Here is a 114718-nt window from a genome sequence, read left to right as displayed (position 1 = left end):
CCGGTCAGGGGTTCGGCCCGCAGGCGCCGGGGCCGGGGCCGGGGCCGGGGCAGGTGCCCGGACCGTACGCCGCGCCCGGGCCGTACACCTCGCCGCCCGCCGGACCGTACGGCCCCTACGGGTCCGCCATGCCCGGCGTGCCCGGCATACCCGGCCCGTACGGGATGCCGCAGCAGTCCACCAGCGGCCTGGCGGTCGCCTCCCTGGTCTCCGGCCTCGTGTGCTGCCTCCCGCCGCTCGGTCTCGTCCTCGGCCTGACGGCTCTGCCGCGGATCAAGAAGAAGGAGCAGAAGGGCAAGGGCATGGCCATCGCCGGCATCGTGCTCTCCTCCCTCGCCACCCTGCTCGTGATCATCGGCCTGGTGACCGGCGGCATCGGCGACGCCTGGAGCGGCTTCAAGAAGGGCATGGACAAGGCCGCGGCGGCCCAGTCGCCGTTCTCGCTGAAGAAGGGCGACTGCTTCCGTATCAAGGGCAAGCTGGAGACGTACACGACGGACGTCGACACCGTGCCCTGCACCAAGCCCCACGAGGGCGAGGTCACCGGCAACTTCGAGGTCTCCGGCTTCGAGACATGGCCCGGCGAGGACGCGCTCGACAAGATCGCCGAGAACCGCTGCGACCGCATGAGCAGCGGCTACGCGCTCGACACCTGGGCGGTGCCGGAAGACGCGCTGGTCTACTACTACATCCCGACCCGGCAGAGCTGGCGGGCCGGCGACCGTTCGGTGACCTGCGCCTTCGCGACCGAGGACGCGCCCTTCACCGCCTCCCTGCGCAGCGACGAGAGCACCCTCGACGCGCACCAGCTGCACTTCCTGCGGACCATCAACCCCATCGACGACGTCATCGCCGAGGAGCCCGAGGGCGACCCGGACTCCGACCTCGCGGCCAACAAGGCCTGGGCGAAGAAGATGCACACCGCGGTCGTGACGGCGAGTACCGGTCTGCGCGGACACACCTGGTCCGGCGCCTCCGCCAAGCCGGTCGAGAAGCTGGCCGGCCAGCTCGACGCGGCCGCGTCGAAGTGGCAGAAGCTGGCCACGGCCAAGGACTCGGACGCCTACTGGGAGGTCTACGAGGACGCGTACGACGCCCTGTCCACCGACAACGAGTCGGCGTCGCGCGGCGCGCTCGGCCTGACCGACACCCTTGAGGACAGCAGCGGCGAGGACGTCTGACGGGACGTCTGACGGGACGTGGACGTACGGGGCGTCAAGCCGACGCGCTTGTCCGCGGGTTTGGGCAACGTCAAGGATTCCGACGGGAGTTCGGTGGCTATACCTGCGAGTAGCGATCGCGTAAAGGTCTGTCATCACATCGGGTGAAACTCTGGCCCATACTTGCGGCTGTGCACCCTCGGTCGTCAGTCTGTAGCTGACAGTCAAGCTGAGGGGAGTGTCCAGTGACGTTCGGTGAGCAGCCCGCCTATCTGCGGGTGGCGAGCGATCTCCGCGAGAAGATCGCCAACGGCTCGCTTCCCCCGCACACCCGGCTCCCTTCGCAGGCGCGGATCCGTGAGGAGTACGGGGTCTCGGACACCGTCGCACTGGAGGCGCGCAAGGTCCTCATGGCCGAGGGTCTGGTCGAGGGCCGCTCGGGCTCGGGGACCTATGTGCGCGAGCGCCCCGTGCCGCGCCGGATCGCCCGCTCCGGCTACCGGCCGGTCTCCGGCGCCAGCCCCTTCCGCCAGGAGCAGGCGTCCGAAGGGGCGCGCGGCACCTGGGAGTCCGCGAGCGAGCAGGAGCCGGCGAGCGCCGAGGTCGCGGCCAGGCTCGGCATCGAGCCGGGGGAGCGGGTGATGCGCACGCGGTACGTGTTCCGGGACGGCGGCGAGCCGATGATGCTCTCCACCTCCTGGGAGCCGCTCGGTGTCACCGGCCGGACTCCGGTGATGCTGCCCGAGGAGGGGCCGCTGGGCGGCTGCGGAGTCGTCGAGCGGATGGCCGCGATCGACGTGGTCGTGGACAACGTGGTGGAGGAGGTCGCCGCCCGGCCCGGACTCGCGGAGGAGCTGCTGACCCTGGGGGGTGTGCCCGGCCATGTGGTGATGGTGATCGAGCGCACCTACTACGCGTCGGGACGGGCCGTCGAGACGGCCGACGTGGTCGTCCCGGCCGACCGTTACAAGGTGGCGTACCACCTGCCGGTGCGGTAGCACTCCCGGGGCCCCGGGGGCGGTAGCTCGCCTTCCGCCGGTTGTTACTGGCCAGATACGTATCTCTTTGTGAAAACCCGTATCCGCTGTGTAAATGTCAGGCGTAAGCTCAGGCATATGCGCAGTGCGGTTTCCAGGAGATCGTCAGAATCGGCCGGACCGGCGGAGGGAGAAGCCCGATGAGCGACAGCGGTCCCGTCCTTCCCTGGCTGGTCATCCGGCAGGACGACAACGGCAACCGCTACCGCGTCGGCCGTTACGCGACCGAGGACGAAGCGCAGAAGATCGCCGACAGCCTCGACGACCGCGGACACAAGCAGATCTACTGGGTGGAGCGGATCGGCCAGCCCGCGCTCTGAGTCCTCGACGGCGGTCCTCGACGGCGGTCCGGGCCGTCCGGGCCCCACGCCGTCCGGGCCCCACGCCGCCCGGGTTACGCTCCGGCCCATGACCGATCACCGCACCGACCCCGTCGTGGTCGTCGCCGGCGCCCTCTGCGAAGGCGGCCGGCTGCTCGCCGCGCGCCGCAGCGCCCCCGTCGAGCTCGCCGGGCGCTGGGAACTGCCCGGCGGCAAGCTGGAGCCGGGGGAGAGCCCCGAGGAGGCCCTGGTCAGGGAGTTGCGCGAGGAACTCGGCGTGGAGACCGAGACCGTCGAGCGGATCCCCGGCGAATGGCCGCTCAAGCCCGGATACGTGCTGCGGGTGTGGACCGTCCGGCTGCTCTCCGGCACACCGGAACCGCTGGAGGACCACGACGAGCTGCGCTGGCTCGCCCGCGGTGAACTCGACTCCGTCGACTGGCTCGACCAGGACCGGCCGGCCGTCGCCGAGGCGGCCCTGCGGCTCCCGGACGACCCCGGAGCCGTGTCCGAGGGGGCGCAGGGGTCTTCTTCCGGCGTGCGGGGCTGACTTCTACGCCGTTCGTACCACCGTGCGCCGACGCGTCCGCCGGGCGCGCTATCACACTCCAAATTTCGGGTATGTCGTGATTAACCCCCCGAAATAGGACGTGGGCTTCGTGATCGACACCGAAGGCGACTGCGCCGAGTGGCACTTTCCCGCGGAGGCCAACGCCGTACGCACGGCTCGTCACGCGGTACGCGACACCCTCCGGGCCTGGCAGCTCGACCACGTGATCGGGGACGTCACCGTACTCCTCGTCAGCGAGCTGGTCACCAACTCGCTGCGCTACGCCTCCGGCCCCATCGGCGTCCGCCTCGTCCGTACGCGCCCCGACGGCACCCTCCCCGGCGCCCCCGCCGGCGCCGGCGTCGGGGTCGACAGCCCCGCCCGTGGCCCCGGACTCCTCGTGGAAGTGTCCGATCCGCTTCCGGACAAGCCCACCGAACGCCCCGCCGGACCCGACGACGAAGGCGGCCGCGGACTCCAGCTCGTGGCCTGCTCCGCCCGCCGCTGGGGCACCCGCGCGGGGCACGACGGGAAAACCGTGTGGTTCGAGCTGGCCCTCCCTGGTGAGTAAACAGGGTGGGACGACGATCAGCGGGACTCGGCCGGAAACGAACGAGATCACCCTGTGATCGTGAACGTCGTGCCGACGGGGGCCGTGGTGCTGAATACTTCGGTCATGGCCGGTCCGGTGCGGTGAGCTGGAGGGGACGGTCGCGTGAGCGAGATACCTGAGACGCCGAGTGCTGTCGTGTGGCAGAGCAGCCCACCCGGGTCGATCTATGACTACATCCGGGTCGCGTCCTTCTCGATCGGCCCCGACGGGCTGGTCGACCAGTGGAGCAGGCGTGCCGTCGAGCTGTTCGGCGTGACCGCCGAGGAGGCCAGGGGCAAGGATCCGGTCGACGCGTTCCTGCCCGCCGAGCTGCGCGAGCGCGGGCACCACCGGGTGCACGAGATCCTCGACGGCAAGGAGTGGACGGGCCTCGTCCCGTTCCGCATCCCGGGCGAGGACCGCCCGCACGGTCTCGCCGAGATGTACGTGATGCCGAGCGAGACCGAGCACGGCGAGCGGGCCGCGCTGTGCATCGTGGTCGACGTCCGGGCACTGCGCCGGATCGAGACCGACCTCGCCGCCTCGCAGGCCATTTTCGGCCAATCCCCGTTCGGTTTCCTGCTCTTCGGCACCGACCTCACCGTGAAGCGCGCCAACCGCCGCTTCGCCACCGTCTTCGGCGGCCAGGCCGACGACCACCGGGGCCGTACCGTCCACGACTACCTCCCGCGCCACGAGGCCGACCGGATGACCGCCGCGCTCCGCAGGGTCCTGGAGACCGGCGAGTCCGTCACCGACCTGGAGATCGTCGGCGCCACGCCCGGCTCCAAGGACCGCCGCCACTGGTCCATCAACCTCTACCGCGTGCACAGCGGCTCCGGCCGCCCGATCGGCGTCGCCGGCCTCGGCATCGACGTCACCCGCCGGCACAGCGCCGCCCGCGAGGCCGCCAGCGCCCGCCGCAACCTCGCGCTCCTCAACGAGGCCGGGGCCCGTATCGGCAACTCCCTCGACCTGGAGGCCACCGCCCGGGAACTCCTGGACGTCAGCGTCCCCGGCTTCTGCGACCTCGCCGCCGTCGACCTCTACCAGGGGCTCCTCACCGGCGACGAGGCCCCGCCCGGCCGATGGGGCAGCTCCCACGACATCGGTTACGGAGCGGGCAGCGCCGAACTGCGCCGGGTCGCCGTCGCCAGCGCCGTACCCGACAACCCCGTACGCGTCGGCAAGCCCCGCCCCAGCGCCGACGACGCACCGGCACCGGCACCGGCACCGGGCACCACCGCCGAGCAGGGCGACCAAGCCACCGGCACCGGGTCCGGGTCCGGGTCCGGGTCCGAGTCCGGGTCCGGGGCTGCGAGCGGTTCCGGCACCGGGTCCAGGCCCGGCAGCGCCCCAGGCACCGCACCCGGAAGCGCTCCCGGTACCGCCCCCGCCACCAGCCCCCTCGTCGTCGGCGACGTCTGCTCCGACGAGCGCCCCATCCAGGTCGGCGCCGTCCACCGCTTCCCCTTCAACTCGGCCTGCGCGGGCGCCCTGCGCACCGGCCGGGTGCGCACCGTCCCCGGCGCCGAGGGCAGCCTCGTCCAGTCCACCCTGGTCGTCCCGATGGTCGCCCACGACACCGTCGTCGGCCTCGTGCAGTTCTCCCGGGTCAAGGGCAGCGAACCCTTCGGCGAGCGCGACCGCGCCCTCGCCGTCGAACTCGCCGCCCGCGCCGCCGTCTGCATCGACAACGCCCGCCTCTACCGGCGCGAACACGAACGCGCCCTGATCCTCCAGCGCAGCCTGCTGCCCCCCGGCGACCCCGAGGCCGCCGGCCTCGACATCGCCTGCCGCTACCTCCCCGGCACCGTCGGCTCCGAGGTCGGCGGCGACTGGTTCGACGTCATCGAACTCCCCGGCCACCGCACCGCCCTGGTCATCGGCGACGTCATGGGCCGCGGCCTGCGCGCCGCCGTCGCCATGGGCGAACTCCGCACCGCCGTACGCACCCTCGCCCAGCTCGACCTCGAACCCGCCGAGGTCCTCTCCCACCTCGACGAGATCGCCCGCGGCCTCGGCGCCCCCGCCGGAGCCCAGCAGTCCGCCCGCGCCCACAAGGCCCGCGGCCCCGAACTCTCCGAGGTCTACCTCGCCACCTGCGTCTACGCGGTGTACGACCCGGTCACCCGGCGCTGCACCTTCGCCAACGCCGGCCACCTCCCGCCGGTGCTCGTCGAACCCGACGGCGAGGCCCTGCTGCTCGACGTACCGCCGGGGATGCCGCTCGGCGTCGGCGGCGAACCGTTCGAGGAGGTGCAGGTCGAGCTGCCCGAGGGTGCGCTGCTCGCGCTCTACACCGACGGGCTCGTCGAGTCCCGCGACCATCCGCTCGACGAGGGCCTGAGCGCCTTCCGCACGGCGCTCACCAACCGCGGCCGGCCGCTCGAGGACGTCTGCGACCACGTCCTGAACACCCTCGACACCCGGCACGGCGAGGACGACATCGCCCTGCTCATGGCCCGTATCCAGGGACTGCCCAGCGAGGCCGTCGGCGACTGGCGGCTGCCCAGGGAACCCCGCTCGGTCGGCCGCGCCCGCGAACTGGCCCGCGCCCAGCTCACCGCCTGGGAGCTCGAACCCCTCGTCGACACCGTCGAACTGCTCGTCAGCGAGCTCGTCACCAACGCCCTGCGCTACGGCGAGGGCGAGATCCGGCTGCGGCTGCTCCGCGACCGCACCCTGGTCTGCGAGGTGTGGGACGCGGGCCTGGTCCAGCCGCGGCGCCGCCGGGCCAAGGACACCGACGAGGGCGGCCGCGGCCTGCAGCTGGTCGGCCTGCTCAGCGCGGCGTGGGGCTCGCGCCGCACTCCGCACGGCAAGACGGTGTGGTTCGAACTGCCGCTGCCGGACGGCGACGGCACCGCAGAGCCGACCGTTGAGCAGCTGCTGAGCATGTTCTGAGGGACTAGGGACTGACGGGTAGGGACTGACGGGTAGGGACTGACGGGTAGGGACTGACAGATACGGGTTCCGGTTCAGCCCTTGAGGGGCCTCAGCCCTTGAGGGCGGCGAGCCGGGCCTCGATCTCCGCCTGGTCGCCGAGCGCGTCGAGCTGCTCGAACTGGGCGTCCAGGGAGGAGGCGGCGAGCTCCTGCTTGCCCAGCGCCTTCGCCTCCTCCCGGCGCACCTTGTCCTCGAAGCGGCTCAGCTCGCTCGTCGGGTCGAGGACGTCGATGTTCTTCACCGCGTCCAGCATCGTGTTCTGCGCCTGCGCGGACTTCGCCCGCGCGACCAGCTCGTCCCGCTTGGCCTGGAGCTCGCCCAGCTTGGCCTTCATCTGGTCGAGGCCGGTCCTGAGCTTCTGCACGACCTCGGTCTGGGCGGCGATCGTCGGCTCGGCGGTCTTCGCCTCCTTCTCCGACTGGAGCTGCCGGCCGAGCGCGATCTTGGCGAGGTTGTCGAAACGGTCGGCCTCGGCGGTCTGCCCGCCGGCCCGCAGCTCGTCCGCCTTGCGGCTGGCGGCCAGCGCCTTCCCGCCCCACTCCTGCGCCGCGTCCACGTCCTCCTGGTGGTCCTGCTCCATCAGGCGCAGATTGCCGATGGTCGCCGCGACCGCCTCCTCGGCCTCCGTGATGTTGTTCGCGTAGTCGCGGATCAGCTGGTCCAGCATCTTCTGCGGATCCTCCGCCTGGTCGAGCAGCGCGTTGATGTTGGCCTTGGCGAGCTGGGTGACGCGGCCGAGGATGGTCTGCTTGCTCATGTCGTTCTCCTTGCGGGGGTACGAGGAGAGGTACGAGAAGGGGTGCGCGTACGGGGACGCGCGCCCCGGTTCAGAAGCGGCCGCCACCACCGAGCCGGCCGCGCGTGCCCCCGCCGCCGAAACTGCCGGGTCCGCCGCCGAAGCCGCCCCCGGAGGAACCGCCCCGGGAGTGGCCGCCGCCCCCGCCGCCCCCGCCGAACAGGCCGCCCAGGATGATCCCGCCGAGCACCGCGCCGCCCAGGCCGCCGCCCCCGGAGCCCGCGACGCCACCGGTCGCGCCGCCGAGGCCGTTGGGGTTCCCGTACTGTCGGACGTCCTGTTCCGCGAGGTCCTGGGCCCGGCGGGCGAGGGCATCCGCTTGCTGGGCCTCGGCGAGGGCCGCCGCCGGGTCCTCCTCGGCCAGCCGCCCGGCCCGGTCGAGGAGCCGCTGGGCCTCGGCGAGCCGGGTGCGGGCCTCCGCGCCGACCGCTCCGCGGTGCGTCGTCACGTAGTCGGCGGCCGCGCCGATCTCCGAACGGGCCGTCAGCATCGCCTGGTCGAGCAGGGCCCGGGCCCGCCGCCCGCCGGACTCACGCTCCCGCGCGCCCGCGAGGGCCTCGTCGAGGGCGGTGTCGGCCTCCTCGACCCGGCGCAGCGCGTCGATCGGGTCGTAACGGCCCGACTCGACCGCCGTGCGCACCGAGGCGAGCACCGACTCCGCCCGCCCGATCCGGCCCCGCAGGTCCGCCGTCGGCTCCTCCGCTCCGGTTCCCTGGAGCAGCCCGTGGGCGTCGGCGAGGTCGGCCTCGGTCTCGGACAGCGCGCCGGACAGTTTGCCCACCGCCTCCGCGAGTTCCTGGGCGCGCCGGTCCACGGCCTCGATCAGCCGGGCCGCCTGGTCGACGGCGCCCTCGGCGGCCCGGATCTGCACGGCGGCGCCGCCCCTGTCGCCACCGCCACCGCCACCGCCACCGCTACCGTCACCGTCGCCGCCGCCGTCGAGCGACCGGCGGGCCCGGTCGACGGCGGCGGTGGCGAACAGCAGGCGGTCCTTGGCCTGTTCGACGTCGGCGGAGACCGGGGCGGCGGCGGACTCGGTGTAGCGCTCGCGCATCGCGGTCAGTGCCGCCTCCGCGCTGCCGACCCGGCCGGACTGCTCGTGGAGAGCGGCCTCGACCGCGGCGAGCGCTTCGGGGGCGGTGCGCTCCAGATCCCGCAGCCGGTCGAAGCCGTCCGACTCGGCGTCGAGGCGCGCGTTGGCGTCGGCGCAGCGGCGCAGGATCTCCTCCAGCATGCCGCGGCGGGTGGCGTCGTCCTCGGGGAAGGCGTCGTCGAGCTGCTGCCGCAGCCGGAACGCGGCGGTCAGCTCGCCCCGCGCGTACGCCATGGCCTCCGTGAACGGCTTGACGGCCTCGTCCCCGAACTGGGCGGTCGCGAAGCCCAGTTCCTCCTGGCTGGTGCGGACGGCGTCGTCGGTGGCGACGAGCGCCTGCCGGGCCTTGCCATCCACGTCGTCGAGCGGGGGCAGCGGGGGCAGCCCTTTCGGCGCGCCCCAGCCGGAGCCGCCGGCGGCGGAGCCCCAGCCCCCGCCGCCGGGTGTGGTGCGGGTGGCGGTCCCGCGGCGGCGCCGGGTGTACGCGTAGACGGCGACGGCGCCCGCGCCGGCGACCAGGACCACGGGCAGGACCAGGTAGGAGGCGGAGGTCGAGTCGTCGTCGGACGATGTGCCGCCGGGGTCGGCCGGACCGGGGGTGACGGCGGGGGCGGGCACGGGCTGTCCAGCGAGCACGGCGCGGTAGCCGTCGGCGGCGCCGACGGCCGCACCGGCCCAGTCGTTCTGCCGCAGGGCGGGTTCGATCGCGGTACGGGCGACGTCGTCGAGCTGGGCCTGGGTGAGGCGGGCGTCGGGGTCGGCGGAGTAGCCGTACTGCCGGTCGTGGGTGGCGACGGCGAGCAGGACGTCGTCGCGGCCGAGTCCGTTGCGCTCGGCGGTGGCGTCGGCCCAGTTCTGGGCGGCGCGGCCGGAGAAGTCCCGTACGTAGATGACGAAGAGCTGGATCCGGCGGGCGTCGTAGAGCCCGTCGAGGGCCCGGACCACCTCGGGCCGCCGGTCGCCGAGCGCGTCGACCCGGTCGGTGATCTGTCCCTCGCGGGACAGGACGACGGGGTCGTCGGCGTGGGCGCCGTGAACGGCGGGCACGACGAGCCACCACGTCGCCACCAGGACCGAGAGCAGGGCTCGGACGGCTAGTCGCGTCACGAGAAGGAGGCTATGTCCGGGTTTGGGTGTGCGCGACCGGGCCGGAACCTTTCTCCACAGGCCCGCGTCACTGTCGGTAATCATCGCTACGGTGGTCGCGGTGAAAGATCGAAAGGCCGAACGGCGAGACGAGTCGCAGAAGGCGGGGGACCGGGTGAACGGCGGACGGTGGAGGCGTGTGTGGCGGCGGGGGCGCTGGTGGGTCCTCGGACTCGTCCTGGTGCTCGTCGTGCCGGTGCTTGTCGCGGGTACGGCGCTGCGCCTGAACTACACGGGGGAGGTGCGCGAGGACGCGAAGACCCGCGGCAAGGACGCGATATGGCTCGGGCACGCCTGGGTGGACGGCCGGAAGAAGGACGCCGACGTCACCGCCTTCGCCGCCCGGATCAAGGGCACGGGCATCCGTGACCTGTACGTCCACGCCGGACCGCTGGAACACGACGGCACTCTGCCGGCCGCCCGCCACCCCCGGGCCCGCTGGCTCGTCGACGCCGTCCACCGCACGATGCCCGGCATACGGGTGCACGCCTGGCTGGGCGACATCCTGGCCACCGAGGGCCCCGACGGGCTGCGTCTGGAGGACGCCGGGACGCGGGCCGCCGTGGTGGCCTCGGCCCGGCAGGTCCTCGACGCCGGCTTCGAGGGCGTCCACTTCGACCTGGAGCCGCTGCACTCCGACGACCCCGACTACCTCTCCCTCCTCGACGACCTCGGCGCCCTCACCCGCCCCCGCAAGGCCCCGCTGTCCGTCGCCGCCCACCAGATAGACCCGCTCCCGGCCGCGCACACGGTCCTCGGCGCGGTCTCGTCCAACGGCAGCGAGAAGTGGTGGTCCCAGGAGTTCTTCGGCCAGGTCGCCCGCCGGGTCGACCAGATAGCCGTCATGTCCTACGACACCTGGATGCCCCTGGAGGGCCTCTACGGCGGTTACGTCGCCCAGCAGACCGCCCTCGCCCTGGAGGTCACCCCCGAGGACACCGACCTGCTCATGGGGCTCCCCTTCTTCCACGAGGACGACCTGGGCCACCACGAGTCGGCGGAGACGGTCGCGGCCGCCACCCGCGGAGTCCGCCTGGGCCTGGGCCGCACGGACGCGGGACGGGAGCGGTTCGGCGTCGCCCTGTACGTCGACTTCGCGGCGGAGGACCGCGACTGGCAGTCCTACCGCGAGGGCTGGGGCGAGACGCGGTAGCGGGGCGCGGGGCCTTCTCGGCCTTGCGGTGCTGGGCCCTGCGGCGCTCGGGCCCCTACGGGGCGTGGCGGTCGCGGGCTCCCAGGCCCTCGTCGTCGCTGTCGGTCCACTTCTGGGAGTCGTACGGGGTGTCGGGGATCGTCACCATGTTCTCGGTGCGGCCCCCGGACCGCGCGGTGGGCGTGCCCCGCTCCTTGTCGACGCGGTGCTCCAGCTCCTCGACCGTGCGTTCCAGGTCCTGCAGGCGGCGCCTGACGGCCGCCAGGTCGTCCTGAACGGACATGGTTGCCCTCACTTCCGCGAGCGACTTCCGCCGGTTTCCGGAGCGCCCCGGCGGCCGGGCGGTTGGGCCGCACGAGTGGGCTTTGCCCGCGGTGCCGCCGTGTCGCCGTCACCGGATCCACTCCGTCCTTTTCAGTGTATGAGCAATAGGTGTGATCATCTCCAAATGGCATAAAACTGGACGAAGGGGTACAAGTCATGTCCCAAGTCGGCGCCCCTCGCGGAAGGACATGCTCCAGGAGCCCCCGCTCCCGCACGCTCCGCTCCGTCGCCTCCCTCGGCAGTGCGGTCCTCGCCCTCGCCGTGCTCGCCGGATGCAGCTCCGGTGACAGCGGTGACGAGCCGCCCGCCGCCGCCCAGGACAACGCGCCGGCCGCGCGTGACAGGGTCGCCGACGGCGGGACCGTGCGCTGGGCGGTCGACGCACTGCCCACCACGCTCAACGCCTTCCAGGCCGACGCCGACGCCGCCACCGCCCGCATCGCCGGGGCCGTGCTGCCCGCGCTGCACACCCTCGACGAGCGCGGCCGGCCGCAGCTGAACCCCGACTTCCTGGAGTCCGCGCAGGTCGTCGAGACCGAGCCCAAGCAGGTCGTCCTCTACAAACTCAACCAGCAGGCGGTGTGGAGCAACGGCCGCGAGATCGGCGCCCCCGACTTCGTCGCCCAGTGGCGCGCGCTCAGCGGCCGCGACACCGCCTACTGGACCGCCCGCAACGCCGGGTACGAGCGGATCGAGAAGATCGAGCGCGGCAAGAACGACCTGGAGGTGCGGGTCACCTTCGCCAAGCCGTACGCCGACTGGCGGGCGCTCTTCACCCCGCTCTACCCCAAGGAGGTGATGGGCACCCCGAACACCTTCAACGACGGCGCCCGCACCGCCCTCACGGCCACGGCGGGGCCGTTCGTCCTCAAGACGGTCGACCGGAAGACCGGCAGCGTCACCCTCGCCCGCAACCCGCGCTGGTGGGGCCAGGCCGCCAAGCTGGACAGCCTCGTCCTCACCGCGGTGCCCCGCGCCGACCGGGCCGCCGCGCTCGCCGCCGGCAAGCTGGACCTCGCCGAGATCGACCGGTCCGCCGCCGAGCGGATCGCGCTCGCGGTACGGGACGCCCGGGCCGGCCGCAACGGCGCCGAGGCCGCGGTCGCCCACGGCCCCGGCGCCGGGATCACCCCGGCCGCCGCCCTCAGGTCCTGGGCCCTCGCGAACGGCTCCGACGAGGAGAAGGCCGAGGAGGTGCGGGCCGCCCGCGAGAAGAACCAGCAGGCCGTCGCCGCGTACGCCACCCAGCAGGACGGCCTGGCGAAGTTCGTCGTCCGCAAGTCCCTGGAGCCCGCCTACACCCAGCTCTCCCTGAACGGGGAGTCCGGGCCGCTCGCCGACGAGCGGGTACGCCGAGCGGTGGCCCGCGCGATCAACCGGCAGGAGCTCGCCGAAACGGTCCTCAAGCCGCTCGGCCTCCCGGCCCGCCCGCCGGGCAGCCACCTGGCGCTCGCCGGGCAGGCCGCCTACGCCGACAGCAGCGACGCGCTCGGCGACCAGGACACCAAGGAGGCGCGGGCGCTGCTCGCCGACGCCGGCTGGGTGCCGGGCGGGGCCCTGAAGAAGCCCGCGGACACGGCGGGCACGAAGGCGGGCAGCGAGGCGGCGAAGAAGGAAGCCGCGGAGAAGGCCGCCGGTGAGAAGGCGACGGACGCCGAGAAGAAGACGGCCGAGGAGAAGAAGGCCGCGGAAGCGAAGAAGGCGGCCGACGAGAAGGCGCGCGCCAAGAACCCGGACGCCGTCTCCGACGAGGGCCTCTACATCGTCGGCGACGACAAGCCGGGCGAGAGCCGGACCAGCCCGCTGATCGGGGCGGGCGGGCCGGAGAACGGCACCAACATCCTCGCGCCCGCCCCCGTCGCCGCCTTCCAGGGCGCCGCCCTGCTCCGCCAGGCCGAGTCCCTCGACACCGGCACCGGCGCCACCGGGGCCCAGGCGCAGGGCCGGCTCAAGGCCCGGCCGGCCAAGCCGGTGGCCGGTGCCTACGCGCCCAAGGGCTCCGCCGCCCCGGCGGCCCCGGCCGCGGCCGACTCCGCCGCCGCGCGGGCGCTCGGCAAGGACGGCAAGCCGCTCAGCCTGCGCTTCGTCCTGCCGTCCGGGCCGGGCTCGGATTCGCTGCGGGCGGTGGGCGACCGGATCGTCCGGATGCTCGACGCGGTGGGGATCCGTACCGAGGTGACGAAGGTCTCGGACGAGAGTTTCTTCAAGGACCACATCGCCTCGGGCGACTACGACCTCGCCCTCTACTCCTGGCCCGCCACCGCCTTCCCGGCGACCGACGCCCGGCCGATCTACGCCAAGCCGGAGCCCGCCTCCGACGGCTCGCTCCTGGTCGAGCAGAACTACGCCCGGGTCGGCACCGACCGTATCGACCAGCTCTTCGACCAGGCGGCGGCCACCCTCGACGAGGAGGAGGCCCGTGACCTGGTCCGCCAGGCCGACGCCCGGATCTGGGCCGCGGCCGGCTCCATCCCGCTCTACCAGCGCCCGCAGCTGGTCGCGGCCAAGCCGGAGCTGGTGAACGCCGGCGCCTGGGGCTTCGCCGCCCCGCGCTACCAGGACATCGGCTACAAGAAGCCGGAGTCCGCGAACGGCGGCGAACGCAACAGGCACTAGCCGCCGCCCTCGGGCCCGGCCGGGCAGCCGCCCCGGCCGGGCCCGCCCCCTGCCCACGGCCCGAGGCCTGTCCAGGCACCCGTCCAGGCACCCGTCCGGGCACACGTACGGACCAGTCCGGGAGACGCGGGTCACGGGCCCGCAAAACGCCCCATTACCCGAAAGTAGCCGAAACTCCAAGTCGCAAGCTCAGAAGCAGCTCAAGTTCCTTGCCCGCCGGTGCAGTCGGCGGGCACGATCGCATCGGCCCCTTGACCCGGCCCGCACGAACGCACCACCCTCCCCACACCCTGAAACCTCTCAGTAGACCCTCTCGGATCGATCCGGGGAAGCCCCTTGCACGGCAGCCCCGTACCATAGGACATAGCCGTGGCGCGTCCGCCCGGCGGGCGTAAGAGGAACTGACGCCGATTCCCACGATCCGAGAGAAGCGCAAGCCACCCATGCCCACGCGCCACGACATCCGTAACGTCGCCATCGTCGCCCACGTCGACCACGGCAAGACGACCATCGTCGACGCCATGCTCAAGCAGGCCGGTGCCTTCGCCGCCCACCAGCAGGTCGACGACCGAGTCATGGACTCGAACGACCTGGAGCGTGAGAAGGGCATCACGATCCTCGCCAAGAACACGGCGGTGAAGTACCACCCGAAGGACGGCGGGGCCCCGATCACGATCAACATCATCGACACCCCCGGCCACGCCGACTTCGGTGGCGAGGTCGAGCGCGGTCTGTCGATGGTCGACGCCGTCGTCCTCCTGGTCGACGCCTCCGAGGGCCCGCTCCCGCAGACCCGCTTCGTGCTGCGCAAGGCCCTCCAGCAGCGTCTGCCCGTCATCCTCTGCATCAACAAGACGGACCGCCCGGACTCCCGGATCGACGAGGTCGTCAACGAGACCTACGACCTCTTCCTGGACCTGGACGCCGACGAGGACCAGATCGAGTTCCCGATCGTCTACGCCTGCGGCCGCGACGGCATCGCCTCGCTGACCAAGCCGGCCGACGGCACGGTCCCGCAGGACTCCGACAACCTGGAGCCCTTCTTCTCCACCATCCTGGAGCACGTCCCGGCCCCGGCCTACGACGAGGAGGCGCCGCTCCAGGCCCACGTCACCAACCTCGACGCCGACAACTTCCTCGGCCGTATCGCGCTGCTCCGCGTCGAGCAGGGCGAGCTGCGCAAGGGCCAGACGGTCGCGTGGATCAAGCGGGACGGCACGATCTCCAACGTCCGCATCACCGAGCTGATGATGACCGAGGCGCTCACCCGCAAGCCCGCCGAGGTCGCCGGCCCCGGTGACATCTGCGCCGTCGCCGGTATCCCCGACATCATGATCGGCGAGACCCTGGCCGACCCGGAGAACCCGATCGCGCTGCCGCTGATCACGGTCGACCAGCCGGCCATCTCCATGACCATCGGCACCAACACCTCGCCGCTCGTCGGCCGCGGTGGCACCGGCAAGGGCGCCGACGCCAAGTCGGCCGTGAAGGACCGCAAGGTCACCGCCCGCCAGGTGAAGGACCGCCTGGACCGCGAGCTGATCGGTAACGTCTCGCTCCGCGTCCTCGACACCGAGCGCCCGGACGCCTGGGAGGTCCAGGGCCGTGGTGAGCTCGCGCTCGCCATCCTGGTCGAGCAGATGCGCCGCGAGGGCTTCGAGCTCACCATCGGCAAGCCGCAGGTCGTCACCAAGGAGGTCGACGGCAAGGTCCACGAGCCCGTCGAGCGCCTCACGGTCGACGTGCCCGAGGAGCACATGGGCGCCGTCACCCAGCTCATGGGTGTCCGCAAGGGCCGCATGGACAACATGTCGAACCACGGCTCCGGCTGGGTCCGCATGGAGTTCGTCGTTCCGTCCCGTGGCCTCATCGGCTTCCGTACGGAGTTCCTCACCAACACCCGCGGTACGGGCATCGCCCACTCGATCCACGAGGGCCACGAGCCGTGGTTCGGCACGCTGACGACCCGTAACAACGGTTCGCTGGTCGCCGACCGCGCCGGTGCGGTCACCGCCTTCGCGATGACCAACCTCCAGGAGCGCGGCGTCCTGTTCACCGACCCCGGCACCGAGGTGTACGAGGGCATGATCGTCGGCGAGAACTCGCGCTCCGACGACATGGACGTGAACATCACCAAGGAGAAGAAGCTCACCAACATGCGCTCCTCCTCCGCCGACTCCTTCGAGGCGATCGTCCCGCCGCGCAAGCTCTCCCTGGAGCAGTCGCTGGAGTTCTGCCGCGACGACGAGTGCGTCGAGGTGACCCCGGAGGCCGTCCGCATCCGCAAGGTCGTCCTGGACCAGAAGGAGCGCGGCCGCTCCGCCTCGCGCGCCAAGAACGGCTGACACGCCGAGAACGGCTGATCGGCTCTCCCAGCTGAAGATCACCTTCAGGGCCCGGCCCCCCGTACCACGTGCGGGGGGCCGGGCCCTTCCGCGACGCTACGTCGACTTCTCGTCAACCTCGTTTCAGAACGGCGCCGTCCGGTTATCGGTCGTCGCTCTCCGGAACGTGTGTTAACGGTCCGTTTCGTCGGTGTCTGTCTGTGCTCGCTTTGTCCGGATTTCGGTCTTCACGACCCTGGCGATGTTGTCAAACCGAGACCACTTAAGTGTGGTTTACAGCCCGGTCGTACTTAATAGTTGGCTCCATTGAGCTCGGGTCAATGGGTCACGCACTGTGGGGAGTGCCGACTCACGAGCACACTCGGGGTACGAGGGTGAAACGCCGTCAGGGGTGTCGGCGAACCTCCGGAGTACCCCACTTGTTGTGACAAAGTGGACTCATGAGGAGGAACCCATGCGCGGTGCCAAGAGCGCCAAGTGGGTAGCGGGCGCGATCGTTGTCGCCCTGGCAGCGACCGCCTGTGGCGGGGGCAAGAGCGACTCGGGCAAGGGTGCCGCCGGCGCCGTCGACCCGAACGGCATCTTCTCCATCGAGCTCGGTGAGCCGGAGAAGCCGCTGTACACCGGTGACACGATGGAGTCCAACGGCTCCGCGGTCATGGCCGGTCTGTTCTCCACCCTGGTGGACTACAAGGCCGACGGCTCCCTGGAGATGATCAACGCCGAGTCGGTCACCACGACGGACTCGAAGACCTGGACCGTCAAGCTCAAGTCGGGCTGGACCTTCCACGACGGCACCCCGGTCACCTCCAAGTCCTTCGTGGACGCGTGGAACTGGAACGCCAACGTCAAGAACGCCCAGGGCCTCGCGTCCTGGTTCGCGGACATCAAGGGCTTCGACAAGGTCCACCCCGACGCCGAGGGTGCCAAGCCGACCGCGGACAAGCTCGAGGGTCTGAAGATCGTCGACGACAACACGTTCACGATCGAGCTCAACACCGCGGTTCCGTACTTCGCGCACAAGCTCGCCTACATCGTCTTCGCCCCGCTCCCGGAGTCCTTCTACAAGGACACCACCGCCGCGGGTCAGAAGCCGGTCGGCAACGGTCCCTACAAGTTCAAGAGCTGGGACCACAAGAAGCAGATCGAGATCACCCGCTTCGACGGCTACAAGGGCCCGAACAAGGCGAAGAACGGCGGTGTGGTCTTCAAGAACTACACCACCCTCGAGGCCGCGTACGAGGACCTGAAGTCGGGCAACGTCGACGTCCTGCGTCAGATCGCCCCGAAGGACCTCCCGGTCTACCGCCAGGACCTCGGCGACCGCGCCGTGGACCAGCCGTACTCCGCGATCCAGACCATCGCCGTCGCCTTCTACGCCGACCAGTGGAAGAAGCCGAAGCAGGTCGACCCGAAGGTCATCCAGGGTCTGTCCATGGCGATCGACCGTGCCACCATCACCAAGACGGTGCTGAACGGCACGCGTGAGCCCGCGACCGGCTGGGTCGCCAAGGGTGTGCTCGGCTACCAGCCGAACGCGCTCGAGATCACCAAGTTCGACCCGGCCAAGGCCAAGGAGCTCATCAAGGCCGGCGGCGGTGTCCCGAACAACAAGATCTCCATCCAGTACAACGCCGATGGTGGTCACAAGGAGTGGGTGGAGGCCGTCTGCAACTCCATCCAGCAGTCGACCGGCGTCCAGTGCGTCGGCGACGGCAAGCCGGACTTCCAGGCCGACCTGACCGCTCGTAAGACGCAGCAGGTCAAGTCCCTGTACCGCTCCGGCTGGGTGCTCGACTACCCGGTGAACGCCAACTTCATCTCGGACCTGTTCCGTACGGGTGCGGGCGGCAACCAGGGCGGCTTCTCCAACAAGGAGCTGGACGCCAAGATCGCGGCCGCCGACTCGGCCAAGACGCTCGACGAGTCGGTCAAGGCGTACCAGGCCATCGAGAAGGACCTGGTCAACTACATGCCGTCGATCCCGCTCTGGTACTACAAGGTCAACGCGGGCTACTCGGAGAAGGTCTCCGGCGTCGCTTACGGCCAGGACGGTGACCCGATCCTGACCGGCGTCGAGGTCAAGAAGTAATCCCAAGCGTAGTCCGCAAGCCAGCTCACGGAGTTGACGGATCGTCAACTCCGTGAGCCGGTGCCTTACGCAGTGGCTGGGGGGCCCTTCCACGACTTCGTCATGCCCGGAAACGGGCATGTCGTCGGGGGAGGGCCGTTCGGCTGCGGCCGTCACATCTCAACGGAGGCATGATGGGGCGCTATGTCGCACGACGACTGCTCCAGATGATCCCGGTCTTCTTCGGGACAACCCTGCTGATCTTCGCCATGGTTCACGCCCTGCCCGGTGACCCCGTGCTGGCGATGTTCGGAGACAAGGGCGCGGATCCCGCCACCCTTGCCGCGAAGCGCCATGAACTCGGTCTCGACAAGCCGGAGTGGCTTCAGTACCTGCTCTACATGCGGGACATGCTCCTGCACGCGGACTTCGGCAAGCAGATCCGCAACGGGATGCCGGTCACCGATGTCCTGGGTGACGCGTTCCCCATCACGCTCCAGCTGGCCGCGCTGGCCTTCGTGTTCGAGCTGGTCTTCGGCATCGGTCTGGGCATCATCGGTGGTCTCAGGGCGGGCCGGCTCGCCGACAACGCGATCCTGATCTTCACCCTGCTGATCATCTCGATCCCGGTCTTCGTGCTCGGCTTCATCATCAAGATGGTCTTCGCCTTCAACCTGGGCTGGATCGAACCGAACGTCAGCACCGAACCCGTGCTGGGCGAGATGATCGCGCCCGCCATCGTGCTCGGCGGTCTCTCCCTCGCGTACGTGGCGCGTCTGACCCGTACGTCCATGGCGGAGAACCTGCGCGCCGACTACATGCGCACCGCCATCGCCAAGGGCCTGCCGAAGCGCCGCATCATCGGCGTGCACCTGATGCGCAACTCGATGATCCCCGTGGTCACCCTGCTCGGCACCGACATCGGCGCCCTCATGGGCGGCGCCGTCGTCACCGAGAGCATCTTCAACATCCACGGCATCGGCGGCACCATCGCCGAGTCGATCTCGCGCCGTGAGAGCTCGACCCTGGTCGGCCTCGTCACGATCCTGGTGATCGTCTACCTCGTCACCAGCCTGCTCATCGACCTGCTGTACGCGGTCCTGGACCCGAGGATCCGTTATGCCTGACGTGACCAAGACCGCCGCCACCGCCGTCGAGGACGCCGTCGCACCCCCCTCGGTGACGGACACCGCGGCTCCCGCGAAGGCCGAGAAGGGCCGCTCCCTGTGGGGCGACGCCTGGGCCGACCTGCGCCGCAACCCGTACTTCATCGTGTCGTCCGTGCTGATCGTGCTGCTGCTCGTGATCTCGGGCTTCCCGAGCATGTTCACCAGCGCCTCGCCGACCGCCGGTGACCTGGTCCACCACTTCCTGAGCAAGCCCGAACTGGGCAGCGTCGGCTCTCCGGAGTGGCTGGGCTACGACCAGCAGGGCCGTTCCGTCTACGCCCGACTGATCTACGGCACCCGCGCCTCGGTCATCGTCGGCATCTCCGTCACCCTGATCGTCACCCTCGTCGGTGGCGTGATGGGCATGCTCGCCGGCTACTTCGGCGGCGTCTGGGACGCGGTCCTCTCCCGGATCACCGACGTCTTCTTCGGCATCCCGTTCCTGCTCGGCGCCATGGTCGTCCTGCAGTCCTTCACCGAGCGCACCATCTGGGTCGTCGTCTTCGCCCTGGCGTTCCTCGGCTGGACCCAGATCACCCGCGTCATGCGCGGTGCCGTGATCACGGTCAAGCAGGCCGACTACGTGCACGCCGCGAAGGCGCTCGGCGCCGGCACCACCCGGATCCTGATCCGGCACATCCTGCCGAACGCCATGGCTCCGGTGATCGTCGTCGCGACCATCGCGCTCGGCGGCTACATCTCCGCCGAGGCGACCCTTTCCTACCTCGGCCTCGGCCTCTCGGCCCCCACCGTCTCGTGGGGTGTCGACGTCTCCGCCGGTGTCGCACAGATCCGAGTGGCCCCGCACGTCCTGCTGTGGCCCTCGATCATGCTGAGCATCACTGTCCTGGCGTTCATCATGCTCGGCGAAGCTGTCCGCAACGCCCTCGACCCCAAGCTGCGCTGAGGAGGGCGTAAAACGTGAGCACCATCTCCAAGACCACGAGCGTCCCCGCTCCGCGCGACGGCGGCCACACCGGTCCGCTGCTCGAAGTCCGTGACCTGCACGTCGAGTTCCACACCCGTGACGGTGTGGCCAAGGCGGTCAACGGTGTCAACTACTCGGTCGACGCCGGTGAGACCCTCGCCGTGCTCGGCGAGTCCGGCTCCGGCAAGTCCGTCACCGCGCAGGCCATCATGGGCATCCTCGACATGCCCCCCGGCAAGATCCCGCAGGGCGAGATCCTGTTCCGCGGCCAGGACATGCTCAAGATGTCCAACGAGGAGCGCCGGAAGATCCGCGGCCGCAAGATCGCGATGATCTTCCAGGACGCGCTGTCCTCCCTGAACCCGGTCCTCACCGTCGGCTACCAGCTCGGCGAGATGTTCCGGGTGCACCACGGCCTGTCCAAGAAGGACGCCAGGACCAAGGCCATCGAGCTGATGGACAAGGTCAAGATCCCGGCCGCCAAGGCCCGGGTCGGCGACTACCCCCACCAGTTCTCCGGCGGTATGCGTCAGCGCATCATGATCGCCATGGCGCTGGCCCTGGAGCCGGACCTGATCATCGCCGACGAGCCGACCACGGCCCTCGACGTGACCGTCCAGGCCCAGGTCATGGACCTGCTCGCGGAGCTCCAGCGCGAGTACAACATGGGTCTGATCCTGATCACCCACGACCTCGGCGTCGTCGCCGACGTCGCGGACAAGATCGCGGTCATGTACGCCGGCCGGATCGTCGAGCAGGCGCCGGTGCACGAGCTGTACAAGCGCCCGGCCCACCCGTACACCCGGGGTCTGCTCGACTCGATCCCGCGCCTGGACCAGAAGGGCCAGGAGCTGTACGCGATCAAGGGTCTGCCGCCCAACCTGCTGAAGATCCCGTCGGGCTGCGCCTTCAACCCGCGCTGCCCCAAGGCCACCGACCTCTGCCACACCGAGGTCCCGGCCCTGGTGCCGGTCACCGAGCAGGACGGCGCGGAGCTGCCGGGCCGCAAGAGCGCCTGCCACTTCTGGAAGGAGACGATCCATGGCTGAGCTCAGCAAGAACGACAGGGCCGGGGCCGTGTCCGAGGAGGCGGCCGTGGCCGCGATCGAGGCCCCCGTCGAGCGCGGTGAGCCGATCCTCCAGGTCCGCAACCTGCAGAAGCACTTCCCGCTGACCCAGGGCATCCTGTTCAAGAAGCAGGTCGGCGCGGTCAAGGCCGTGGACGGGGTCTCCTTCGACCTCTACCAGGGCGAGACCCTCGGCATCGTGGGCGAGTCCGGCTGTGGCAAGTCCACGGTCGCCAAGCTCCTGATGAACCTGGAGCGGGCCACCGCGGGCGAGGTGTTCTACAAGGGCCAGGACATCACCAGGCTGTCCGGCCGCGCCCTCAAGGCCGTGCGCCGCAACATCCAGATGGTGTTCCAGGACCCGTACACCTCGCTGAACCCGCGTATGACGGTCGGCGACATCATCGGCGAGCCCTTCGACATCCACCCCGAGGTGGCCCCGAAGGGCGACCGGCGCCGCAAGGTGCAGGAGCTGCTCGACGTCGTCGGTCTGAACCCCGAGTACATCAACCGCTATCCGCACCAGTTCTCCGGCGGTCAGCGCCAGCGCATCGGCATCGCCCGCGGCCTCGCGCTCAACCCGGAGATCATCATCTGCGACGAGCCGGTCTCGGCCCTGGACGTGTCCGTCCAGGCGCAGGTCATCAACCTGATGGAGAAGTTGCAGGACGAGTTCAACCTCTCCTACATCTTCATCGCGCACGACCTGTCGATCGTCCGGCACATCTCGGACCGTGTCGGCGTGATGTACCTGGGCAAGATGGCCGAGATCGGTACGGACACCCAGATCTACGACCACCCGACCCACCCGTACACGCAGGCGCTGCTCTCCGCGGTGCCGGTGCCGGACCCCGACGCGCGCGAACACCGCGAGCGGATCATCCTCACCGGTGACGTGCCCTCGCCGGCCAACCCGCCGTCGGGCTGCCGCTTCCGCACCCGCTGCTGGAAGGCGCAGGACAAGTGCGCGACCGAGATGCCGGTCCTCGCGATCCCGGAGCGCTTCCGCGGCCTGGACACGCCGGCGGCGCACGAGTCCGCGTGCCACTTCGCCGAGGAGAAGGACGTCGTCGGCGCGAGCTGATGACGTAGCCAGAGGCCGGCGGCCCCCGGCGCACCCCCGCAAGAGGGTGCGCCGGGGGCCTTCGCGTATGCGCTTCCCGTATCCCGGCCCGTCATACGGACGCCGTAAAAATGCACCTTCCCGGCAAAGGGGTGATATTGGGGCCTAAGTAACAGTGAGGACATCATCGGGAGGCACTCCATGCGCGGAGCCACGCACGCCAAGTGGGCCGCTCTGGCCACCGCAGTCGCCCTCGCGGCGACCGCCTGCGGCGGTGGTGACGACGGCGGCGGCGGTGGCGCCGAAGGGATCGTCAGCTCCTCGTGGGGCGACCCGCAGAACCCGCTGGAGCCGGCCAACACCAACGAGGTGCAGGGCGGCAAGGTGCTGTCCATGATCTTCCGCGGGCTCAAGCAGTACGACCCGAAGACCGGCGCGGCCAACGACATGCTCGCCGAGAAGATCGAGACCACCGACTCGACCAACTTCACCATCACCGTCAAGGACGGCTGGACCTTCTCCAACGGCGAGAAGGTCACCGCCAAGTCCTTCGTGGACGCCTGGAACTACGGCGCGAACCTGAAGAACAACCAGCGCAACGCGTTCTTCTTCGGCCAGATCGAGGGCTACGACCAGGTCCACCCCGAGTCCGGGGAGCCCACGGCCCAGACCATGTCCGGCCTGAAGGTGACCGGCCCTCAGACCTTCACGGTCAAGCTGACCCAGAAGTTCTCCACCTGGCCCTCCACCCTCGGCTACGCGGCCTTCTCGCCGCTTCCCCAGGCCTTCTTCACCGACCACGCCGCCTGGGTCGCCAAGCCCGTCGGCAACGGCCCGTACACCATCCAGTCGTACGCCAAGGGCTCCCAGATGGAGCTGGTGAAGTGGGCCGACTACCCGGGCCCGGACAAGGCGCAGAACGGTGGCATCACCCTCAAGGTGTACACGGACAACAACACCGCCTACACCGACCTGACGGCCGGCAACCTCGACCTCGTCGACGACGTGCCCGCCTCCCAGCTGAAGAACGTCCAGGCCGACCTCGGCGACCGCTACATCAACCAGCCCGCCGGCATCATCCAGACCCTCGCCTTCCCCTTCTACGACCCGGCCTGGAACAAGCCGGGCCAGGAGAAGCTGCGCACCGGCCTGTCGATGGCCATCGACCGCGACCAGATCACCAAGACGATCTTCCAGAACACCCGCACCCCGGCCACCGACTGGACCTCCCCGGTGCTCGGCGAGGACGGCGGCTACAGCTCCACCCTCTGCGGCGACGCCTGCAAGTACAACGCGGCCGAGGCGAAGAAGCTGGTCGCCGAGGGCGGCGGCATCCCCGGCGGCACGATGAAGATCTCGTACAACGCCGACACCGGCTCCCACAAGGAGTGGGTGGACGCGGTCTGCAACTCCATCAACAAGGCCCTCGGCGACACCAAGGCCTGCGTCGGCAACCCCATCGGCACCTTCGCCGACTTCCGCAACCAGATCACCCAGTCCAAGATGCCGGGACCGTTCCGGGCCGGCTGGCAGATGGACTACCCGCTCATCCAGAACTTCCTCCAGCCGCTGTACTACACCGGCGCCTCGTCCAACGACGGCAAGTGGAGCAACGCCCAGTTCGACAAGCTGGTCGACCAGGCCAACGCGGAGACCGACCAGGCCAAGGCCGTCCAGACCTTCCAGCAGGCCGAGGAAGTGCTGCGGGACCAGATGGGCGCCATCCCGCTCTGGTACCAGAACGGCAGCGCCGGCTACTCGGAGCGCGTCTCCAACGTGACTCTGAACCCGTTCAGCGTGCCCGTCTACGAGCAGATCAAGGTCGACTGACGCCGTAGCAGGTCGGAAGGCGTACGGCCCGGCCGGCGGCACCCCCGCGCCGGGCCGTCCGCCTTCCCCCAACCCACCCGGAGCCCCTCATGGGTCGTTATGTGATCCGGCGTCTGCTGCAGATGATCCCGGTCTTCTTCGGCGCCACGCTGCTGATCTTCCTGATGGTGAACGTGATGGGCGACCCCATCGCCGGCCTCTGCGGCGACCGGGCCTGCGACCCGGCGACCGCCGAGCAGCTGCGCAAGGAGTTCGGCCTCGACAAGCCCGTCTGGCAGCAATACCTGACCTACATGGGCAACGTCTTCACCGGCGACTTCGGCACCGCCTTCAACGGGCAGCCCGTCACCGAACTGATGGCCAGCGCCTTCCCCGTCACCATCCGGCTCACCATCGTCGCCATCCTCTTCGAGATCATCATCGGCATCACCCTCGGCGTCGTCACCGGCCTCAAGCGCGGCCACCCCGTCGACACCTCGGTGCTGCTGCTCACCCTGGTCGTCCTCTCCATCCCGACCTTCGTCACCGGCCTGCTGCTCCAGCTGCTCCTCGGCGTCGAATGGGGCTGGATCAAACCGGCGGTCTCGCCCGAGGCGCCCTTCAACGAGCTCATCGTCCCGGGCCTCGTCCTCGCGTCCGTCTCGCTCGCGTACGTCACCCGGCTCACCCGCACCTCGATCGCCGAGAACAAGCGCGCCGACTACGTGCGTACCGCGGTCGCCAAGGGCCTGCCACGCCGCCGGGTGATCACCCGGCACCTGCTGCGCAACAGCCTCATCCCCGTGGTGACGTTCATCGGCGCCGACATCGGCGCGCTCATGGGCGGCGCCATCGTCACCGAACGGATCTTCAACATCCACGGCGTCGGTTACCAGCTCTACCAGGGCATCGTCCGCCAGAACACCCAGACCGTGGTCGGCTTCGTGACCGTCCTCGTCCTGGTGTTCCTGATCGCCAACCTCCTGGTCGACCTCCTGTACGCCGTCCTTGACCCGAGGATTCGCTATGCCTGAGCCCGAGCCGTTTGAGCCGCTTGAGTCGTACGGCGAGGAAGGACGCGCCGTGGCCTCGACCGGTGCCGGAGGCGCGGCCGACTACGGCACCGCCGAGGCCGAGACGCTGGAGCAGAACCCCGAGCCGCCCGAGGAGACCGACCCCGGCAGCGCGGGCCCCGGCCCCGAGCAGAAGGCCCGCTCGCTGTGGTCCGACGCCTGGCACGACCTGCGCCGCAACCCGGTCTTCATCATCTCCGCCCTCGTCATCCTCTTCCTGGTGATCATCTCCATCTGGCCGTCCCTCATCGCCTCCGGCGACCCCCTCGACTGCGACCTGGCCAAGGCCCAGGAAGGCTCCCAGCCCGGCCACCCCTTCGGCTTCAACGGCCAGGGCTGCGACGTCTACACCCGCACCGTCTACGGCGCCCGCACGTCCGTCACCGTCGGCGTCCTCGCCACCCTCGGCGTTGCGATCCTCGGCAGCATCCTCGGCGGCCTGGCCGGATTCTTCGGCGGCGGCTGGGACGGCCTCCTCTCCCGGATCACCGACGTCTTCTTCGCCATCCCCGTCGTCCTCGGCGGCCTGGTCTTCCTGTCCGTGGTCTCCAGCGCCACCGTCTGGCCCGTCATCGGCTTCATGGTGCTGCTCGGCTGGCCGCAGATCTCCCGTATCGCCCGCGGCTCCGTGATCACCGCCAAACAAAACGACTACGTGCAGGCCGCCCGGGCGCTCGGCGCCTCCAACTCCCGGATGCTGCTGCGCCACATCGCACCCAACGCCGTCGCCCCCGTGATCGTCGTCGCGACCATCGCGCTCGGCACCTACATCGCCCTGGAGGCGACCCTGTCGTACCTCGGCGTCGGCCTGAAGCCGCCGACCGTCTCCTGGGGCATCGACATCTCCTCGGCCTCGCAGTACATCCGCAACGCCCCGCACATGCTGCTCTGGCCGGCCGGCGCGCTCGCCATCACGGTGCTCGCCTTCATCATGCTCGGCGACGCGGTGCGCGACGCCCTCGACCCCAAGCTGAGGTAGGGCCCATGCTGCTCGAAGTGCGCGACCTGCACGTGGAGTTCCACACCCGCGACGGGGTGGCCAAGGCGGTCAACGGCGTCAACTACTCGGTCGACGCGGGGGAGACCCTGGCCGTGCTCGGCGAGTCCGGCTCCGGCAAGTCCGTCACCGCCCAGGCCGTCATGGGCATCCTCGACATGCCCCCCGGAAAGATCACCGGAGGGGAGATCCGCTTCCAGGGCCAGGACCTGCTCAAGCTCAAGGAGGACGAGCGGCGCAAGGTCCGCGGCGCCAAGATGGCGATGATCTTCCAGGACGCGCTGTCCTCCCTCAACCCCGTGCTCAGCGTCGGCGACCAGCTCGGCGAGATGTTCCAGGTCCACAAGGGCCTGTCGAAGAAGGACTCCCGGGCCAGGGCCGTCGAGCTGATGGACCGGGTCCGCATCCCCGCCGCCAAGGAACGCGTCGGCCAGTACCCGCACCAGTTCTCCGGCGGCATGCGCCAGCGCATCATGATCGCCATGGCGCTCGCCCTCGAACCCGAGCTGATCATCGCCGACGAGCCGACCACGGCCCTCGACGTCACCGTCCAGGCCCAGGTCATGGACCTGCTCGCGGAGCTCCAGCGCGAGCTCAACATGGGGCTCATCCTCATCACCCACGACCTCGGTGTGGTCGCCGACGTCGCCGACAAGATCGCCGTCATGTACGCGGGCCGCATCGTCGAACAGGCCCCCGTCCACGAGATCTACAAGGCGCCCGCCCACCCCTACACCCGCGGGCTGCTCGACTCGATCCCGCGCCTGGACCAGAAGGGCCAGGAGCTCTACGCGATCAAGGGCCTGCCGCCCAACCTCCTCGCCATCCCGCCCGGCTGCGCCTTCAACCCGCGCTGCCCGCTCGCCCGGGACCGGTGCCGCGTCGAGGAACCGCCGCTGTACGACGTCACCGAATCGCCCGTACCGCGCTCCAGCGCCTGCCACTACTGGAAGGAGTGCCTCCATGGCTGAGGCGATTCTCCAGGTCCGCGGTCTGCACAAGCACTACCCGCTGACCCAGGGCATCCTCTTCAAGAAGCAGGTCGGCGCGGTCAGGGCGGTCGACGGCGTCGACTTCGACCTCGCCGCCGGCGAGACCCTGGGCATCGTCGGCGAGTCCGGCTGCGGCAAGTCGACGGTCGCGAAGATGCTGGTCAACCTGGAGCGGCCGACCTCCGGCACCATCTCGTACAAGGGCGAGGACATCACCAAGATGTCCCCGCGCGCCCTCAAGGCCGTGCGCCGCAACATCCAGATGGTGTTCCAGGACCCGTACACCTCGCTCAACCCGCGCATGACGGTCGGCGACATCATCGGAGAGCCGTACGAGATCCACCCCGAGGTCGCGCCCAAGGGCGACCGGCGCCGCAAGGTGCAGGACCTGCTCGACGTCGTCGGCCTCAATCCCGAGTACATCAACCGCTATCCGCACCAGTTCTCCGGCGGTCAGCGCCAGCGCATCGGCATCGCCCGCGGCCTGGCCCTCCAGCCCGAGATCATCGTCGCCGACGAGCCGGTCTCGGCGCTCGACGTGTCCGTGCAGGCCCAGGTCGTCAACCTGCTCGACCGGTTGCAGAGCGAGTTCAAGCTGTCGTACGTCTTCATCGCGCACGACCTGTCGATCGTCCGGCACATCTCGGACCGGGTCGGCGTCATGTACCTGGGCCGGATCGTCGAGATCGGCACCGACGAGCAGATCTACGACCACCCCACCCACCCGTACACCCAGGCGCTGCTCTCCGCCGTGCCGGTGCCGGACCCCGACGCGCGCGAACACCGCGAACGGATCCTCCTCGCCGGCGACGTGCCCTCCCCGGCCAACATCCCCTCCGGCTGCCGCTTCCGCACCCGCTGCTGGAAGGCGCAGCTGCGCTGCGAGCAGGAGGTCCCGCTGCTCGCCGTCCCCGCCGTCTTCCGCCTCACGGACACCCCGGCGAAGCACGACTCGGCCTGCCACTTCGCGGAGGAGAAGCAGGTGGTGCCGCCGGAGGAGCCGGGCGAGGAGCCGCCGAAGGTGGGGGAGCCCCCCGAGGCGCCGCCGGAGGAGCCGCAGGGCCCCAAGAGCCTCTGACGCCTTAACAGCTCCGCAACACCGGTGAATCGGTTCCGATATACGGACGCGGGACGCTGATCGGTGTACGGCCGTGCGGGTGCCGTAGGCCGGCCGGGGCGGCGCACGCGGCGCCCCGGCCGGCCCCCGCTCGCCGCGCCCGCAAGGACCTCCGCGCCATCCCGACTTGACGCACACGCGGCCCGCATATGCGGAACCGCTTGTTTCGGCCGTTGGCGACCGTGAGTATCGGCCCCGTGACAGTGACACGAACGGCACGTCTCACCGGCGCCGCCCTGTGCGCCGCGCTCGCCCTCGTCACCCTCGTCTGGCTGCTGCGCGACCTCGCCACCTTCGGGCCGACCCCCGAACTGCTCTGGTTCTGGGCCGGCGACCACGGCTTCCGCCTCCACCCCGCCGCGGCCACCACCCTCGTCGACCCGCTGCTGCTCGCGGCCTACACGGTCACCGCGGGCGTCGCCCTGCGCTCCTCCCTCGCCGGGCCCGCGATGGCCGTCACCGGTCTCGGCACCCTCGCCCTGCGGCTGCCCGGGCTGTGGGCGTCCGGCGTCGAGGCGCTGGTCAGCACCATGATCGTGCTCGTCCTCGGTGCCGCACTCGTGGTCACTGCCGCGGCCGGGCGTGAGCCTGTCGGCCGCGAGCCCGCCGGCCGTGAGGCCGTCGGGCGCGAGCCCTTCGCCCGCCGGCCCTTCGCGCACGAGCCCGTCGGCGGAACCCCGGACGGCCCGAACGCCCCCTACGGACCGAACGCCCCCTACGGCGACGGCACCCCCGACCACGTCCGGACCCCCGACCACGTCCGGACCCCCGACCGCCCCCGCACCGGGCCCGCCGTCGCCGCCGGGATCCTGTGCCTGCTCGCCGGCCTCATGTGGGCGGGCTGGGAGGTGCGCTGGGCCACCCTGCTGCCGGTCGAGTACACCGTCGGCCGCTACACCGGCGGTGCCTCGCTCCTTCTCCCCGCCCTCGCCGTCCCGCCCGGCTGGCTGAACGCCGTGCTCGTCCTGCTGCTCCTCGCCGCCGCCGGCAGCGCCTTCGCACGGGCCGGGCACTCCCGCCCGCTCGGCCTGTTCGCCGGACTGCTGCTCGCGGGCGTCGGCGCGGCCGGCACGGCGGCCGCCCTGCGCCGCAACTGGCACACGTACGTGCCCGAGCGGGACCTCTACTCCGTCGCGTACGACATCGGCTGCGGCTTCGCGCTGCTCGCCGGGCTGCTCGTGCTCGCCCTGCTCGCCCGCCCGGGCCGCCGCCGTACCCCGTACCGCCCCGTCGCCGCCCTCCCGCCGGCCCCGCCCGCGCAGCGCCCGCCGGGCTGGTGATCAGCGAAGACCCAGAGACCTCCGCAGGAAGTCCACCTGAAGCAGCAGAAGGTTCTCCGCCACCTGCTCCTGCGGGGTCATGTGCGTGACACCCGACAGCGGCAGCACCTCGTGCGGGCGGCCCGCCGCGAGCAGGGCCGAGGACAGGCGCAGGGTATGGGCCATCACCACGTTGTCGTCGGCCAGACCGTGCACGAGCATCATCGGGCGGGCCGGCTCCCTCGGCTCGGTGAGACCGGCCTCGGAGAGCAGGGAGTTCGCCGCGTAGACGCCCGGCTTCTCCTCGGGCCCGCCGCCGAGATAGCGCTCGGTGTAATGGGTGTCGTAGAGCCGCCAGTCCGTCACCGGCGCGCCCACCACGGCCGCGTGGAACACGTCAGGGCGGCGCAGCGCGGCGAGGCCCGCCAGATAGCCGCCGAAGGACCAGCCGCGGATCGCGACCCGGCCGAGGTCCAGCGGGAAGCGCTCGGCGAGCGCGTGCAGCGCGTCGACCTGGTCGTCGAGGCTGAGCGTGAAGTCGCCGCTGATCGCCTTCTCCCAGGCGGGGGAACGGCCCGGGGTGCCGCGCCCGTCGGCGACGATCACCGCGAAGCCCTGCTCGGCGAACCAGCGGGACGTCAGATGCGGATTGTGGGCGGCGACCACCCGCTGTCCGTGCGGGCCGCCGTAGGGGTCGAGGAGGACCGGCAGCGGCCCGTCGCCCTCCCGCCAGGAGGAGGGCAGCAGCACGGCGCAGGGGATGCGCCGCTCGCCCGCCTCGACGAGCGTGACACCGGCGGAGAGCACGGGCCGCTGGGCGTACGAGACGACCTCGGCGAGCCGCTTGCCGTCCCGCAGCACGCGCACGGTGATGCCGGGCGCGTCCGGGCCGGCCGAGGACAGGACGGTGACCGCCCCGGACCCCGCCTCGGCCCTCGTGCCGGCCCCGGCCCCGGACCCCGTGGTGGCCCCGGCACCGGACCGTACCGCCGCGTGCACTCCGGGCGTCTCGGAGACCCGCTCCACACCCTGTTCACCCACCCGGTACACATGGATCTCACCGGTCTCCGGAGCACCGCCGTCCCCGGCCGCCTCACCCGTCGACGCCGAGATCAGGACATCTTCCGCGCCGACGTCGAGCACCGCCCGCACGTGCAGCCGCGCGTCCGTCAGGGCCCGGTCGCCGACCACGAGCACCCGCGCCCCGTCCCGGTCCGCGATCCGCACGAGCCGCCCGTCCGGCGTCCACGCCGGCACCCCGCTGAACAGGTCCAGCCACACCGGGTCCTCGTCCACCCGCAGGGTGTCCGTCGCCCCGGTCTCCGGATCGACCGTCAGATACGCCTGGCTCCGCTGGTCCCGCGCCTGTACGAGGAGCAGCGGCGCCCCCGCGGACGACCAGTGCACACGGGCCAGATACGGGAAGGAGGCCCGGTCCCACAAGACCTCGGTGCGATTTCCGGTCAGATCCACGACGAAGAGCCGGACGTCTGCGTTGGGCGTCCCCGCCGCCGGATACGCGACCGGCTGCGGCTCCCGCTCCGGGTGCGCCGGGTCCGCGATCCACCAGCGCCGTACGGGCGACTCGTCGACCCGGGCGACGAGCAGCCGGTCCGAGTCCGGCGCCCACCAGAAGCCACGGGACCGGTCCATCTCCTCCGAGGCCACGAACTCGGCCAGACCGTAGGTGACGCCATCCGCCCCCGGCTCCGGCTCGGCGAGCGCCCGGTCGCCGGTGCCGTCCGCCCCGGTCACCCGCAGCGCCCCGCCCGCCGCGTACGCCACCCAGCGCCCGTCCGGCGACGGCCTCGGGTCCACCACCGGCCCCGGCACCGGCAGCTCGCGCGCCGTGCCCGCCCTCAGCTCCGCCGCGAACAGACGCCCGGACAGCGCGAACGCGGCCAACTCCGCTGCCCCGTCGAGCGCGTAGCCCACGATCCCCGCCGAGCCCTCCCGGCTGCGCTCCCGCCGGGCCCGCTCCTCCGGCGACAACTCCTCGGCGGCGCCGCCCAGAAGCAGCTCCGGGTCGGCCGCGAGCCGCTCCACGGGGCCGTCCGGACCCTCCAGGTCCAGCACCCACAGCCGGTGCGAGCGGTCCGTGCCCGAGCCGGAGCGCAGGAACACCACCCGCGAACCATCCGGTGCGACACCGAAACCGCGCGGTGCGCCGAGCATGAAGCGCTGTGTGCGCGCGTACTGCCGGGGGAAGGAGACCTGCTCGTTCGACGAAGTCATGTGACCGAAACTAGCGTCCGTGCGCCCCCTCGTGCCTCCGTACACCGATCGATGCGATGGCACGGATAGTTATGATCCGTAGCGCTAGGTGGGTAGGCATCCATCGGGCACATGCCAACCGAACGTCCGACCGAAGAAGTGTGGAGGTGAACCGCCGTGGCACTCTCGATCTCGGTGGTGGTGCTGCTGGCGATCGTCGTCTTCCTGCTGATCCGGAAATCCGGACTCAAGGCCGGGCACGCGGCGATCTGCGCCCTGCTCGGCTTCTATCTGGCGAGCTCGTCCATCGCCCCGTCCATCAGCACCCTCACCACGAACGTGGCGAGCATGATCGGCGGCCTCAAGTTCTGACCTGCCGGTCTTTCCCCGGCCCCGCCTCGTAGGCGTCTCGTAGGGTGGGGCCATGACGGTTCTCCCTGCCCGTCGTCTGCTCCTGGTGCACGCGCACCCCGACGACGAGTCGATCAACAACGGCGCCACCATGGCCAGGTACGCGGCCGAGGGCGCCCTCGTCACCCTGGTGACCTGCACCCTGGGCGAGGAGGGCGAGGTCATCCCGCCCGAGCTCGCCCACCTCGCACCCGACCGGGAGGACCGGCTCGGGGACTTCCGCGTCGGTGAACTCGCCGCCGCGATGAAGGAGCTGGGCGTCACCGACCACCGGTTCCTCGGCGGCCCCGGCCGCTTCCGCGACTCCGGGATGATGGGCGCCGAGCAGAACCGCCGCCCCGGCGCCTTCTGGAACACCGAGGTCGACGCCGCCGCCCCGTCCCTCGTCGAGGTGATCCGCGAGACCCGCCCGCAGGTCCTCGTCACCTACGACCCCGACGGCGGCTACGGCCACCCCGACCACATCCAGGCCCACCGGGTCGCCATGCGCGCCGCCGAGCTCGCCGCCGACCCCGGCTACCGGCCCGAGCTCGGCCCCGCCCACGCCGTCGTCAAGATCTACTGGAACCGGGTGCCCAGGAGCGTCGCCGAGGCCGGCTTCGCCCGGCTCGCCGCCGAGGGCTCCGTCTTCCCTGCCGACGCCGTGATCGGCGACGTTCCCGGGGTCGTCGACGACACGCGCATCACCGCCGAGATCGCCGGCGAGGAGCCGTACCCGTACGCCGCCCGCAAGAGCGCCGCCATGGCCGCCCACGCCACCCAAGTCGCCGTCGACGGCCCCTTCTTCGCGCTCTCCAACAACCTCGCCCAGCCGATCTTCACCACCGAGTACTACGAGCTGGTGCACGGCACCTCCGGCGCCCCCGCGGGCACCCGCGAGACCGACCTCTTCGCGGGAGTCGAGGAAGCCGAGGGAGCCGCAGGATCCGAGGGATCCGCAGGATCCGAAGGAGTCGAGAGGGCCGCTGGAGCCGAGGAAGCCGAGGAAGCCGCGCGAGTGACGGAGGTGGACGCGCCGTGACCCCGCCCCGCAGCCGCGCCTCCGCCTCCGGGCCCGCCCCCCGCCCCGCCCCGCGCCCCGCGCCGGAGGCGGCGCCCGCCGCCCTCACACCGGCGGCCCGCTATGTCTGGTACGCGGTGCTCCTGGTCCTCGGGGCGCTCGTCGGCACCGCGGGATCCCTCGTCCAGGCCGCCTGGTTCCCCCTCGGCCTGCTGCTCACCCTGCTCGCCACCGCCGCCCTTTTCTTCGCCGCCCGGCGCGCCACCGGCAACCAGCTCGGCGTCGTCGCGGCCGGTGTCGGATGGCTTGTCACCATCATCCTGCTCAGTCTCGGACGCCCGGAAGGCGACGGTCTGTTCGGCGGCGGCATCGGCGAGATGGTCTTCCTGCTCGGAGGGATGGCGATCGCTGTGATCTCCGCCACGATGAGCCGGCCGGTCCGACCGGGCCCGTGAACACGCCGACTTGAGCCGACCTGAGCCGAGTTGACGCGAGAGTGTCTTGACTTCGGCCGTATTGCGTATAACCGATCACCGCCGGGTCGGGTGCGGAACGGCGGCGGCCAGTATGGTGGTGCGCGCCGCCGACCGCCCGGATCACCACGAGCATCAGCAAGAGCGGGCGGCGGAGCCAACCGGGAGATCCTGCTTTGAGTCGTGAAACTGGTCGAGAGACTGACAGTTCGTCCTCCGGCGCCCAGGGGCGCGGCGGGGCCGCGTACCCCTCGGGCACCCCGCCGTACGGAATGCGGGGCGGACAGGAGGCGGACCCGGAGAACGGGGCCGCCACCACGCCGCCCGAGGAGCCGAAGACCGAAACCACGCTGACCACCCGTATCCGGATCAACATCCCGGGTTCGCGTCCGATCCCGCCCGTGGTGGTCCGCAAGCCGGTCGGCGAGTCCGGCACGGCCGGCGCGGGTACCGGTGCCGGGGCAGGGGCAGGCGCCTCGGGTCCGGCCCCGTCCTCAGCGGCCGAGCCGCGCGCCGCCGCGCCCAGGCCCGCCCGCCCGGCACCCGCCCCGGCGCCCGCGCCCGCCCCTGCCCCCGCGCCCTCGCCCTCGCCCGAACCGGAGCCCGCCGCCCCGGCCGCCGCCGAGGAGAAGCCGACCAGCAGCTGGTTCGCGCCGCGCAAGCCGTCCGCGGCCACGCCGCCGCCCGCCGCCCCGGCCGCACCCACGACACCCGCCGCCCCCGCCCCGTCGGCACCCGCGCCCTCGGCCCCGGCCAAGCCCGGCTTCGCGGGCTCCGCCGGCGACGGCGTCCCGTCCGCGGGCAGCACCACCCAGAGCATGCCGGTGGTCACCCCGCTGACCGGTGGCCCGGCACCCACCCCGGCCGGCGGCACGCCGATGTACGACGGACCCGTCCCCGGCGACGGACCCGCCACCGGCAACCCCCTCTACGGCAACCCGCTGTACGACAACGGCCCCGGCCACACCCCGGCCGCCGGCACGCCCGTCGTCGACGCCGCCGCCCCCGCCCTGCCCCCCGCCGGGCCGACCACCGGCCCGGTCACCGGCAGCAGCCCGGTCGTCGGCCCGGGTGTGCCGCCCCGCGGCCCCGGGGCGCGCCGGCCCATGGCGCCGCGGATGTCCGACGACACCGCGATCCTCACGCCGCAGGCCCCCGCGTCCGTCCCGCCCGGCGGCCCCGCCGGAGGCGAGCCGGGTCACGTGTCCGGCGCGACGCTCAGCAGCGGCATGCCGGTCGTCCCGCAGGCCGGGCCCGACCTGGCCCCGCGCATCCCGGGCCGCGCCGACTTCGAGGAGCCGGCCGCCCCGAGGCCGCCGGCCCCGAAGCCGGCTCCGAAGCCCGCGCCCGCGCCCGCCAAGAAGGGCCGCTCCAAGCTGGTCCTGGCCGGCGTCGGCGTGGTGGGCCTGGCGGGTGTCGCGTACGGCGCGGGCCTGCTCCTCAACCACTCCGAGGTCCCGAAGGGCACCACGGTCCTCGGCGTCGATATCGGCGGCGGTACGAAGGAGGAGGCCGTCGCCAAGCTGGAGGCGTCCCTGGGCAAGCGCGCCCACGCCCCGCTCCAGCTCACCATCGGCGGCAAGAAGGCCGAACTGGCCCCGGACAAGGCGGGCCTCGCCCTGGACGCCCAGGCGACCGTGCGCGCCGCCGCGGGCAGCGACTACAACCCGGTCTCGGTCATCGGCTCCCTCTTCGGCGGTACGCGCGAGGCGAACCCGGTCTTCCCGGTCGACAACGAGAAGCTGGCCGTCGCCCTCACCGACCTGGCCGGCGCCTCCGGCTCGGTCACCGAGGGCACCATCGTCTTCGCCCCGAACAAGGTCACCGCGATCGAGGGCAAGGCGGGCAAGGGCCTGGACGTCCAGCGCTCGATGATCTCGGTCAAGGACGCGTACCGCTCCCAGGTCGAGACCGGCCACCCCAACAACGTCGAGCTCCCCGTCGTCAGCCGCCAGCCGACGGTCACCAAGGACGAGCTGGACCGGGCGATGGAGGAGTTCGCGCAGCCCGCGATGTCCGACAAGATCACCATCAAGGCGGGCGCGAAGTCGATCGACTTCGGCCCGGCCCGTTCCCTGCCGAAGATCCTCTCCATGAAGGCCGTCGACGGCCGCCTGGTCGAGGTCTACAACAAGCAGGCGATCACCGAACTCCTCGACGGCGTCTTCGACGGCGTCATGATCACCAAGGCCGACGGCACCAAGCACCAGGTGAGCGCGGACGACGTGGCTTTCGTGATGCGGGACGCGCTGCGGGGCAAGACGAAGGCGGACCGGACGAAGACGATCGACCTGTCGGGCAACGGCTGACGGTCGTCGACTCGCGTGCGAGCAGCCCCCACCCGCAGCCGCGGATGGGGGCTGTTCCGTGGCGTCAGACCAGGACGGGAACCACGGCGTCACCGCCGGACACGACATTCAGGTAAGCCTGGACGTCATTCGGATCCGATGTGGCGATGGCCGCCGCCCCGAGTCGCGTGGCGGTGAGCGCCACGAGCCCGTCCACGGGATCGGGCCGCTTCTTCGGGGACAGAGCGACCTTCCCGATCCGGCCGCCCCGTTCCGCGCGGGTCTTGGGCCCTGGGGGGCGGCCGCACCAGAAGTTCATCAGGCCGTTCGCCCCCAGGGCCCGAAGCCAGAGGCCAACGCCGAGCCACCGGCGGTAGGTTGCGCGGTGTGGAAGAGATACCTGGCTGGCTTCGGTGGGTGTGCCTTGGCATCGCCCTGTTTCAGACCGTCGCCCTCGTGCCCGTCGTGCGGCGGATGCGCAGTGACGACCGGGAAGCGCGGATCACGGCCCGTATCGACCTGGTCGAGACCCTGGGGTCGATCGTGATGCTCGGAAGCCTCGCGCTGCTGTTCGTTGCCGGCGGGCTGGTCGGCTTCGTCGTCACGGGCGGCGCCATGCTGGCCAAGCCCGTCCGGTGGCTCCTCAGCCGCCGCAGGCGCCCCGCAGGGGACTAGGAACCGGACGAGAACCGGACCGTCACCACCAGGCCGCCCCCGGGGCGGGAAACCAGGCTCAGACGTCCCCCGTGAGCCCGGACGATGCTCTGCACGATCGCCAGGCCCAGGCCCACCCCCGCGTGCTCGTCCGCGTGCCGGACGCGTTCCGTGCCCCGCTGGAAGGGTTCCGTGAGGGTCGGGATCAGGGACGGGGGGACGGGGCGGCCCGTGTTCTCGACTCGGAGGACGCTCGTGTCGCCCTCCGTCGCCGTGTGGACCGTCACCGTCCCGCACTCGCCGGACGGGAGGTTGTGGACGATCGCGTTCTGGACGAGGTTCGTCGTCATCCGCAGCAGGAGCTCCGCCGAGCCGCTCGTCCGGGTCGCCGTGCCCGTCACGTCGAGCGAGATCCCGCGCCGCTCGGCGAGGGGGAGCAGGGCCTCGGCGGCCTCCTCGGCGACGAGGGAGAGGTCCACGGCCTCGCGGGCGAAGCCGCCGCGGTCGCTGCGGCTGAGCAGCAGGAGCGCCTCGGTGAGGGCGATCGCGCGGGTGTTGACCGCCTGGAGGCGGTCGAGGAGTTCCTCCCGGTCCCGCGCCGGGTCCTTGCGGGCGACGTCGAGCAGCGTCTGCGTGACGGCGAGCGGCGTGCGCAGCTCGTGGGAGGCGTTCGCGGCGAACCTCCGCTGCTCCGCGACGTGCGATTCGAGCTGTTCGAGCATGGCGTCGAACGCGTCGGCGAGTTCGCGGAACTCGTCCCGGCGGCCCTCCATGCGGATCCGGTGGGACAGCGAACCCGTCCCCGCGAGCCGCGCCGCCGCCGTGATCCGGGTGAGCGGTGCCAGCATCCGGCCGGCGAGGAGCCAGCCGCCGACGAGGCCGAACACGAGTAGGAAGGCCATCGCCACGGCCGCCGCGGGGGCGAAGGTGTGCACCAGGAGGTAGCGGTTGGGCGAGATCCCGAGCAGGCCCTGGTCCTTGTCGGGGACGTAGCGCAGGATGAACACCCACACCACGGCCAGGAGCAGCGCACCCGCCACGGCGAGGAACCCGGCGTAGCTGAGGGTGAGTTTCAGGCGGGCGCTGAGCCCCGGGCGCCTATCCACGAGCGTCGGCAGCGTCGGGGGACGCGTCGATGCGGTAGCCGACGCCCGGCACCGTCGCGATGATCCACGGCTCGCCGAGCCGCTTGCGCAGTGCGGAGACGGTGATGCGGACGGCGTTGGTGAACGGGTCGGTGTTCTCGTCCCAGGCCCGTTCCAGCAGTTCCTCCGCGCTGACGACCCCGCCCTCGGCGGCGACGAGGACGTCGAGGACCGCGAACTGTTTACGGGTGAGCGCGACGTAACGCCCGTCGCGGAAGACCTCCCGCCGGAACGGGTCGACCCGCAGGCCCGCGAGTTCGCGCACCGGCGGCCGGGCGTACGCGCGCCTGCGGTCGAGCGCCCGCAGCCGCATGACGAGCTCCCGCAGTTCGAACGGCTTGGTGAGGTAGTCGTCGGCACCGAGCTCGAACCCGGACGCCTTGTCGTCGATCCGGTCCGCGGCGGTCAGCATCAGGATCGGGATGCCGCTGCCGGAGGCCACGATGCGCCGGGCGACCTCGTCGCCGGAAGGGCCGGGGATGTCGCGGTCGAGGACGGCGAGGTCGTACGAGTGGAGGGCGAGGAGCTCCAGAGCGGAGTCGCCGTCGCCGGCGATGTCGGCGGCGATCGCTTCGAGCCGCAGACCGTCACGGACGGCCTCGGCCAGATAGGGCTCGTCCTCCACGATCAGTACGCGCATACCGGAAGCCTAAGCAGCACTCCGTATCTCCGGCGTATGCGACGGCGCCTCGGCGGTCCTCCGCGTGCGCCGCCACCAGCGGCGCGACGCAAGCCCCGCCAGTACGGCCCCGGCCGCGTTGACCAGGACGTCGTCCACCGACGACACCCGGTCGAGCCGCAGCACGTACTGCGCGGTCTCGACCAGGACCGAGCAGCCCGCCCCGAGCGCCAGGATCCGCGGGACCGACGCGAGCGCCGCGTACCGCACCGGCGCGAAGAACCCGAGCGACGCGAAGACCAGCAGATTGCCGACGATCCCGAGCGTCCCCATCGTGGCCAGGTCGCGCAGCGGCACCAGGCTCACCCGCGGGGGGACGACGCCGATCCCGGCGCCGGGCATCAGCGTCAGCCACAGGACCGGCACCGTCCCGTGCACCATGCCCACCTCGGCGAGCGACTTCCGCCACGCCCACCCCGTCGGGACCCCGGCGCCACGCCGCCACCGGGCGAGGGCCCACACCACGGGGACGGTCAACGGCAGCAGGACCAGGGTCATGAACGCCACACCGTTGAACGTGTCCCAGCAGCCGTGCCACCGCCCCGCCACGCACCTCGATTCCGCCATCAGGAGCGGCCCCCGCAGGACGTACGGGCTGACCGCCACTCCCAGGGTCGCCAGTCCGAGGACCATGGCCTTGCGCGGCAGGGACACGCCTTCGTTCACGTTCATGGCCCCATGGGACACGACAGGCCGTTGCCACGGCGTATCCCGTTTTCGATACGCCCGCGATATACGCCCGCGATATACGCCCGCGTTACAGGGGACCGTCCTCAGTTCAGCAGCGCCCGCGCCGCCTTCGCCCGCCTCCGGATCGTCTCCGCCGCGCTCGGCTCGACCGCGTCCATGATCGTCGCGTACGCCTCCATCTCCGCCGCCCCCGTCAGGAAGTCCCCGCGCTGCACGAGCAGCTCCGCGCGCTCGTACCGCAGCCGCGCGGGGTGCGAGGGCAGCAGCAGGGACAGCTCCACCGCCCACAGGGCGATGTCGGAGCGTTCGGGGCGGGCGGCGGCCCAGGCGCGGATGTTGTTGAGGATGCGCAGCACGATCGCCGCCGGGGTCGCGGGGCGCAGCATCGACGGGTCGAGGGCCTCGCCGGTGGCGCCCGCGACCAGGAGTTCCGCGTCCGTGGCGGTCATCGCGCGCCCGCCCGCGAACGGGTCGGCCAGGTGCAGTTCCGCCGGGTCGCCGAAGCCGACGACGAAGTGCCCGGGCAGCCCGAGGCCGTACACATGCGCCCCGGCCCGCCGTGCGACCTCCATCCACACCACGGACAGCAGGATCGGCAGGCCGCGCCGCGTCCGCAGCACTTCGTGGAGGAGCGAGGACTCCAGGCGCTGGTAGTCCGCGGGCACGCCCTGGAAGCCCTCACGGCGGCCCAGGAGGTCGGCGAGCGCCGCGACCCACGCGTCGGTGTCCCCGCCCCGCGCTCCGTACGGTACGAGCCCGGCGAGCCGGTCGAGTTCGATCTCGGCCTCGTCGAGGTCGGCCTCGGTCACGGACGGGTCGGCCACGGCGCACAGCAGCAGACAGAGGCGTGCGAGGTCGGGCCGCTCGGACCTGGCCTCCTCGGCGAACTCCCGCCGCCGGTCCGCCCCCGGCCCGTCCGCCCCGCGCCGGTCCGCCCCGCGCCCGTCCGTCATGCGCCCGTCCATCGGTAGTGGTGGTAGTGGTGATGGGTGGCGAAGCCCATCCCGTCGTACAGCGCCCGCGCACCGTCGTTGTCCGCCTCCACCTGGAGCCAGGCTGCCGACGCGCCCTCGTCGAGCGCCCGGCGGGCGAGCGCGGCCATCACGGCCGTGGCGAGGCCGCGGCGCCGCCGGTCCGGATCGACCTCCACCGCCATGAACCCGGCCCAGCGCCCGTCCACGACGAGGCGCCCGATCGCCGCCGGTATGTCTTCGGTGCCCGGTACGGACGCGAACCACACACGGGGGCCGCTCCGGAGCACCTGGAGGACGTGCGGGCCGGGCTCGGCGGAGCGCTGGTAGCGGCGCAGCCAGGACTCGTCGACGTCGCGGTCGATCCGTACCCCGGAGAGGGTGGCGGGGTCGACGTCGCCGATCGGGGCGAGCGCCGCGATCCGCAGTTCCGCGGTGACCTCGCGCTGCCAGCCCCGCTGCTCCAGTTCGGCGCCGAGCAGCTCCTGGGTGCCCTCCGCGCCGGTCGCGGTCTGGATGTACGCGGGCAGTTCCCGGGCCGCGTACCAGTCCCGTACGCGCTCCAGGGCGGCGTCCAGGGGAAGGCCCGGATCGCCGAGCGGGAGCACGGAGTTGGCGCGCCGGGTGAATCCGGCGGAGGCCCGCAGGGTCCACTCGCCGAGGGCCTCGCTCTCCACCGGCTGCCAGGCGCGCGCGGCGGCCCGGGCGAGTTCGGGGAAGCTCGCGGCGGGGCCGCGCCGGCGGGCCGGGGCGGCGGGGACGGTCTTGCCGGCGACGAGCCTGGATTCCGCGATCCGGACGGTCTCACCGGTCCTGCGTGTGATCACGACCACACCCGCATCCCATGATGTGAGAACCCCGACCGCGTCGGTGAACATCTCGCCCGGTGCCGCCGAGTCCGTCACGTACCGAACAGAGACGCGTTTTCCCACGTCAGCCGTGCCGATTCGGACTTCGAGCCGTCCTCCGCCGGTGAATTCCACAGCTTCTGAGCCCCTCCTGTTCGGATCGTCCCCAAGAACGGAGATACTAGGGGCGGGCATCGACGACACCGCGCTCCCGCGCAGATCCAGCCCTACTGAGGAGGAACGACAGCGTGACCTACGTCATCGCGCAGCCTTGTGTCGACGTCAAGGACAAGGCGTGCATCGAGGAGTGCCCCGTCGACTGCATCTACGAGGGCCAGCGGTCCTTGTACATCCACCCGGACGAGTGCGTCGACTGTGGGGCCTGTGAGCCGGTCTGCCCGGTGGAGGCGATCTTCTACGAGGACGACACCCCGGAGGAGTGGAAGGACTACTACAAGGCGAACGTCGAGTTCTTCGACGAGCTGGGTTCGCCCGGTGGTGCCTCCAAGCTCGGTCTGATCGAGCGCGACCACCCCTTCATCGCCGCTCTGCCGCCGCAGAACGGCTGATCGGAAGATCACCACTGATCAACCACCCTCGGTCCCGTACGGCGTCGCCGCCGCTGTACGGGACCGTTGTGTTCTCCGTACGTACGAGGAAGTGAGCCCCACCGTGAGCGCCCCCGTCTCTTCGCGTCTGCCCGTCTTCCCCTGGGACCGGCTGGAGCCCTACAAGGCGACCGCGTCCGCCCATCCGGACGGGATCGTGGACCTGTCCGTGGGCACGCCCGTCGACCCGGTTCCCGCGCTGATCCAGGAGGCCCTGGTGGCGGCGGCGGACTCGCCGGGCTATCCCACGGTGTGGGGCACGAAGGAGCTGCGGGACGCGCTCACCGGCTGGTGCGGGCGGCGCCTGGGCGCCGTCGGCCTCGCCCACGAGAACGTGCTGCCGGTGGTCGGCTCCAAGGAGCTGGTCGCCTGGCTGCCGACGCAGCTGGGGCTCGGGGCCGGGGACGTCGTGGCGTACCCGCGGCTCGCCTACCCGACGTACGAGGTCGGCGCGCGGCTGTGCGGCGCGACCCCCGTCGTCTACGACGACCCGGTCGTCGACCTCGACCCGGCCGCCGGTCTCAAGCTGCTGTGGCTCAACTCCCCGTCCAACCCGACCGGGAGGGTCCTCGGCAAGGACGAGCTGACCCGGATCGTGGCGTGGGCGCGCGAGCACGGCGTGCTCGTCTTCTCCGACGAGTGCTACCTGGAGCTGGGCTGGGAGGCCGACCCGGTCTCCGTCCTGCACCCGGACGTGTGCGGCGGCTCGTACGAGGGGATCGTCGCCGTCCACTCGCTGTCCAAGCGCTCCAACCTGGCCGGCTACCGGGCCGCGTTCATCGCCGGCGACGCGGCCGTCCTGGGCGAGCTGCTGCAGATCCGCAAGCACGGCGGCATGATGACCGCCGCGCCCGTGCAGGCCGCCACGGTGGCCGCGCTCGGCGACGACGCGCACGTGGCCGAGCAGCGCGAGCGGTACGCGGCCCGGCGCGCCGCCCTGCGGACCGCCCTGGAGGCGCACGGCTTCCGTGTCGAGCACAGCGAGGCGAGCCTGTACCTGTGGGTGACGCGGGACGAGCCGTGCTGGGACACGGTGGCGTACCTGGCGGAGAAGGGCATCCTGGTGGCGCCCGGCGACTTCTACGGCGAGGCGGGGGAGCGGTTCGTGCGGGTGGCGTTCACGGCGACGGACGAGCGGGTCGAGGCGGCCGTGAAGCGGCTGGGCTGACCGATGTGCGAGGGCCCCCGGGGAGCGCTGCTCCCCGGGGGCCCTCGTGTGCGCGGTGACCGTGGTCAGCCGCCGATCGGCAGGCCGCCCATCAGGCCGTTGGTCGGCAGCTGGCCGGTGGGCAGACCGCCGAGCGCGCCGCCCGTCGGGGCCTCGGCCTTCTCGGCGACGGCGCCCGTGGTCCGGCCGACGGTGTCGGTCGCCTGGCCGGTGGCGCCGGTGAGCTTCTGCGTGGCGGGGACCTTGCTCGCGACGCCGGTCGCGGTACCGAGGGCGCCCTCGGCACCGGTCTTGTCCAGGGAGGTCAGACCCGTCAGCGCGTTGGTCGGCGCGAGCGACTGGTCCGCGGCGCTCGCGGAGCCGGCCGCCGCGACCACGGGGGCTGCTCCGGCCGCGACGAGCAGGGCGACCTGGGCGATCCGACGGGTCAGGGGGAGGGACATGGTGCTCCTTCGACGTGAGGACGTGTACGCGGTGACAACCGGCCCCGGGGCGGGGGAGGTTGCGGACGCCGAAGGCAAAGACTGGGTAATGCGTACGATTGTCGGGCGGGGAGGAAACCGGACGAAGGCGGCGGGTCGGTCGTAGCTGCTGAACCGTAACTCCCCTTACGCGGCAAGGATCTTGCGGAGACGCGTCGGCGCGGGGACCGCCTCGCAGGACCGCCCGCCGCCGCCCCGGCCGCATGACACGTCCGGGGGACGGGTCGCACGGGCGAGCGCGCCGCAGGGCGGCGCGGTCCAGGCCGCCTCGGGCCGCCGGGCCCGAGCCCCGGGGGCTCACCCCGGCGGGTCTGCCGCGCCAGGTCCGGGTGTCCACCCCGGGGCGCCCGCCGACAGGCCGTGCCGGTCCCAAGGCCCTGCCTTCGGCATCGGCCGCGCCGCGTCCTCAAGGCGGTCGGTCACCTGGTCGGACGGCTCACGCCCGTGGCTTGCCTGGGGCGCCCGCGGCAGGCTGAGCCGGGGCCCGCGCCCCGCCCCTCGGCCGTGCCGCGCCCGCTCGGCAGGCCGTGCCGGACCCCGGGTCCAACTCCTGCGGGCCCCGCCTCCTTCGCCGGGTCAGCGGGCCAGGCGGATGCGGAGCGTCGAGCCGTCCGTGGACTTCGAGCCCGCCGGGGTCCAATCGCCCGAGGCGTCGTCCGCGATCCAGGCGCGGTCGCCGTACGAGACCTCCGTGATGCGCAGGTCGTCCGCGCGGGCCACCGCCCACTGGGCCAGCTCCCAGCCGCGGCGCTCGCGCGGGGCGGTGGTGGAGCGGACCGGGACGGAGAGCTCCACCGGCGGCAGGGCGGCCGCGTTCGCGCCCGCTGCGGCGGGGCCCGCGGTGATCACCGCGGGGGCCGTGTCCTCGCCGAAGACGCGGATCAGCTCCGCGCGCACCCGCGCGGGGTCGCCGGGGCGGCCCTCCGCCACGTCGGCCGTGCAGGCGAGCGCCGCCGGGGCGCGACCGGTCAGCGACGCCGAGAGCAGCGTCGCGTCCGGCTCGTGCTTCGCGTACGCCTGCGGGTAACCGCTGCGCTGCACCTTCTGCGCCGCCACCGTCAGCGGCAGCCGCGAATAGCCCGGAACCTTCTCCAGACCCTCGTAGAACTTCCCCGAGGCGTACACCGGGTCCAGGATCTGCTCCGGCGTCCCCCACCCCATCGACGGGCGCTGCTGGAACAGCCCGAGCGAGTCCCGGTCGCCGTGCTGGATGTTCCGCAGACCCGACTCCTGGAGCGCGGTCGCCAGCGCGATCGTCACCGCGCGTTCCGGGAGGCCACGGTTCGTGCCCACCGCCGCGATCGTCGCGGCGTTGGACGCCTGCTCCGGAGTGAATTCGTACCGGTTCGTCCCGCTCCCGATGGTGCACCGCGGCGCACCCTTGCTGCCGGTGACGTAGTGCACCGTCACGTACGCGACCAGGCCGAGGAGCACGGCGAACCCCGCCGCGAACCGGGCGGCGCGGCCGCGGCGGGCGGGACGGGGGTGACGGGTGGGCTCGGACACGCGCCCCACCGTACTGGAGGCCGAGTTAGGGTCGACACATGGCTGACACCGCTCTTTCGGAACCCGCCCCGGCGCCCTCGCTGGACCTCTCGCTCGACGGCGCCGCGCTGACCGCCGCCCTGGTCGACATCCCCTCCGTCAGCGGAACCGAGAAGCCGCTCGCCGACGCGATCGAGCGGGCCCTGCGGGCCCTGCCCCACCTCACGGTCGACCGGCACGGCAACAACGTCGTCGCCCGCACGAACCTCGGCCACGCCGAGCGCGTCGTCCTCGCCGGCCACATCGACACCGTGCCGATCGCCGACAACGTGCCCTCGCGCCTCGACGAGGACGGCGTCCTCTGGGGCTGCGGCACCTCCGACATGAAGTCCGGCGTCGCCGTCCAGCTGCGCATCGCCGCCACCGTCCCCGCGCCCAACCGCGACCTCACCTTCGTGTTCTACGACAACGAGGAGGTCGCCGCGCACCTCAACGGCCTCGGCAAGATCGCCGAAGCCCACCCCGACTGGCTCGCGGGCGACTTCGCCGTACTCCTGGAGCCCTCGTACGGGCAGGTCGAGGGCGGCTGCCAGGGCACCCTGCGGGTCAAGCTGCGCACGGCCGGCGAGCGGGCCCACTCCGCGCGCTCCTGGATGGGCTCCAACGCCATCCACGCCGCCGCCCCGATCCTGGCCAGGCTCGCCGCGTACGAGCCGCGCAAGCCGGTCATCGACGGCCTGGAGTACCACGAGGGCCTCAACGCGGTCGGCATCCAGGGCGGCGTCGCCACCAACGTCATCCCCGACGAGTGTGTCGTCACCGTCAACTACCGCTTCGCCCCCGACCTCTCCCTCGCCCAGGCCCTGGCCCACGTCCACGAGGTCTTCGCCGACTGCGGCGTCACCGGCATCGAGGTCGACGACGAGAGCCCCGGCGCCCTGCCCGGTCTCTCCCACCCGGCCGCCGCGGCCTTCATGAAGGCGGTCGGCGGCAGCGCCATGCCCAAGTTCGGCTGGACCGACGTCGCCCGCTTCAGCGCGCTCGGCGTCCCCGCCGTCAACTACGGGCCGGGCGACCCGCTCTACGCGCACAAGCGCGACGAGCACGTGCACGTCGAGCGGATCCATCACTGCGAGGCACGTCTTCGCGACTGGCTGACGGAATGATTCCCGCAATTTCGCCTTTCGTCACCTCGGTGGACCTACCCTGACCGGACCGGAAGATCAACCCCGGTCGATCGGTGGAACGGTGAGAGGAGCAGGCCATGGGCGTACCCGACGAGCCGAAGGCGCTCGAGGAGCAGCGGCTGGGACCGGTGATCAGGCGCCGTGACCAGGTGCAGGCCGGCACCACGGATCAGCGACTGCTCGACACCGAGGGCGACTCGGAGTGGGTGCACACCGACCCCTGGCGGGTCATGCGCATCCAGTCCGAGTTCGTGGAGGGCTTCGGCGCCCTCGCCGAACTGCCCAGCGCGATCAGCGTCTTCGGCTCGGCCCGCACCAAGCCGGACTCGCCGGAGTACGCGGCGGGCGTCCGCCTGGGCCGCGCCCTCGTCCAGGCCGGCTTCGCGGTGATCACGGGCGGCGGCCCCGGCGCCATGGAGGCGGCCAACCGGGGCGCCCGCGAGGCCAAGGGCATCTCGGTGGGTCTCGGCATCGAGCTGCCCTTCGAACAGGGCCTCAACCCGCACGTCGACATCGGCGTGAACTTCCGCTACTTCTTCGTCCGCAAGACGATGTTCGTGAAGTACGCGCAGGGCTTCGTCGTCCTGCCCGGCGGCCTCGGCACCCTCGACGAGCTCTTCGAGGCCCTGACCCTCGTCCAGACCCGCAAGGTCACCCGCTTCCCGATCGTCCTCTTCGGCACGAAGTACTGGGGCGGCCTGGTCGACTGGCTCCGCGACTCGGTCGTCGCGGGCGGCAAGGCCTCGGAGCACGACCTGCTGCTCTTCCACGTGACGGACGACGTGGAGGAGGCGGTGGCGCTGGTCTCCAAGGAGGTCGGCCGGTAGAGCCACCCGACGGGGGCGCCGCAGGCGCCCCCGTTCGTCGTCCGTTACGCGAGCCCCCGCCGCGCCACGGCGGGCGCCCGGTGCCCCGCGATGGTCGCCACCATGTCAAGGACCTGCTTCGTCTCGGCCACCTCGTGCACCCGGTACACCCGCGCCCCCAGCCACGCCGACACCGCCGTCGTCGCCAGCGTCCCCAGCACCCGCTCCTTCACCGGCCGGTCCAGCGTCTCGCCCACGAAGTCCTTGTTGGACAGGGAGACCAGCACCGGCCACCCCGTCTCCGCCATCTCGCCGAGCCGCCGCGTCGCCTCCAGGCTGTGCCGGGTGTTCTTCCCGAAGTCGTGGCCCGGGTCGATCATGATCCCGTCCCGCCGTACGCCGAGCGCGACGGCCCGTTCCGCGAGGCCGACCGTCACCCGCAGGATGTCGGCCATCACGTCCTCGTACTGCACCCGGTGCGGCCGGGTCCGCGGCTCCGCGCCGCCCGCGTGGGTGCACACGAGCCCCGCGCCGTACTTCGCGGCGACCTCCGCGAGCCGCGGGTCGACCCCGCCCCACGCGTCGTTCAGAAGGTCGGCGCCGGCCTCGCAGACCGCCTCGCCGACGTCCGCGCGCCAGGTGTCCACGCTGATCACCACGTCCGGGTGGCGGCGCCGTACCTCGGCAACGAAGCCCACCGTGCGGCGCGCCTCCTCCTCGGCCGTGACCTCCTCGCCGGGGCCCGCCTTGACCCCGCCGATGTCGATGATCGCCGCGCCCTCGGCCACGGCCCGCTCGACCCGGGCGAGGGCCGGCTCGTCCCGGAAGGTGGCCCCCTGGTCGTAGAAGGAGTCCGGGGTCCGGTTCACGATCGCCATGATCACCGGCTCGTGCGGCCCGAATTCACGCCGTCCCAAGCGGAGCATCCCTTTTTGTCCTCCCTCGCGGCAGCTCGCCTGCATCGTCTGCGACCCTAACCGTCGGTGGCGCATGGCACGATCGGCACCGGACGTTTTCCACGCGGGGAAACACGCTCGGGGAAAGGCGCGCAGGTGTTCTGGTTTCTGCTGATCACGATGGTCGTGGTCGTCGCGGCGGTCACCCTGGCGGTGGTCGGCGGCGGCGACAGCGAGGTGCTGCCCGAGGTGGCGCCCCAGCAGCTGGTCGATCCGCTGCCCGCCACCCGCCCGGTCGACCAGGCCGACGTCGAGGCGCTGCGCCTCCCGGTCGCCCCGCGCGGCTACCGGATGGCGGACGTGGACGACGTCCTCGGCCGGCTCGGCGCCGAGCTCGCCGAGCGGGACGCCCGGATCGCCGAGCTCGAGGCCGCCCTGGCCGGGCACGGCGGGCACGGCGGGCGCGGCGAGGACGACGGGTACGGGCAGGAGGACGGGACCGCATGAGCGACGACGGCGGTACGGCGCCGGTCCCGGGGCTCGTCCCGGGGCCCGACGGCCGGCTGCGCTGCCCCTGGGGGCTGTCGACCGAGGACTACGTGGCGTATCACGACGAGGAGTGGGGCCGCCCGGTCCACGGCGACGACGCGCTGTTCGAGCGCCTGTGTCTGGAGGCCTTCCAGTCCGGCCTGTCGTGGATCACGATCCTGCGGCGCCGCGAGGGCTTCCGCACGGCGTTCTCGGGCTTCCGGATCGCCGAGGTGGCCGAGTTCACCGACGCCGACCGGGAGCGGCTCCTGGCCGACGAGGGCATCATCCGCAACCGGTCCAAGATCGACGCCACCATCGCCAACGCCAAGGTGCTCGTCGACTGGACCCCCGGCGAGCTCGACACGCTGATCTGGTCGTACGCGCCGGACCCGAAGACCCGCCCGGCCCCGGCCACGACCGCCGACGTCCCGGCGGTCACCGACGAGTCCACGGCCCTGTCGAAGGACCTGAAGAAGCGCGGCCTCCGTTTCATCGGCCCGACGACGGCGTACGCGCTGATGCAGGCCTGCGGCCTGGTCGACGACCACGTCGAGGGCTGCATCGCGCGCGGCGCCGGGCGCTGAGGGCGCCGGACGCGACCGGTACCGGTGCCTAGCGGCCCAGGTACTTCGGCTTCTCCTTCGCGATGAAGGACTGCACCGCGATCCGGTGGTCCTCCGAGCTGCCCGCCTTCGTCTGCAGCTCGTCCTCCTTCTCCAGGGCCTCGGCGAGGGAGTGGTCGGCGCCGTACGCCAGGGACTCCTTCAGGGCCGCGTAGGCGACCGTCGGGCCCTCGGCGAGCTTGCGGGCGACCTTGGCGGCCTCCTCGGCGAGCGACTCGCCCGGCACCAGCCTGTTGACGATGCCGAGCTCGTACGCCTCCTGGGCGCTGATCGAGCGCGGGAAGAGCAGCAGGTCGGCGGCCCGGCTCGGGCCGATCAGGCGCGGCAGCGTCCACGACATGCCCGAGTCGGCGGTGAGCGCCACGCCCGCGAACGAGGTGTTGAAGGAGGCGTGCTCGGCGACCACCCGGTAGTCGGCGGCGAGCGCGAAGCCGAAGCCGGCACCGGCCGCGACGCCGTTCACGGCCGCGACGACCGGCTTCGCCATGCCGGTGAGCGCCCGCACGATCGGGTTGTAGTGGTCGTGGACGGTGTCCATGGTGTTGCGGGTGCCGGACTCCACGTCCTGCATGAGCAGGCCCACGTGCTCCTTGAGGTCCTGGCCCACGCAGAACGCGCGGTCGCCGGCCGCGGTGAGCAGCACCGCCCGGACGGCGGGGTCGGCGGCGGCCGCCTCGGCCGCGTCGCGCAGGGCGACCTTGGCGGCCACGTTCAGCGCGTTCATGGCCTCGGGGCGGTTGAGGGTGATGGTGGCGAGCCCCTCGCTCACCTCGTACAGCACCGTGTCGGCCATCGCGGGATCCCTTCGCCTCTTCGCGTCGTTGACGTGCTCAGCATGGCGGAGATCACGTGGACATCGTCCGGTCCGCGCATGTGAGCTGCGTCAAACAATCCCCCTCCGGCGGTGGCGAAGTATCGCAGGTGGATCGGTGAAATGGGTGGCTTTGTGAAAGCGCGTTGCGGAAGCGATGCCACCTGATGTTGGTCATCGGGTCCTGTGATGCGGGATAATGACCGGGAAGCAATCGTGTTCGATGCTGACGATGAGCTGGTTTGCGGAAGGGGAACGAGCATGGCGGCCATGAAGCCGCGGACGGGTGACGGCCCGCTCGAGGTGACCAAGGAGGGGCGGGGCATTGTCATGCGCGTTCCGCTCGAAGGCGGCGGCCGGCTCGTTGTCGAGCTGACCCCGGACGAGGCGAAGGCGCTCGGCGAGGCCCTGGAGAAGGTCGTCGTCTGACGCCCCCGTAGCGTTCTTCCCACTTCTGCCCCGGTACGGTACCCACCGCGCCGGGGCAGTGGTGTGTCCGGGGCCGTACGGCCGAGGGCACCAGACGCCGCGGCCGCCGTACCGGCCTACGCGCCCCTGCGCACCGCGCACAGCAGGCCGTCGCCCACCGGCAGCAGCGTGGGGAGCAGCTCGCGGCTCTCCCGGACCGTCCGGAGCAGCTCCCGTATCCGCTGCACCTCGGCCGGCTGGGCCGCCGAGTCGACCGTACGGCCGTCCGCGAAGACACCCTCGAAGCAGACCAGACCGCCCGGTCGGAGCAGGCGCAACGATTCAGCGAGGTAGTCCAGGAGCTCCAGGCGGTCGCCGTCGCAGAAGACCAGGTCGTATCCGCCGTCCGCGAGCCGGGGCAGGACGTCGAGCGCGCGGCCGGGGATGAACCGCGCCCGGTTGCCCGCGAAACCCGCCGCGCGGAACGCCGCCTTCGCGTGCGCCTGCCGCTCCGGCTCCATGTCGACGGTGGTCAGTACCCCGTCCGGACGCATCCCGAGCAGGAGATAGATCCCGGAGACGCCGGTGCCCGTGCCGATCTCCGCCACCGCCTTGGCGTCCGCCGTCGCGGCCAGCAGGCGCAGGGCGGCGCCGGTGCCCGGAGACACCGAGGGCAGCCCTGCCTCGTGGGCCCGGTCACGGGCCCAGAGCAGCGCTTCGTCCTCGGCGACATAGGCGTCGGCGAACGCCAAACTCGTCTGCCGGTTGGCGGTAATGGCCCTCTCCTGTCCGTGTCTTGGACGTCGTGGTCGACTCAGGCGTCGACTGTATCCGCTGCACGCGGGAACCCGCAGATGGGACCGCGCGTTCCTAGAGGCAGGAAGCGATGGGGACGGCGGCGCGAGCACGGCCCAAATTCGCGTAAAGATTCTTATCCGGAGCTAACGGGCGAGGTGGCTATGGTAGGGGCTCCACTGGACACCACCAGAGCCGACAGGGGAGGTGCGGCTGCGCCTGTGGACCGGAGAGGAGTGCTGCGGCGCCTTCTCGGGTCGGCGGGTGAGCCGAAATCCGTGACCGACACCGCTGACCGTTCCCGCACCGCCGAATCCGCACCCACCACCGCGACCTTCGCATCGGACGCGGAATCGCAGGCGTGGACTCCGCCCAGCTGGGAGGAGATCGTCAGCACCCACAGCGGCCGGGTCTACCGCCTCGCCTACCGCCTCACGGGCAACCAGCACGACGCCGAGGACCTCACCCAGGAGGTCTTCGTCCGGGTCTTCCGCTCGCTGTCGTCCTACACGCCGGGCACCTTCGAGGGCTGGCTGCACCGGATCACCACCAACCTGTTCCTGGACATGGTCCGCCGCAAGCAGCGGATCCGCTTCGACGCGCTCGCCGACGACGCCGCCGAGCGGCTGCCGAGCCGCGAGCCGTCCCCGCAGCAGGCGTTCAACGACACGCACTTCGACGCCGACGTGCAGCAGGCCCTGGACACCCTCGCGCCCGAGTTCCGCGCCGCCGTCGTGCTCTGCGACATCGAGGGCCTGTCGTACGAGGAGATCGCCGCGACCCTCGGCGTGAAGCTCGGCACCGTCCGCAGCCGCATCCACCGCGGCCGCTCCCACCTGCGCAAGGCGCTCAAGCACCGCTCGCCCGAGGCGCGCGCGGAGCGGGCCCTCGCCGCCGTCGGCTGGGAGGGCGGAACAGCGTGAGCGGCACCCGTCCGACCCCGATCCCGGCGACCCCCGAGGAGCAGCGACTCGCGGAACACCATCTCGGGGACCGGCTCGCCGCGCTCGTCGACGGCGAGCTCGGTCATGACGCCCGCGAGCGGGTCCTCGCCCATCTCGCGACCTGCGCGCGCTGCAAGGCCGAGGCCGACGCCCAGCGCACCCTGAAGAGCGTCTTCGCCTCCGCGGCGCCCCCACCGCCCTCCGAAGGGCTGCTCGCGCGGCTCCAGGGGCTGCCGGGGGGACCGTCTGACCAGGGGGGACCCTTCGACGACCTGCTGCGGAGCGGCGGCGTCCGCGCCGACGGCTTCGCCACCGCGCGGCCCGTCGGTCCCGACACCGGCTTCCGCATCCACGAGGTCGGCGACCGCTCCTCCGGGCGGGGACGGCGCTTCGCCTTCGCGGCGGCCAGCGCGGTCTCCTTCGCCGCGATCGCACTGAGCGGCACCCTGCCCGTGGACGGCCCGCGCGGCGGCCAGGGCCCCGGCAGCAACGTCACCCCGCTGCGGGCGCCCGCGACCTTCGCGTCCGGCTCGCGCCGCGAGCCGACCCCGGAGGCCGCGCCGCCGACGGTCATCCCGGCCAAGCTCGAACTGTCGCCGTTCGTCCGCCCGATGAGCCCGGCGCTCCGGCTCGCGTACGCCCCGGGGCAGCCCACCGGCTCCCCGGCGCCGACCTCTGTCCCCAGCCCCTCCCACCCCTGACCCGCGACCTGGTTGAATCCAACCTGGTTGAATCCACGGGCAAGGGGCGCGCCGCCCGGCGAGACGGGCGGCGCGGACAGGGATGCGTTGCGGGGAGAGCATGAAGAACGGGAAGCCGACCTGGTGGAGCCGGCCGTCGACCACCACACCGACGGCACCCCCCACCGCACCGCCCGAGCGGGCGGACGACGCCGACTTCACCCTCGCGGCACCGGCGGTGCCGACGGCCGAGTCCCAGGGGGCTGCCCCTGAGACCCCGGTGCCACCGGCCGGGCCCGCGCCGGATCCGGTCCAGGAGGCCACGCCCGTGCCCACCGCTTCCGAGGCCGTGAGGGAGCCGGTGCCCGCGGCCGGGCTTGCGCCGGAGCCGACTCCAGCGGCGCCCCAGACCGCCGCGCCTGCCGCGCCCGAGCCGCTCCAGGACACCGCGCCCGCGCCCGTACCGCCGCAGACCGCGCAGCAGCCGCTGCACGCACCCGATCCGTACCGGACGCCGCCCTACGGCGAGCCCGGCCCGTGGGCGCCCGCGCCGCCGGTCCAGCCGCCCACGCCCATGCCCGCGCCCGTACCCATGGCAGCGCCGGCTCCCGCGCCCGCGTACGACCCCTGGGGCGCCCAGCCGCTCACGGCCGAGGGCAAGGCGCCCCGGAAGCCCCGGCGCGGCCTCGCGCTCGTCGGCGCCCTCGCCTTCGCGCTGGTCACCGGAGTCGTCGGCGGCGGTGTCGGCGCGTACATCGAGCGCAACGGCGGCCTGAGCACCGTCGAACTGCCGCAGGCCGAAGCGGGCGACACCGGCCGCGCTCCCGGCAGCGTCGCCGGGATCGCCGCCAGCGCCCTGCCCAGCGTCGTCACCATCCACGTCAGCGGCGGCGGCTCCTCCGGCACCGGCACCGGCTTCGTGCTCGACACCCGCGGCCACATCCTCACCAACAACCACGTGGTGGACGCCGCGGCCTCCTCCGGCGAGATCTCCGTCACCTTCAGCAACGGCGAGACCGCCCGCGCCAAGCTCATCGGCCGCGACACCGGCTACGACCTCGCCGTGATCCAGGTCCGCGGGGTCTCCGGCCTCACGCCGCTCGCGCTCGGCAACTCCGACAGCGTCCGCGTCGGCGACCCGGTCGTCGCCATCGGCGCGCCCTTCGACCTCTCCAACACGGTCACCTCCGGCATCATCAGCGCCAAGGAGCGGCCCATCACCGCGGGCGGCGAGAAGGGCGACGGCAGCGACATCAGCTACGTCGACGCCCTCCAGACCGACGCGCCGATAAACCCCGGCAACTCCGGCGGCCCGCTGGTCGACTCGCAGGGCCGGGTCATCGGCATCAACAGCGCCATCCGCGCCGCCGGCGGCGGCTCCGACGGCGAGAGCGGCGGCGGCCAGTCCGGCTCCATCGGCCTCGGCTTCGCCATCCCCATCAACCAGGGCAAGCGGGTCGCCGAGGAGCTCATCAACACCGGCAAGGCCACCCACCCGGTCATCGGCGTCAGCCTCGACATGGCCTACACCGGCGACGGCGCCCGGGTCGGCGACAAGGGCAAGGGCGGCACCGCCTCGGTCACCGCCGGCGGCCCCGCCGAGAAGGCCGGCATCCGTTCCGGCGACATCATCACCAAGGTCGACGGCCAGCGGGTGCACAGCGGCGAGGAGCTCATCGTGAAGATCCGCTCCCACCGTCCCGGCGACCGGCTGAAGCTGACCCTGACCCGTGACGGCAAAGAGCAGACAAAGACCTTGACCCTGGGCTCCTCCACCGGCACCTGAGGGGGCCCGAAGGGGCTGCCGACTGGCCATGTGGAGGACACCACGCTGTACCCGCCGGACGGTTTCGGCGGGTACCGTGGAGCGGGCCGCCCGGGACCGGCGAGAAGGAGCTACAGGGTGTTCAGCGACATAGGCGCACTCGAGCTGGTGACGCTCGTGGTGCTCGCCGTGCTCATCTTCGGGCCCGACAAGCTGCCCAAGGTGATCCAGGACGTCTCCCGGTTCATCCGCAAGGTCCGCGAGTTCTCCGACAGCGCCAAGGCGGACATCCGCAGCGAGCTCGGCCCGGAGTTCAAGGACTTCGAGTTCGAGGACCTCAACCCCAAGAACTTCATCCGCAAGCAGCTCGCGGAGAACGAGGACTTCAAGGAGCTCAACGAGCTCCGTTCGACCTTCGACCTCAAGAAGGAGATGAACGAGGTCGCCGACGCGGTCCACGGCCGCGAGTCCCAGCCCTCGTCCTCGTCCGCGTCCTCGTCCGCTCCCGCGGTCACCACCGGCAAGCCGGACCTCCTCAAGAAGCAGGACAAGCCGGACAACGCCGAGCGTCCGCCGTACGACTACGACGCGACCTGAAGCGACCGGGAGCGAGACCTGACGCGCCGTACGACCGGCGCCGACGACGGCCTGTGACCGACTCACCCCGCAGCGGTGGCTATCCTCCCTCTGTTGACTGAACGAGGAGGCGGCCGAGATGAAGACGACGAGTCGGGTGGAAGCCGAGGGCTTTCTGCGCGCACCCTTCGCCTGGTACGGGCTCGACGAGGCGTTCACCGGACCGCGCCGGCTGATGCAGATCGGCACGGCGGCGGACGGCACCGTGCAGCACGGTTCGATGGGCCACGGCGACGAGCCGTCGATAAAGTCCGAGGCCGGCGGCGCGGGCACGGAGAAGGAGCGCTTCGCCGTCGTCGTGACGGTCGCCGCCAACCCCGTGCGCCGCAGCGGCGACGGCACCGGCGTCCTGGACGCCACCACGGTCTCCTCGGCGGCCTGGCTCGCCGGCTCCGGCCTGCTCGCCCACACCTGGCCCGCGCAGCTCGACCACGCCCTGCGCGACAACTGGCTGGACCAGCAGACCGAGACCGCCTTCGAGCTCGCCGACGACCTCGACGGGCCCGCCTGGTCGGCCCTCTCCCTGCCCGTGGACGGGGTCCCGGTGCCCTTCCACTACCGCGAGTCCGAGTTCGGCTGGGTGCTCGCCGGCTCGGCGGACGGGGTGCACATCGGGGCGTACGGGCGGGGGATGAGCGCGTACGGCTTGGGGTTCGCGCAGGTGAAGGACCTGGGCGCGTACGCCTGACGGCGGGTACGACGAAGGGGCACCCCGGTCCGGGGTGCCCCTTCACGCTGCGCGGCCTGTGCGGCCCGCATGTCCGGTTGTGCCCACCCGCCCCCTAGGGCTTCGCCCTGGGGGGACCCCCGGCCCTTGCGGAACGTATGCCCACAACCGGTCCGTCAGAACTTGTTCCGCGGCGTGATGCCCAGGCTCATGCCCGACAGGCCGCGCTGGCGGCCGCCCAGCTTGCCCGCGATGGTGCGCAGGGCCGAGCCGGCCGGGGAGTCGGGGTCGGCCAGGACGACCGGCTTGCCCTCGTCGCCGCCCTCGCGCAGGCGCACGTCGATCGGGATCGAGCCGAGGACCGGGACCGTCGCGCCGGTGGTCCTCGTCAGGCCGTCGGCCACCGCCTGCCCGCCGCCCGTGCCGAACACGTCGACCATCTCGTCGCAGTGCGGACACGGCAGGCCCGCCATGTTCTCGACCACGCCGACGATCTTCTGGTGGGTCTGCACCGCGATCGCGCCGGCCCGCTCGGCGACCTCGGCCGCCGCCTGCTGCGGCGTGGTGACGACCAGGATCTCCGCGTTCGGCACCAGCTGGGCCACGGAGATCGCGATGTCGCCGGTGCCCGGCGGCAGGTCGAGGAGCAGGACGTCCAGGTCGCCCCAGTACACGTCCGCGAGGAACTGCTGGAGCGCGCGGTGCAGCATCGGGCCGCGCCAGACGACCGGCGCGTTGCCCGGGGTGAACATGCCGATCGAGATGACCTTCACGCCGTTCGCCGACGGCGGCATGATCATGTTCTCGACCTGGGTCGGACGCCCGTCCACGCCCAGCATGCGCGGCACGCTGTGGCCGTAGATGTCGGCGTCCACGACACCGACCTTCAGACCGTCCGCGGCCATCGCGGCCGCCAGGTTGACCGTCACCGAGGACTTGCCGACGCCGCCCTTGCCGGAGGCGACCGCGTAGACCCGGGTCAGCGAGCCGGGCTTGGCGAACGGGACCTCGCGCTCGGCGGTGGTGCCGCGCAGCGCCGACGCCAGCTCCTTGCGCTGCTCGTCGCTCATCACGTCCAGGGAGACCTCGACGCCGGTGACGCCCTCGACGCGGGAGACGGCGTCCGTCACGCGCTGGGTGATCGTCTCGCGCATCGGGCACCCGGAGACGGTGAGGTAGACCGTCACGGCGACCTTGCCGTCGTCACCGATCTCCACCGACTTGACCATGCCGAGCTCAGTGATCGGCTTGTTGATCTCGGGGTCGTTCACCGTCGCCAGTGCTTCGCGCACCGCGTCTTCCATAGCCATAGAAGAGATGGTACGGCGCCGACCACGGGCACATGAAAGGCCTGTCAACGGTCGGGTACGTCACTCCGGCCGTGGCCCTCCGGCGGGAATAGATCCCGGCGCTCTCCCTGGCGCCTCCCGTCCCGCCGTTCCCCGTCCCGGCTCTCCAGGTCCTTCAGGAGGTCCTGGAGCTCGGAGCGCATCCAGTCGCGGGTGGCCACCTCGCCCAGGCCCATCCGCAGCGCCGCGATCTCCCGGGTCAGATACTCGGTGTCGGCGATCGAGCGCTCGTTCTGCTTGCGGTCCTGCTCCAGGTTCACCCGGTCCCGGTCGTCCTGCCGGTTCTGCGCGAGCAGGATCAGCGGCGCCGCGTACGAGGCCTGGAGCGACAGGGCGAGGGTCAGGAAGATGAAGGGGTACTCGTCGAACCTCAGCGACGACGGCACGAAGACGTTCCACCCGATCCAGACGACGACCGTCAGCGTCATCCAGACCAGGAAGCGGCCCGTGCCCAGGAACCGGGCGATCCGCTCCGACAGGCGCCCGAAGGCCTCCGGGTCGTACTCGGGAAGCAGCCGGGGGCGCCGGACGCGCGGCTGGTCGAGCCGGATCCGGGGCAGCGCGCGCTCTCGCTCCCGGTCGCGATCCCGGTCCCGCTCCTGCGTGCGCTCAGCCACCCGCCACCCCCTCCTCGTGGAACTCCGTCTCGCGCCAGTCGTCGGGCAGCAGGTGGTCGAGCACGTCGTCGACCGTGACCGCGCCGAGCAGCGAACCGCTCTCGTCCACCACCGGCGCCGCCACCAGGTTGTACGCGGCGAAGTAGCTGGTGATGGCGGGCAGCGGGGTGTCCGGGCCGAGCGGCGGCAGATCGCTGTCCACCAGCGCGCTGACCAGCGTGAACGGCGGGTCCCGCAGTAGCCGCTGGAAGTGCACCGCGCCCAGGTACTTGCCGGTCGGGGTCTCGTCCGGCGGCCGGCACACGTACACCTGCGCGGCGAGCGCGGGGGAGAGGTCCTGCTGGCGCACCCGGGCGAGCGCGTCGGCGACCGTGGCGTCCGGCCGCAGCACGATCGGCTCGGTCGTCATCAGACCGCCCGCGGTCCGCTCCTCGTACGCCATGAGCCGGCGCACGTCCGCCGCGTCGTCCGGCTGCATCAGGGTGAGCAGGCGCTCCTTGTCGTCGTCGGGCAGCTCGTTGAGCAGGTCGGCCGCGTCGTCCGGGTCCATCGCCTCCAGGACGTCGGCGGCCCGCTCCTCCTTCAGCTTGCCCAGGATCTCGATCTGGTCGTCCTCCGGCAGCTCCTCCAGGACGTCGGCGAGCCGGTCGTCGTCGAGGGCGGCGGCCACCTCGGCGCGCCGCTTGGGGGAGAGGTGGTGCAGCGCGTTGGCGAGGTCGGCGGGGCGCAGCTTCTCGAAGGTGGCGACCAGGTTCTCGGCGCCCTGCCCGTGCTCCTCCAGGGAGAAGCCGGTGACGGCGGACCAGTCGACGGTCAGCGCCTCTCCCTTCCGGCGCAGCGCCCCGCCCTTGCCGCGGCGTACGAAGACCTTGTCGATCTCCCATTCGCGGCGGGCCGGCAGCTGTCGGATCGCCACGTCGAGGACGGTGACCTCCTCGCCGGTCTCCACCAGGGTCACGCGCCGGTCGAGCAGCTCGCCGAGCACCAGGCGTTCGGTGGGGCGCTGCTCGAAGCGCCGCATGTTGACGACGCCGGTGGTGATGACCTGTCCGGAGGCGAGGCCGGTGATCCGGGTCATGGGCACGAAGACGCGGCGGCGGGACAGCACCTCGACGACCATGCCGAGCAGCCGCGGCGGCCGGCGGCCCACCCGCAGCATGGCCACCAGGTCGCTGACCCGGCCGACCTGGTCGCCGACGGGGTCGAAGACCGGGACGCCGGTGAGATGGGAGACGAAGACCCGGGGGGCGCCTGCCGCCATGCCACGCGCCTCCTCCGTGCCGCACGATTCGGGGCGGTCCGCGACGACTCGTCCCGCTTGCCGGGTTCAGGCTAGCCCGTGGCGGACGGTGCCGCTTCGGCAGAGCGCCCGTCCGGCTGCCTGCCGGGCCGGCCACCCGGCCCGGGTACGCTGCGGTCTGCCGCCCCCCACCGGCTCCGGATCCCCCCGGCCGTCCCCCAACCTCACGAGAGGTGCCCAGGTGACCGTGCTCCGCCCGGCCTCGCGTATCCGCGGGGCCTTCCTTCCGCTCGCGCTCGCCGCCGGTCTCGTGGCGGCGCTGACCGCCTGCGCGACCGACCCGGACGAGGGCACCAACGGTGTCGGCCGGCTCGACGCCCCGGCGATCGAGAAGAAGGCGCAGACGGCGGCGGACGCGGCGAAGGCGGTACGGCTCTCCGGCACGCTGGTCAGCAAGGGCGGCACGTACAAGCTGAACATGCGCCTGAAGCAGGACGGCGCGAGCGGCTCGGTGACGACGAAGAACAGCACCTTCGAGCTGCTGCGGGTCGGCGACGCGCTCTTCCTGAAGGCGGACGCGGCCTTCTGGGAGCACGAGGACGGCGCCTCGGCCTCGCCGTCGGGATCCGGGGGCTCCGGCCACTCCGGTTCGGACGACGCCGGTTCGGAAGCCGCCGACACGCTCGGCGACATGTACGTGAAGGTCCCCGAGGACGACCCCGCGTACAAGCAGCTGCGCGGCTTCACGGACATGAACCTGCTGCTCGACGGGCTGATCGGCCTGCACGGCGACCTCGTCAAGGGTGACCACGACACCATCGGCGGCATGCGCACCATCAACGTCAAGGGCGGCAAGGACGCCGACGGCGGCTCGCTCGACGTCTCCCTGGAGGGCGTCCCGTTCCCGCTGCGCTTCGCCCGCGGCGGCGGCGCGGGCGTGGTGGTCCTCTCCGAGTGGAACAAGGACTTCCCGCTGGCCGAGCCGGAGAAGGACCAGATGCTCGACTACGGCAAGCAGCTGCCCCGTACGTAAACAGCCATGGTCGTGTCCGGCCTCAGCCCTTGCGGCGCTTCCGCCTCAGGAGCAGCTTCGGCAGGCCGGCGGGGATCGGCCGGCGCGTGATGCCGGGCGACGGCAGCGGTACGGCGGCCAGGGAGCCGTCCGGGAGGTCGGTGGCCGCGGACCGCGGTTCGAGGCGGACGATCCGGCACTCGCGGGCCCAGCGGTCCGGCATCGCCTCGCCGTCGGGGGCGTTCAGGCGCTTGCCCTTGAGCTCGGCGACGGCCGCGTCCCACTCCTCCGTATCCGGCGTCAGTTCGCGTACGACGGCGGTCCAGGCGACGATCCGGCCGCCCTTGTCCTTGCTGCGGACCGTGACCTCGGCCCGGCCGCCGTCCGCCAGGCCCGGCAGGGGCTGCTCGCCCGGACCGTCGCCGACGACCAGCGCGGCGCCGTCGTGCCACACGTGCCACAGCGCCCGGGCGGCCGGTGCCTCGCCCCGTACCCAGATGAGGCCGGACTTCTTGGCGGCCTCCTCGACGAGGAACAGCTCTTCGGTCATGGCCGAAGCCTATCGAGTGGCGACGGCGCTACAGCCAGCCGTTGCGCTTGAGGGTGCGGTGGATGGCGAAGCAGATGACGGCGATGCCGCCGAGCACCATCGGGTAGCCGTACCTCCAGTGCAGCTCCGGCATGTGGTCGAAGTTCATGCCGTAGACGCCGCAGACCGCCGTCGGGACGGCGACGATCGCCGCCCACGAGGTGATCTTGCGCATGTCCTCGTTCTGCGCGACGGTCGCCTGCGCCAGATTGGCCTGGAGGATCGAGTTGAGCAGCTCGTCGAAGGCGACGACCTGCTCCTGGACCCGGGCGAGGTGGTCGGCGACGTCCCGGAAGTACTTCTGGATGTCCGGGTCGACCAGCCGCATCGGGCGCTCGCTGAGCAGCTGCAGCGGACGAAGCAGCGGCGTCACCGCCCGCTTGAACTCCAGGACCTCGCGCTTGAGCTGGTAGATCCGCCCGGTGTCGGCGCCGCGCGTGGAGCCCTTGGCGGCCGGCGAGAAGACGTCGATCTCCAGCTGGTCGATGTCCAGCTCGACGGCGTCGGCGACCGCGATGTAGCCGTCGACGACATGGTCGGCGATGGCGTGCAGGACGGAGGACGGGCCCTTGGCGAGCAGCTCCGGCTCGCCCTGGAGGCGGTGCCGGAGGTTGCGCAGCGAGCCCTGGCCGCCGTGCCGGACGGTGATCACGAAGTCGGGGCCGGTGAACACCATCACCTCGCCGGTCTCCACGACCTCGCTGGTGGCGGTGAGTTCGGCGTGCTCGACGTAGTGGATGGTCTTGAAGACGGTGAACAGGGTGTCGTCGTACCGCTCCAGCTTCGGCCGCTGGTGGGCGTGCACCGCGTCCTCGACGGCCAGCGGGTGCAGCCCGAACTCGGCGGCGATACCGGCGAATTCGGCCTCGGTCGGCTCGTGCAGGCCGATCCACGCGAAGCCGCCGCGCTCGCGCACCTGGCGCATCGCGCCGCGCGGCGTCAGGCAGGCGCGGTCGTCGACCCGGCGCCCCTCGCGGTAGACGGCGCAGTCGACGACGGCGCTCGCGGCCGTGGGGTCGCGGGTCGCGTCGTAGTCGGCGTACGGGGAGGGGGTGGCCGTGGGGGTCCTGCGCAGCGGGTGCAGCAGGGAGGGACGGACGGTGGCGCGCAGGTCACGGATCATCGACATGGGCGTGCTGCTCCTTCACGGAGAGGCCGTCGGCGACGGTGGCGCAGCCCGGAATGAGGACGTGGAGCCACGTCGTCCACAAAGCGGGCGGCACCGGCGGATCGCGGGTGACGGCGTTCGCTACAGACAGGGAGGCAAAGAGGTGCTCTTCCGTCGTGCGAGCTGCCGGAGACCGGAGAAGAAGGGATCCGCGCGGGCCGGGAGGCCGAGAGACTACGGGGATCCGTGGGTCACCGGAGGGAGGAACGCACCGGACTGGGGTGCGGGGCGGCGGAAGAGCGGCTGGTACTGCCGGGCCGACTTCGATCCATCGCAGTCCCACCTCCTCCGGCCGGTCCCTCGTGAGGGATGACGTGTGACGAGCAGTCGGGTCATCCAGCCCGACTAGTGGCCAAGACTATCAGCCGACTGAGGGTCAATCCCTTACTTTGCCCGTTCCATACGCGCTTTATGCTCGCCGCATGGCAGAAATTCTCGTTCTGGTCGAGGCCCGGTTGCGTACGGCCCTCGGTGAGCCGGACGCGCGGGCGGCGATCACCTTCCTCGGCACCGACCGGATCGAGGTGCTCCGCTTCATCGACGCCGAGGCCGGACTCGTGCGGTACGCGACCCTCGGCATGTCCGCGCAGCCCATGGCCGACCCCACCTCGGCGCTCGCAGACCCGGTGAAGGGCCCCCGCGCCGAGCTGCTGCTCACCGTCCGCGCCGGCCTCGCCGACACCGACCAGGTGCTCCGCCCGCTCGCCGTGCTCGCCGCCACCCCGCAGGTCGAGGGCGTGGTCGTGGCCCCCGGCGCCTCGCTCGACGTCGGCGAGCCGCTGTGGCCGGGCGCGCCCTTCAGCTCGGTCCTCGTCGCCGAGTCGGGCGGCCTGGTGGAGGACCTGGACCTCGACGCCCCGCTCGACCCGGTGCGCTTCCTGCCGCTGCTGCCGATGACCTCGAACGAGGCCGCGTGGAAGCGGGTGCACGGCGCGCAGGCCCTGGAGGAGCGCTGGCTGGCGAACGGGACGGACCTGCGCGATCCCCTGCGCAGGTCCGTGACCCTGGACTGACGGTCCCGTGACCGTGACCGTGACCGTGGCGGTCCGGCGGTCCGGCGGTCCGGCGGTCCGGCGGTCCGGCCGACCGGCGCGGGCGGACGATCGCGGTCCGGGTGAAGCGCTCCGGCCGGACGGGTGATCATCGGTGATCGTCCTTGACGCGGGGCCGCGCGGGTAGGACCGTTGAGCCCTATGAGGGGCGAACCCAGTTGCCCGAAGTGCGGTGGCCGGGTCAGGGCGCCCGGTCTCTTCGCCGACTCCTGGCAGTGCGACGTGCACGGCTCGGTGCACCCGCTACAGCCCGTGATCCCACCCAGCGTCGAGGCCCTCGGTGTGGTCGTGCACCGGGCCCACGTGCCGGTGTGGATGCCGTGGCCCCTGCCCGTCGGATGGCTCTTCACCGGGGTCGCGTACGCCGGTGACGACCGCAGCGGCGGACGCGCGACCGCCGTGGCCTGCTCCGGGCCCGGCCCGCTCGGCGGCATCGGCGAGCTGCTGCTCGTCGCCGAGGAGCTCGGTGTCGGCCTCGGTGCCCGGTACGCGGGCATGGACGGCCCCGATCCCGGTTCCGGCATGGCGATCGACAAGCCACCCCAGGTCAAGGTGCTCGCCGGCGGCCGCCCCACCCCGCTCTGGCATGTCACCGGCGCCCCGCAGGACCGCGCCGTGTTCGCCGGCGAGGCGCGCGGGCTGTGGCTGTGGGCGATCGTCTGGCCCGAGCAGTCCGGCCTGCTGATGTACGACGAGCTGGTCCTCACCGATCTGCGCGACGCCGGGTCCGAGGTCGAGCTGCTGCCGGTCGGGGCGCTGACGCCGAGGCTGCTGACGTAGGGCGGACGCAGGGCTGACGGAGGGCTGATGCGGGGCTGATGCGGGGCGCGGCCGCGCGGGGCGTGTCCGGGGTGCTCGTACGGGCTGCGGGTAAGGGGTCCGGGCTGTGCCGGGTCCGTACGAAGGGGCTTGATTCGCCCGTTATGCTGGACCGGTCCCATCAGTCCGCCCCGAGCCCCCGGAGTCCCGCGTCGTGCGCATCGACCTGCACACCCACTCCACGGCCTCGGACGGTACGGATACCCCGGCCGAGCTGATGCGCAACGCCGCCGCCGCGGGGCTCGACGTGGTCGGGCTGACCGACCACGACACCACCCGCGGGTACGCCGAGGCCATCGCCGCCCTGCCCGAGGGCCTCACCCTCGTCACCGGTGCCGAACTCTCCTGCCGCTACGACGGGGTGAGCCTGCACATGCTGGCCTACCTCTTCGACCCCGAGGAGCCCGCCCTGCTCGCCGAGCGCGAGCTGGTCCGGGACGACCGGGTGCCGCGCGCCCGCGCCATGGTCGGCAAGCTCCAGGAACTCGGCGTGCCCGTCACCTGGGAGCAGGTCGCCCGGATCGCCGGCGACGGCTCCGTGGGCCGCCCGCATGTCGCCGAGGCGCTTGTCGAGCTCGGTGTCGTGCCCGATGTCTCCGGCGCCTTCACGCCCGAGTGGATCGCCGACGGCGGCCGGGCCCATGTGCAGAAGCACGAGCTCGACCCGATCGACGCGATCCGGCTGGTCAAGGCGGCCGGCGGGGTCACCGTCTTCGCCCACCCGCTGGCCGTGAAGCGCGGCGAGTGCGTGCCCGAGTCCGCCATCGCCGAGCTCGCCGAGGCCGGTCTGGACGGCATCGAGGTGGACCACATGGACCACGACGAGCCGACCCGCGCCCGGCTGCGCGGCCTCGCGAAGGAACTGGGGCTGCTCACCACCGGCTCCAGTGACTACCACGGCAGTCGAAAGACCGTCGGCCTGGGCGACTGCACCACCGACCCCGAGATCTACGGCGAGATCACCCGCCGCGCCGCCGGCGCCTTCCCGGTACCGGGCGCCGGCGGAACTTCTTAACCCCCACTCCTTCGCCCGACCCTGCCGGCCGGCCGCCCCGCGCGGCCCGGCCGCCGTGTCATGGCGTCCCCGTGCTTCCCCCCGGTGGGCTCAGGCCTGCCCACTTTCCGGAATCTCTGATTCCGGATGTTCGTGTACACCCCTTTTCCCGCAAGGCACCACACCGTGTTCGACGTCGCCGTCTTCGGCTCGCTGTTCCTGACCCTCTTCGTGATCATGGACCCCCCGGGGATCACCCCGATCTTCCTCGCCCTCACCTCCGGCCGCACCGCCAAGGTCCAGCGCCGCATGGCCTGGCAGGCCGTGGCCGTGGCCTTCGGCGTCATCGCCGTCTTCGGTGTGCTCGGCCAGCAGATCCTCGACTACCTGCATGTCTCCGTCCCCGCGCTGATGATCGCGGGCGGACTGCTCCTGCTGCTCATCGCGCTCAGCCTGCTCACCGGCGAGACCGACGAGCCGCAGCAGACCAAGGACGTCAACGTCGCGCTCGTGCCGCTCGGCATGCCGCTGCTCGCCGGGCCCGGCGCCATCGTCTCGGTCATCCTCGCCGTGCAGCACGCCGACGACGTCGCCTCGCAGGTCTCCGTCTGGGCCGCGATCATCGTCATGCACATCGTGCTGTGGCTGACCATGCGCTACTCGCTGCTGATCATCAAGGTCATCAAGGACGGCGGCGTGGTCCTGGTGACGCGCCTGGCCGGCATGATGCTCGCCGCCATCGCCGTACAGCAGATCATCAACGGCGTGACCCAGGTCATCCAGGGCGTCTGACGCCCCGCGGAGCCCGTCCGTACACACCACTGCGCCCCCGTACGGATTCCGGTCGACGAACGGTCGACGGAGTCTGTGCGGGGGCGCGGTGCGTGGATGAAGCGGCCGAAGCCACTGCTCGACTACGAGGCCGAGCTCTCGGCCGGGCGGATCCAGATGCGCTGGCCGATCGAGGCGGCCTGCTGCACGATCCGGTTGACGGAGGCGGCGTCCACGACGGTCCGGTCGACGGGCGTGCCGTCGATGTCGTCGAGTCGCAGGATTTCGAAGCGCATGGGCTTCTCCCTTCGTCTGAGTTGATCCTCCATGTGGAGAACTGGGTGTACGCCCCGCCTTCAGGGCGTACGCATGTGTCCAACGACTTGCACCCTGCAAACATTCCCTACGCTAAGGAAATTTTTCGGGTTGCTAAATACTACCGGACACGGAGCCGGGAGCGGCTCTGCCGTCATCCTCCCCGAACCGCGTTACGAGGGTGCTTCGGCCGGATTTCCGCCGATCGGAACCTCGATACGACCGGGGACCGCGTCCCAGAAACCGGCAAGCCGTTCCGCGAGCTCCCGCGGGTGCGAGACGTTGGGGGAGTGCCCGGCCCCCGCCACCACGGTGTGGTGCGCGCCGGTACGGGTGGCCGCCGCCGCCAGGTCCGGCACCGGCCAGACCGTCTCCTCGTCCCCGTACGCCAGGTGCAGCGGCATCGGCAGCGCCCGCAGCGCCGCCGTGCCGTCCGGGTCGGCGAGCAGCAGCCGGCCCGCGCCCGCGAGCTGCGCGATCCGGGTCAGCATCCAGCGGCGGCGCAGAAACGCCACGAGCTCCGGCGGATCGCCCGCGCCCGGCTCCTCGCCCCGGCTGTCCAGCCACCGGGTCGCCCGCCACACCCGCTCCTTCGGCAGCAGCGCGAACGCCGCGCGCAGCGCGCGGATGCGGATCCGCTGCGGCCGGGCCACCCGGCCCGGGCCCGAGGCCAGCAGGGTCAGGGACATGAAGGCATCCGGCGCGAGCCCGGCCGCGGCGCGGGCCACCAGGCCGCCGAAGGAGTGCCCGAGCAGATGCACCGGCCCGTCGCCGAGCGCCGCCGCCTGCGCCACCACGTCGAGCGCGAGTGCCTTGCGCCGGTACGCGGCCCGGCCGCGCGGCCCCGGCGTCTCGTGCTGCCCGCGCCCGTCGACGGCGACCGCCCGATAACCGGCCTCGGTGAGCGGCCCGAGCAGCTCCAGGAAGTCCTCCTTGCTGCCGGTGTACCCGGGCAGCAGCAGCACGGTCCCCTGCCGGGGGCCGTCGGGCGCGGTGTCGAGCACGGCGAACGACCCTCGCGCGGTGGCGAGCCGAAGGCTACGGGTGCGGGGCGGCAGCGCCAGGGACCGGGGCTTGCTCATACAGGGACTGTAACCGGAACGGGGAGAGGGCCCGCACGCACCGCGGCCCGGCGCCTCCGGAGAGGGGCCGGGCCGCGGTGGGGGTGCCTCGTTTACGCCTCCGGCTGCGCGGCGGCCTTCTTGGCGACGCGCTTGCGCGGGGTCTTCGGCGCGGCCTCGACGGCCTCGACCACCTCGGCCACGGCCTCGGCGACCTTCTTCGCGACCCGCTTGCGCGGCGCTGCCTTCTTCGGCGCCTCGGCGGTCTCGGCCGTGGCCTCGACCGGCTCGGCGGCCTTCTTGGCGACGCGCTTGCGCGGCGTCCTGGGTGCGGCCTCCGCGACCTCGGCCGGAGCCTCGGCGGCGACGGCCTTCTTGGCGACCCGCTTGCGCGGGGCGGCCTTCTTCGGTTCCTCGGCCTTCGGCTCCTCCACCGGGGCCGGAGTCGACTCGACGATCACCACGGCGGCGGCGCCCGGCGTGGACGTCACCGGCCTGGAGACCCGGCGGGTCGCGCGGCGGCGGGGCTGCGGCTCCTCGGCGACCGGCGCGGGGGCCGGCTCCGGGGCGGCCGGGGCCTCGGGGGCCACGGACGTGCTGGTCACCGGGCGGGTGGCGCGGCGACGCGCACGGGGCGCGGACACGGCGGCCGGAGCGGCGGTCACCGGCTCGGCGGCCTGCGCCGGGACAGCGGCCTTGGGCTGCTCGGCCTTCGGCTCGGCCACCGGGGCCGACTGGGCCGGCACCGTGCGGGGCGTGGCGGCGGCGAGCGCGGCGGCGGCCGTCTCGACCGTCTGGAACGTCACCGTCTCCTCGGCCGGACGCGGCCGGACCCGACGCTTGCGCGGGGCCGCGGCCGGGGCGGGCGCGGCGGCCACCGGCGCGGCGGCCTCGACCCGCGCGCCACGGTCACGCCGACGGCGCGGAGCCTCCTCGACGGGAGCGGCGACCTCGGCGGCGGGCTCCGTCTCGGCGGGCTTCGCCGCGGGGGCCTCGGCCTCGACGGACCGGCTGCGTGTGCGGCCCTCGGAGGCGGGAGCCTCGGCGGCCGGGGTCTCCGCGACCAGGGCCTCGGGGGCCTCCGTCTTCGTCTCCACCGTCGCCTCAGCCGTAAGGGCCTCGCCCGAGCGGCCACGGCGGCGGCGCGTCCGGCCGACCTCGGCAGCCGGGGCCTCGGCCGGAGCCTCGGCGACCGGAGCGGTCTCCGTCAGGGCCTGCGTCGCGCCGGCGACCGGGATGCCGGCCGACGGGCCCGTACCGCGGGTGCGGCGGCGGCGCGGGCGGCGCGGTCCGGCGGGCGCCTCGGCGGCGTCCGAACCGGCGGCCGGGACCTCGGCCGTGGCCGGGGCCACGGTCTGCTCGGCACCGTCGCCGAGCTCCGAACCGCCACGGGTGCGACGGCGCTGGCGCGGCGTACGGGTGCGGGCCGGGCGCTCCTCGGCCTGCTGCTGCTCGCGGCGCGGACCGCGCCCGCGCTTGCCGCCGCCGGGCTCGCCCAGGTCCTCGAGGACCTCCGCGTCGAGACCGGCGCGGGTGCGCTCGGCGCGCGGCAGGATGCCCTTGGTGCCCTCGGGGATGTCGAGGAGCTCGTACAGGTGCGGCGAGCTGGAGTACGTCTCGACCGGGTCGCTGAAGTTCAGCTCAAGAGCCTTGTTGATCAGCTGCCAGCGCGGGATGTCGTCCCAGTCGACCAGCGTGATCGCGGTGCCGCTCGCGCCCGCGCGGCCGGTGCGGCCGATGCGGTGGAGGTAGGTCTTCTCGTCCTCGGGGGACTGGTAGTTGATGACGTGCGTCACACCCTCGACGTCGATGCCGCGGGCGGCGACGTCGGTGGCGACGAGCACGTCGACCTTGCCGTTGCGGAAGGCGCGCAGCGCCTGCTCGCGGGCGCCCTGGCCGAGGTCGCCGTGGACCGCGCCGGAGGCGAAGCCGCGGCGCTCCAGCTGCTCGGCGATGTCGGCGGCGGTGCGCTTCGTACGGCAGAAGATCATCGCGAGACCGCGGCCGCGGGCCTGCAGGATGCGGGCGACCATCTCCGGCTTGTCCATGTTGTGCGCACGGAACACGTGCTGCGTGATGTTCGCGTGGGTCGCGCCCTCGTCGTCCGGAGAGGTGGCCCGGATGTGCGTGGGCTTCGACATGTAGCGGCGGGCCAGGCCGATGACGGCGCCCGGCATGGTCGCCGAGAACAGCATGGTCTGGCGCTTCGCCGGAAGCATGTTCATGATCTTCTCGACGTCGGGCAGGAAGCCCAGGTCGAGCATCTCGTCGGCCTCGTCCAGGACGAGCACCTTGACGTGGGACAGGTCGAGCTTGCGCTGGCCGGCCAGGTCGAGCAGACGGCCCGGCGTGCCGACGACCACGTCGACGCCCTTGTTGAGGGCCTCGACCTGCGGCTCGTACGCGCGGCCGCCGTAGATGGCGAGGACGCGCACGTTGCGCACCTTGCCGGCGGTCAGCAGGTCGTTGGTGACCTGCTGGCACAGCTCACGGGTGGGGACGACGACGAGCGCCTGCGGGGCGTCGGTCAGCCGCTCGGGCGTGGCCCGGCCGGCCTCGACGTCGGCGGGGACGACGACGCGCTCCAGGATCGGGAGGCCGAAACCGAGGGTCTTGCCCGTGCCGGTCTTGGCCTGGCCGATGACGTCGGTGCCGGAAAGGGCGACCGGAAGGGTCATCTCCTGGATGGGGAAGGGGGTGACGATGCCGACGGCCTCCAGGGCCTCGGCCGTCTCGGGAAGAATCCCGAGGTCTCGGAACGTAGTCAGGGAACTGCCTCTTCTGTGAGACGCGGCGCGAGGCGAACGAAGGGGGTCTCACCGTGCCGGGAACCGCGGGGGATCGGGAAGATCACCGCCGGGTCGGCGCGGGACCACTGCCGTCGCTCGAGCGTCGTGCCGCTGAGGGACCCTTCGGCAGGCCGCCGGAAGGGCTGTCGGGCCGGAGCCGATCGGGCCACCGACCGGGCATCCTCATTCATCAGTCGGCCCGCCGAGTACGTCCGAACGTGCGAAAGAATGTCCGCATACTCAGCAGGCGCATTACCACTGTACCCCGGATTCGCGCATGTGTGTCGGGAGAATTTCCGGAGGAGGCCACGGTCACAGGCGTCCGCTGGCGACCTCCGGGCGTCCACAGGGGTCGGCCGGAACCCCTGGGGTCCGCCCGAGCGGGCTATTGTGCGCTGCATGGAGACGCCTGACAACGCCACACCCACCGGTATCGCCGCCCAGGACTGGGCCACGGCCTCCGCCGTGCCGCAGTACCGCGCCGCCGTGATCGACCTGCTCGGCGCGCTGGCCTACGGCGAGCTCGCGGCCTTCGAAAGGCTCGCCGAGGACGCCAAGCTGGCGCCGACCCTCGCGGACAAGGCCGAGCTGGCGAAGATGGCCTCCGCCGAGTTCCACCACTTCGAGCAGCTGCGGAACCGGCTCTCCGCCGTGGACGCCGAGCCGACCGGGGCGATGGAGCCCTTCGCCAAGGCGCTGGACGACTTCCACCGCCAGACCGCGCCGTCCGACTGGCTGGAGGGCCTGGTCAAGGCGTACGTCGGCGACTCGATCGCCAGCGACTTCTACCGCGAGGTCGCGGCCCGCCTCGACTCCGACACCCGCGCGCTCGTGCTCTCCGTGCTCGACGACACCGGCCACGGCAACTTCGCCGTGGAGAAGGTCCGCGCCGCGATCGACGCCGACCCGCGGGTCGGCGGCCGGCTGGCCCTGTGGGCCCGGCGGCTGATGGGCGAGGCCCTGTCGCAGGCGCAGCGGGTGGTCGCCGAGCGCGACGCGCTGTCGACGATGCTGGTCGGCGGCGTGGAGGGGATGGCCGCGGGCTTCGACCTCGCCGAGGTCGGCCGCATGTTCTCCCGTATCACCGAGGCGCACACCAAGCGGATGGCCGCGCTCGGCCTGGCCGCGTAGGCACCACGCCACGCAGATGAACGTTCCGCCGCGGGCTCAGCCCGCGGCGGCTGATCGGCGCAGGCGCCGCCGGGAGGCCGGGCGGACCAGGAGCGACAGCAGGACGGCGCTGATCGCGACGGCGCCGACCAGGGTGGCCAGGAAATGTCCGGGGCCGAGGGCGCCGTGGGTCACCAGGGCGCCGAAGACACCGCCGAGCGAGCCAGTCAGCAGGACGGCGGGCCGCCCGGGGAGGCGATCGGGGAGCCGGTGCGCGGCGGCCCAGGCCAGGGCGAATCCGAGCAGGGCGGAACCGAGGGCTTCCAGGAACACGGCGGATCACCTCGCGTGCGGTGCGCGGCGGGCAGTTCGGTCACACCCGTCCTACCCGGTCACTCCGGATGACAATCCTCCCCGTACCCCCTGACGTGGGCAGACGGAGACAGCGGACGGAGACCTGACACACGGCGAAGGGCCCGGCGGACTGCTGTCCGCCGGGCCCTTCGTGCTGTCGTTCGTGCTGTCGTACGTCTCAGAGGGCGCCGAAGCCCACCCGGCGCACGGCCTGCTCGCCGATCTCGATGTACGCGATCTTCTCGGACGGGACGAGGACCTTGCGGCCCTTCTCGTCCGTCAGGCTGAGCAGCGGCGTCTTGCCGGCCAGCGCGTCGGCCACCGCACGCTCGACCTCTTCGGCGGACTGCCCGCTCTCCAGAACGATCTCCCGGGGTGCGTACTGCACGCCGATCTTGACCTCCACGGCTATGTCCCTCCGAACGGTCTGCTGTGCGCGAGGATCCCGCGCCGTACCTGGCACACATTAGCCCGGTGAGGGGACGGACACGGTGCGCACGGGGCACGCCAAGAGCGAACAGCGGACGGGAACATCGGAGGAATCAGTGGCCCTCGGCGGCCAGCTGTCCGTCCGTGGCGTGCAGCGGGAAGCCCGCGATGCCGCGCCAGGCCAGGGAGGTCAGCAGGGCCACCGCCGTCTCGCGCGGGATCGGCGACTCGCTGGACAGCCAGTAGCGCGCCACGACCTGGGACACCCCGCCGAGACCCACGGCGAGGAGCATCGACTCGTCCTCGGACAGGCCGGTGTCCTCCGCGATGACCTCGGAGATGGCCTCGGCACACTGCAGCGAGACCCGGTCGACGCGCTCGCGCACGGCCGGCTCGTTGGTCAGGTCCGACTCGAAGACCAGCCGGAAGGCGCCGCCCTCGTCCTCCACGTACGCGAAGTAGGCGTCCATGGTCGCCGCGACCCGCAGCTTGTTGTCCGAGGTGGAGCCGAGCGCCGTGCGCACCGACTGGAGCAGCGCCTCGCAGTGCTGGTCCAGGAGGGCGAGGTAGAGCTCCAGCTTCCCGGGGAAGTGCTGGTAGAGCACCGGCTTGCTGACGCCGGCCCGCTCGGCGATGTCGTCCATGGCGGCGGAGTGGTACCCCTGGGCGACGAACACCTCCTGGGCCGCGCCGAGCAACTGGTTCCGACGGGCACGGCGCGGCAGGCGCGTGCCCCGGGGGCGTGCTGCCTCTGTCTGCTCGATGGCGCTCACGCCGCCTCCAAAGTTCGATCCATGCGCGCATTGGCGTCGCGCCGCCATCGTACTTTTGGGTAACCCGGCTGTGCGCGGTGCGAACGCAGAATTTCACGGACCGGACGCCCGGGGCGAGTGGCGGCGGACAACAATATGGTCAGGTAACCGAACAAATCGGCGGAGGGTGTTGCGCCCATTCGTGATTACTCGCCGGTAATGCGCTCATGGGGCGTCACCTACGGGGCCGCCGGCGCGCGGGTCAGCGGTAGTCGTCCTCGTCCAGATCGACGACCCGGGCCTGCTCCGCGGCGTCCGCGACGTTCGCCGCGTCGCGCCTGACGTGGTTCAGGGGTTCGTCCTCGTGCGGCTGCAGCTCGGTGTGCTGCTCGGCCGCGTCGGCCTCCGGGATCTCCTTCTCGATCTCCTCGTCGACCACGTCGTCCTCTTCCTCGGCGAATGTGTCCGGCTCGTTCGGGTCGGCAGTCATGCGGTTCCTTCCGCCCGGCGGTGCGCGGGTCCTGGTCCGATGACCCTCAACTCCGAGCGTAGGAGTTCCTCCGGCGCGCCGCACCCGATCCTGTGACGCCACGCACACGCGCCCAGGCGTGATCCTCTCGTAATATCGCTGCCATGTCCTCGACCGAGCTGCCGGAAACCCGGACCGCCGCCCCGCCCGCGACCCGGCCGCGCACCGTGCGGGTCGCCGACGGCGAGCGACTGCGCTCCGTCGCGCTGCCCGGACTCACCCTGACCGTGCGCGCCAGGCCCGGCGACCGCCCCGGTCTGCCGCCCGCGCTGTACGTGCACGGGCTCGGCGGCTCCTCGCAGAACTGGTCGGACCTGATGCCCAGGCTCGCCGACCTGGTCGACGGCGAGGCGGTGGACCTGCCCGGCTTCGGCGACTCGCCGCCGCCGGACGACGGCAACTACTCCGTGACCGGACACGCCCGGGCGGTCATCCGGCTGCTGGACGCGGCCGACCGCGGCCCCGTGCACCTCTTCGGCAACTCGCTGGGCGGCGCCGTCGCCACCCGCGTCGCCGCCGTGCGCCCCGACCTGGTGCGCACCCTGACGCTGGTCTCCCCGGCCCTGCCCGAGCTGCGCGCCCAGAAGACCGCCTGGCCGACGGTGCTGCTCGCACTGCCCGGCATCGCGCCGCTGTTCGCCAAGCTCACCAAGGACTGGACCGCCGAGCAGCGGGTCCGCGGTGTTCTCTCGCTCTGTTACGGCGACCCCCGCCAGGTCTCCGAAGAAGGCTTCCGGCACGCCGTCGAGGAGATGGAACGGCGCCTGGAGCTGCCGTACTTCTGGGACGCCATGGCCCGTTCCTCGCGCGGCATCGTCGACGCGTACACGCTCGGCGGCCAGCACGGGCTCTGGCGGCAGGCCGAGCGGGTGCTCGCGCCGACGCTCCTCGTCTACGGCGGCCGCGACCAGCTGGTCGGCTTCCGCATGGCGCGCAAGGCGGCCGCCGCCTTCCGCGGCTCGCGGCTGCTCACGCTCCCGGAGGCGGGCCACGTGGCCATGATGGAGTACCCGGAGACCGTCGCCACGGCGGTCCGGGAGATGATCACCGATGCCGCGCGGGCCGCGGCCGAGGGCGGGAGCTGAGCCGGGTCGTGGGACGACATAGTCGCAAGGGGCCCGCCGCCGCCCCGGTGGCCGACACCGGCCGACGCGAGGCCGCGCGCCCCGGCCCGGGCACGGGCCGCCGCCGCCGAGGCGAGGACCAGCAGCCCCCGGCCCCGGAGGGCCCCTGGCAGGCCGGCCAGGCCGCACCGCAGTACCCGGCGGCCGGGAGGCCGCAGGCCCCGGGCGGGCTCGGTCCGCAGAGCGCGCCGCAGCGCGCCGCCGCCCCCGGCGGGCCCCGGTCACAGGCCGGCGGGTTCCCGAACCCGGGCAGGCAGCAGGTCCCGGGCGCGCCTGGCCCGCGCAGCGCACCGCAGCGCCCCGCCGGCCCCGGTGGGCCCAGGCATTCGGCCGGGCAGCAGCCTCCCGTCGGACCCCGGCCGCAGGCCGGTGGTCCCCAGTCGCAGCGCTCCGGCGGGACCCGGCCCCCGGCCGCCGGGCAACCCCCGCGCCCCTACGGCCCGCAGGGCTCCGGCGGCCCCGGCCCCGGTTACGCCACCCCGCCGCACGGCACCCCCGGCTACGCCGCGCCCGGGCGGGCCCCCGCGCCCGTCTTCGACACGCCGATGCACGGCACCCCGCGCTACCGGGGGCCGCACGACACGGAGGCCGTCGGGGAATCCGGCGTACGCGGTGGGCATCCCGTGCATGACGAGACCGTGCGGACCGGTTCGTTGTTCGTGCCCGGGCCGCGGCGGGAGGCGGTGCCCAGGACGCCGGTCGCACCGGACACCGACGGCGCCGCCGAGGGGGCCGAGGAGACCGCGGCCGAGCCGCAGTCGCAGCCGAAGCCCGCGCGCGGCGGGGGGCTCGGGCGGACGTTGACCGGGGTCACGGCTGTCGCGATCACGACCGTGCTCGCCGTCGTCGTGGCCGGGCAGGTCGTGGACCGGGAGAGCGGCGCGGCGCGGACGCGGGCCGCGGACGGGGCGGGCGACCGGGCCGGGGCGGAGAGTCCGGCGTCGCGTTCGGACGAGCGGGAGGCGCGGACGCCGTCGGCGGCGCCGGCCGCGCCGCCGACGTACGAGCAGCTGATGGCCCGCCAGTTCCCGATCGACCCGAAGCTCACGGGCCCGGGGAAGTTCGACGCCGTGCCCGGGTTCGACAAGGCGCCCGGCAAGGGCCGCAAGATCCGGTACCGGGTCGACGTCGAGCAGGGACTCGGGCTCGACGGGGCGCTGTTCGCGCAGGCCGTGCAGAAGACCCTGAACGACCCGCGCAGTTGGGCCGGTCAGGGCGAGATGACGTTCGAGCGCATCTCCAGCGGCGACCCGGACTTCGTCGTCACCCTCGCGAGCCCCGGCACCACCGGCGCGTGGTGCCGCAAGTCCGGCCTCGACACCACCGTCGACAACGTGTCCTGCGACTCCGCCTCCACCGAGCGCGTGATGGTCAACGCCTTCCGCTGGGCGCAGGGGTCGGAGACCTTCGGCCCGGCCGCGATGCACGCCTACCGGCAGATGCTCATCAACCACGAGGTCGGCCACCGGCTCGGCCACAACCATGTGAGCTGCCGTACCCCCGGCGCGCTCGCGCCCGTGATGCAGCAGCAGACCAAGTCGCTCGACATCGACGGCATCAAGTGCCGCCCCAACCCCTGGGTGCACCCCGGGAGTTGACGGTCCGTCGGGGGTGTCCCCCGAGGTCGTTGCACACTCCCACGGCCTGACCGAGAGTGATCTTTCCGACCCGTAGCGCGACGGAACGCGACCGCTGCGGGAAAGTTACGTGTATTCACCCCTTCCGGTGGTGCGACGGACAACCGTCCATCACACCCCCGTGTTGTCCGCTTACGTTCTTCCGGCACGGGAGAACGTCACGCGAGAAACGCGAGAACGGGGGTGTGCTCATGCGGATCGGACTGCTGACCGAGGGCGGCTATCCGTATGCCGCCGGTGAGTCCGGGCTCTGGTGCGACCGGCTCGTCCGCGGGCTCGCCCCGCACGAGTTCGACCTCTACGCGCTGAGCCGCGACGCCCGCCAGGAGGCGGCCGGCCGGCTGCCGCTGCCGCCCAATGTGCGCGGCGTGTGCACCGCCCCGCTGTGGACCGCCGAGGACGAGACCCGCGGTCCCGGGCGGGCCCGCGGCCGCGGCTACGGGCGGCGTGACCGGCACCGCTTCGAGGCGGCGTTCCGGGAGCTCGCCGAGGGCGTCTGCGCCGCGGACGGGACCGACGGCACCCCCGGCACCCCCGCCACCGAGGACCGCGCCGAGCGCTTCGCCGCCGGGCTCTACGGACTCGCCGAACTCGCCCGCGAGAGCGGCGGGCTCGCCGCCGCGCTGCGATCCGAGTCCGCCGTCCGGGTCCTGGAGTCCGCCTGCCGCGCACCCGGCGCGCGCCGCGGCGTCGCCGCCGCCACCGTGGCCGACCAGCTCGCCTTCACCGAGCAGCTGGAGCGCGCCCTGCGCCCGCTCTCGCTCGACTGGTACGACGAGGAGGACGGCCCCGACGGCCGCTCCGGCGGCCGCGCAGGCGGCCCCGACGGCACGGCGGGCGGCCTCGGGCTCGTCGACCTCTGCCACGCCGCGTCCGCCGGCGCAGCCGCGCTCCCGGGTCTGCTGGCCAAACGCTTCTTCGGGACCCCGCTGCTCGTCACCGAGTACGGCGTCCAGCTCCGCGCCCACTACCTCGCCGCCACCGGCGCGCCCCTCACCACCCCCGTACGCGCCCTGCTCGCCGCCTTCCACGGGCGGCTCGCCGGCGAGGTCTACCGGCAGGCCGCGCTGCTCACCCCCGGCAACGCCCACGCCCGCCGCTGGCAGGAGAAGTGCGGCGCCGACCGGGCCCGGCTGCGCACCGTGCACCCCGGCATGGACGCCGAGCGCTTCGCCGAGGTCGGCGAGGACGAGGAGAGCGGCGACCCGACGACCCTCGCCTGGATCGGCCGGGTCGAACCCGCCAAGGACCTGGTGGCCCTGCTGCACGCCTTCGCCGAGGTGCGCCGGCGGCAGCCGGACGCCCGGCTGCGGATCATCGCCGCGCCGGTACGGGAGGCGGGCGCCGCCGCGTATCTCGCGCACTGCCGGGGTCTGGCCGAGCAGCTGTTCCCGGACGAGGCGGCCGGCGCGCACGCGATCGGCGAGAACCCCGTCTCCTTCGAGGAGCTCGGCGGTCCCGAGGCCCCCACCCTGGAGGAGGCCTACGCGGCCAGCGCCGTCGTGGTGCTCTCCAGCGTCGTCGAGGGCTTCCCGGTCGGCCTCGTCGAGGCCATGTTCTGTGCCCGGGCCACCGTCTCCACGGACGTCGGCGCGGTCGTCGAGGTCATCGGCGGCACCGGGCTCGTCGTCCCCCCGCGCAATCCCAAGGCCCTCGCCGACGCCTGCCTCGCGCTGCTGCGCGACCCGGAGCGGCGGCACCGGCTCGGCGCGGCCGCCCGCGCCCGCGCCCTGGAGCTGTTCACCGTGGAGCAGAACCTGGCGGCATTCCGCGGCATCTACCTCGAACTTCTCTCCCACTCGCCGGTCCGTCGCCGCGCCGGCAGCGGCGTGCCCTTCGCCCACCCGGCCGAGGCCCATGTGCCCGGCAGCTGGGCGGACCAGCCGGTCACCGCGGCGGCCGGTGCGGGAGACCCCGATGTCTGAAGGAGGCACCCCCATGCGCGGCCCCGCCGCCCCGACCAGCCCCGGCCCGTGGGACTCCCGCTCCGAGGCGCTGCTCAGCACCCCCGCCCCGGCGGCCGCGTTGCCGCCCGGCGGACTCGACCTGTCGGCCAGGCCGGTCGCAGCACCGGCACCCACTGCGGTGGCCCCGGCCGCCCCGGCCGAAGCGATTCAGCGGGCGGCGATCCAGCAGGCGCAGCACGCTCAGCCCGCGCCCGCGCCCGCGTCGCGGACCCGGCGCGGCCCCGCAGACCCGGTCAAGGCCCTGATGCACCGCCACCGCGAGCTGTGCGAACGGGCCGTGGACCCGCTGGAGATCGCCGCCGGCCTGGAGGCCCACGGCGTCACCGACCGCACCGCCGCCCGCTTCCGCCACCGGGACGTCTTCTCGCTCGCCGAGGAGCTGTACGCGCGCGTGCCGCGAGGGGAGGCCGCCATGTCCCGTACCGCGTCCGACCGGGCGGACGGGCCCGGACCCGGCAGCTGGGCGCTCACCGTGTGCGCGCCCGGCGCCGTCGCCGCCCTCGCCGCGCTCGGGCTCGCCCTCGGCACCGGCGGGCTGCGGCTCGCCGCCGGACTGCTCGGCGCGGCCGGTCTGGCCGTCGGGCTGTTCGTCGCCGTACGCCGCGGCCCGCTGCGCGTCACCGGAGGCCCCCCGACAGCGGCTCCCCTGTGGACGCTCGGACTGCTCGCGTACGCCGCGGCCGGGGACGGGCTGCTCGACCAGCTGCTGCGCGGCGGGCCGGACGCCGGTCCCGCCGTCGTCACCGCCCTCGACGGTCCGGGCGCGGCCGGGGACTGGGCGTTCGACACCGCGCCGCTGCTCGCCCTCGCCCTGTCCGTCGTGCCCGCCGCCTGGTGCGCCCGTCTCTTCGCCGTACGGGCCCGCCACCGGCTCGGCGCGAGCCGCGGCCTCGCCGACTTCGCGGCCGGCACCCGCCCGCTGCTGCTCGGCAGCGTCGCCCTGTACGTCGCCGCACTCGCCGGACTGCTCGCCCTCACCGGCTTCCACCCCGGCGCCCTCGCGCTCGGCGCGCTGCTCCTGACCGCCCGGCTGCTCGCCGTCCACGGCTTCGCCGAGACCGCGGCGAGCGCGCTCGGCGCCGTCTGCGCGGCGGAGGTCCTGGCCCTCGCGACCGTGCTCTCCGCCCGCGTCCCCGGCCTCGACCTCGTCGGCGCCCCGGTCCGCGCGCTCGTCGCGTTCGGCGGACCGGCCGCCCTGCCCACCCTGGTCTGCGGCTGCGCCGCCCTCGCCCTGCTCGCCCACGCCACCGAGGCCCTCTCCCGCGCCTCGGCCCACGCCTGAGCCCCTCGTCGTACGCCCCACCGTCGTACCCCCCACCCGACCGCGCACCCGCGGAGCCGACGCCGCGGGCGCGCCCGACACCTGAGACCTCCAAGGAGAAGAGAGACATGACACCCCGATTCCGCACCACGGCCGGTCGGCAGGAAGGGGCCGCACGATGAGGGTGCTGCTGCTCGGAGCCAACGGATTCATCGGCCGGTTCGTCGCCGACCGGCTGCTCGCCGACCCGGCGGTGCACCTCACCGCGCTCGGGCGCGGTGACGACGCCGACGTACGGTTCGACCTCGCGACCGGCAGTCCCGGCGCGCTCACCCGGTTCCTCGACGCCGTGCACCCGGGCGTCGTCGTGAACTGCGCGGGCGCCACCCGCGGCGGCGCCCGCGACCTGACCCGGCACAACACCGTCGCCGTCGCCACCGTCTGCGAGGCGCTGCGGCGCAGCGGCTGCGGGGCGCGGCTCGTGCAGGTGGGCTGCGCGTCCGAGTACGGGCCGAGCCAGCCGGGCTCGTCGACCGCCGAGGACGCGGTGCCGCGGCCCGGCGGCCCGTACGGCGTGTCCAAGCTCGCCGCGACCGAACTCGTCCTCGGCTCGGGCCTCGACGCGGTCGTGCTGCGGGTGTTCTCGCCGGTCGGCCCCGGCACCCCGGCCGGTTCCCCGCTCGGGCGGCTCGCCGAGGCGATGCGCCGCGCCATCCAGGCGGGCGACGGCGAGCTGAAGCTCAGCGGCCTCGGTGTGCAGCGCGACTTCGTGGACGTCCGGGACGTCGCCCGGGCCGTGCACGCCGCCTCGCTGTCCGCCGCCCAGGGCGTGGTCAACATCGGCACCGGCCGGGCGGTCAAGCTCCGTGACGCCGCCGCGGTGCTCGCCCGGGTCGCCGGCTACGCCGGGCAGCTGCACGAGGTCGACGGGCCGCCGCAGCGCCCGGTGATCGGTGCCCCGCGCACCGAGGCGACCATCGCCGAGCAGCTGGCCGCCGCGCCCTACCCGTACCCCGACGGCTGCGGGCCCTGGCAGCAGGCCGACGTCCGCACCGCCCGCGACCGGCTCGGCTGGCGCCCCCGGATCAACCTGGAGGAGTCGCTCGCCGACATCTGGATGGAGGCGGCATGTCGCATCTGACCGCGACCGGAACCGGCACCGGGACGGGCACGGTCACCGGGATGGGCGTGGGCGTTCCCGGATACGCCCACCCCCTCCTCGCGCCCGTCGAGTGGGCCGAGCTCACCCGCCCCGGCACGCCCGTCCACTGGGCCGTGCTCAATGTCGCCGAGGGGCCGGGCGCCCGGCCCGACCCGCACTGCCTGGAGGCGGCCGGCCGGCTGCGCAACGCCGGGGTCAGGGTGCTCGGGCATCTCGATCTGTGTCATGGCTCACGTCCGTTCGCCGAGCTGGTCGCGGACGCGCAGCGGTTCCTCGACTGGTACAAGGCGGACGGTTTCTACCTGGACCGGGCGCCCGCCGACCGGGCCGACCTGCCCGCGGTGCGGCGGCTCGCGGCGACCCTGGAGGCGCTGCGGGACGGCGAGGTGCACCTGGTCCTGGCGCACGGCACCCACCCGTACCCGGGCTACGCGGAGACGGCGGACCAGCTGGTCACCTTCTCCGGCGCCTGGACGGACTACCGCTGGTCGCAGGTGGCGGAGTGGACCGCCGACCACCCGGCGGGGAAGTTCGTCCACCTGGTGCACGGAGTGCCCAGGACCCACCTGGACGAGGCCCTGCGGATCGCCCGCTGGCAGGGGGCCGGGACGGTGTTCATGACCGACCGCCCGGGTGGTCCGGGACAAAGCGCGCCATTTCACTCGCTGCCCGGCTACTGGGACGAAATTGTCTCGCGTATCGGACGGGGTGTCTCGGAATGAGAAGGGGCGTGGCAGTGTTGTGCGGAGAACAAGCGTCTCCATGACATCCCGACCAGCTGTATTGATGAGGTCTCCGTGTCGCTGCCACCCCTGGTCGAGCCGGCTGCCGAGCTCACCGTAGACGAGGTCCGCAGGTACTCCCGTCACCTGATCATCCCGGATGTCGGGATGGACGGACAGAAGCGGCTGAAGAACGCCAAGGTGCTCGCCGTGGGCGCGGGCGGTCTCGGCTCCCCGGCGCTGATGTACCTGGCCGCGGCCGGTGTCGGCACGCTCGGCATCGTGGAGTTCGACGAGGTCGACGAGTCGAACCTGCAGCGCCAGATCATCCACAGCCAGGCCGACATCGGCCGCTCCAAGGCGGAGTCGGCGCGCGACAGCGTGCTCGGCATCAACCCGTACGTGAACGTGGTCCTTCACGAAGAGCGGCTCGAAGCCGAGAACGTGATGGAGATCTTCAGCCAGTACGACCTGATCGTCGACGGCACGGACAACTTCGCGACCCGCTACCTGGTCAACGACGCCTGCGTGCTGCTCAACAAGCCGTACGTGTGGGGCTCGATCTACCGCTTCGACGGCCAGGCCTCGGTCTTCTGGTCCGAGCATGGCCCGTGCTACCGCTGCCTCTACCCGGAGCCGCCGCCGCCGGGCATGGTCCCGTCCTGCGCCGAGGGCGGCGTCCTGGGCGTGCTGTGCGCGTCCATCGGCTCCATCCAGGTCAACGAGGCCATCAAGCTCCTCGCGGGCATCGGCGAGCCGCTGGTCGGCCGTCTGATGATCTACGACGCCCTGGAGATGCAGTACCGCCAGGTCAAGGTCCGCAAGGACCCGAACTGCGCGGTCTGCGGCGAGAACCCGACCGTCACCGAGCTCATCGACTACGAGGCCTTCTGCGGCGTCGTGTCCGAGGAGGCCCAGGAGGCGGCGCTCGGCTCCACGATCACTCCGAAGCAGCTCAAGGAGTGGATCGACGACGGCGAGAACATCGACATCATCGACGTCCGCGAGCCGAACGAGTACGAGATCGTCTCGATCCCCGGCGCCCGGCTGATCCCGAAGAACGAGTTCCTGATGGGCAACGCCCTCCAGGACCTGCCGCAGGACAAGAAGATCGTCCTGCATTGCAAGACGGGTGTCCGCAGTGCGGAAGTCCTCGCGGTCCTGAAGTCCGCGGGCTTCGCGGACGCGGTGCACGTCGGCGGCGGCGTGATCGGCTGGGTCAACCAGATCGAGCCGGAGAAGCCGATCTACTAGGCACAAGGCTGCGTGAGGGCCCCCGGACCTGCCTCAGGTCCGGGGGCCCTCGTGCGTGTCCGCTACGCGCAGGTCGTGCCGTACGCCGGGACCTTGCCGCCCGTCAGATACGCGTCGACCGTCCTCGTCACGCACGCCGCCGAGCCGTACGCGCCATGCCCCTCGCCCTTGTTGGTGACGAGCACGCCCACACCCTGGCCCAGGGCCTTCGCCATCCGCTCGGCGCCCTCGTACGGGGTGGCCGGGTCGCCCGTCGTGCCGACCACCAGGATCGGCGCGGCGCCGGGCGCGCTCACCGGCGTCGTCGTGGACTCGCCCTTCACCGGCCAGTCGGCGCACCAGCCGGCGGTGTCCCAGGCGAGGAAGGGGCCGAAGACGGGGGAGAGGCGGCGGAACTCCGGGAGCAGGGCCCGCGCCTGGTCGAGGGTGGGCCGCTCGGCGGAGTCGGCGCAGGAGATCGCGCGCTGGGAGTGCGACTGGGTGGAGTAGTGGCCGGAGGCGTCCCGGTCGTTGTACCAGTCGGCGAGGGAGAGGAGCTCGGCGCCGGAGCCGTTCTCCGCCTTGGTGAGCGCCGAGGTGAGCAGCGGCCAGTTCTGCTGCGCGTACAGCGGCATCACCACACCGGTCAGGGCGAGGGAGTCGTTGAGCTCGCGGTCGCCGACGGCGAGCGGCTGCCGGTCGAGCTTCTCCAGGAGCCGCACGATCCGCCGGGTGCCGGCCTCGGGGCTCTGGCCGGTGGACTTCAGATAGTTGTCGAGGGCCCGCTGGAAGCCGACGGTCTGGTTGCGGGCGTGGCCGACGGCGTCGGCGGTCGGGTCGACCACGGCGTCGAGCACCATCCGGCCCACGTTCTCGGGGAAGAGGTGGGCGTAGGCGGCGCCGAGCTGGGTGCCGTACGAGATGCCGAAGTAGTTCAGCTTCGCGTCGCCGAGGACCTGGCGGATCAGGTCCATGTCGCGGGCGGTGTTGCTGGTCGTGGTGTACGGCAGGACGGTGCCGGAGCGGCGCTCGCAGCCCTGGCCGAAGGAGGCGGCGTCGGCGCGGAAGGCATTCTCCTCGGCGGAGGTGTCGGGCGTGTAGTCGACCGTCCGCTCGGCCTTCGCCTGCTCCTTGTCGTCCCGGCACACCACGCCCGAGCTGCGCTGCACGCCGCGCGGGTCGAAGGAGACCAGGTCGTAGCGGCTGCCGAGGGCCGTGTACTCGGCGGCACCGCGCGGCAGTATGTCGACGCCGGAGCCGCCGGGCCCGCCGAAGTTGAAGAGCAGCGAGCCGAGCCGGGCGTCCTTGGCGCCGGCCTCCTTGCGGATCAGCGCGATCGGGATGGTCGGCCCGTCCGGCCTGGCGTAGTCGAGGGGCACCTGGACGGTCGCGCAGCGCCAGGCCGAGCCGGGGCGCTCACCGCCCTCGGGGGCGGTGCAGCGGCGCCAGTCGGGCTTCTGTCCGGTGAGCCGGGCGGGGAGCGCGGGCCCGCCGGGAGCGGTCGTGGAGGCCGAGGGCTTGGCGTCGCCGCGGGCGGTGCTCGGCGTGCCGCCGGTGCCGCCGGGTGCGGGGCCGCCTCCCGCTGCCGTACATCCCGTGGCCAGCACTCCCGCGAGAGCGAGGACCGCCCCCGTACGTATCACCGTGCGCACCCTGCGCCACCCCCTGGTCCGAGCCGGACCGCCATCCTAGGGCGGTGCCACCGACCACCGGTGGTCGGCTACGGGCAGACGGTTCCGGCCGCCGGGACCTTGCCGAGGAGGAGGTACGCGTCCGTCGCGGTCTTCACGCACTTGTCGCCGCTGCTGTAGGAACCGTGGCCCTGGCCCTTGTAGGTGAGTTCGACCCCGACGCCCGAGCCGAGGGCGTCCACCATGGCGCGGGCGCCCTCGTACGGGGTGGCCGGGTCGCCGGTGTTGCCGATGACGAGGATCGGGGCGGAGCCGGGCGCCGAGACGTCCGGGTGCTCCCAGGTGCCGGGCACCGGCCACTGGCCGCAACTGGCCAGCGCCCAGCCCATGAAGTCGCCGAAGACGGCGGAGGCCTTCTGGAACTCGGGGAGGCGCTCCTTGGCCTGCCCGAGGGTGAAACGCTCCTTGAAGTCCACGCAGTTGATGGCGGCGTTGGCGGCCTGGATGTTGCTGTAGGAGCCCTCCTGGTTGCGGCCGTTCATGGAGTCGGACAGGGCGAGCAGGAGCGCGCCGTTGCCGCCGTCGGCCTCGTCCAGGCCCTGTTCGAGATACGGCCAGAACTCCTTGGAGTACAGGGCCTGCGCGATGCCGTTGGTGGCCTGGGTCTGGGTGAGCTTGCGGTCGCCGATGCCCGCGATGGGCTTGGCGTCGAGCTCGGCGAGCAGCCCGGTGATGAACTCCTCGATCTCGGCGGGGCTGGAGCCGGGCAGCTTGCACTCGTCGGCGCGGTTCACGCAGTCCTGCGCGAAGTTGTCGAGCGCGAGCTGGAAGCCCTTCGTCTGCCCGAGGGCCCCGGCCTCCCAACCGGCCGTCGGGTCGACGACGGCGTCGAAGACCGCCCGGCCGACGTTCTTGGGGAACAAGTGGGCGTAGACGCCGCCGAGTTCGGTGCCGTACGAGATGCCGAAGTAGTGCAGCTTGTCGTCGCCGAGGACCCGGCGCATCAGGTCCATGTCGCGGGCCGCGTTCTCGGTGCCCAGGTACGGGAGCTGCTTCCCGGCGTTCCGGTCGCAGCCGGCCGCGTAGGTCTTCTGCGCCTCGGACAGGGTCTTCTCCTCGGCGCTGTCGTCCGGGGTGAAGTCCAGGGCGTAGTAGGCGTCGAGCTCCTTGTCGGTGGCGCACTCGACGGGCGCGCTGCGGCCGACCCCGCGCGGGTCGAAGGAGACCAGGTCGTAGCGGGAGCGCAGGGTCTCGAAGTCGGCGGCGAAGCCGGGCAGGCCGGTGACTCCGGAGCCGCCGGGGCCGCCGAAGTTGAAGACCAGGGAGCCGATCCGCCGGTTCGGGTCGGCGGCCTTGGCGCGGATCAGGGCCAGGTCGACGGTCGGGCCGTCGGGCTCGGCGTAGTCGAGCGGCGCCGTCATGAAGGCGCACTCCCACGGCGTCCCGCCGGGCAGCGGCGTGGGGGCGGGGCCGCCGCCCTCCGCCGGCGACGGCGGCAGGCACGCGGACCATTCGAGCCGCTGCGCCGCGAGCCCGTCGAGCCCGGTGGGTCCGCTCGCCTCGGGGGCCGCCTTCCCTCCGTCGTCGGAGCACCCGGCCGTCGCGGTGAGCAGGGCGGTCGCGGTCAGGAGGGCCGCGCACCGGGCGGTGCGCTGGGCGGCGGAGATCGGCATGATCCCATGCTCGCCGCAGCCGCCCGCGCCCGCGCGAGACGCTCACCCAAGCGGGTGGCCCGCCCCGTCCGGGTGCCTCTCGGTCGCGGCCCGGCGCGCAGGCGGGACTTTCGACACACGCCCTAGCTCAGGACGGGGCGGGGCACGGTCTCCCGGAGCTCGTCCTGGTACGGGAAGCTCCCGGGCGCGTACGAGCACCAGGGGTCGGCGGCCAGCGGGTCACCGGTGGTCGCGTACGCCCGGGAGCGCGAGCCCCCGCAGACCGTCGCGAACTCGCACGCCCCGCACTTCCCGCCGAGCCGCTCCGGGTCCCGCAGCGAGCGGAAGAGATCCGACTCCCGGTAGATCCACGGCAGTTCCTGATCCCGCACGTTCCCGGCGGACAGCGGCAGGAAGCCGCTCGGGTGCACCTCGCCCGTGTGGGAGACGAAGACGAAGCCGCGCCCGGAGGAGACGTCCATCGGGGGCCGGCGGGCCGTGCGCCGTTCGCCCTCGAACAGGCCGAGGTCCACGGCCCGTTCGGTCAGCCGCGCGTGCAGCGGGCCGAGCGCGGGGCGCTCGCCGCGCCGGGCGAGCACCGCCCGCTGGAGGGCGACCCGCCGGAAGTGATGGCCCTCGGTGGTCTTCACCGGCATCATCGCGCCGAGGTCGTACAGGAAGTGCAGCACGTCCTCGCACTCCTCGGCGGTGAGCGCCCCCATCGCACCGGCCCGGCCGGTGGGCACGAGCAGGAAGCCCGACCAGAGCATGGCGCCCTCGCGGCGCACGAGCGCGGCGATGTCGGCGAGGTCGGGCAGGCTGTGCCGGCTGACGGTGGTGTTGATCTGCACCTTCAGGCCGAGTTCGCGGGCGGTCCGCCAGCCGTCGAGGGTGAGGTCGAAGACGCCGGGGACGCCACGGAACGTGTCGTGCCGTTCGGCGGTCGAGCCGTCGAGGGAGAGCGAGAGGGCGACCGCCCCGGCGTCCTGGATCCGGGCGAGGTGGTCCCGGTCGAGGGTCGGCGTCCCGGACGGGGAGACCGCGACCCGCAGCCCGATCCGGGTGCCGTACGCGACGAGCCGGGCGAGGTCGGGCCGCTGGAAGGGGTCGCCGCCGGTGATGACGAAGAGCGGGGCGGGCTTCCCGAAGGAGGCGATCTGGTCCATCAGGCGCCGGGCCTCCGGGCCGTCCAGCTCGTACGGGTTCCGGTTCGGGACGGCCTCGGCCCGGCAGTGCAGACAGGCGAGCGGGCAGGCCCGGGTGGACTCCCAGATGACCAGGAAGGGCCGCTCGTCCACGGACTGCCGCGGCCTGCGGACGAGCGTCCGCCCGGCGGTCCGGCCCGCCCCCGCGGTCACACCCGCTCCCAGCCGCGCTTCGGCGCCCGGTTCGCGAGCCCGCCGGGGCGCCGCTTCCGGTAGACCACGAAGGGCCGGAAGAGGTACCGCACCGGCGCCGTGAACATGTGGACGAGCCGCGAGTACGGGATCAGCGCGAAGAGCGCGAGGCCGAAGAGGATGTGCACCTTGAACGCGAGCGGCGCGCCCGTCATCAGGTCCCAGTCCGGGCTGAGCGCGAACAGCGACCGGAACCACACCGAGATGCCCTCGCGGTAGTTGTAGTCGTCCGTCTGCCCGGTCGAGTTGAGGATCGTGGCGAGCAGCCCGAGCGTCATCGCGCCGAGCAGCACCGTGTACATCAGGTGGTCGCTCTTCAGCGTCGCCTTCCGCACCGCCGGCACCGAGAACCGCCGGTACACGAGGATGGCGATGCCGGTGGCGGCCGCGAGCCCGGCGAGGGAGCCGGTCGAGACGGCCATCAGGTGGTACGCGTGGTCGCTCAGCCCGACCGCGTCCGTCCAGGACATCGGGATCAGCAGGCCGACGACATGCCCCATGACGACGAAGAACATGCCGAAGTGGAACAGCGGCGAGCCGATCCGCAGCAGCCGCGACTCGTGCAGCTGCGAGGAGTGGGTGGTGATGCCGAAGCGGTCGTAGCGGGCCCGCCAGACCAGGCCGGCGACCAGCACCGCGAGCGTGACGTAGGGCAGGACACCCCAGAGCAGCAGATCCATCAGACCGGTGTCCTTTCGACACGGTTTCCGGGAGTGGGGGCGGGAGCGGGAGCGGGAGCGGGACGGGGCGCGGGATGCGGCGCGGGAGCGGTCGGCCAGGGCAGGTCCGTGCCGCCAAGCCCGAAGGGTTCGAGTCCGACCAGCTCACGCGGCGGGCCCGAGCGGGCGAGCGCCTTCGCCTCCTCCTTGGTGGCGGGCGAGGGGCCCGGCAGGGTCGCGCACACGGCCTCCACGACCCGGGTGTACGGCGTCCCGGCGGCGTCGAGCGCGAGCCGCAGCAGCTCCAGACCGGCCCGGTGCCCCTGGAGCAGCTCGGTGCCGGGGCCGGGGCACTGCCCGGCGAACTCCAGCGCCACCGGCAGGAAGTCGGGCAGCTCCTCGCTCTCGAACTCCAGGCCGTGCTCGCGATACGTGCGCTTGATGTCCACGAGGGAGAAGCCGCGCCGCCGGGTGTCGCCGTCCGTCCACCAGGTGAGGTAGAGGCAGCGCCGGTTCCGGGTGTCGAAGGTGTCGGTGTAGTGCGCGGCCAGGTCCAGGGGCTCGGTGCGCTCCACATGGTCCAGGAACTCCAGGAGCCCCTCCCCGCCCCGTACGCCCGCCAGGGCCCCGCGCAGCAGCGGGAGTTCCTCGTACAGACGCTCGTCCGGGTACGTCAGGCAGCGCGCGGCGACCAGCCGTACCACCGCGTCCGGAGTCACCGCCGGGGTCGACGCGTCCGACGTCGCCGTGTGCCGGGTCATGACTTCCTCCTCGTACGGCCCAGGTTGAGCATGACCCGGCCGCCGCCCGCCTGGCCGGCGACCGGGCAGCCCTCGTCCGGGCCCTCGTCCAGGGGGTGGCTGTCGGCGAGCGCGTCCGCGTCCGCGCGGGCCGCGGTCGGGATCACGTACCGGTCCTCGTACTTGGCGATGGCGAGCAGCCGGAACATGTCCTCCATCTCCGCGCCGGTGAGCCCGACCGCCTTCGCGACCGTCTCGTCCTTCTCCTCGCCGAGGTTGACCGCCCGCATGTAGGCCCGCATGGCCGCCATCCGGCGCAGCACCGCCTCCACCGGGTAGGTGTCACCGGCGGTGAGCAGCTCCGCCAGGTACTCCACCGGGATCCGCAGGGCGTCGATCGCGCCGAAGAGGTTCCCGGCGTCCTCGCCGTCGCTGCCGGTGGCGGCGACCGCGTCGACCACGGGGGAGAGCGGCGGCACGTACCAGACCATCGGCATCGTGCGGTACTCCGGGTGCAGCGGCAGCGCCACCTGGTAGGTCGCGATCAGGTCGTACACGGGGGAGCGGCGGGCCGCGTCCAGCCACTCCTCGGTGATCCCGGACGCCTTCGCCGCGGCGGCGACCGCCGGGTCGTCCGGGTCGAGGAAGCACTCCAACTGGGCCGGGTAGAGGTCGTGTTCGTCCTCGACGGCCGCGGCCTCGGCGACCTTGTCGGCGTCGTACAGCATGACGCCGAGGTAGCGCATCCGGCCGACGCAGGTCTCGGAGCAGATGGTCGGCATGCCGACCTCGATGCGCGGGAAGCAGAAGGTGCACTTCTCGGCCTTGCCGGTGGCGTGGTTGAAGTAGACCTTCTTGTACGGGCAGCCCGTCACGCACATCCGCCAGCCGCGGCACTGGTCCTGGTTGACCAGGACGATGCCGTCCTCCTCGCGCTTGTACATCGCGCCCGACGGGCAGGCGGAGACGCACGCCGGGTTGAGGCAGTGCTCGCAGATCCGGGGCAGATAGAACATGAAGCTCTGCTCGAACTCGAAGCGGATCTTCTCCCCGACCTGCTTGCGCACCTTCTCGACCAGCGGGTCCTTGGGCCCGTGCTCGGGCGCGCCGCCCAGGTTGTCGTCCCAGTTCGGGCCCCACTCGACCTTGTCGAGCGGCTCGCCGGTGACCTGCGAGACGGGCCGGGCGACCGGGATGTCGTCGCCCGCCGGCGCCTCGGTGAGGTTCTTGTACTCGTACGTCCACGGCTGGTAGTAGTCGTCCAGCTCCGGCAGCTCCGGGTTGGCGAAGATCTGCCCGAGCCGCTTGAGCCGCCCGCCGGCCCGCAGCCGGAGCCTGCCCGTACGCGTTCTCTCCCAGCCGCCCTTCCACCGCTCCTGGTCCTCCCAGCGGCGCGGATACCCCTGCCCGGGCAGCGTCTCGACGTTGTTGAACCAGACGTACTCGGTGCCCTGCCGGTTGGTCCACGCCTGCTTGCAGGTGACCGAACAGGTGTGGCAGCCGATGCACTTGTCGAGGTTCATGACCATCGCGACCTGTGCCATGACCCGCATCTCAGTACTCCACCTTCTGGTCGCGGCGACGGATCACCGTCACCTCGTCGCGCTGGTTGCCGGTCGGGCCCAGGTAGTTGAAGGCCCAGGTCAGCTGGGCGTAACCGCCCACCAGATGCGTCGGCTTGAGCATCACCCGGGTGAGCGAGTTGTGGATGCCGCCGCGGCGGCCGGTCTTCTCCGTCTTCGGCACGCCGACCGTGCGCTCCTGCGCGTGGTTCATGTAGACCGTGCCGGGCGGCATCTTGTGGGAGACGATCGCGCGGGCGGTGACCACGCCGTTGCGGTTGACGGCCTCGATCCAGTCGTTGTCCCTGACCCCGATCGCCTCGGCGTCCTGCGGCGACATCCAGATCGTCTGCCCGCCCCGGCCGAGCGTCATCATGTACAGGTTGTCCTGGTACTGGGAGTGGATCGCCCACTTGTTGTGCGGGGTCAGATAGCGGACCGCGACCTGGCGCCCGTCCGTGGAGCCGACCTCGGGCTCCCCGTACAGCCGGTGCATGTCCAGCGGCGGCTTGTAGACCGGCAGCGACTCGCCGACCTCGTGGATCCAGTCGTGGTCGAGGAAGAAGTGCTGGCGCCCGGTGAGGGTGTGCCAGGGCTTCAGCTGCTCGGTGTTCACGGTGAACGCGGTGTAGCGGCGCCCGCCGGACTCGCTGCCCGACCACTCCGGCGAGGTGATGACCGGGACGGGTCTGGCCTGCGTGTCGGCGAAGGTGATCCGCTTGCCCTCGGCCTCGGCCGCGAGGTGCGCCATCTCCTGCCCGGTCCGCTTCTCCAGCTTCTCGAAGCCCTGGGTGGCGAGCCGCCCGTTCGACGTGCCGGAGAGCGAGAGGATCGCCTCGCAGGCGCGCTGCGCGGTGTCGAGCCGCGGCCGGCCGTCGGCGACCCCGCCCCGTACCCGCCCGTTCTTCTCGCCGAGGTACGCGACCTCCTCGTCGACGTCGAAGGTGATCGCCTTCGTCGTCACCCCCAGCCTGTCGACGAGCGGGCCGAGCGCGGCGAACTTCTCGCCGACCGCGCCGTAGTCGCGCTCCACGACCGTCAGGTTGTACATGCTCTGGCCCGGCACCGGCGGGCACTCGCCCTTCGACCAGTCGAGGGCCACACCGCCCGGCTGCGCCATCTCGCCGCCCGCCGTGTCGTGCTGGAGCGCCGTCGCCACCAGGTCCTTGCGGATTCCCAGGTGTTCCTTGGCCAGCTCGCCGAAGCGGCGGGCGAGCGTGAGGAAGGCGTCGTAGTCGGAGCGGGCCTGCCACGGCGGGTCCACGGCCGGGGTGAAGGCGTGCAGGAAGGGGTGCATGTCGGTGGACGACAGGTCGTGCTTCTCGTACCAGGTGGCGGCCGGGAGCACGATGTCGCTCATGAGCGTCGTGGACGTCATCCGGAAGTCCATCGAGAGCAGCAGGTCGAGCTTGCCCTCGACGTCCGCCTCCGGCGTCCGCACGTCCCTCGGGGTGCTGCGCGGCCCGTCGGACGGCAGGTTGGAGTGGGTGCCGAGCAGGTGCTTGAGGAAGTACTCGTTGCCCTTGGAGGACGAGCCGAGCAGGTTCGCCCGCCAGACGTTGAGCACCCGCGGCCAGTTCTGCGGCGCGTCCGGGTCCTCGCCCGCGAAGCCGAGCGTGCCGTCCTGGAGGGCCTTCACGGTGTCGCCGACCGGGTCGGCCTGCGCGCCGAGCTCCAGCGGGTTGCGGTCGAAGGTCGGGTACGAGGGCATCCAGCCCATCCGGGCCGCGGCCGCCAGGCAGTCCGCGCCCGTCATGCCCTCGAACCGGCCCTCGCCGAGCGGCGAGGCGAGCGATTCGGCCGGCAGCGTGTCGTACCGCCACTGGTCGGTGTGCAGATAGAACCAGCCCGCGCCGATCATGTGCCGGGGCGGCCGGCCCCAGTCGGAGGCGCTCGCGAGGGTGGCCCAGCCGGTCACCGGCCGGCACTTCTCCTGGCCCACGTAGTGGCCCCAGCCGCCGCCGTTGCGGCCCTGGCAGCCGGTCATGGTGAGCAGGGCGAGGAAGGCCCGGTAGATCGTCTCCGAGTGGAACCAGTGGTTGGTGCCCGCGCCCATCAGGATCATGCAGCGGCCGTGCGAGCGCTCGGCGGTGTCCGCGAACTCCCGGGCCACCCGGGCGGCCTGGGCGGCCGGGACCGAGGTCAGCGTCTCCTGCCAGGCCGGGGTGCCGGGCTGCGACGCGTCCTCGTACGAGGCGGGCCACTCGCCCGGCAGACCCGGGCGCCCGACGCCGTACTGCGCGAGCAGCAGGTCGTACACCGTGGTGACCAGCGGTCCCCCCTCGGCGAGCCGCCGCACCGGGACGCCGCGGCGGAGCACCGCGCCCTCCTCGTCGAAGCGGGGCAGCAGCACCTCCGCGGACCCGCCCTCCTCCAGGAGGGAGAGCCGCGGCCGTACGTCCCCGAGGTCCAGGTTCCAGTCGGGCTTGCCGTCCGTGCCCCAGCGGTGGCCGAGGGTGCCGTTCGGGACGACCGGCTCGCCGGTCGCGTCGTCGATCAGGACGGTCTTCCACCGCGCGTGCTCGGTGTCCGAGGCCTCCGTGCCGAGGTCGGCCGCGGTCACGAACTTGCCCGGGACCAGGCCCCGTTCGGTCTCCGCGAGGGTGATGAGGAACGGCAGGTCGGTGTAGGTGCGCACGTAGTCCGCGAAGAACGGGGTCTCGCGGTCGACGAAGAACTCCTTCAGGACCACGTGCCCCATCGCCAGCGCGAGCGCCCCGTCCGTGCCCGGGTGCGGGTGCATCCACTCGTCGGCGAACTTGGTGTTGTCCGCGAAGTCGGGGGAGACGGTGACGACCTTCTGGCCCCGGTAGCGGGCCTCCGTCATCCAGTGCGCGTCCGGCGTCCGCGTCACCGGCACGTTCGAGCCCCACATCAGCAGATAGGCCGCGTCCCACCAGTCGCCCGACTCCGGTACGTCGGTCTGGTCGCCGAACACCTGCGGCGAGGCCACCGGCAGGTCCGCGTACCAGTCGTAGAACGACAGCATCGGCGCGCCGATGAGCGAGTGGAAGCGGGCGCCGGCGGCGTGCGAGGCCATCGACATCGCCGGGATCGGCGAGAAGCCCGCCACCCGGTCCGGACCGTGCTCCTTGATCGTGTGGACGTGCGCCGCGGCGGCGATCTCCACCGCCTCCTCCCAGCTCGACCGCACCAGACCGCCCTTGCCGCGGGCCTGCTGGTAGGTGCGCCGGCGCACCGGGTCGCGCTGGATGTCCGCCCAGGCCAGCACCGGGTCCCCCAGGCGCTTCCTCGCCTCGCGGTACATCGTCAGGAGCGTGCCGCGCACGTACGGGTAGCGGACCCGGGTGGGGGAGTAGCTGTACCAGGAGAAGGAGGCCCCGCGCGGGCAGCCGCGCGGCTCGTACTCCGGGCGGTCCGGGCCGACCGACGGATAGTCGGTGGCCTGGGTCTCCCAGGTGATGATGCCGTCCTTGACGTACACCTTCCAGCGGCACGAACCGGTGCAGTTGACGCCGTGCGTCGAGTACACGACCTTGTCGTGGCTCCAGCGGTCCCGGTAGAAGGACTCGGCCTCGCGGCCGCCGGTGCGGTGGACGGTCCGCAGGTCCTCGGAGACCTCGTCGCCGGCCGCGGCGGCGAAGAACCTGCCCGCCCGCAGGAGGGTCTCGGCGGGATCCGGCCTGTGTTGCACGTCAGACTCCTTCACGACGGTCCACGAAGGCGCACGGCCGCCGACAGGAGGATGGGGTGGCGGCGTGGTGAACGCGTTCGGTACCTGACAGTAGGACCGGCACGGTGCCGCACCACCGGGCCTTAGGTCCCGAGGGGCGGTGACCAAATCCCGTACTTGTCCCGGCAGATGGCATGTGAGTCTGGGACCGTGAGCACAGCAGGACGATGGATCCCGAACCAGCACGGCGCCTGGGCGATGCTCGCCGTCCCCTACGCGGCCGGCGTGCTCCTCGGCGACCCCACCTGGACCCAGATCCCGCTGTTCGCGGCCTGGCTCCTCGCCTATACGGCCGCCTTCCACGTCCAGCAGTGGCTACGGCTCCGCCGCCTCTCGCGCAATCCGCGCGCGGCCGCCCGGCACGTGCGCCCGGCGCTCGTCCTCGGCGGCCTGTGCGCGGCGGTCGGGGTGCCGCTCGCCGTCGCCGAGCCCTGGCTGCTGCTCGCGGCGGCCGCCATGGCGCCCTTCCTCGCGGTCAACGCCTGGCACGCCCGGATCAACCGGGAACGCGCCCTGCTCAACGGCCTCGCCGCCGTCGTCCCCGCCTGCGGGATGCTCCTCGTCGCCCTGCGCCTCGGCGGGGGCACGCTCGCCGAGGGCCTCGCCCCGGCACTCGTGTGCCTGCTCTACTTCGCCGGCACCGTGCCGTACGTGAAGACGATGATCCGCGAGCGGAAGTCGCAGACGTACAAGAGGGGATCGATCGCCTACCACGCGGCCGCGCTGATCGCCGCGACCGCGCTGAACCCCTGGCTCGCCCTCCCCTTCGCGGTCTACCTCGGGCGGGCCGCGCTGCTGCCCGGGCGGGGCCTGAAGGTGGCGGTGGTGGGCGCGGTGGAGGTCGGCTGCTCACTGCTGCTGCTCGGCTTCGTGGTGGGGGTGTACGGGTAGGGGCGGCGCCGGTCGTACGGGCGGGCCGGCCCGCCCGTACGGGGTGCGAGGCCTGGGCGTACGGGAAAGGGCCCGCGCCGTACAGACGGCCGGGCCCCTTCCCGTAAAGCAGCCGCAACGGCTAGAGCAGCTCCCGCTTGGTCAGCCAGTTGAAGCACAGCCAGCCCGGCAGCACCGGCAGCCACAGCGTCAGGAGGCGGTAGAGCAGCACGGCCGGGGTGGCGACCTCGAAGGGCAGGCCCACCGCCACCAGACCGAAGGTGAGCGCGCCCTCGACCGCGCCGACACCACCCGGCGTCGGCGCCGCCGACCCGATCGCGTTGCCGGCGAGGAAGACGACGGCCACGCTCGCGTAGCTGATCGTGGCGCCGCCGTGCCCGAAGGCGCGGATCGACGCGTCCAGGCAGAAGACGAAGGCGCCGGTGAGCAGCAGCATGCCGCCGATGCCGGTGGCCAGCTTCATCGGCCGCTGGAGCACGTCCAGCATGCGCGGCACCACGCCCGCGAACAGCGAGCGCAGCCGGGTCGACACGAACTTGCGCATGAACGGGATCGCCGTCACGACGAGCACGAGCACCGCGACCGTCAGCAGACCGCCGATCACCGTCCTGGACGGGGTGAAGGAGGGCGACTTCTCCGTCCCGGTGAGATAGCCGAAGGCCAGCAGGAGCAGGATGTGAGCGCCGAGGCCGAACAGCTGCGAGGCGCCGACGCTCGCCACCGCGAGCCCCGGGCGCACACCCGCGCGCTGGAGGAAGCGGGTGTTGAGCGCCACACCGCCGACCGCCGCCGGGGCGACGATCTTCACGAACGAGCCGGCGACCTGTGCCGCCACCGTCCGCCAGAACCCGACCCGCTCCGGCACGAAGCCGAGCAGCGCCATCGCCGCCGCCACATAGCTGAGCGCCGAGAAGACGACGGCGGCCGCCACCCAGGCCCAGTCGGCCTGGCTGATCGTCGAGAGCGGGGTGCGGGCGATCTGCGAGAGCAGGAAGTACGCGGCGACCGCACCCGCGATGAGCGAGACCAGCGTGCGCGGCTTGATCCGCTCCAGACGGACCGGCTCCACCGGCGCCTGCGGCCGGATGAGCAGCACCTGCTGGCGGATCTGCGCGAGCAGGTCCTCCTCGCGGGCCTCGTCCAGGGCCGAGTCGAGCGCCCGCTTCTCGGCCTTCTTGTCGGCCTGCTTCTCCGCCCGCGCCGCCTTCCGGTCGGTCTCCAGGTTGGCCTGCGCCCGCGCCTCCGCCCGGGCCTGCTTGGCCGCCTCGGAGGCCGCGAGCACCGCCTCGCGCTCCCGCTTGGAGCGCTCGCGGGCCAGCCGGCGCAGCTCGGCGCGGGTCGAGCGGCTGAGCGCGATCGGCTGGAGGAGCGGCAGACAGGCGGCGATGGCGTCCGGGCCGAGCACCTCCACGGCCGCCGCGACCGCCCGCTGCGCCCCGACCCGCAGACCGAGGGTGGTGAGCAGCTGCGCGATGTCCATCCGGAGCACCAGATCGCCCGCCGCGATCTCGCCGCCGCGAAGATCGGTCAGGATCACCTTGCCGGAACGATCCACCAGAATCGCGTCCCCCGCGAGCCTCCGGTGCGCGATCCGGCGCGACTGGAGCGCCTTCACCTGACGCCAGGCGCTGCGCACCAGGTCGTCGGTGATCTCCTCGTCGTCGAGCGAGTCGAGGGTGCGGCCGCCCAGGTGCTCGTACACGAGCATCACGGCGTCCGGGCCGAGCTCGGAGGTGGCGATCAGCTTCGGCGCGTTCGCGCCCGCCGCGATCGCCGCGTACGCGAGCAGTGCCTCCTGCTCCAGGGCCTGGCGCAGCGAGACGATCGAGCGGCGGGTGGTGATGGTGCGCAGGGTGAGGCGCCGCCAGGCCCGGTAGAAGAAGCCGTGCGCCTGCTGCTCGCGGTCGACGACGGTGACGTCCAGCGGCGGCCCGTCCTCCAGGGTCACGATGTAGCGCCGCCCCCGGTCCCCGCTGTCCTTGTCGGCCGAGTCCGGCACGCCCTCGGCGCGCAGCGCCGTCACCGGCCGGAAACCGACCCGGCGCAGTCCGGCGAGGAGGGTCTGGCCGGTCGGCCGGACGTTCGGCGAGCCGACCGCGTACAGCGTGCCGTACGCCACGGTCCAGCCGATGAGGACCGTGAGGATGATCGAGAAGGCGGTGGTGTAGCCCGCGACGAGCATGGTGAACGCGTCGAGCAGCAGCACCACCCACAGCACCACCCGCCAGCGCGGCCGCCGGGCCATGCCGACGGCGGTCATGTACGCGATGACCGGCGCGAGGTAGTTGTGCACGGGGTCGGTGAGCCCGCCGCCGGACTGCGGCTGGGTCAGCGCGTCCTGGATGGTGCCGGGCGCGGCCTGCGCCACCCACAGGTCCGTGGCGAGGGTCACGCCGTGCGCGAGGACGGCGGCGAGGACGCCGTCGGCGATGCGCAGCCCGTCACGTTTGACGAGCCGCTCGATGGCGAAGGCGACCGGGACGAGCAGGACGGCGATGGACGACACCAGACCGGCGATCTTGACGAAGACGTCCGGGGCGCCGCCGGCGCCCTTGTTGATGTCCTGTTCGAGGCCGGAGGTGGTGCCGTGGGCGAAGGCGGCGATGGCGAGGACCAGGGCGATGGCCAGGATGCCGATCAGCAGCCGCATCAGGTCGGACGGCCGGTGCACCCGCGCGGCGAGCAGCGGCTCGTCGCCGGACACGCGCTCGGGAGCGCGCTCCGGCGGGCTGTCGTGCGCCATCACCACCATGTCCGTCTCTGCGTGCTGTGCCGTGGGGCCGGCTGTGGGCCCTGTCGTCGGTTCTGCCATCGGTTCTGCTGTGGGTTCCGCTGTCGTCGTTACGTTTTCTTGATCTCGTATCACCAGTCACCGCCCGGACGATGGTGGCACGAAGAGAGCCCGTTCGGAGGTATCAGGTCGTTGTCGGTGGGGTGAGGCAGGATGGGCCGAATGGAGACGCAGGAGCTGCCCGAGCTGCCCGAGTATGCGGAACGGGTCCTTCAGGTCGCGGAGGAGATCCCGCCCGGCCGCGTGATGACCTATGGCGACGTCGCGGAATGGCTGGACGAGGGCGGTCCCCGGCAGGTCGGCCGGGTGATGGCACTGTACGGCGGTTCCGTGCCGTGGTGGCGCGTGGTGCGCTCGGACGGGGTGCTGCTGCCGGGCCACGAGCGACGTGCGCTCGGTCACTACCGGGCGGAGGGCACGCCGCTGCGGCAGCCGGCGGGGGGCGGGGCGCTGCGGGTGGACATGCGGCGGGCGCGGTGGGACGGGGGTACGGCGGAGGCGGAGCCGGAGGCTGTGACGGGGTGAGGGCGCGTGGGCGGCTGAGGGTGCGTGGTGTCGGGGGCGCCACACCCCGGATCCCGCCGGGAATCGCGTAACGTCGAGGGTCGCGCTCCTCACCGGAGTACTCCTCGTATCGCACGAGCACCGACACGACAGACCCAGCAGCAGGACCGGCGACCCACGTGACTTCCTCCTCCACCCTTCGGCATACGCGGGGCCCCGGCGCGTACCGGCTGGTGCGGGCCGTGCCGGCCCCGGTGCGGCCCCCTGTGCTTGACGCGGCACAGCGGGCGGTGGTTGAGCACACGGACGGAGCGCTTCTGGTCCTGGCCGGACCGGGCACCGGCAAGACGACGACACTGGTCGAGGCGGTCGCCGCCCGCGTGGAGGCGGGCGCGGACCCCGAGCGGCTCCTGGTCCTCACCTTCAGCCGCAAGGCCGCCGTGGAACTCCGCGACCGGATGGCGGCCCGGCTGGGCGGGCGGCGCCCGCCGCAGGCCACGACCTTCCACTCGTACTGCTACGCGCTCGTCCGCGCCCACCAGGACGCCGACCTGTTCGCCGAACCGCTGCGGCTGCTGTCCGGTCCCGAGCAGGACCTGGCGGTACGGGAGCTCCTCGCCGGCCAGATCGACCTGGCGAAGCTCGGCCTGGGCCATGTGCGCTGGCCCGACGAACTGCGCGCCTGCCTCACGACGCGCGGCTTCGCCGACGAGGTCCGCGCGGTCATCGCCCGCTCCCGCGAACTGGGCCTCGGCCCGGACGCCCTGAACGCCTTCGCGCGGCGGGTCGGGCGGCCCGACTGGGGCGCGGCGGCGGGCTTCCTCGCGGAGTACCTCGACGTCATGGACCTCCAGGGCGTCCTGGACTACACGGAGCTCGTCCACCGGGCGGTGCTGCTCACGGAGTCGGCGGCGCCCGGCACGCTGCCCTCGTACGACGCGGTGTTCGTCGACGAGTACCAGGACACGGACCCGGCGCAGGTACGGCTGCTGCGCGGGCTCACGGCGGGGTCGGCGGCGCCGGTCGTCGCGTTCGGCGACCCCGACCAGTCGATCTACGCCTTCCGCGGCGCCGACGTGAACGGCATCCTCGACTTCCCGGCGACCTTCGGCGGCGCCGTCCGCGTCCTGGACACCTCCCGCCGCTCCGGAGCCGCCCTCCTCGCCGCGACCCGCCTCCTCACCCAGCGCATGCCCCTGCCCCGCCTCCCCGCCGACCGCGTCCGCGCCCACCGCGCCCTCACCCCGGTCCGCGACGGCGGCCGCGCCGAGGTCCACACGTACCCCACCCCCTCCACCGAGACCGACAACATCGCCGATCTCCTCCGCCGCGCCCACCTCGAAGACGGCATCCCCTGGCACGACATGTCCGTCCTCACCCGCTCCGCCACCCCTCTCCCGTCCCTCCGCCGCGCCCTGACCGCCGCCGGCATCCCGGTCGAGACGGACGCCGCGGACACCCCACTGAGGCACGAACCGGCGGTCGCCCCGCTGCTCCTGGCGCTGCGGGCGGTGGCGGGGGGAGCGGGGGGAACGGGGGATGGCCCGGCTGTCGACGGCGCGGTCCCCGACGCGCCTGCGGAGGGCGGGGCGCCTGCCGACGCGGCGCCGGGCGCGGATGGCGCCGGCATGGGGGCGGGCCCGGGGCCCGAGGCCTCGGCCGGTCGCGCGGTCTTCGACGCGCTTGTCGAGGACGCGGCGCCGGCCGCCGACGGCTCTGGCCCAGGCCCTGGGCCTGAGGGCTCGGCCGCGGCCGAAGGTGCCGTCGCTGAGGCGTCCGCCGCAGGCGAGACGTCCGGCGTGGAGCCGGGCGCGGGGCCCGAGGCCCCCGCCGCCGACGGTGCCGCAGCCGCAGAGCCGGCGCCCGCTGCCGCGGCGCCGGTCGCGGGCCAGGGCCACGGAGGCCCGGCCGCCGAGGCGGCTGGGCCTGCCGGGGGCGAGGCGTTCGGCGGCACGCTGCCAGATGCCGGTACGGGCGTGGGCCGAGGGCCCGGGCATCCGCCCGTGGCCGATGGCGCGGTCTTCGACGCGCCTGTCGAGGGCGAGGCGCCCACCCGCGCGGCCCACGTCAGCGCCGCTGACGCGCCCGCCGCAGGCGCGGCGTCCGGCGAGGAGCCCGGTCCCGACGGCTCCGGTGCTGAGACAGGCACGGGCCCCGGGCCCGGGTGGCTCGATGTCGAGACCGCGCTCAGCCTTCTCGCCTCGCCGCTCGGCGGGATGGATCCCGCCGATCTGCGGCGGCTCGGGCGGGCGTTGCGCGACGAGGAGCGGGCCGGAGGGAACAAGGTGCCCGCGCCGTCGGACGTGTTGTTGGCGCGGGCGCTCGCCGAGCCGGAGCGGTTGGTCGCGCACGACCAGACGTACGCGCGCGGGGCGCGGCGGCTCGGGCTGCTGCTGCAGGCGGCGCGGCAGAAGCTGGCCGCCGGAGGGACGGCGGAGGAGGCGCTGTGGGGCCTGTGGGACGGGACGCCGTGGCCCGGGCGGCTTGAGCGGGCCTCGCTGCGCGGCGGCCCGGCAGGGCGTCACGCGGACCGGGACCTGGACGCCGTGTGCGCGCTGTTCGAGACGGCCGCGCGGGCCGAGGACCGGGTCGGCGGCCGCGGCGCGCTCAACTTCCTGGAGGAGCTGGACGCGCAGGACATCGCCGCCGACACGCTGACCCGCCGCCACACCCGCCCCGACGCCGTGCGCCTCATGACCGCGCACCGGTCGAAGGGCCTCGAATGGGGTCTGGTCGTCGTGGCCGGGGTCCAGGAGGGCCTGTGGCCCGATCTGCGGCGCCGCGGTTCCCTCCTGGAGGCGGACAGGATCGGACGCGACGGGCTCGCCGAGCCGCTCACCCCCGGCGCCCTCCTCGCGGAGGAGCGCCGGCTCTTCTACGTCGCCGCCACCCGCGCCCGCGACCGCCTCGTCGTCACCGCCGTCAAGGCCCCCGCCGAGGACGGCGACCAGCCCTCCCGCTTCCTCACCGAGCTCGGCGTCGAGCCGAAGGAGGTCACCGGCCGCCCCCGCCGCCCCCTCGCCGTCGCCGCGCTCGTCGCCGAACTGCGCGCCACCACCGTCGACCCGGCCGCCTCGCCCGAGCTCCGCGCCGCCGCCGCCGAACGCCTCGCCACGCTCGCCGCGCTCGCCGACGAGGACGGCACCCCGCTCGTCCCGGCCGCCCACCCGGACCGCTGGTGGGGCCTCGCCGAGCCGACCCGCAGCGCCGTGCCGCTGCGCGACCGGGACCGCCCCGTCGCGCTCTCCGGCTCCGCGCTCGACCAGCTCGCCAACACCTGCGCCCTCCAGTGGTTCCTGGGCCGCGAGGTCAAGGCCGACGCCCCGGCGACCGCCGCCCAGGGCTTCGGCAACGTCGTCCACGTCCTGGCCGACGAGGTCGCCTCCGGCCGTACCCCCGCCGACCTCGACGTCCTCATGGCCCGGCTCGACTCCGTCTGGGACGGCCTCGCCTTCGACGCGCCGTGGAAGTCCGCGCAGGAGAAGCAGAACGCCAGGATCGCCCTCGAACGCTTCCTCCACTGGCACGTCATGGACCGGGGCGCGGGCCGCACCCCCGCCGCCACCGAGCACGACTTCGACGTGACCCTCGGCGCCGGCGAGTACGAGGTCCGCATCCGCGGCTCCATGGACCGGGTCGAGGCCGACGAGCAGGGCCGCGCGTACGTCGTCGACTTCAAGACCGGCAAGTCCGCGCCCACCAAGGACGAGGTCGCCCACCACCCGCAGCTCGCCGTCTACCAGCTCGCCGTCCGCGAGGGCGCCGTCGACGAGGTCTTCGGCGGCCGCACCCCCGAACCCGGCGGCGCCGAACTCGTCCACCTCCGCCAGGCCGCCCCCCAGAAGGAGGGCGGCGACGACCTGCCCAAGGTGCAGGCCCAGGAACCACTGGACGGCGAGTGGATCGGCGACCTCCTCGCCACCGCCGCCGGCCGCGTCCTCGACGAGCGCTTCACGCCCACCGCCGGGCAGCACTGCACGACCTGCTCGTTCCGCGCCTCGTGCAGCGCCCGCCCGGAGGGCCGCCAGGTCGTGGAGTAGCGGGCCCCGGCGCGCTCCGGCACGCTGGAATTTCGGGGAGAGTCCGCGAGGAGGCTCGCATGGCGTCCCACACGACCACGCTCCGTGCCACCGCAGTGGTGTGCACCGCACTGATCGGCGCCGCGCCCATCGCCCTGGCACCCGCCGCCCACGCCACGTCGTCCCCACCCGTATCCGTACGGGCTCCCAGCCCCACCCCCGACCCCTTCAAGGGCCTCACCGCCGACCAGATCGCCGAGAAGGCCGTCACCGCCACCCAGTCCGCGCACTCCCTGCGCATGACCGGCCGGGTCTCCTCCGGCGGCCAGCCGCTCGACGTGGACTTCTCCGTCAGCGACAAGAGCGAGTGCACCGGCGCCATCAAGCTCCAGGGCGGCGTCGCCGAACTCCGCCGGACCGGCGGCGTCACGTACATGAAGGGCGACGAGGCCTTCTGGCGGGCCTCCATGACCTCCCAGGGCATGCCGCCCGCGCAGATCGACGCGACGATCGAGCTCCTCAAGGGGCGCTGGCTGAAGATCTCCGAGGGACAGCCCGGCGCCGAGGACCTCGGCAGCGTCTGCGACCTGAAGTCGCTCCTCGCCGACCTCGGCAAGAACAAGGAACAGCGCACCGGCCTGGTCCGGGGCCCGGACAGCAAGGTGAAGGGCACCCCCGTCGCCACCCTGGTGAAGCGGCAGACCAGCGGTGAGACCACGACCACCACCACCACCATCGTGTCCGTCTCCGAACGCGGCAAGCCGTACATCCTGAAGATGGTGAAGACGGGCGGCACGGACCCGGGCAGCGTGGTCCTCTCCGACTACGACAAGCCCGTGAAGGTCGTCACGCCGCCGGCCGACGAGACCGTGGACCTCACCAAGCTGGACCAGGGCACTCCCGCCTGAGGCCCGGTCCGACGATCACGTCGCCCGGTCCGGACTGTCAGTCCGCCCCGTTAGCCTCTTTCGGGTGACCGCACGCATCACCGACCCCGAGCAGCTCAAGGAGCTGCTCGGCATCCCGTTCACCCCGGAGCAGACGGCCTGCATCACCGCGCCGCCCGCCCCGCAGGTCATCGTGGCCGGAGCCGGCTCCGGCAAGACGACGGTGATGGCCGCCCGGGTGGTCTGGCTGGTCGGTACGGGCCAGGTCGCGCCCGAGCAGGTGCTCGGCCTCACCTTCACCAACAAGGCCGCCGGCGAGCTCGCCGAACGCGTCCGCACCGCCCTCGTCCGCGCCGGCGTCACCGACCCCGACGCGATCGACCTGGACCATCCGGACGAGCCCCCCGGCGAGCCCCGCATCTCCACGTACCACGCCTTCGCCGGCCGGCTCCTCACCGACCACGGCCTGCGCCTCGGCCTGGAGCCCACCTCCCGGCTCCTCGCCGACGCCACCCGCTACCAGCTCGCCGCCCGCGTGCTCCGCGAGGCCCCCGGCCCGTACCCCGCGCTCACCCGCTCCTTCCCCACCCTCGTCGCCGACCTCCTCGCGCTCGACGCCGAGCTCGCCGAACACCTCGTACGGCCCGAGCAGCTCCGCGCGTACGACTCCGAGCTGCTCACCGAACTCGCCGGCGCCCGGCTCACCAACGCCGACCTGCGCAAACTCCCCGAGGCCGCGACCGCGCGCCGCGAGCTCCTCGACCTCGTCGTCCGCTACCGCGCCGCCAAACGCTCCCGCGACCTGCTCGACTTCGGCGACCAGATCGCGCTGTCCGCCGAGCTGGCCACCACCCGGCCCGAGGTCGGCGCGATCCTCCGCGACGAGTTCCGGGTGGTGCTCCTCGACGAGTACCAGGACACCTCCGTCGCCCAGCGGCTGCTGCTCTCCGGCCTCTTCGGCCAGGGCACCGGCCACGCCGTCACCGCCGTCGGCGACCCCTGCCAGGCCATCTACGGCTGGCGCGGCGCGTCCGTCGCCAACCTCGACGACTTCCCCGAACACTTCCCGTACGAGGACGGCCGGCCCGCGACCCGCTTCGCGCTGTCCGAGAACCGGCGCAGCGGCGGGCGTCTCCTCGACCTCGCCAACGGCCTCGCCGCGCCGCTGCGCGCCATGCACGCGGGCGTGGAGGCGCTGCGGCCCGCGCCCGGCGCCGAACGGGACGGCAGCGTCCGGATCGCACTGCTCCCCACCCACGCCGAGGAGCTCGACTGGCTCGCCGACTCCCTCGCCCACCTCGTCCGCACCGGCACCGAGCCCGGCGAGATCGCCGTCCTGTGCCGCGCCGCCACGGACTTCCCCGCCATCCAGGCCGCCCTCGTCGCCCGCGACGTGCCGGTCGAGGTCGTCGGCCTCTCCGGTCTGCTCCACCTGCCCGAGGTCGCCGACCTGGTCGCGGTCTGCGAGGTCCTCCAGGACCCCGGCGCCAACGCCTCGCTCGTACGGCTCCTCACCGGTCCCCGCTGGCGGATCGGCCCCCGCGACCTGGCCCTGCTCGGGCGCCGCGCCCGGCTCCTCGTCCACCGGCCGGGGGCGGAGACGGACGAGGCCGACCAGCGGCTCGCCGCCGCCGTCGAGGGCGTCGACCCGGCCGAGGTGATCTCCCTCGCCGACGCCCTCGACACCTTCCTCGACCAGGGGAGCACCGGCGGCGGAGAGGACGACGGGCTGCCCTTCTCGGCCGAGGCCCGGGTCCGGTTCGCCCGCCTCGCCACCGAACTGCGCGCGCTGCGCACCTCGCTCGCCGACCCGCTGATGGACGTGCTGCACCGGGTGCTCGCCGCCACCGGCCTGGAGGTCGAGCTCTCGGCCTCCCCGCACGCCCTTGCCGCCCGCCGCCGCGAGACCCTCGGCAACTTCCTGGACATCGCCGCCGGTTTCGCCTCCCTCGACGGCGAGGCCACCCTCCTCGCCTTCCTCGGCTTCCTGCGCACGGCCACCCAGTACGAGAAGGGCCTGGACAACGCCCTTCCCGGCGGCGAGAACACCGTCAAGGTGATGACCGCGCACAAGTCCAAGGGCCTGGAGTGGGACGTCGTCGCCGTGCCCGGCCTGGTCACCGGCCAGTTCCCGTCCGCCCGCGCCCGCGAGTCCTGGACCGCCCAGCCGCAGGTCCTCCCGCACGCGCTGCGCGGCGACGCGGCCACCCTGCCCGTGCTCGACACCTGGGACGCCAAGGCGCTCACCGCCTTCAAGGGCGCGATGCGCGACCACCAGCACACCGAGGAGCTCCGCCTCGGCTATGTGACCTTCACCCGCCCCCGCTCCCTGCTCCTCGGCTCCGGCCACTGGTGGGGCCCGGCCCAGAAGAAGCCGCGCGGCCCCTCCGACTTCCTCCTCGCCCTGTACGAGCACTGCGCCGTCGGCCACGGTGCGATCGAGCGCTGGGCGGACGCGCCGGAGGAGGGCGCCGAGAACCCGGTCCTGGCGGCGGAACTGCGCGACCAGGCGTGGCCGCTGCCGCTGGACAAGGAGGGTCTGGAGCGGAGGCGGGAGGCGGCCGCGGCCGTGTTGAACCGTTTGTGGGCCCGAGAGGTTCCCGCCCCCGCCCCCGCCCCCACACCCGCCTCGGCTTCGGCTCCGGCCCCGGACGACCCGGAGGACCTCTGGCTCCCGGAGGACCTGGAGGAGCCTCCGTACGAACCGGAGTGGGACGAGGCCCCCGGGCCCAGGCCCGCGCACGCGGAGGTCCCCGCGCCCCGGGCCGAGGCCCACCCCGCGCTCGCTCCCGAGGACGCCCGGACGATCGCCTCCTGGGACCGCGACCTCACCGCCCTCACCGCCGAGCTCCACCGCGCCCGCGCCACCACGCGCGACGTGCTCCTTCCCGCGTACCTCTCCGCCTCCCAGGTCCTGCGCCTCGCCGCCGACCCCGAGGGCTTCGCCAAGGAACTGGCCCGGCCCATGCCGAAGCCGCCGCAGCCGGCCGCCCGGCGCGGCACCCGCTTCCACGCCTGGGTGGAGTCCCGCTTCGACGAGCTGCCCCTGCCGTTCCTCGGGCCGGACGAGCTGCCCGGCGGCGAGGAGTTCGCGGGCGAGCCGGAGATCCAGGACGAGCGGGACCTGGAGGCGCTCAAGGAGGCCTTCGACCGCACCCCGTACGCCCGCCGCGTCCCGTACAGGGTCGAGGTCCCCGTCCATCTCTCCCTCGCGGGCCGGGTGGTCCGGGGCAGGATCGACGCCGTGTACCGGGACCCGGACACCGGCGCGTACGAGATCGTCGACTGGAAGACCAGCCACCTGCGCACCGCCGACCCGCTCCAGCTGGCGATCTACCGCCTCGCCTGGGCCGAGCAGCACGGCCTCGAACCGGCGGAGGTGGACGCCGCGTTCGTGTACGTACGGACCGGGGAGGTCGTACGGCCCCGGCGGCTGCCCGGCCGGGCGGCGCTGGAGGCGATCCTGCGCGGGGACGCCCCGGACTCCCTGGCCGAGGACGGAGCGGCCTCCGGCGCCGGATAGGCTCGGTGGCATGAGCGAGACCCCGGACAACGCCGTCCACGACGTACAGACCGCTGCCGTACGCACCATCCGTACGTACATCGAGCAGCACCGCACCGCCTTCCTCGGCGACCTCTCCGAGTGGCTGCGGATCCCGTCGGTGTCGGCGCAGCCGGAGCGGGCCGGGGACGTGCGGCGCAGTGCCGACTGGCTGGCCGCCAAGCTCACGGACACCGGTTTCCCGACCGTCGAGGTGTGGGAGACCGACGGCGCGCCCGCCGTCTTCGCCGAGTGGCCGTCCGGCGAGCCGGACGCGCCGACCGTCCTCGTCTACGGGCACCACGACGTGCAGCCCGCCGCCCGCGAGGACGGCTGGCACACCGAGCCGTTCGAGCCGACCGTGGTCGGCGGGCGGCTGTACGGGCGGGGCGCGGCCGACGACAAGGGCCAGGTCTTCTTCCACACCCTCGGGGTCCGCGCGCATCTCGCCGCGACCGGCCGCACCGCGCCCGCCGTCAACCTGAAGCTGGTGGTGGAGGGCGAGGAGGAGTCGGGTTCGCCGCACTTCCGCGCCCTGGTGGAGAAGCACGCCGACCGGCTCGCCGCCGACATCGTGATCGTCTCCGACACCGGCATGTGGTCCGAGACCACCCCGACCGTGTGCACCGGCATGCGCGGGGTCGCGGACTGCCGGATCGACCTGTACGGGCCCGACCAGGACATCCACTCCGGTTCCTTCGGCGGCGCCGTGCCCAACCCGGCCACCGTCGCGGGCCGGATCGTCGCCGCGCTGCACGACGCCGACGAGCGGGTCGCGATCCCCGGGTTCTACGAGGGCGTGACCGAGCTCACCGACGTCGAGCGGGAGCTGATCGCCGAGCTGCCCTTCGACGAGGCCGGCTGGCTGACCACCGCCAAGTCGCACGGCACCCTCGGTGAGGCCGGCTACTCGACCCTGGAGCGGGTCTGGGCCCGCCCGACCGCCGAGGTCAACGGCATCGGCGGCGGCTACCAGGGCCCCGGCGGCAAGACGATCGTCCCCGCCTCCGCCCACCTCAAGCTGTCCTTCCGGCTCGTCGCGGGCCAGGACCCGGCGCGGATCGAGACGGCGGTACGGGACTGGCTGGCCGGCCTGGTGCCGGCGGGCGTCCGCCACGAGATCGACTTCGGCGCCCCGACCCGGCCCTGTCTCACCCCGCTCGACCACCCGGCCCTGAAGGCGGTGGCCGGCGCGATGAGCCGCGCCTTCGACGGCGCCAAGATCCGCTACACCCGCGAGGGCGGCTCCGGCCCGGCGGCCGACCTCCAGGACGTGCTCGGCGCGCCGGTGCTGTTCCTGGGCATCTCGGTCCCGTCGGACGGCTGGCACGCGCCGAACGAGAAGATCGAGCTCGATCTGCTCCTGAAGGGCGTTGAGACCACCGCGCATCTGTGGGGCGAGCTGCCCGCCGCCCTCGGGGACGCGGCCGGGCGGGAGACCGGAACTGCCCCGCTGGACACCGAAGCCGCCGGGCCGGCCGCCGAAGCCGCCCGGCCCTGAAGCCTCCGGCGCTGCCGGCGGTGCGCCGGGCAGCGCCGATCCGCCCGGCGCCGCACCCGCCCGGCGCCCATCCACACACCGATCCGGGGGAGTTGGAAGCACCTGTGAGCACCTTGAACAACGCGTTCGCGGATCACCCGATCTCGCTCACCGCCCCGAGCGGCATCGACCGCGCCGCCCACCACCGGCTCGACGAGGCGTGGCTCGCGGCCGCCTGGAGCCACCCGAAGACCCGGGTCTTCGTGGTCTCGGGCGGGCAGGTGCTGATCGACGACACGCCCGACGGCCGGACCGAGCTGGTCATGACCCCGGCCTTCGAGGCCCCGGTCACCGAGACCCACCGCTACTTCCTGGGCACGGACGAGGACGGCGTCTCCTACTTCGCGCTGCAGAAGGACGGCCTGCCGGGCCGCATGGACCAGTCGGCCCGCCCGGCCGGGCTGCGCGAGGCGGGGCTGCTGCTCTCGCCGCGCGACGCCGGTCTGATGGTGCACGCGGTGGCCCTGGAGAACTGGCAGCGGCTGCACCGCTTCTGCTCGCGCTGCGGCGAGCGCACGGTGATCGCGGCGGCCGGGCACATCCGCCGCTGCCAGGCCTGCGGCGCCGAGCACTACCCGCGCACCGACCCGGCCGTGATCATGCTGGTGACGGACGACCAGGACCGGGCGCTGCTCGGGCGCCAGGTGCACTGGCCGGAGGGCCGCTTCTCGACCCTGGCCGGCTTCGTGGAGCCGGGCGAGTCGATCGAGCAGGCCGTGGTGCGGGAGGTCTTCGAGGAGGCGGGCGTCGCGGTCGGCGAGGTCGAGTACGTGGCCAGCCAGCCCTGGCCCTTCCCGTCCAGCCTGATGCTGGGCTTCCTCGCCCGGGCGAGCTCCGCCGAGATACACGTGGACGGCGAGGAGATCCACGAGGCCCGCTGGTTCTCCCGCGAGGAGCTCGCGGCCGGCTTCGAGTCCGGCGAGGTGCTGCCGCCGTACGGGATCTCGATCGCCTCGCGCCTGATCGAGCTCTGGTACGGCAAGCCGCTGCCGAAGCCCGGCGACGTGCTCTGACCGGCGACCCGCCGGACAGGCCCTGACCGGAACCGGAACAGCCCCCTCCCGAACGCTCGGGAGGGGGCTGTTTCCGGTCAGTCGGGCGGCTGCCCGCGTCTGCCGGGGGTCAGACGGCGAGGGCCTGCTTGACCTGGGCCAGGCTCGGGTTCGGCATAGCGACCTGCTCGGCGCCGGAGGCCGGGACCACGACCACGGTCGGCACCAGCTGGTTGCCGTTGTTCACGCTCTCGACGAACTTCGCCGACTCGGGGTCCTGCTCGATGTTGATCTCCGTGTACGCGATGCCCTCACGGTCCAGCTGGCCCTTCAGCCGGCGGCAGTAGCCGCACCACGTGGTGCTGTACATCGTCACAGTGCCCTGCATGGCCTGGCTCTCCTCGTGTCGGGTTGCTCGGGGTGGCTCGGGATCGGCGCCGAGAGGAAGAACGTACGCCGTCACCCGCCCATTCCCGGAAACCGCGAATCGTGATTCGTATGACTGCGGCGGCCCGCCTGTGGACAACGCGCCGCACCGACCCCGCGGGACCTGGCAGCATGGCGGGGTGACAGCAGCAACGCACTCCACTCTCTTCCCGCAGGTCCCCGAGTCGGCCGACGCGGTGCTCGACGGGCTCGACCCCGAGCAGCGCGAGGTCGCCCTGGCCCTGCACGGCCCGGTGTGCGTCCTGGCCGGTGCCGGTACGGGCAAGACGCGGGCCATCACCCACCGCATCGCCTACGGGGTGCGCGCGGGCATACTCCCGCCCGCCAGTGTGCTGGCCGTCACCTTCACCAACCGGGCCGCGGGCGAGATGCGCGGGCGGCTCCGGCAGCTCGGCGCGGGCGGCGTCCAGGCCCGCACCTTCCACTCCGCGGCCCTCCGCCAGCTCCAGTACTTCTGGCCGAAAGCCGTCGGCGGCGAGCTGCCCCGGCTCCTGGAGCGGAAGATCCAGCTGGTCGCCGAGGCCGCCGCGCGCTGCCGCGTCCGGCTCGACCGGAACGAGCTGCGGGACGTCACCAGCGAGATCGAGTGGGCCAAGGTCACCCAGACCGTCCCCGCCGACTATCCGGCCGCCGTCGGCAAGTCGGTGCGCGACGCCCCGCGCGACCCCGCCGAGATCGGCCAGATCTACGCGATGTACGAGCAGCTGAAGCGCGACCGCGACGTGATCGACTTCGAGGACGTGCTGCTGCTCACCGTCGGCATCCTCCAGGACCGGCACGACATCGCGGACCAGATCCGCCGGCAGTACCAGCACTTCGTGGTCGACGAGTACCAGGACGTCTCGCCGCTCCAGCAGCGGCTGCTCGACCTGTGGCTCGGCGACCGGGACAGCCTGTGCGTGGTCGGCGACGCCAGCCAGACGATCTACTCGTTCACCGGCGCCACCCCCGACCACCTGCTGAACTTCCGCACCCGCCACCCGAACGCGACCGTGGTCAAGCTGGTGAGGGACTACCGCTCCACCCCCCAGGTGGTCCACCTGGCCAACGGGCTGCTCAGCCAGGCCCGCGGCAAGGCCGCCGAGCACCGTCTGGAGCTGATCTCCCAGCGCGACCCCGGCCCCGAGCCCGCCTACACCGAGTACGCGGACGAGCCGGCCGAGGCCGAGGGCACCGCCCGGCGCATCCGTGACCTGATCGCCGCCGGAGTCCCGGCCGGCGAGATCGCCGTGCTCTACCGGGTCAACGCCCAGTCGGAGGTCTACGAGCAGGCCCTCGCCGACGCCGGCGTGCCCTACCAGCTGCGCGGCGCCGAGCGCTTCTTCGAGCGCCAGGAGGTGCGCGAGGCGGGCGTGGCCCTGCGCGGCGCCGCCCGCGCCGGGGGCAACGACGCGCTGCTCGACGACGCCGGCGACCTGCCGTCCCAGGTGCGGGCCGTGCTCTCCACCAAGGGGTGGACCAGCGAGCCGCCGGCCGGCTCCGGCGCCGTCCGGGACCGCTGGGAGTCGCTGGCCGCGCTGGTCCGGCTCGCCGAGGACTTCGCCCGGGCGAAGTCCGGCGCCACCCTCTCCGACCTGGTCGCCGAACTCGACGAGCGGGCCGCCGCCCAGCACGCCCCCACCGTCCAGGGCGTCACCCTGGCCTCGCTGCACGCCGCCAAGGGCCTGGAGTGGGACGCCGTCTTCCTGGTCGGCCTCACCGAGGGCATGATGCCGATCACCTACGCCAAGACCGACGAGCAGGTCGAGGAGGAGCGCCGGCTGCTCTATGTGGGCGTCACCCGGGCCCGGCTCCATCTGTCGCTGTCCTGGGCGCTCTCGCGCTCCCCGGGCGGCCGGGCCTCCCGGCGCCCCACCCGCTTCCTGAAGGGCCTGCGGCCCGGCTCGGGACCGCTCGGCGGGTCCGGTACGGGCGGCGGCGGGGGCATCGAGCGGGGCGCCGGCTCCGGCGGCCGGCGCAAGCGGCGCGGACCGGTGCTCTGCCGGGTCTGCGGCGCCACCCTCACCGAGGCCGGCGAGATGAAGCTGATGCGCTGCGAGGACTGCCCCTCCGACATGGACGAGGGGCTGTACGAGCGGCTGCGCGAGTGGCGCTCCGGCCAGGCCCGCGAGCTCGGCCAGCCCGCCTACTGCGTGTTCACCGACAAGACCCTCATGGCGATCGCCGAGCGCGTCCCCGGCTCCGACGGGGAGCTCGCCGCGATCTCCGGCGTGGGTGCCCGCAAGCTGGACCGCTTCGGAGCCGACGTTCTCGCCATCTGCGCAGGTGAGGAGCCCGGCGGAAGCGACGAGGAGGACTGATGAAAACTCGTCGGAAAAATAGTTTGCGCCCGCCCCGTCAAGCCCCATAGGTTCTTAACCACGAACCTGCGGCTTCTTCGAAGCCCGGTCTTCGTGCTGTACTTGTCCAAATAAACACATGAGGGTCCGGCTCACACCGAGCCCTCCGAGACGCCGAAGGGAGGCGATTCCAGTGATCAGCATCAAGAACATCAAGACCAGCAACGCCAAAATGACCGATCTCTCGGTCGTCGCCTCCGCCTGCTCGTTCGGCCTCTCCGCCTTTACGTCCTCCTCGCTCCGGGGCACCGGTCTGTCCGGCGCCGGCCTCCCTCTGGGTACCGCCGGTCTTCTGACGGATCGCCTTGAGCGCAGTGAGCGACCGACCAAGGCACTGGAAGCAGGAGTAACGGGCAACGCCAAGGCCACGGCCTATGGCATTGCGGCGACCGCGACCGGTGCCGGTAAGCAGCAGACGACGCAGCACCACCACACGATGTGGGCCTTCCGTGGGCTCGAACCCTGGAGTGATCCAGCCTGATCGACGATCAGGCCGGCGCCTTCAGGGCCGCGGAACCCCACCAGGGATCCGCGGCCCTTCTGTTTGTCCCCGAACGGGGCTGACGGAGCGAGGGGGCCTCGGGACCAGCAGTGACCGGTACCAGCCGAAACCCCGGCCCACCAGGCCGGAACGACCAGACGAGGAAGACAACCCGTGCAACTCGAAGCGCACGCCCCGTCCGTACCGCCTTCCGAAACGATCCCCCCGCCCGGCCTCACGAAGGACTCCGCCTTGACCCCCCTGACCGCGCTCACCGCGCTCGACGACGCCATCGAGAACCTCGGTGTACCCGTCCCCTGCCGCTCGTACGACCCCGAGGTCTTCTTCGCCGAGTCCCCGGCCGACGTCGAGTACGCCAAGCAGCTGTGCCGCACCTGCCCGCTCGTGGACGCCTGCCTGGCCGGTGCCATGGAGCGCCGCGAGCCCTGGGGCGTCTGGGGCGGAGAGCTCTTCGTCCAGGGTGTGGTCGTCGCCCGCAAGCGGCCCCGTGGCCGCCCGCGCAAGAACCCGATCGCGGCATGACCGCCATCTCTCGGGGAGCGACTCCCACGCCCCCGAAGCGCACCGGAACCGTCGACCGTCCCCTCACGCACGATCCCCAGAAGCAGGCCCCGATGACCTCGTCCGCCCACGAGCCCTCCGGCTCCGCGACCCCAGACGTTTCGATCAGCGGCGCGAACCGCTCGCGCCAGAACAGGACCCGTGAGATGCAACTCATCCCAGAAGCCCTGGCCCGTGCCCATATGCACGACCGGCAGCGCGAAGCCGAGGCGCAACGCCAGGCCGTGCGCCTGGTCACCGCCCGGCGGATGCAGCGGCGCGCCGAGCGCGCCGGGCTGCGCGCCCGCCGCGCGCTCGCCATGGCCGTCATGCACTGACGACCCGGGCAGCCAGCCAGACCCTGACACCGCGGGGGCCGGTCCGAACGGACCGGCCCCCGCGGTGCGTTGACCCTGCGGCGGGGCCCTTCGCGGGTTATCGTCACAAAGGTGAACGACACGCCCGCCGCCGAACCCCCCGTCGTCTGCGCCCGCTGCGGCAAGACCGCCCCCAAGCTGCCCGTCACCTGGACCTGCTCGGTGGAGAACGGCACCCGCCAGTACTTCTGCGAGGACTGCGCCCGCGCCAACATCAGGGCCATCGAGGGCCGCCTCGACTCCTCCTGGTGGTGACCGGACGGTGATCCGGCGGTGCCCCCGCGCTACTCGCCGGTGACGACGAAGCCGGGCAGCCACTCCGCGAGCTCGTCCCGCAGCCGCACCGTCGCGCCCAGCTGGCACAGCACCCCGATCGTGCTCAAGGTCACACGGTGTATCAGCAGGTACGAGGGCGGCAGATTGAGCTGTTTGCCCAACTGGTGGGCGGGGGAGCGGGGATCGGCGATCCGGGCCGCCTGCGCGCGCATCCAGCCGCGGGTGAACACGAAGGCGTCCACCTCGGCCGGCTCGATGATCGGCTGCAGATACTCCAGGACCGCGTCCGGGTCGAGCGCCACGGACTCCTTCACGAAGCCCTCCGCGCGCAGCAGCCCGTAGACCTCCTCCGCCTCACCGGCCAGCGTCATCCGCAGACAGGTGCCGATGGTCTCCGGCAGCCCGCCCGGCAGCCGGTCCACCGTGCCGAAGTCGAGCACCCCCAGCCGCCAGGACCCGGCGCCTCCGGCTTCGGACCCGTCCCCCTCCGCCGGGCCGGGCAGCAGTCGGAAGTTCCCCGGGTGCGGGTCCGCGTGCAGCAGCCCGGTGCGGGCCGGGCCGGAGAACAGGAACCGGGCGAGCAGCTGACCGGCCCGGTCGCGCTGCTCCGGCGTGCCGTCCGCGATCACCTCCGACAGCGGCACACCGTCCATCCACTCGGTGACGAGCACCTGCTCCGACTGGTGCACCACCGCCGGCACCACCACATGCGGGTCGTCCGCGAACTCCGCCGCGTGCTCCCGCTGCGCCTCCGCCTCCAGGCCGTAGTCCAGCTCCTCCGAGACCCGCTCCCGCAGCTCCCTGATCAGCGGCTTGATGTCCATGCCGGGGATCAGCGGCCCGAGCAGCCGGGCGAACCGGCTCAGCTGGGTGAGGTCCGAGAGCAGCGCCTCCCCGGCCCCCGGGTACTGCACCTTCACCGCGACCTCGCGGCCGTCGTGCCACACCGCCCGGTGCACCTGCCCGATCGACGCGGCCGCCGCCGGCTTGTCCTCGAACTCCTCGAACAGCTCCCGCCAGCCCTCGCCGAGCCGCTCCGCGAGCACCGCGTGCACGGTCCGCGTCGGCATCGGCGGCGCCGCGTCCTGGAGCCTGGTGAGCGCCGCACGGTAGGGCCCGGCGATCTCCTCGGGCAGCGCCGACTCGAAGACGGACATCGCCTGCCCGAACTTCATCGCCCCGCCCTTGAGCTCCCCGAGCACCTTGAACAACTGCTCGGCGGTGCGCTGCTGGAGCTCCCGCGCCACTATCTCCGCGGACTTCCCGCCGATCCGTTTGCCCAGGCCCCAGGTCGCCCGGCCGGCGAAGCCCAGCGGCAACGCGGCCAACCTGGCGGTCCGGGTGACCGCCTTCCGGGGAAGATCAGACATGCGCCCTCCAAGTCCCAGACTGCCGTGCCGCGCGGGAAACCTGCCCCGCCATTGTGTCGTGCACCGCTCCAGCCGCGGTCGCATGCTCCCCCTCGGCGCCGCGCCCCGCCCCGCACGGACACGCGGGGTGCGCCCGGACCGGCGCCGAGCGCCACCCGAGCAGCGGCAGCGACACCTCCCAGCGCGCCCCGGTGCTGGCCGGGAGGTCCCCGTCCAGAAAGGCCAGGGCATGCGCGGCGGCGAGCCCCGCCACCGCCGCCGCGAGCGTCACGTCGCAGGCCGGCAGCGCGTGCGGCGGGCCCGAGCGCCACTGCGCCGGAAGCCGCGGCCAGTAGTGCTCCCGGTCGGCCCGCTCCCGCTGCATGCAGCCCGCGCAGGCCGTGCCGCCCGGCAGCACCAACGGCCCCACCACACCGGTGGCTTCGAGCACCCCGGCGTACAGATGCGGCGTCCCCGCGGCGAGCCACGCCTCGGCCGGCAGCGGGTCCGGCACATAGGCGCCGAGCCCGTCCCGCGGCGCCACCACCACGAGCGAGAGCCCCGGCTCACCGCTCCCGTCGTCCGGCCCGCCCGGCGCCCCCGGCGTGCCGCGCGGCAGCCGCCCGCCCGGTGCCGACCGGCCCACGAGCCGCCGCGCCGCCACCTCCCGGCGTTCGCCGACCGCCTCGGCCGGCAGCCCGCCCGGCGCCGCCTCCCACGGCACCACCGTGCCCCCGTCGAGCACCTCCACCCGGCCGACGCCCGCCGCCGAGAGCAGCGCCGCCACCGCCGCGCCCACCCGCCCCGCGCCGCGCACCCGCACCCGTATCGCCCGCCGCGC

General features: G+C 72.7%; 100 protein-coding genes (1 of these 100 only partly in view). 62 read left to right on the top strand and 38 right to left on the bottom strand.

The features are described from left to right. Positions 1-128 precede the first annotated feature (128 nt). The 6 genes from AB0C73_RS05100 to AB0C73_RS05075 all read left to right on the top strand — a co-directional run bounded on the left by AB0C73_RS05100 (position 129) and on the right by AB0C73_RS05075 (position 6566). On the top strand, positions 129-1181 hold the full coding sequence (locus tag AB0C73_RS05100) for a DUF4190 domain-containing protein (RefSeq protein WP_362524679.1): 1053 nt from the start codon (positions 129-131) through the stop codon (positions 1179-1181). Positions 1182-1405: 224 nt separating this feature from the next. Further along, positions 1406-2158 (top strand): GntR family transcriptional regulator, encoded by a 753-nt coding sequence (locus tag AB0C73_RS05095; protein ID WP_362524677.1) that lies wholly within the window; start codon positions 1406-1408, stop codon positions 2156-2158. Positions 2159-2337: 179 nt separating this feature from the next. Continuing rightward, positions 2338-2517 carry an SPOR domain-containing protein gene (locus AB0C73_RS05090; protein WP_362524675.1) on the top strand — a complete coding sequence of 60 codons (180 nt, stop codon included), beginning with the start codon at positions 2338-2340 and terminating at the stop codon, positions 2515-2517. A gap of 88 nt (positions 2518-2605) precedes the next feature. Then, on the top strand, positions 2606-3067 hold the full coding sequence (locus AB0C73_RS05085) for a (deoxy)nucleoside triphosphate pyrophosphohydrolase (RefSeq protein ID WP_362524673.1): 462 nt from the start codon (positions 2606-2608) through the stop codon (positions 3065-3067). A gap of 109 nt (positions 3068-3176) precedes the next feature. Next, positions 3177-3638, top strand: coding sequence for an ATP-binding protein (locus AB0C73_RS05080; protein ID WP_362524671.1), 462 nt, complete (start codon positions 3177-3179; stop codon positions 3636-3638). A gap of 144 nt (positions 3639-3782) precedes the next feature. Continuing rightward, positions 3783-6566: a SpoIIE family protein phosphatase gene (locus AB0C73_RS05075; protein ID WP_362524669.1), complete on the top strand. Its 2784-nt coding sequence runs from the start codon at positions 3783-3785 to the stop codon at positions 6564-6566. Between the two features lie 91 nt (positions 6567-6657). On the opposite strand, the gene AB0C73_RS05070 is transcribed toward AB0C73_RS05075, so the two are convergent. Then, a complete protein-coding gene (locus tag AB0C73_RS05070; protein WP_362524667.1) occupies positions 6658-7365 on the bottom strand; it encodes a PspA/IM30 family protein in 708 nt (235 codons plus the stop codon). A 70-nt stretch (positions 7366-7435) separates the two neighbouring features. Further along, positions 7436-9604, bottom strand: coding sequence for a TPM domain-containing protein (locus AB0C73_RS05065; protein ID WP_362524665.1), 2169 nt, complete (start codon positions 9602-9604; stop codon positions 7436-7438). A 154-nt stretch (positions 9605-9758) separates the two neighbouring features. Here AB0C73_RS05065 and AB0C73_RS05060 point away from each other — a divergent pair, with 154 nt between their 5' ends. Next, positions 9759-10796, top strand: coding sequence for a hypothetical protein (locus AB0C73_RS05060; RefSeq protein WP_362524752.1), 1038 nt, complete (start codon positions 9759-9761; stop codon positions 10794-10796). Positions 10797-10851: 55 nt separating this feature from the next. Here the strand turns inward: AB0C73_RS05060 and AB0C73_RS05055 are convergent, their stop codons facing one another. After that, on the bottom strand, positions 10852-11079 hold the full coding sequence (locus AB0C73_RS05055) for a hypothetical protein (protein WP_362524662.1): 228 nt from the start codon (positions 11077-11079) through the stop codon (positions 10852-10854). Positions 11080-11276: 197 nt separating this feature from the next. Here AB0C73_RS05055 and AB0C73_RS05050 point away from each other — a divergent pair, with 197 nt between their 5' ends. The 13 genes from AB0C73_RS05050 to AB0C73_RS04990 all read left to right on the top strand — a co-directional run bounded on the left by AB0C73_RS05050 (position 11277) and on the right by AB0C73_RS04990 (position 29647). Next, on the top strand, positions 11277-13736 hold the full coding sequence (locus AB0C73_RS05050) for an ABC transporter family substrate-binding protein (protein WP_362524661.1): 2460 nt from the start codon (positions 11277-11279) through the stop codon (positions 13734-13736). Positions 13737-14179: 443 nt separating this feature from the next. Next, entirely contained in the window at positions 14180-16081 is a 1902-nt protein-coding gene (typA, locus tag AB0C73_RS05045; protein WP_362524659.1) for a translational GTPase TypA, read from the top strand. A gap of 454 nt (positions 16082-16535) precedes the next feature. Then, positions 16536-18173 (top strand): ABC transporter substrate-binding protein, encoded by a 1638-nt coding sequence (locus AB0C73_RS05040; protein ID WP_362524657.1) that lies wholly within the window; start codon positions 16536-16538, stop codon positions 18171-18173. A 173-nt stretch (positions 18174-18346) separates the two neighbouring features. Beyond that, on the top strand, positions 18347-19279 hold the full coding sequence (locus tag AB0C73_RS05035) for an ABC transporter permease (RefSeq protein WP_362524751.1): 933 nt from the start codon (positions 18347-18349) through the stop codon (positions 19277-19279). Then, positions 19272-20228 carry an ABC transporter permease gene (locus tag AB0C73_RS05030; RefSeq protein ID WP_362524655.1) on the top strand — a complete coding sequence of 319 codons (957 nt, stop codon included), beginning with the start codon at positions 19272-19274 and terminating at the stop codon, positions 20226-20228. The genes AB0C73_RS05035 and AB0C73_RS05030 overlap by 8 nt, the downstream gene beginning before the upstream one ends. A gap of 14 nt (positions 20229-20242) precedes the next feature. Beyond that, entirely contained in the window at positions 20243-21298 is a 1056-nt protein-coding gene (locus tag AB0C73_RS05025) for an ABC transporter ATP-binding protein (RefSeq protein ID WP_362524653.1), read from the top strand. Then, entirely contained in the window at positions 21291-22400 is a 1110-nt protein-coding gene (locus AB0C73_RS05020; RefSeq protein WP_362524651.1) for a dipeptide ABC transporter ATP-binding protein, read from the top strand. The genes AB0C73_RS05025 and AB0C73_RS05020 overlap by 8 nt, the downstream gene beginning before the upstream one ends. A 180-nt stretch (positions 22401-22580) precedes the next feature. Further along, positions 22581-24209, top strand: coding sequence for an ABC transporter substrate-binding protein (locus AB0C73_RS05015; protein WP_362524649.1), 1629 nt, complete (start codon positions 22581-22583; stop codon positions 24207-24209). Between the two features lie 89 nt (positions 24210-24298). Further along, positions 24299-25222 (top strand): ABC transporter permease, encoded by a 924-nt coding sequence (locus AB0C73_RS05010; RefSeq protein ID WP_362524647.1) that lies wholly within the window; start codon positions 24299-24301, stop codon positions 25220-25222. After that, positions 25215-26240 (top strand): ABC transporter permease, encoded by a 1026-nt coding sequence (locus tag AB0C73_RS05005; RefSeq protein ID WP_362524645.1) that lies wholly within the window; start codon positions 25215-25217, stop codon positions 26238-26240. The genes AB0C73_RS05010 and AB0C73_RS05005 overlap by 8 nt, the downstream gene beginning before the upstream one ends. 5 nt (positions 26241-26245) lie before the next feature. Then, a complete protein-coding gene (locus tag AB0C73_RS05000) occupies positions 26246-27229 on the top strand; it encodes an ABC transporter ATP-binding protein (RefSeq protein WP_362524643.1) in 984 nt (327 codons plus the stop codon). Then, positions 27222-28328 carry a dipeptide ABC transporter ATP-binding protein gene (locus AB0C73_RS04995; protein WP_362524641.1) on the top strand — a complete coding sequence of 369 codons (1107 nt, stop codon included), beginning with the start codon at positions 27222-27224 and terminating at the stop codon, positions 28326-28328. Before AB0C73_RS05000 ends, AB0C73_RS04995 begins: the two co-directional genes overlap by 8 nt. Before the next feature lie 236 nt (positions 28329-28564). Next, on the top strand, positions 28565-29647 hold the full coding sequence (locus AB0C73_RS04990) for a hypothetical protein (protein ID WP_362524639.1): 1083 nt from the start codon (positions 28565-28567) through the stop codon (positions 29645-29647). Here AB0C73_RS04990 and AB0C73_RS04985 read toward each other — a convergent pair whose 3' ends face one another. Further along, positions 29648-31861: an alpha/beta fold hydrolase gene (locus tag AB0C73_RS04985; RefSeq protein WP_362524638.1), complete on the bottom strand. Its 2214-nt coding sequence runs from the start codon at positions 31859-31861 to the stop codon at positions 29648-29650. Positions 31862-32017: 156 nt separating this feature from the next. On the opposite strand from AB0C73_RS04985, the gene AB0C73_RS04980 reads away from it, so the two are divergent. From AB0C73_RS04980 to AB0C73_RS04965, 4 genes are all read left to right on the top strand, one after another. Continuing rightward, positions 32018-32212 carry a hypothetical protein gene (locus tag AB0C73_RS04980; RefSeq protein WP_046911704.1) on the top strand — a complete coding sequence of 65 codons (195 nt, stop codon included), beginning with the start codon at positions 32018-32020 and terminating at the stop codon, positions 32210-32212. A gap of 52 nt (positions 32213-32264) precedes the next feature. Beyond that, positions 32265-33272 (top strand): N-acetyl-1-D-myo-inositol-2-amino-2-deoxy-alpha-D-glucopyranoside deacetylase, encoded by a 1008-nt coding sequence (mshB, locus tag AB0C73_RS04975; RefSeq protein ID WP_362524635.1) that lies wholly within the window; start codon positions 32265-32267, stop codon positions 33270-33272. Next, the gene (locus tag AB0C73_RS04970; RefSeq protein WP_362524633.1) at positions 33269-33706 is read left to right on the top strand and encodes a DUF6113 family protein; all 438 of its coding nucleotides are present in this window, start codon (positions 33269-33271) and stop codon (positions 33704-33706) included. Before mshB ends, AB0C73_RS04970 begins: the two co-directional genes overlap by 4 nt. Before the next feature lie 290 nt (positions 33707-33996). Then, a complete protein-coding gene (locus AB0C73_RS04965) occupies positions 33997-36033 on the top strand; it encodes a hypothetical protein (RefSeq protein ID WP_362524631.1) in 2037 nt (678 codons plus the stop codon). 64 nt (positions 36034-36097) lie between these two features. On the opposite strand, the gene AB0C73_RS04960 is transcribed toward AB0C73_RS04965, so the two are convergent. Further along, on the bottom strand, positions 36098-36229 hold the full coding sequence (locus AB0C73_RS04960; RefSeq protein WP_362524630.1) for a hypothetical protein: 132 nt from the start codon (positions 36227-36229) through the stop codon (positions 36098-36100). Between the two features lie 170 nt (positions 36230-36399). Here AB0C73_RS04960 and AB0C73_RS04955 point away from each other — a divergent pair, with 170 nt between their 5' ends. After that, the gene (locus AB0C73_RS04955; protein ID WP_362524628.1) at positions 36400-36687 is read left to right on the top strand and encodes a hypothetical protein; all 288 of its coding nucleotides are present in this window, start codon (positions 36400-36402) and stop codon (positions 36685-36687) included. Here AB0C73_RS04955 and AB0C73_RS04950 read toward each other — a convergent pair. The 5 genes from AB0C73_RS04950 to AB0C73_RS04930 form a co-directional block, all read right to left on the bottom strand. After that, a complete protein-coding gene (locus AB0C73_RS04950; protein ID WP_362524626.1) occupies positions 36684-37772 on the bottom strand; it encodes a HAMP domain-containing sensor histidine kinase in 1089 nt (362 codons plus the stop codon). The two genes, AB0C73_RS04955 and AB0C73_RS04950, sit on opposite strands and share 4 nt — an antisense overlap. Further along, positions 37765-38451: a response regulator transcription factor gene (locus tag AB0C73_RS04945; protein ID WP_362524623.1), complete on the bottom strand. Its 687-nt coding sequence runs from the start codon at positions 38449-38451 to the stop codon at positions 37765-37767. The genes AB0C73_RS04950 and AB0C73_RS04945 overlap by 8 nt, the downstream gene beginning before the upstream one ends. Positions 38452-38460: 9 nt before the next feature. Continuing rightward, the gene (locus tag AB0C73_RS04940) at positions 38461-39162 is read right to left on the bottom strand and encodes a VanZ family protein (protein WP_362524622.1); all 702 of its coding nucleotides are present in this window, start codon (positions 39160-39162) and stop codon (positions 38461-38463) included. Between the two features lie 101 nt (positions 39163-39263). Beyond that, the gene (locus AB0C73_RS04935; protein WP_362524619.1) at positions 39264-40133 is read right to left on the bottom strand and encodes a transglutaminase-like domain-containing protein; all 870 of its coding nucleotides are present in this window, start codon (positions 40131-40133) and stop codon (positions 39264-39266) included. Further along, positions 40130-41134, bottom strand: coding sequence for a GNAT family N-acetyltransferase (locus AB0C73_RS04930; protein WP_362524617.1), 1005 nt, complete (start codon positions 41132-41134; stop codon positions 40130-40132). The genes AB0C73_RS04935 and AB0C73_RS04930 overlap by 4 nt, the downstream gene beginning before the upstream one ends. A 113-nt stretch (positions 41135-41247) precedes the next feature. Between AB0C73_RS04930 and fdxA the strand changes: the two genes are divergently transcribed. Both fdxA and dapC read left to right on the top strand, forming a co-directional pair. After that, positions 41248-41568, top strand: a complete 321-nt coding sequence (gene fdxA, locus AB0C73_RS04925; RefSeq protein WP_010474859.1) for a ferredoxin — start codon at positions 41248-41250, stop codon at positions 41566-41568. Between the two features lie 91 nt (positions 41569-41659). Then, positions 41660-42775, top strand: a complete 1116-nt coding sequence (gene dapC / locus AB0C73_RS04920; protein ID WP_362524615.1) for a succinyldiaminopimelate transaminase — start codon at positions 41660-41662, stop codon at positions 42773-42775. A 65-nt stretch (positions 42776-42840) separates the two neighbouring features. Here the strand turns inward: dapC and AB0C73_RS04915 are convergent, their stop codons facing one another. Both AB0C73_RS04915 and AB0C73_RS04910 read right to left on the bottom strand, forming a co-directional pair. Continuing rightward, complete coding sequence (locus AB0C73_RS04915) at positions 42841-43218, bottom strand: ATP-binding protein (protein WP_362524613.1); 378 nt, start codon at positions 43216-43218, stop codon at positions 42841-42843. A 615-nt stretch (positions 43219-43833) separates the two neighbouring features. After that, complete coding sequence (locus tag AB0C73_RS04910; RefSeq protein ID WP_362524612.1) at positions 43834-44772, bottom strand: hypothetical protein; 939 nt, start codon at positions 44770-44772, stop codon at positions 43834-43836. Positions 44773-44801: 29 nt separating this feature from the next. Between AB0C73_RS04910 and dapE the strand changes: the two genes are divergently transcribed. Together dapE and AB0C73_RS04900 are read left to right on the top strand one after the other, a co-directional pair. Beyond that, the gene (gene dapE / locus AB0C73_RS04905; protein ID WP_362524610.1) at positions 44802-45908 is read left to right on the top strand and encodes a succinyl-diaminopimelate desuccinylase; all 1107 of its coding nucleotides are present in this window, start codon (positions 44802-44804) and stop codon (positions 45906-45908) included. Positions 45909-46006: 98 nt separating this feature from the next. Beyond that, positions 46007-46756 carry a TIGR00730 family Rossman fold protein gene (locus AB0C73_RS04900; RefSeq protein ID WP_362524608.1) on the top strand — a complete coding sequence of 250 codons (750 nt, stop codon included), beginning with the start codon at positions 46007-46009 and terminating at the stop codon, positions 46754-46756. A gap of 44 nt (positions 46757-46800) precedes the next feature. On the opposite strand, the gene folP is transcribed toward AB0C73_RS04900, so the two are convergent. Continuing rightward, the gene (gene folP, locus AB0C73_RS04895; RefSeq protein WP_362524605.1) at positions 46801-47661 is read right to left on the bottom strand and encodes a dihydropteroate synthase; all 861 of its coding nucleotides are present in this window, start codon (positions 47659-47661) and stop codon (positions 46801-46803) included. 126 nt (positions 47662-47787) lie between these two features. Here folP and AB0C73_RS04890 point away from each other — a divergent pair, with 126 nt between their 5' ends. Together AB0C73_RS04890 and AB0C73_RS04885 are read left to right on the top strand one after the other, a co-directional pair. After that, on the top strand, positions 47788-48138 hold the full coding sequence (locus AB0C73_RS04890) for a DivIVA domain-containing protein (RefSeq protein WP_362524603.1): 351 nt from the start codon (positions 47788-47790) through the stop codon (positions 48136-48138). Beyond that, on the top strand, positions 48135-48746 hold the full coding sequence (locus AB0C73_RS04885) for a DNA-3-methyladenine glycosylase I (protein ID WP_362524601.1): 612 nt from the start codon (positions 48135-48137) through the stop codon (positions 48744-48746). Before AB0C73_RS04890 ends, AB0C73_RS04885 begins: the two co-directional genes overlap by 4 nt. A 28-nt stretch (positions 48747-48774) precedes the next feature. On the opposite strand, the gene AB0C73_RS04880 is transcribed toward AB0C73_RS04885, so the two are convergent. Next, entirely contained in the window at positions 48775-49578 is an 804-nt protein-coding gene (locus AB0C73_RS04880; protein ID WP_362524599.1) for an enoyl-CoA hydratase-related protein, read from the bottom strand. A 279-nt stretch (positions 49579-49857) separates the two neighbouring features. Here AB0C73_RS04880 and AB0C73_RS04875 point away from each other — a divergent pair, with 279 nt between their 5' ends. Further along, entirely contained in the window at positions 49858-50025 is a 168-nt protein-coding gene (locus AB0C73_RS04875; protein ID WP_126915881.1) for a DUF3117 domain-containing protein, read from the top strand. A gap of 116 nt (positions 50026-50141) precedes the next feature. Here AB0C73_RS04875 and AB0C73_RS04870 read toward each other — a convergent pair whose 3' ends face one another. Further along, a complete protein-coding gene (locus AB0C73_RS04870; protein WP_362524749.1) occupies positions 50142-50822 on the bottom strand; it encodes a class I SAM-dependent methyltransferase in 681 nt (226 codons plus the stop codon). A 141-nt stretch (positions 50823-50963) separates the two neighbouring features. Here AB0C73_RS04870 and sigE point away from each other — a divergent pair, with 141 nt between their 5' ends. From sigE to AB0C73_RS04845, 5 genes are all read left to right on the top strand, one after another. After that, entirely contained in the window at positions 50964-51722 is a 759-nt protein-coding gene (gene sigE / locus AB0C73_RS04865; RefSeq protein ID WP_362524597.1) for an RNA polymerase sigma factor SigE, read from the top strand. 20 nt (positions 51723-51742) lie between these two features. Continuing rightward, entirely contained in the window at positions 51743-52444 is a 702-nt protein-coding gene (locus tag AB0C73_RS04860) for a zf-HC2 domain-containing protein (protein WP_362524746.1), read from the top strand. Between the two features lie 100 nt (positions 52445-52544). Further along, positions 52545-54209: a trypsin-like peptidase domain-containing protein gene (locus tag AB0C73_RS04855; protein WP_362524595.1), complete on the top strand. Its 1665-nt coding sequence runs from the start codon at positions 52545-52547 to the stop codon at positions 54207-54209. Positions 54210-54326: 117 nt separating this feature from the next. Then, positions 54327-54785, top strand: coding sequence for a sec-independent translocase (locus AB0C73_RS04850; RefSeq protein ID WP_362524593.1), 459 nt, complete (start codon positions 54327-54329; stop codon positions 54783-54785). Between the two features lie 118 nt (positions 54786-54903). Beyond that, entirely contained in the window at positions 54904-55512 is a 609-nt protein-coding gene (locus AB0C73_RS04845) for a hypothetical protein (RefSeq protein ID WP_362524590.1), read from the top strand. Positions 55513-55667: 155 nt separating this feature from the next. Here the strand turns inward: AB0C73_RS04845 and AB0C73_RS04840 are convergent, their stop codons facing one another. Genes AB0C73_RS04840 through AB0C73_RS04830 form a run of 3 tightly spaced genes read right to left on the bottom strand, consistent with a single transcriptional unit; the run spans position 55668 to position 58718 of the window. Further along, positions 55668-56801, bottom strand: coding sequence for an Mrp/NBP35 family ATP-binding protein (locus tag AB0C73_RS04840; RefSeq protein WP_362524588.1), 1134 nt, complete (start codon positions 56799-56801; stop codon positions 55668-55670). Between the two features lie 44 nt (positions 56802-56845). Beyond that, positions 56846-57457 (bottom strand): DUF1003 domain-containing protein, encoded by a 612-nt coding sequence (locus AB0C73_RS04835; RefSeq protein ID WP_362524586.1) that lies wholly within the window; start codon positions 57455-57457, stop codon positions 56846-56848. Then, positions 57450-58718 carry a CBS domain-containing protein gene (locus tag AB0C73_RS04830; protein ID WP_362524584.1) on the bottom strand — a complete coding sequence of 423 codons (1269 nt, stop codon included), beginning with the start codon at positions 58716-58718 and terminating at the stop codon, positions 57450-57452. Before AB0C73_RS04830 ends, AB0C73_RS04835 begins: the two co-directional genes overlap by 8 nt. 220 nt (positions 58719-58938) lie before the next feature. On the opposite strand from AB0C73_RS04830, the gene AB0C73_RS04825 reads away from it, so the two are divergent. After that, positions 58939-59730: a hypothetical protein gene (locus AB0C73_RS04825; protein ID WP_362524581.1), complete on the top strand. Its 792-nt coding sequence runs from the start codon at positions 58939-58941 to the stop codon at positions 59728-59730. Positions 59731-59752: 22 nt separating this feature from the next. Here AB0C73_RS04825 and AB0C73_RS04820 read toward each other — a convergent pair whose 3' ends face one another. Both AB0C73_RS04820 and AB0C73_RS04815 read right to left on the bottom strand, forming a co-directional pair. Next, positions 59753-60259, bottom strand: a complete 507-nt coding sequence (locus tag AB0C73_RS04820; RefSeq protein WP_362524579.1) for a hypothetical protein — start codon at positions 60257-60259, stop codon at positions 59753-59755. Positions 60260-60287: 28 nt separating this feature from the next. Next, complete coding sequence (locus AB0C73_RS04815) at positions 60288-61427, bottom strand: magnesium and cobalt transport protein CorA (protein WP_362524576.1); 1140 nt, start codon at positions 61425-61427, stop codon at positions 60288-60290. A gap of 461 nt (positions 61428-61888) precedes the next feature. Between AB0C73_RS04815 and AB0C73_RS04810 the strand changes: the two genes are divergently transcribed. The 4 genes from AB0C73_RS04810 (at position 61889) to AB0C73_RS04795 (ending at position 65123) form a co-directional block, all read left to right on the top strand. After that, on the top strand, positions 61889-62479 hold the full coding sequence (locus AB0C73_RS04810) for a suppressor of fused domain protein (RefSeq protein WP_362524575.1): 591 nt from the start codon (positions 61889-61891) through the stop codon (positions 62477-62479). A gap of 180 nt (positions 62480-62659) precedes the next feature. After that, entirely contained in the window at positions 62660-63298 is a 639-nt protein-coding gene (locus AB0C73_RS04805; protein ID WP_362524573.1) for a DUF6758 family protein, read from the top strand. Between the two features lie 193 nt (positions 63299-63491). After that, the gene (locus AB0C73_RS04800; RefSeq protein WP_362524572.1) at positions 63492-64352 is read left to right on the top strand and encodes a PHP domain-containing protein; all 861 of its coding nucleotides are present in this window, start codon (positions 63492-63494) and stop codon (positions 64350-64352) included. A gap of 165 nt (positions 64353-64517) precedes the next feature. Next, entirely contained in the window at positions 64518-65123 is a 606-nt protein-coding gene (locus AB0C73_RS04795) for a MarC family protein (RefSeq protein WP_362524571.1), read from the top strand. A 122-nt stretch (positions 65124-65245) separates the two neighbouring features. Here AB0C73_RS04795 and AB0C73_RS04790 read toward each other — a convergent pair whose 3' ends face one another. The 3 genes from AB0C73_RS04790 to AB0C73_RS04780 all read right to left on the bottom strand — a co-directional run bounded on the left by AB0C73_RS04790 (position 65246) and on the right by AB0C73_RS04780 (position 69156). Then, on the bottom strand, positions 65246-65398 hold the full coding sequence (locus tag AB0C73_RS04790; RefSeq protein WP_362524569.1) for a hypothetical protein: 153 nt from the start codon (positions 65396-65398) through the stop codon (positions 65246-65248). Between the two features lie 192 nt (positions 65399-65590). Further along, on the bottom strand, positions 65591-66499 hold the full coding sequence (locus AB0C73_RS04785) for an alpha/beta hydrolase (protein ID WP_362524567.1): 909 nt from the start codon (positions 66497-66499) through the stop codon (positions 65591-65593). A gap of 92 nt (positions 66500-66591) precedes the next feature. Further along, positions 66592-69156 carry a DEAD/DEAH box helicase gene (locus AB0C73_RS04780; RefSeq protein WP_362524564.1) on the bottom strand — a complete coding sequence of 855 codons (2565 nt, stop codon included), beginning with the start codon at positions 69154-69156 and terminating at the stop codon, positions 66592-66594. Positions 69157-69666: 510 nt separating this feature from the next. Between AB0C73_RS04780 and AB0C73_RS04775 the strand changes: the two genes are divergently transcribed. Then, the gene (locus tag AB0C73_RS04775; protein ID WP_362524562.1) at positions 69667-70398 is read left to right on the top strand and encodes a ferritin-like fold-containing protein; all 732 of its coding nucleotides are present in this window, start codon (positions 69667-69669) and stop codon (positions 70396-70398) included. 36 nt (positions 70399-70434) lie between these two features. On the opposite strand, the gene AB0C73_RS04770 is transcribed toward AB0C73_RS04775, so the two are convergent. The 4 genes from AB0C73_RS04770 to AB0C73_RS04755 form a co-directional block, all read right to left on the bottom strand. Further along, a complete protein-coding gene (locus tag AB0C73_RS04770) occupies positions 70435-70710 on the bottom strand; it encodes a hypothetical protein (RefSeq protein ID WP_362524560.1) in 276 nt (91 codons plus the stop codon). A 199-nt stretch (positions 70711-70909) separates the two neighbouring features. Then, a complete protein-coding gene (locus AB0C73_RS04765) occupies positions 70910-71137 on the bottom strand; it encodes a DUF3107 domain-containing protein (protein ID WP_362524557.1) in 228 nt (75 codons plus the stop codon). A gap of 136 nt (positions 71138-71273) precedes the next feature. Further along, positions 71274-71933, bottom strand: a complete 660-nt coding sequence (locus AB0C73_RS04760) for a TetR/AcrR family transcriptional regulator (RefSeq protein WP_362524555.1) — start codon at positions 71931-71933, stop codon at positions 71274-71276. Positions 71934-72174: 241 nt separating this feature from the next. Next, positions 72175-72402, bottom strand: a complete 228-nt coding sequence (locus AB0C73_RS04755; protein WP_362524553.1) for a hypothetical protein — start codon at positions 72400-72402, stop codon at positions 72175-72177. 143 nt (positions 72403-72545) lie between these two features. Between AB0C73_RS04755 and AB0C73_RS04750 the strand changes: the two genes are divergently transcribed. The 7 genes from AB0C73_RS04750 to moeZ all read left to right on the top strand — a co-directional run bounded on the left by AB0C73_RS04750 (position 72546) and on the right by moeZ (position 81568). After that, entirely contained in the window at positions 72546-73526 is a 981-nt protein-coding gene (locus AB0C73_RS04750; RefSeq protein ID WP_362524551.1) for an alpha/beta hydrolase, read from the top strand. A gap of 8 nt (positions 73527-73534) precedes the next feature. Further along, complete coding sequence (locus AB0C73_RS04745) at positions 73535-75163, top strand: DUF3152 domain-containing protein (protein ID WP_362524549.1); 1629 nt, start codon at positions 73535-73537, stop codon at positions 75161-75163. A 230-nt stretch (positions 75164-75393) separates the two neighbouring features. Further along, positions 75394-77127, top strand: coding sequence for a DUF3492 domain-containing protein (locus AB0C73_RS04740; protein ID WP_362524547.1), 1734 nt, complete (start codon positions 75394-75396; stop codon positions 77125-77127). 13 nt (positions 77128-77140) lie between these two features. Next, positions 77141-78451, top strand: coding sequence for a hypothetical protein (locus AB0C73_RS04735; RefSeq protein WP_362524544.1), 1311 nt, complete (start codon positions 77141-77143; stop codon positions 78449-78451). 157 nt (positions 78452-78608) lie between these two features. Continuing rightward, a complete protein-coding gene (locus AB0C73_RS04730) occupies positions 78609-79571 on the top strand; it encodes an NAD-dependent epimerase/dehydratase family protein (RefSeq protein WP_265866630.1) in 963 nt (320 codons plus the stop codon). Then, positions 79559-80314: a spherulation-specific family 4 protein gene (locus tag AB0C73_RS04725; protein WP_362524541.1), complete on the top strand. Its 756-nt coding sequence runs from the start codon at positions 79559-79561 to the stop codon at positions 80312-80314. The genes AB0C73_RS04730 and AB0C73_RS04725 overlap by 13 nt, the downstream gene beginning before the upstream one ends. A gap of 75 nt (positions 80315-80389) precedes the next feature. Next, positions 80390-81568 (top strand): adenylyltransferase/sulfurtransferase MoeZ, encoded by a 1179-nt coding sequence (moeZ, locus tag AB0C73_RS04720; protein ID WP_265866628.1) that lies wholly within the window; start codon positions 80390-80392, stop codon positions 81566-81568. A gap of 62 nt (positions 81569-81630) precedes the next feature. Here the strand turns inward: moeZ and AB0C73_RS04715 are convergent, their stop codons facing one another. The 7 genes from AB0C73_RS04715 to AB0C73_RS04685 all read right to left on the bottom strand — a co-directional run bounded on the left by AB0C73_RS04715 (position 81631) and on the right by AB0C73_RS04685 (position 92843). After that, complete coding sequence (locus AB0C73_RS04715; protein ID WP_362524538.1) at positions 81631-83199, bottom strand: alpha/beta hydrolase; 1569 nt, start codon at positions 83197-83199, stop codon at positions 81631-81633. Positions 83200-83267: 68 nt separating this feature from the next. Next, on the bottom strand, positions 83268-84851 hold the full coding sequence (locus tag AB0C73_RS04710) for an alpha/beta hydrolase (RefSeq protein ID WP_362524535.1): 1584 nt from the start codon (positions 84849-84851) through the stop codon (positions 83268-83270). 122 nt (positions 84852-84973) lie between these two features. After that, positions 84974-86188, bottom strand: a complete 1215-nt coding sequence (locus tag AB0C73_RS04705) for a TIGR04053 family radical SAM/SPASM domain-containing protein (protein WP_362524533.1) — start codon at positions 86186-86188, stop codon at positions 84974-84976. Continuing rightward, a complete protein-coding gene (narI, locus tag AB0C73_RS04700) occupies positions 86185-86907 on the bottom strand; it encodes a respiratory nitrate reductase subunit gamma (RefSeq protein ID WP_362524531.1) in 723 nt (240 codons plus the stop codon). The genes AB0C73_RS04705 and narI overlap by 4 nt, the downstream gene beginning before the upstream one ends. Beyond that, positions 86907-87647 (bottom strand): nitrate reductase molybdenum cofactor assembly chaperone, encoded by a 741-nt coding sequence (gene narJ, locus AB0C73_RS04695; protein ID WP_362524528.1) that lies wholly within the window; start codon positions 87645-87647, stop codon positions 86907-86909. Before narJ ends, narI begins: the two co-directional genes overlap by 1 nt. Continuing rightward, entirely contained in the window at positions 87644-89179 is a 1536-nt protein-coding gene (gene narH, locus AB0C73_RS04690) for a nitrate reductase subunit beta (protein ID WP_362524525.1), read from the bottom strand. The genes narJ and narH overlap by 4 nt, the downstream gene beginning before the upstream one ends. A gap of 1 nt (position 89180) precedes the next feature. Then, positions 89181-92843 carry a nitrate reductase subunit alpha gene (locus AB0C73_RS04685; protein ID WP_362524522.1) on the bottom strand — a complete coding sequence of 1221 codons (3663 nt, stop codon included), beginning with the start codon at positions 92841-92843 and terminating at the stop codon, positions 89181-89183. A gap of 189 nt (positions 92844-93032) precedes the next feature. On the opposite strand from AB0C73_RS04685, the gene AB0C73_RS04680 reads away from it, so the two are divergent. After that, positions 93033-93773 carry a YwiC-like family protein gene (locus tag AB0C73_RS04680; protein ID WP_362524520.1) on the top strand — a complete coding sequence of 247 codons (741 nt, stop codon included), beginning with the start codon at positions 93033-93035 and terminating at the stop codon, positions 93771-93773. Between the two features lie 121 nt (positions 93774-93894). On the opposite strand, the gene AB0C73_RS04675 is transcribed toward AB0C73_RS04680, so the two are convergent. Continuing rightward, entirely contained in the window at positions 93895-96525 is a 2631-nt protein-coding gene (locus AB0C73_RS04675; RefSeq protein ID WP_362524744.1) for a flippase-like domain-containing protein, read from the bottom strand. A 192-nt stretch (positions 96526-96717) separates the two neighbouring features. Here AB0C73_RS04675 and AB0C73_RS04670 point away from each other — a divergent pair, with 192 nt between their 5' ends. From AB0C73_RS04670 to nudC, 6 genes are all read left to right on the top strand, one after another. After that, on the top strand, positions 96718-97089 hold the full coding sequence (locus AB0C73_RS04670; protein WP_362524518.1) for an MGMT family protein: 372 nt from the start codon (positions 96718-96720) through the stop codon (positions 97087-97089). Between the two features lie 158 nt (positions 97090-97247). Next, complete coding sequence (locus AB0C73_RS04665; RefSeq protein WP_362524516.1) at positions 97248-101108, top strand: UvrD-helicase domain-containing protein; 3861 nt, start codon at positions 97248-97250, stop codon at positions 101106-101108. A 59-nt stretch (positions 101109-101167) separates the two neighbouring features. Further along, positions 101168-101995, top strand: a complete 828-nt coding sequence (locus AB0C73_RS04660; RefSeq protein WP_362524515.1) for a hypothetical protein — start codon at positions 101168-101170, stop codon at positions 101993-101995. A 64-nt stretch (positions 101996-102059) separates the two neighbouring features. Then, positions 102060-105497, top strand: a complete 3438-nt coding sequence (locus AB0C73_RS04655; RefSeq protein ID WP_362524513.1) for a UvrD-helicase domain-containing protein — start codon at positions 102060-102062, stop codon at positions 105495-105497. Between the two features lie 10 nt (positions 105498-105507). Further along, the gene (locus tag AB0C73_RS04650) at positions 105508-107016 is read left to right on the top strand and encodes a dipeptidase (protein ID WP_362524510.1); all 1509 of its coding nucleotides are present in this window, start codon (positions 105508-105510) and stop codon (positions 107014-107016) included. Between the two features lie 104 nt (positions 107017-107120). Then, a complete protein-coding gene (gene nudC / locus AB0C73_RS04645) occupies positions 107121-108068 on the top strand; it encodes an NAD(+) diphosphatase (RefSeq protein ID WP_362524507.1) in 948 nt (315 codons plus the stop codon). A 109-nt stretch (positions 108069-108177) separates the two neighbouring features. On the opposite strand, the gene AB0C73_RS04640 is transcribed toward nudC, so the two are convergent. Next, the gene (locus AB0C73_RS04640; protein ID WP_362524504.1) at positions 108178-108435 is read right to left on the bottom strand and encodes a mycoredoxin; all 258 of its coding nucleotides are present in this window, start codon (positions 108433-108435) and stop codon (positions 108178-108180) included. A 178-nt stretch (positions 108436-108613) separates the two neighbouring features. Here AB0C73_RS04640 and AB0C73_RS04635 point away from each other — a divergent pair, with 178 nt between their 5' ends. The 5 genes from AB0C73_RS04635 to AB0C73_RS04615 all read left to right on the top strand — a co-directional run bounded on the left by AB0C73_RS04635 (position 108614) and on the right by AB0C73_RS04615 (position 112507). Beyond that, the gene (locus AB0C73_RS04635) at positions 108614-110794 is read left to right on the top strand and encodes an ATP-dependent DNA helicase UvrD2 (RefSeq protein ID WP_362524502.1); all 2181 of its coding nucleotides are present in this window, start codon (positions 108614-108616) and stop codon (positions 110792-110794) included. 172 nt (positions 110795-110966) lie between these two features. Beyond that, positions 110967-111314 (top strand): hypothetical protein, encoded by a 348-nt coding sequence (locus tag AB0C73_RS04630; protein ID WP_362524499.1) that lies wholly within the window; start codon positions 110967-110969, stop codon positions 111312-111314. Between the two features lie 174 nt (positions 111315-111488). Next, a complete protein-coding gene (locus AB0C73_RS04625) occupies positions 111489-111857 on the top strand; it encodes a WhiB family transcriptional regulator (RefSeq protein WP_362524496.1) in 369 nt (122 codons plus the stop codon). Further along, entirely contained in the window at positions 111854-112213 is a 360-nt protein-coding gene (locus AB0C73_RS04620) for a hypothetical protein (RefSeq protein WP_362524494.1), read from the top strand. Before AB0C73_RS04625 ends, AB0C73_RS04620 begins: the two co-directional genes overlap by 4 nt. Positions 112214-112324: 111 nt before the next feature. After that, complete coding sequence (locus tag AB0C73_RS04615) at positions 112325-112507, top strand: hypothetical protein (RefSeq protein ID WP_362524491.1); 183 nt, start codon at positions 112325-112327, stop codon at positions 112505-112507. 29 nt (positions 112508-112536) lie between these two features. Here AB0C73_RS04615 and AB0C73_RS04610 read toward each other — a convergent pair whose 3' ends face one another. Together AB0C73_RS04610 and AB0C73_RS04605 are read right to left on the bottom strand one after the other, a co-directional pair. Further along, positions 112537-113898 carry an AarF/ABC1/UbiB kinase family protein gene (locus AB0C73_RS04610; protein ID WP_362524489.1) on the bottom strand — a complete coding sequence of 454 codons (1362 nt, stop codon included), beginning with the start codon at positions 113896-113898 and terminating at the stop codon, positions 112537-112539. Next, positions 113891-114718 carry the 3' portion of a ThiF family adenylyltransferase gene (locus AB0C73_RS04605; RefSeq protein WP_362524742.1) on the bottom strand. Its footprint extends 387 nt past the window's final position, so the window shows 828 of its 1215 coding nt (coding positions 388-1215); its start codon lies off the right edge, out of view — the gene reads right to left on this strand; its stop codon occupies positions 113891-113893. The genes AB0C73_RS04610 and AB0C73_RS04605 overlap by 8 nt, the downstream gene beginning before the upstream one ends.

The organism is Streptomyces sp. NPDC048623 (assembly GCF_040650755.1).
Classification (GTDB): Bacteria; Actinomycetota; Actinomycetes; order Streptomycetales; family Streptomycetaceae; genus Streptomyces.
This window is presented reverse-complemented; position numbering and strand designations above follow the sequence as displayed.

Coding starts and splice junctions, on each gene's coding strand:
- AB0C73_RS05100 (WP_362524679.1), top strand. CDS start 129: ATGCCCGGCGTGCCCGGCATACCCGGCCCGTACGGGATGCCGCAGCAG.
- AB0C73_RS05090 (WP_362524675.1), top strand. CDS start 2,338: ATGAGCGACAGCGGTCCCGTCCTTCCCTGGCTGGTCATCCGGCAGGAC.
- AB0C73_RS05085 (WP_362524673.1), top strand. CDS start 2,606: ATGACCGATCACCGCACCGACCCCGTCGTGGTCGTCGCCGGCGCCCTC.
- AB0C73_RS05070 (WP_362524667.1), bottom strand. CDS start 7,365: ATGAGCAAGCAGACCATCCTCGGCCGCGTCACCCAGCTCGCCAAGGCC.
- AB0C73_RS05055 (WP_362524662.1), bottom strand. CDS start 11,079: ATGTCCGTTCAGGACGACCTGGCGGCCGTCAGGCGCCGCCTGCAGGAC.
- AB0C73_RS05050 (WP_362524661.1), top strand. CDS start 11,277: ATGTCCCAAGTCGGCGCCCCTCGCGGAAGGACATGCTCCAGGAGCCCC.
- typA (WP_362524659.1), top strand. CDS start 14,180: ATGCCCACGCGCCACGACATCCGTAACGTCGCCATCGTCGCCCACGTC.
- AB0C73_RS05040 (WP_362524657.1), top strand. CDS start 16,536: ATGCGCGGTGCCAAGAGCGCCAAGTGGGTAGCGGGCGCGATCGTTGTC.
- AB0C73_RS05035 (WP_362524751.1), top strand. CDS start 18,347: ATGGGGCGCTATGTCGCACGACGACTGCTCCAGATGATCCCGGTCTTC.
- AB0C73_RS05030 (WP_362524655.1), top strand. CDS start 19,272: ATGCCTGACGTGACCAAGACCGCCGCCACCGCCGTCGAGGACGCCGTC.
- AB0C73_RS05020 (WP_362524651.1), top strand. CDS start 21,291: ATGGCTGAGCTCAGCAAGAACGACAGGGCCGGGGCCGTGTCCGAGGAG.
- AB0C73_RS05015 (WP_362524649.1), top strand. CDS start 22,581: ATGCGCGGAGCCACGCACGCCAAGTGGGCCGCTCTGGCCACCGCAGTC.
- AB0C73_RS05010 (WP_362524647.1), top strand. CDS start 24,299: ATGGGTCGTTATGTGATCCGGCGTCTGCTGCAGATGATCCCGGTCTTC.
- AB0C73_RS05005 (WP_362524645.1), top strand. CDS start 25,215: ATGCCTGAGCCCGAGCCGTTTGAGCCGCTTGAGTCGTACGGCGAGGAA.
- AB0C73_RS05000 (WP_362524643.1), top strand. CDS start 26,246: ATGCTGCTCGAAGTGCGCGACCTGCACGTGGAGTTCCACACCCGCGAC.
- AB0C73_RS04995 (WP_362524641.1), top strand. CDS start 27,222: ATGGCTGAGGCGATTCTCCAGGTCCGCGGTCTGCACAAGCACTACCCG.
- AB0C73_RS04985 (WP_362524638.1), bottom strand. CDS start 31,861: ATGACTTCGTCGAACGAGCAGGTCTCCTTCCCCCGGCAGTACGCGCGC.
- mshB (WP_362524635.1), top strand. CDS start 32,265: ATGACGGTTCTCCCTGCCCGTCGTCTGCTCCTGGTGCACGCGCACCCC.
- AB0C73_RS04965 (WP_362524631.1), top strand. CDS start 33,997: ATGCGGGGCGGACAGGAGGCGGACCCGGAGAACGGGGCCGCCACCACG.
- AB0C73_RS04945 (WP_362524623.1), bottom strand. CDS start 38,451: ATGCGCGTACTGATCGTGGAGGACGAGCCCTATCTGGCCGAGGCCGTC.
- AB0C73_RS04940 (WP_362524622.1), bottom strand. CDS start 39,162: ATGAACGTGAACGAAGGCGTGTCCCTGCCGCGCAAGGCCATGGTCCTC.
- AB0C73_RS04935 (WP_362524619.1), bottom strand. CDS start 40,133: ATGACGGACGGGCGCGGGGCGGACCGGCGCGGGGCGGACGGGCCGGGG.
- AB0C73_RS04915 (WP_362524613.1), bottom strand. CDS start 43,218: ATGTCCCTCCCCCTGACCCGTCGGATCGCCCAGGTCGCCCTGCTCGTC.
- dapE (WP_362524610.1), top strand. CDS start 44,802: ATGGCTGACACCGCTCTTTCGGAACCCGCCCCGGCGCCCTCGCTGGAC.
- AB0C73_RS04900 (WP_362524608.1), top strand. CDS start 46,007: ATGGGCGTACCCGACGAGCCGAAGGCGCTCGAGGAGCAGCGGCTGGGA.
- folP (WP_362524605.1), bottom strand. CDS start 47,661: ATGCTCCGCTTGGGACGGCGTGAATTCGGGCCGCACGAGCCGGTGATC.
- AB0C73_RS04885 (WP_362524601.1), top strand. CDS start 48,135: ATGAGCGACGACGGCGGTACGGCGCCGGTCCCGGGGCTCGTCCCGGGG.
- AB0C73_RS04880 (WP_362524599.1), bottom strand. CDS start 49,578: ATGGCCGACACGGTGCTGTACGAGGTGAGCGAGGGGCTCGCCACCATC.
- AB0C73_RS04875 (WP_126915881.1), top strand. CDS start 49,858: ATGGCGGCCATGAAGCCGCGGACGGGTGACGGCCCGCTCGAGGTGACC.
- sigE (WP_362524597.1), top strand. CDS start 50,964: ATGGTAGGGGCTCCACTGGACACCACCAGAGCCGACAGGGGAGGTGCG.
- AB0C73_RS04855 (WP_362524595.1), top strand. CDS start 52,545: ATGAAGAACGGGAAGCCGACCTGGTGGAGCCGGCCGTCGACCACCACA.
- AB0C73_RS04845 (WP_362524590.1), top strand. CDS start 54,904: ATGAAGACGACGAGTCGGGTGGAAGCCGAGGGCTTTCTGCGCGCACCC.
- AB0C73_RS04840 (WP_362524588.1), bottom strand. CDS start 56,801: ATGGCTATGGAAGACGCGGTGCGCGAAGCACTGGCGACGGTGAACGAC.
- AB0C73_RS04830 (WP_362524584.1), bottom strand. CDS start 58,718: ATGGCGGCAGGCGCCCCCCGGGTCTTCGTCTCCCATCTCACCGGCGTC.
- AB0C73_RS04820 (WP_362524579.1), bottom strand. CDS start 60,259: ATGACCGAAGAGCTGTTCCTCGTCGAGGAGGCCGCCAAGAAGTCCGGC.
- AB0C73_RS04815 (WP_362524576.1), bottom strand. CDS start 61,427: ATGTCGATGATCCGTGACCTGCGCGCCACCGTCCGTCCCTCCCTGCTG.
- AB0C73_RS04810 (WP_362524575.1), top strand. CDS start 61,889: ATGGCAGAAATTCTCGTTCTGGTCGAGGCCCGGTTGCGTACGGCCCTC.
- AB0C73_RS04805 (WP_362524573.1), top strand. CDS start 62,660: ATGAGGGGCGAACCCAGTTGCCCGAAGTGCGGTGGCCGGGTCAGGGCG.
- AB0C73_RS04790 (WP_362524569.1), bottom strand. CDS start 65,398: ATGCGCTTCGAAATCCTGCGACTCGACGACATCGACGGCACGCCCGTC.
- AB0C73_RS04785 (WP_362524567.1), bottom strand. CDS start 66,499: ATGAGCAAGCCCCGGTCCCTGGCGCTGCCGCCCCGCACCCGTAGCCTT.
- AB0C73_RS04780 (WP_362524564.1), bottom strand. CDS start 69,156: ATGACCCTTCCGGTCGCCCTTTCCGGCACCGACGTCATCGGCCAGGCC.
- AB0C73_RS04775 (WP_362524562.1), top strand. CDS start 69,667: ATGGAGACGCCTGACAACGCCACACCCACCGGTATCGCCGCCCAGGAC.
- AB0C73_RS04755 (WP_362524553.1), bottom strand. CDS start 72,402: ATGACTGCCGACCCGAACGAGCCGGACACATTCGCCGAGGAAGAGGAC.
- AB0C73_RS04750 (WP_362524551.1), top strand. CDS start 72,546: ATGTCCTCGACCGAGCTGCCGGAAACCCGGACCGCCGCCCCGCCCGCG.
- AB0C73_RS04740 (WP_362524547.1), top strand. CDS start 75,394: ATGCGGATCGGACTGCTGACCGAGGGCGGCTATCCGTATGCCGCCGGT.
- AB0C73_RS04735 (WP_362524544.1), top strand. CDS start 77,141: ATGCGCGGCCCCGCCGCCCCGACCAGCCCCGGCCCGTGGGACTCCCGC.
- AB0C73_RS04730 (WP_265866630.1), top strand. CDS start 78,609: ATGAGGGTGCTGCTGCTCGGAGCCAACGGATTCATCGGCCGGTTCGTC.
- AB0C73_RS04725 (WP_362524541.1), top strand. CDS start 79,559: ATGTCGCATCTGACCGCGACCGGAACCGGCACCGGGACGGGCACGGTC.
- AB0C73_RS04710 (WP_362524535.1), bottom strand. CDS start 84,851: ATGCCGATCTCCGCCGCCCAGCGCACCGCCCGGTGCGCGGCCCTCCTG.
- narI (WP_362524531.1), bottom strand. CDS start 86,907: ATGGATCTGCTGCTCTGGGGTGTCCTGCCCTACGTCACGCTCGCGGTG.
- narJ (WP_362524528.1), bottom strand. CDS start 87,647: ATGACCCGGCACACGGCGACGTCGGACGCGTCGACCCCGGCGGTGACT.
- narH (WP_362524525.1), bottom strand. CDS start 89,179: ATGCGGGTCATGGCACAGGTCGCGATGGTCATGAACCTCGACAAGTGC.
- AB0C73_RS04675 (WP_362524744.1), bottom strand. CDS start 96,525: ATGGTGGTGATGGCGCACGACAGCCCGCCGGAGCGCGCTCCCGAGCGC.
- AB0C73_RS04670 (WP_362524518.1), top strand. CDS start 96,718: ATGGGCCGAATGGAGACGCAGGAGCTGCCCGAGCTGCCCGAGTATGCG.
- AB0C73_RS04660 (WP_362524515.1), top strand. CDS start 101,168: ATGGCGTCCCACACGACCACGCTCCGTGCCACCGCAGTGGTGTGCACC.
- AB0C73_RS04650 (WP_362524510.1), top strand. CDS start 105,508: ATGAGCGAGACCCCGGACAACGCCGTCCACGACGTACAGACCGCTGCC.
- AB0C73_RS04640 (WP_362524504.1), bottom strand. CDS start 108,435: ATGCAGGGCACTGTGACGATGTACAGCACCACGTGGTGCGGCTACTGC.
- AB0C73_RS04620 (WP_362524494.1), top strand. CDS start 111,854: ATGACCGCCATCTCTCGGGGAGCGACTCCCACGCCCCCGAAGCGCACC.
- AB0C73_RS04610 (WP_362524489.1), bottom strand. CDS start 113,898: ATGTCTGATCTTCCCCGGAAGGCGGTCACCCGGACCGCCAGGTTGGCC.